This window comes from Streptomyces sp. NPDC001137, from assembly GCF_040298885.1.
Taxonomy (GTDB): Bacteria; Actinomycetota; Actinomycetes; order Streptomycetales; family Streptomycetaceae; genus Streptomyces.
The window spans coordinates 1-112883 of sequence record NZ_JBEPBA010000017.1; the positions used below are offsets into that span (position 1 = coordinate 1).

The 112883-nt window shown below is 69.7% G+C and carries 98 protein-coding genes, 6 pseudogenes and 1 riboswitch (1 of these 105 running past the window's edge); of the genes and pseudogenes, 40 read left to right on the forward strand and 64 right to left on the reverse strand.

Annotated features, from left to right (window positions below):
• Positions 1-217: 217 nt before the first annotated feature.
• Together ABT254_RS29345 and ABT254_RS29350 are read left to right on the forward strand one after the other, a co-directional pair.
• The gene (locus ABT254_RS29345; RefSeq protein ID WP_351476321.1) at positions 218-4030 is read left to right on the forward strand and encodes a toll/interleukin-1 receptor domain-containing protein; all 3813 of its coding nucleotides are present in this window, start codon (positions 218-220) and stop codon (positions 4028-4030) included.
• A gap of 478 nt (positions 4031-4508) precedes the next feature.
• A complete protein-coding gene (locus ABT254_RS29350; protein WP_351476324.1) occupies positions 4509-5414 on the forward strand; it encodes an NAD-dependent protein deacetylase in 906 nt (301 codons plus the stop codon).
• 271 nt (positions 5415-5685) lie between these two features.
• Here the strand turns inward: ABT254_RS29350 and ABT254_RS29355 are convergent, their stop codons facing one another.
• The 9 genes from ABT254_RS29355 to ABT254_RS29395 form a co-directional block, all read right to left on the reverse strand.
• On the reverse strand, positions 5686-6711 hold the full coding sequence (locus tag ABT254_RS29355; RefSeq protein ID WP_351476327.1) for a 6-phosphofructokinase: 1026 nt from the start codon (positions 6709-6711) through the stop codon (positions 5686-5688).
• Positions 6712-6906: 195 nt separating this feature from the next.
• Positions 6907-8088: an ABC transporter permease gene (locus ABT254_RS29360; RefSeq protein WP_351476330.1), complete on the reverse strand. Its 1182-nt coding sequence runs from the start codon at positions 8086-8088 to the stop codon at positions 6907-6909.
• Positions 8085-9254, reverse strand: coding sequence for an ABC transporter permease (locus ABT254_RS29365; protein ID WP_351476333.1), 1170 nt, complete (start codon positions 9252-9254; stop codon positions 8085-8087). The genes ABT254_RS29360 and ABT254_RS29365 overlap by 4 nt, the downstream gene beginning before the upstream one ends.
• Before the next feature lie 6 nt (positions 9255-9260).
• Positions 9261-10238: an ABC transporter ATP-binding protein gene (locus tag ABT254_RS29370; protein ID WP_351476336.1), complete on the reverse strand. Its 978-nt coding sequence runs from the start codon at positions 10236-10238 to the stop codon at positions 9261-9263.
• 35 nt (positions 10239-10273) lie between these two features.
• Positions 10274-12598, reverse strand: a complete 2325-nt coding sequence (locus ABT254_RS29375; RefSeq protein ID WP_351476339.1) for a heavy metal translocating P-type ATPase — start codon at positions 12596-12598, stop codon at positions 10274-10276.
• 30 nt (positions 12599-12628) lie between these two features.
• A complete protein-coding gene (locus tag ABT254_RS29380) occupies positions 12629-13510 on the reverse strand; it encodes a universal stress protein (RefSeq protein ID WP_351476342.1) in 882 nt (293 codons plus the stop codon).
• A gap of 391 nt (positions 13511-13901) precedes the next feature.
• Complete coding sequence (locus ABT254_RS29385; protein WP_351476345.1) at positions 13902-14777, reverse strand: 2-oxo acid dehydrogenase subunit E2; 876 nt, start codon at positions 14775-14777, stop codon at positions 13902-13904.
• A gap of 68 nt (positions 14778-14845) precedes the next feature.
• Positions 14846-15499, reverse strand: coding sequence for a hypothetical protein (locus tag ABT254_RS29390; protein WP_351476348.1), 654 nt, complete (start codon positions 15497-15499; stop codon positions 14846-14848).
• Between the two features lie 23 nt (positions 15500-15522).
• Positions 15523-16197: a hypothetical protein gene (locus ABT254_RS29395; RefSeq protein ID WP_351476351.1), complete on the reverse strand. Its 675-nt coding sequence runs from the start codon at positions 16195-16197 to the stop codon at positions 15523-15525.
• Positions 16198-17190: 993 nt separating this feature from the next.
• Between ABT254_RS29395 and ABT254_RS29405 the strand changes: the two genes are divergently transcribed.
• Positions 17191-17619 carry a VOC family protein gene (locus tag ABT254_RS29405; RefSeq protein WP_351476354.1) on the forward strand — a complete coding sequence of 143 codons (429 nt, stop codon included), beginning with the start codon at positions 17191-17193 and terminating at the stop codon, positions 17617-17619.
• 22 nt (positions 17620-17641) lie between these two features.
• Here ABT254_RS29405 and ABT254_RS29410 read toward each other — a convergent pair.
• Positions 17642-17737 (reverse strand): annotated as a pseudogene (locus tag ABT254_RS29410) (IS5/IS1182 family transposase); the annotation flags it as partial.
• A 93-nt stretch (positions 17738-17830) separates the two neighbouring features.
• Between ABT254_RS29410 and ABT254_RS29415 the strand changes: the two are divergent.
• The 7 genes and pseudogenes from ABT254_RS29415 to ABT254_RS29445 all read left to right on the forward strand — a co-directional run.
• Positions 17831-17991, forward strand: a pseudogene (locus ABT254_RS29415) (transposase family protein); the annotation flags it as partial.
• Positions 17992-18530: 539 nt separating this feature from the next.
• Positions 18531-21224, forward strand: coding sequence for a bifunctional acetate--CoA ligase family protein/GNAT family N-acetyltransferase (locus ABT254_RS29420; RefSeq protein WP_351476357.1), 2694 nt, complete (start codon positions 18531-18533; stop codon positions 21222-21224).
• 11 nt (positions 21225-21235) lie between these two features.
• Positions 21236-21967, forward strand: a complete 732-nt coding sequence (locus ABT254_RS29425) for a CBS domain-containing protein (protein WP_351476360.1) — start codon at positions 21236-21238, stop codon at positions 21965-21967.
• Between the two features lie 16 nt (positions 21968-21983).
• Complete coding sequence (locus tag ABT254_RS29430) at positions 21984-22493, forward strand: flavodoxin domain-containing protein (protein WP_351476363.1); 510 nt, start codon at positions 21984-21986, stop codon at positions 22491-22493.
• A 212-nt stretch (positions 22494-22705) separates the two neighbouring features.
• A complete protein-coding gene (locus ABT254_RS29435) occupies positions 22706-24766 on the forward strand; it encodes a discoidin domain-containing protein (RefSeq protein ID WP_351476366.1) in 2061 nt (686 codons plus the stop codon).
• A gap of 27 nt (positions 24767-24793) precedes the next feature.
• Entirely contained in the window at positions 24794-25402 is a 609-nt protein-coding gene (locus tag ABT254_RS29440) for a TetR/AcrR family transcriptional regulator (RefSeq protein ID WP_351476369.1), read from the forward strand.
• Between the two features lie 209 nt (positions 25403-25611).
• Entirely contained in the window at positions 25612-26295 is a 684-nt protein-coding gene (locus ABT254_RS29445) for a hypothetical protein (protein ID WP_351476372.1), read from the forward strand.
• Positions 26296-26383: 88 nt separating this feature from the next.
• Here the strand turns inward: ABT254_RS29445 and hypE are convergent, their stop codons facing one another.
• The 13 genes from hypE to ABT254_RS29510 all read right to left on the reverse strand — a co-directional run bounded on the left by hypE (position 26384) and on the right by ABT254_RS29510 (position 38146).
• Positions 26384-27415, reverse strand: coding sequence for a hydrogenase expression/formation protein HypE (gene hypE / locus ABT254_RS29450; protein WP_351476375.1), 1032 nt, complete (start codon positions 27413-27415; stop codon positions 26384-26386).
• Positions 27412-28515 carry a hydrogenase formation protein HypD gene (gene hypD / locus ABT254_RS29455; protein WP_351476377.1) on the reverse strand — a complete coding sequence of 368 codons (1104 nt, stop codon included), beginning with the start codon at positions 28513-28515 and terminating at the stop codon, positions 27412-27414. Before hypD ends, hypE begins: the two co-directional genes overlap by 4 nt.
• Before the next feature lie 16 nt (positions 28516-28531).
• Positions 28532-29152 carry a CBS domain-containing protein gene (locus ABT254_RS29460; RefSeq protein ID WP_351476380.1) on the reverse strand — a complete coding sequence of 207 codons (621 nt, stop codon included), beginning with the start codon at positions 29150-29152 and terminating at the stop codon, positions 28532-28534.
• Complete coding sequence (locus tag ABT254_RS29465) at positions 29145-30518, reverse strand: Ni/Fe hydrogenase subunit alpha (RefSeq protein WP_351476383.1); 1374 nt, start codon at positions 30516-30518, stop codon at positions 29145-29147. Before ABT254_RS29465 ends, ABT254_RS29460 begins: the two co-directional genes overlap by 8 nt.
• Positions 30515-31288 (reverse strand): NADH-quinone oxidoreductase subunit B family protein, encoded by a 774-nt coding sequence (locus ABT254_RS29470; RefSeq protein ID WP_351476385.1) that lies wholly within the window; start codon positions 31286-31288, stop codon positions 30515-30517. The genes ABT254_RS29465 and ABT254_RS29470 overlap by 4 nt, the downstream gene beginning before the upstream one ends.
• A gap of 1 nt (position 31289) precedes the next feature.
• Positions 31290-32096 (reverse strand): FAD/NAD(P)-binding protein, encoded by an 807-nt coding sequence (locus ABT254_RS29475; RefSeq protein WP_351476388.1) that lies wholly within the window; start codon positions 32094-32096, stop codon positions 31290-31292.
• On the reverse strand, positions 32093-32557 hold the full coding sequence (locus ABT254_RS29480) for a Crp/Fnr family transcriptional regulator (protein ID WP_351476391.1): 465 nt from the start codon (positions 32555-32557) through the stop codon (positions 32093-32095). The genes ABT254_RS29475 and ABT254_RS29480 overlap by 4 nt, the downstream gene beginning before the upstream one ends.
• Entirely contained in the window at positions 32557-33687 is a 1131-nt protein-coding gene (locus tag ABT254_RS29485; protein WP_351476394.1) for a 4Fe-4S dicluster domain-containing protein, read from the reverse strand. Before ABT254_RS29485 ends, ABT254_RS29480 begins: the two co-directional genes overlap by 1 nt.
• 325 nt (positions 33688-34012) lie before the next feature.
• Entirely contained in the window at positions 34013-34270 is a 258-nt protein-coding gene (locus tag ABT254_RS29490; RefSeq protein WP_351476397.1) for a HypC/HybG/HupF family hydrogenase formation chaperone, read from the reverse strand.
• A gap of 6 nt (positions 34271-34276) precedes the next feature.
• On the reverse strand, positions 34277-36565 hold the full coding sequence (hypF, locus tag ABT254_RS29495) for a carbamoyltransferase HypF (protein WP_351476400.1): 2289 nt from the start codon (positions 36563-36565) through the stop codon (positions 34277-34279).
• Positions 36562-36735 (reverse strand): acylphosphatase, encoded by a 174-nt coding sequence (locus ABT254_RS29500; protein WP_351476403.1) that lies wholly within the window; start codon positions 36733-36735, stop codon positions 36562-36564. The genes hypF and ABT254_RS29500 overlap by 4 nt, the downstream gene beginning before the upstream one ends.
• On the reverse strand, positions 36732-37238 hold the full coding sequence (locus tag ABT254_RS29505; protein WP_351476406.1) for a hydrogenase maturation protease: 507 nt from the start codon (positions 37236-37238) through the stop codon (positions 36732-36734). Before ABT254_RS29505 ends, ABT254_RS29500 begins: the two co-directional genes overlap by 4 nt.
• 77 nt (positions 37239-37315) lie before the next feature.
• On the reverse strand, positions 37316-38146 hold the full coding sequence (locus ABT254_RS29510; RefSeq protein WP_351476409.1) for a universal stress protein: 831 nt from the start codon (positions 38144-38146) through the stop codon (positions 37316-37318).
• Between the two features lie 164 nt (positions 38147-38310).
• Between ABT254_RS29510 and ABT254_RS29515 the strand changes: the two genes are divergently transcribed.
• From ABT254_RS29515 to ABT254_RS29530, 4 genes are all read left to right on the forward strand, one after another.
• Positions 38311-39213 (forward strand): universal stress protein, encoded by a 903-nt coding sequence (locus ABT254_RS29515; protein ID WP_351476412.1) that lies wholly within the window; start codon positions 38311-38313, stop codon positions 39211-39213.
• Positions 39214-39222: 9 nt separating this feature from the next.
• Positions 39223-41931, forward strand: coding sequence for a pyruvate, phosphate dikinase (ppdK, locus tag ABT254_RS29520; RefSeq protein ID WP_351476415.1), 2709 nt, complete (start codon positions 39223-39225; stop codon positions 41929-41931).
• 159 nt (positions 41932-42090) lie between these two features.
• Positions 42091-43701, forward strand: a complete 1611-nt coding sequence (locus ABT254_RS29525; protein WP_351476418.1) for an MFS transporter — start codon at positions 42091-42093, stop codon at positions 43699-43701.
• A gap of 240 nt (positions 43702-43941) precedes the next feature.
• Positions 43942-45252, forward strand: coding sequence for a chloride channel protein (locus ABT254_RS29530; RefSeq protein ID WP_351476421.1), 1311 nt, complete (start codon positions 43942-43944; stop codon positions 45250-45252).
• A 270-nt stretch (positions 45253-45522) separates the two neighbouring features.
• Here the strand turns inward: ABT254_RS29530 and ABT254_RS29535 are convergent, their stop codons facing one another.
• Together ABT254_RS29535 and ABT254_RS29540 are read right to left on the reverse strand one after the other, a co-directional pair.
• On the reverse strand, positions 45523-45891 hold the full coding sequence (locus ABT254_RS29535; protein WP_351476424.1) for a hypothetical protein: 369 nt from the start codon (positions 45889-45891) through the stop codon (positions 45523-45525).
• 415 nt (positions 45892-46306) lie between these two features.
• Complete coding sequence (locus ABT254_RS29540) at positions 46307-46678, reverse strand: DUF6479 family protein (RefSeq protein ID WP_351476427.1); 372 nt, start codon at positions 46676-46678, stop codon at positions 46307-46309.
• A gap of 109 nt (positions 46679-46787) precedes the next feature.
• On the opposite strand from ABT254_RS29540, the gene ABT254_RS29545 reads away from it, so the two are divergent.
• A complete protein-coding gene (locus tag ABT254_RS29545) occupies positions 46788-47159 on the forward strand; it encodes a four-helix bundle copper-binding protein (protein ID WP_351476430.1) in 372 nt (123 codons plus the stop codon).
• Positions 47160-47162: 3 nt separating this feature from the next.
• Here the strand turns inward: ABT254_RS29545 and ABT254_RS29550 are convergent, their stop codons facing one another.
• Positions 47163-47735: a histidine phosphatase family protein gene (locus ABT254_RS29550; protein WP_351476433.1), complete on the reverse strand. Its 573-nt coding sequence runs from the start codon at positions 47733-47735 to the stop codon at positions 47163-47165.
• 100 nt (positions 47736-47835) lie between these two features.
• Positions 47836-48018: riboswitch (cobalamin riboswitch) on the forward strand.
• A 2-nt stretch (positions 48019-48020) separates the two neighbouring features.
• On the opposite strand from ABT254_RS29550, the gene ABT254_RS29555 reads away from it, so the two are divergent.
• The 3 genes from ABT254_RS29555 (at position 48021) to ABT254_RS29565 (ending at position 50341) form a co-directional block, all read left to right on the forward strand.
• Entirely contained in the window at positions 48021-48242 is a 222-nt protein-coding gene (locus ABT254_RS29555; RefSeq protein WP_115912179.1) for a CbtB domain-containing protein, read from the forward strand.
• Between the two features lie 25 nt (positions 48243-48267).
• Positions 48268-49023: a CbtA family protein gene (locus tag ABT254_RS29560; RefSeq protein ID WP_351476437.1), complete on the forward strand. Its 756-nt coding sequence runs from the start codon at positions 48268-48270 to the stop codon at positions 49021-49023.
• A gap of 139 nt (positions 49024-49162) precedes the next feature.
• On the forward strand, positions 49163-50341 hold the full coding sequence (locus tag ABT254_RS29565; protein WP_351476440.1) for an acyl-CoA dehydrogenase family protein: 1179 nt from the start codon (positions 49163-49165) through the stop codon (positions 50339-50341).
• 346 nt (positions 50342-50687) lie between these two features.
• On the opposite strand, the pseudogene ABT254_RS29570 reads toward ABT254_RS29565, so the two are convergent.
• From ABT254_RS29570 to ABT254_RS29635, 14 genes and pseudogenes are all read right to left on the reverse strand, one after another.
• A pseudogene (locus tag ABT254_RS29570) lies at positions 50688-51389 on the reverse strand (IS701 family transposase); the annotation flags it as partial.
• Between the two features lie 648 nt (positions 51390-52037).
• Positions 52038-53078: a LacI family DNA-binding transcriptional regulator gene (locus ABT254_RS29575; RefSeq protein ID WP_217236390.1), complete on the reverse strand. Its 1041-nt coding sequence runs from the start codon at positions 53076-53078 to the stop codon at positions 52038-52040.
• Between the two features lie 172 nt (positions 53079-53250).
• Positions 53251-54294 carry a Gfo/Idh/MocA family oxidoreductase gene (locus ABT254_RS29580; RefSeq protein ID WP_351476444.1) on the reverse strand — a complete coding sequence of 348 codons (1044 nt, stop codon included), beginning with the start codon at positions 54292-54294 and terminating at the stop codon, positions 53251-53253.
• A gap of 96 nt (positions 54295-54390) precedes the next feature.
• Positions 54391-55173 carry a TIM barrel protein gene (locus ABT254_RS29585; RefSeq protein WP_351476447.1) on the reverse strand — a complete coding sequence of 261 codons (783 nt, stop codon included), beginning with the start codon at positions 55171-55173 and terminating at the stop codon, positions 54391-54393.
• Positions 55174-55398: 225 nt separating this feature from the next.
• On the reverse strand, positions 55399-56382 hold the full coding sequence (locus ABT254_RS29590) for a TIM barrel protein (RefSeq protein WP_109005522.1): 984 nt from the start codon (positions 56380-56382) through the stop codon (positions 55399-55401).
• Between the two features lie 30 nt (positions 56383-56412).
• Positions 56413-57915 (reverse strand): CoA-acylating methylmalonate-semialdehyde dehydrogenase, encoded by a 1503-nt coding sequence (locus ABT254_RS29595; RefSeq protein ID WP_351476449.1) that lies wholly within the window; start codon positions 57913-57915, stop codon positions 56413-56415.
• Positions 57916-57944: 29 nt separating this feature from the next.
• Positions 57945-59828 (reverse strand): 3D-(3,5/4)-trihydroxycyclohexane-1,2-dione acylhydrolase (decyclizing), encoded by a 1884-nt coding sequence (iolD, locus tag ABT254_RS29600; protein ID WP_351476452.1) that lies wholly within the window; start codon positions 59826-59828, stop codon positions 57945-57947.
• The gene (gene iolB / locus ABT254_RS29605) at positions 59828-60700 is read right to left on the reverse strand and encodes a 5-deoxy-glucuronate isomerase (RefSeq protein WP_351476455.1); all 873 of its coding nucleotides are present in this window, start codon (positions 60698-60700) and stop codon (positions 59828-59830) included. Before iolB ends, iolD begins: the two co-directional genes overlap by 1 nt.
• A complete protein-coding gene (locus ABT254_RS29610; RefSeq protein ID WP_055705500.1) occupies positions 60697-61569 on the reverse strand; it encodes a Cgl0159 family (beta/alpha)8-fold protein in 873 nt (290 codons plus the stop codon). Before ABT254_RS29610 ends, iolB begins: the two co-directional genes overlap by 4 nt.
• Positions 61570-61573: 4 nt before the next feature.
• A complete protein-coding gene (gene iolC / locus ABT254_RS29615; protein ID WP_351476458.1) occupies positions 61574-62551 on the reverse strand; it encodes a 5-dehydro-2-deoxygluconokinase in 978 nt (325 codons plus the stop codon).
• A gap of 116 nt (positions 62552-62667) precedes the next feature.
• On the reverse strand, positions 62668-63579 hold the full coding sequence (locus tag ABT254_RS29620; protein ID WP_351476461.1) for an ATP-binding cassette domain-containing protein: 912 nt from the start codon (positions 63577-63579) through the stop codon (positions 62668-62670).
• Between the two features lie 5 nt (positions 63580-63584).
• Positions 63585-64655 carry an ABC transporter permease gene (locus ABT254_RS29625; protein ID WP_351476785.1) on the reverse strand — a complete coding sequence of 357 codons (1071 nt, stop codon included), beginning with the start codon at positions 64653-64655 and terminating at the stop codon, positions 63585-63587.
• A gap of 5 nt (positions 64656-64660) precedes the next feature.
• Entirely contained in the window at positions 64661-65665 is a 1005-nt protein-coding gene (locus ABT254_RS29630; RefSeq protein ID WP_351476464.1) for a substrate-binding domain-containing protein, read from the reverse strand.
• A 955-nt stretch (positions 65666-66620) separates the two neighbouring features.
• The gene (locus ABT254_RS29635; RefSeq protein ID WP_351476467.1) at positions 66621-67493 is read right to left on the reverse strand and encodes an alpha/beta fold hydrolase; all 873 of its coding nucleotides are present in this window, start codon (positions 67491-67493) and stop codon (positions 66621-66623) included.
• 429 nt (positions 67494-67922) lie between these two features.
• Between ABT254_RS29635 and ABT254_RS29640 the strand changes: the two genes are divergently transcribed.
• Positions 67923-68525 carry a TetR family transcriptional regulator gene (locus ABT254_RS29640; RefSeq protein WP_217236372.1) on the forward strand — a complete coding sequence of 201 codons (603 nt, stop codon included), beginning with the start codon at positions 67923-67925 and terminating at the stop codon, positions 68523-68525.
• A gap of 273 nt (positions 68526-68798) precedes the next feature.
• On the opposite strand, the gene ABT254_RS29645 is transcribed toward ABT254_RS29640, so the two are convergent.
• The gene (locus tag ABT254_RS29645; protein ID WP_109005513.1) at positions 68799-69371 is read right to left on the reverse strand and encodes a TetR/AcrR family transcriptional regulator; all 573 of its coding nucleotides are present in this window, start codon (positions 69369-69371) and stop codon (positions 68799-68801) included.
• A 102-nt stretch (positions 69372-69473) separates the two neighbouring features.
• Entirely contained in the window at positions 69474-69941 is a 468-nt protein-coding gene (locus ABT254_RS29650; RefSeq protein WP_351476472.1) for a winged helix-turn-helix transcriptional regulator, read from the reverse strand.
• A 92-nt stretch (positions 69942-70033) separates the two neighbouring features.
• Here ABT254_RS29650 and ABT254_RS29655 point away from each other — a divergent pair.
• Positions 70034-70537, forward strand: a pseudogene (locus tag ABT254_RS29655) (PaaI family thioesterase).
• 201 nt (positions 70538-70738) lie between these two features.
• Here ABT254_RS29655 and ABT254_RS29660 read toward each other — a convergent pair.
• A complete protein-coding gene (locus ABT254_RS29660) occupies positions 70739-71806 on the reverse strand; it encodes an alkene reductase (protein ID WP_351476475.1) in 1068 nt (355 codons plus the stop codon).
• Positions 71807-73094: 1288 nt separating this feature from the next.
• Here ABT254_RS29660 and ABT254_RS29670 point away from each other — a divergent pair.
• Complete coding sequence (locus ABT254_RS29670; protein WP_067257740.1) at positions 73095-73523, forward strand: ester cyclase; 429 nt, start codon at positions 73095-73097, stop codon at positions 73521-73523.
• Between the two features lie 75 nt (positions 73524-73598).
• Here ABT254_RS29670 and ABT254_RS29675 read toward each other — a convergent pair whose 3' ends face one another.
• The 4 genes from ABT254_RS29675 to ABT254_RS29690 all read right to left on the reverse strand — a co-directional run bounded on the left by ABT254_RS29675 (position 73599) and on the right by ABT254_RS29690 (position 77555).
• Positions 73599-74018, reverse strand: coding sequence for a hypothetical protein (locus tag ABT254_RS29675; RefSeq protein ID WP_351476478.1), 420 nt, complete (start codon positions 74016-74018; stop codon positions 73599-73601).
• A complete protein-coding gene (locus tag ABT254_RS29680; RefSeq protein WP_351476481.1) occupies positions 74015-74389 on the reverse strand; it encodes a transposase in 375 nt (124 codons plus the stop codon). Before ABT254_RS29680 ends, ABT254_RS29675 begins: the two co-directional genes overlap by 4 nt.
• A gap of 181 nt (positions 74390-74570) precedes the next feature.
• The gene (locus ABT254_RS29685) at positions 74571-76460 is read right to left on the reverse strand and encodes a propionyl-CoA synthetase (protein WP_351476484.1); all 1890 of its coding nucleotides are present in this window, start codon (positions 76458-76460) and stop codon (positions 74571-74573) included.
• Positions 76461-76643: 183 nt separating this feature from the next.
• On the reverse strand, positions 76644-77555 hold the full coding sequence (locus ABT254_RS29690) for an alpha/beta hydrolase (protein WP_351476487.1): 912 nt from the start codon (positions 77553-77555) through the stop codon (positions 76644-76646).
• 275 nt (positions 77556-77830) lie between these two features.
• On the opposite strand from ABT254_RS29690, the gene ABT254_RS29695 reads away from it, so the two are divergent.
• The 3 genes from ABT254_RS29695 to ABT254_RS29705 all read left to right on the forward strand — a co-directional run bounded on the left by ABT254_RS29695 (position 77831) and on the right by ABT254_RS29705 (position 79567).
• Entirely contained in the window at positions 77831-78172 is a 342-nt protein-coding gene (locus ABT254_RS29695) for an iron-containing alcohol dehydrogenase (RefSeq protein ID WP_351476490.1), read from the forward strand.
• Entirely contained in the window at positions 78169-78393 is a 225-nt protein-coding gene (locus ABT254_RS29700) for an iron-containing alcohol dehydrogenase (RefSeq protein WP_055705485.1), read from the forward strand. Before ABT254_RS29695 ends, ABT254_RS29700 begins: the two co-directional genes overlap by 4 nt.
• A gap of 163 nt (positions 78394-78556) precedes the next feature.
• The gene (locus tag ABT254_RS29705) at positions 78557-79567 is read left to right on the forward strand and encodes an enoyl-CoA hydratase/isomerase family protein (protein WP_351476493.1); all 1011 of its coding nucleotides are present in this window, start codon (positions 78557-78559) and stop codon (positions 79565-79567) included.
• 191 nt (positions 79568-79758) lie between these two features.
• Here the strand turns inward: ABT254_RS29705 and ABT254_RS29710 are convergent, their stop codons facing one another.
• Positions 79759-80382 carry a TetR/AcrR family transcriptional regulator gene (locus ABT254_RS29710; RefSeq protein ID WP_351476496.1) on the reverse strand — a complete coding sequence of 208 codons (624 nt, stop codon included), beginning with the start codon at positions 80380-80382 and terminating at the stop codon, positions 79759-79761.
• A 157-nt stretch (positions 80383-80539) separates the two neighbouring features.
• On the opposite strand from ABT254_RS29710, the gene ABT254_RS29715 reads away from it, so the two are divergent.
• From ABT254_RS29715 to ABT254_RS29730, 4 genes are all read left to right on the forward strand, one after another.
• The gene (locus tag ABT254_RS29715; RefSeq protein WP_351476499.1) at positions 80540-81535 is read left to right on the forward strand and encodes an NADP-dependent oxidoreductase; all 996 of its coding nucleotides are present in this window, start codon (positions 80540-80542) and stop codon (positions 81533-81535) included.
• 66 nt (positions 81536-81601) lie between these two features.
• On the forward strand, positions 81602-82468 hold the full coding sequence (locus ABT254_RS29720; RefSeq protein WP_351476502.1) for an alpha/beta fold hydrolase: 867 nt from the start codon (positions 81602-81604) through the stop codon (positions 82466-82468).
• A gap of 31 nt (positions 82469-82499) precedes the next feature.
• Positions 82500-83306: a strictosidine synthase gene (locus tag ABT254_RS29725; RefSeq protein WP_351476505.1), complete on the forward strand. Its 807-nt coding sequence runs from the start codon at positions 82500-82502 to the stop codon at positions 83304-83306.
• A gap of 119 nt (positions 83307-83425) precedes the next feature.
• Positions 83426-84259, forward strand: a complete 834-nt coding sequence (locus ABT254_RS29730; protein WP_351476508.1) for an enoyl-CoA hydratase/isomerase family protein — start codon at positions 83426-83428, stop codon at positions 84257-84259.
• A 252-nt stretch (positions 84260-84511) separates the two neighbouring features.
• Here the strand turns inward: ABT254_RS29730 and ABT254_RS29735 are convergent, their stop codons facing one another.
• On the reverse strand, positions 84512-85225 hold the full coding sequence (locus ABT254_RS29735; RefSeq protein WP_055705478.1) for an SDR family oxidoreductase: 714 nt from the start codon (positions 85223-85225) through the stop codon (positions 84512-84514).
• 167 nt (positions 85226-85392) lie between these two features.
• Here ABT254_RS29735 and ABT254_RS29740 point away from each other — a divergent pair, with 167 nt between their 5' ends.
• Complete coding sequence (locus ABT254_RS29740) at positions 85393-85980, forward strand: TetR/AcrR family transcriptional regulator (protein ID WP_055705477.1); 588 nt, start codon at positions 85393-85395, stop codon at positions 85978-85980.
• 345 nt (positions 85981-86325) lie between these two features.
• On the opposite strand, the gene ABT254_RS29745 is transcribed toward ABT254_RS29740, so the two are convergent.
• A complete protein-coding gene (locus tag ABT254_RS29745) occupies positions 86326-86997 on the reverse strand; it encodes a TetR/AcrR family transcriptional regulator (protein ID WP_351476513.1) in 672 nt (223 codons plus the stop codon).
• A gap of 66 nt (positions 86998-87063) precedes the next feature.
• Between ABT254_RS29745 and ABT254_RS29750 the strand changes: the two genes are divergently transcribed.
• Positions 87064-87903 (forward strand): alpha/beta fold hydrolase, encoded by an 840-nt coding sequence (locus ABT254_RS29750; protein ID WP_217236359.1) that lies wholly within the window; start codon positions 87064-87066, stop codon positions 87901-87903.
• A 1661-nt stretch (positions 87904-89564) separates the two neighbouring features.
• Here the strand turns inward: ABT254_RS29750 and ABT254_RS29755 are convergent.
• On the reverse strand, positions 89565-90578 hold the full coding sequence (locus ABT254_RS29755; RefSeq protein WP_055705474.1) for an NADP-dependent oxidoreductase: 1014 nt from the start codon (positions 90576-90578) through the stop codon (positions 89565-89567).
• Between the two features lie 139 nt (positions 90579-90717).
• On the opposite strand from ABT254_RS29755, the gene ABT254_RS29760 reads away from it, so the two are divergent.
• Positions 90718-91191, forward strand: coding sequence for a winged helix-turn-helix transcriptional regulator (locus ABT254_RS29760; RefSeq protein ID WP_031143657.1), 474 nt, complete (start codon positions 90718-90720; stop codon positions 91189-91191).
• Between the two features lie 34 nt (positions 91192-91225).
• Here ABT254_RS29760 and ABT254_RS29765 read toward each other — a convergent pair whose 3' ends face one another.
• Entirely contained in the window at positions 91226-91831 is a 606-nt protein-coding gene (locus ABT254_RS29765; protein ID WP_351476517.1) for a CGNR zinc finger domain-containing protein, read from the reverse strand.
• A gap of 65 nt (positions 91832-91896) precedes the next feature.
• Between ABT254_RS29765 and ABT254_RS29770 the strand changes: the two genes are divergently transcribed.
• Entirely contained in the window at positions 91897-92769 is an 873-nt protein-coding gene (locus ABT254_RS29770) for an alpha/beta fold hydrolase (protein ID WP_351476520.1), read from the forward strand.
• Positions 92770-92998: 229 nt separating this feature from the next.
• On the opposite strand, the gene ABT254_RS29775 is transcribed toward ABT254_RS29770, so the two are convergent.
• From ABT254_RS29775 to ABT254_RS29785, 3 genes are read right to left on the reverse strand one after another with little or no spacing between them, the layout of a single operon-like run.
• Positions 92999-94465, reverse strand: coding sequence for a class I adenylate-forming enzyme family protein (locus ABT254_RS29775; protein WP_351476523.1), 1467 nt, complete (start codon positions 94463-94465; stop codon positions 92999-93001).
• A 35-nt stretch (positions 94466-94500) separates the two neighbouring features.
• Positions 94501-95421, reverse strand: a complete 921-nt coding sequence (locus ABT254_RS29780; RefSeq protein WP_351476526.1) for an alpha/beta hydrolase — start codon at positions 95419-95421, stop codon at positions 94501-94503.
• A 7-nt stretch (positions 95422-95428) separates the two neighbouring features.
• Entirely contained in the window at positions 95429-96403 is a 975-nt protein-coding gene (locus ABT254_RS29785; RefSeq protein WP_351476529.1) for an enoyl-CoA hydratase/isomerase family protein, read from the reverse strand.
• Between the two features lie 211 nt (positions 96404-96614).
• Here ABT254_RS29785 and ABT254_RS29790 point away from each other — a divergent pair, with 211 nt between their 5' ends.
• The gene (locus ABT254_RS29790) at positions 96615-97298 is read left to right on the forward strand and encodes a TetR/AcrR family transcriptional regulator (protein WP_351476532.1); all 684 of its coding nucleotides are present in this window, start codon (positions 96615-96617) and stop codon (positions 97296-97298) included.
• 70 nt (positions 97299-97368) lie between these two features.
• On the opposite strand, the gene ABT254_RS29795 is transcribed toward ABT254_RS29790, so the two are convergent.
• Positions 97369-98265 (reverse strand): SDR family oxidoreductase, encoded by an 897-nt coding sequence (locus tag ABT254_RS29795; RefSeq protein ID WP_351476535.1) that lies wholly within the window; start codon positions 98263-98265, stop codon positions 97369-97371.
• A gap of 106 nt (positions 98266-98371) precedes the next feature.
• Between ABT254_RS29795 and ABT254_RS29800 the strand changes: the two genes are divergently transcribed.
• The 3 genes from ABT254_RS29800 (at position 98372) to ABT254_RS29810 (ending at position 100579) form a co-directional block, all read left to right on the forward strand.
• A complete protein-coding gene (locus tag ABT254_RS29800) occupies positions 98372-98869 on the forward strand; it encodes a winged helix-turn-helix transcriptional regulator (RefSeq protein ID WP_351476538.1) in 498 nt (165 codons plus the stop codon).
• Positions 98870-98984: 115 nt separating this feature from the next.
• Positions 98985-99518: an SRPBCC family protein gene (locus ABT254_RS29805; RefSeq protein ID WP_055705465.1), complete on the forward strand. Its 534-nt coding sequence runs from the start codon at positions 98985-98987 to the stop codon at positions 99516-99518.
• Positions 99518-100579 (forward strand): LLM class flavin-dependent oxidoreductase, encoded by a 1062-nt coding sequence (locus ABT254_RS29810; RefSeq protein ID WP_351476542.1) that lies wholly within the window; start codon positions 99518-99520, stop codon positions 100577-100579. Before ABT254_RS29805 ends, ABT254_RS29810 begins: the two co-directional genes overlap by 1 nt.
• 50 nt (positions 100580-100629) lie before the next feature.
• Here the strand turns inward: ABT254_RS29810 and ABT254_RS29815 are convergent, their stop codons facing one another.
• Positions 100630-101259, reverse strand: coding sequence for a TetR/AcrR family transcriptional regulator (locus ABT254_RS29815; protein ID WP_351476545.1), 630 nt, complete (start codon positions 101257-101259; stop codon positions 100630-100632).
• Positions 101260-101355: 96 nt separating this feature from the next.
• Here ABT254_RS29815 and ABT254_RS29820 point away from each other — a divergent pair, with 96 nt between their 5' ends.
• Both ABT254_RS29820 and lpdA read left to right on the forward strand, forming a co-directional pair.
• Positions 101356-102531: a saccharopine dehydrogenase NADP-binding domain-containing protein gene (locus ABT254_RS29820; protein WP_351476548.1), complete on the forward strand. Its 1176-nt coding sequence runs from the start codon at positions 101356-101358 to the stop codon at positions 102529-102531.
• Between the two features lie 131 nt (positions 102532-102662).
• On the forward strand, positions 102663-104075 hold the full coding sequence (gene lpdA, locus ABT254_RS29825) for a dihydrolipoyl dehydrogenase (protein WP_351476551.1): 1413 nt from the start codon (positions 102663-102665) through the stop codon (positions 104073-104075).
• 50 nt (positions 104076-104125) lie between these two features.
• Here the strand turns inward: lpdA and ABT254_RS29830 are convergent.
• The 4 genes and pseudogenes from ABT254_RS29830 to ABT254_RS29845 form a co-directional block, all read right to left on the reverse strand.
• A pseudogene (locus ABT254_RS29830) lies at positions 104126-104242 on the reverse strand (AMP-binding protein); the annotation flags it as partial.
• A 5-nt stretch (positions 104243-104247) separates the two neighbouring features.
• Positions 104248-104712: an AMP-binding protein gene (locus tag ABT254_RS29835; protein WP_351476555.1), complete on the reverse strand. Its 465-nt coding sequence runs from the start codon at positions 104710-104712 to the stop codon at positions 104248-104250.
• A 30-nt stretch (positions 104713-104742) separates the two neighbouring features.
• On the reverse strand, positions 104743-106230 hold the full coding sequence (locus ABT254_RS29840) for an amidase (RefSeq protein WP_351476558.1): 1488 nt from the start codon (positions 106228-106230) through the stop codon (positions 104743-104745).
• A 431-nt stretch (positions 106231-106661) separates the two neighbouring features.
• Positions 106662-107489, reverse strand: coding sequence for an SDR family oxidoreductase (locus ABT254_RS29845; protein ID WP_055705458.1), 828 nt, complete (start codon positions 107487-107489; stop codon positions 106662-106664).
• A gap of 63 nt (positions 107490-107552) precedes the next feature.
• Between ABT254_RS29845 and ABT254_RS29850 the strand changes: the two genes are divergently transcribed.
• Both ABT254_RS29850 and ABT254_RS29855 read left to right on the forward strand, forming a co-directional pair.
• Positions 107553-108779: an acyl-CoA dehydrogenase family protein gene (locus tag ABT254_RS29850; RefSeq protein WP_351476563.1), complete on the forward strand. Its 1227-nt coding sequence runs from the start codon at positions 107553-107555 to the stop codon at positions 108777-108779.
• 163 nt (positions 108780-108942) lie between these two features.
• On the forward strand, positions 108943-109407 hold the full coding sequence (locus ABT254_RS29855; protein ID WP_351476566.1) for a MarR family winged helix-turn-helix transcriptional regulator: 465 nt from the start codon (positions 108943-108945) through the stop codon (positions 109405-109407).
• A 914-nt stretch (positions 109408-110321) separates the two neighbouring features.
• On the opposite strand, the gene ABT254_RS29860 is transcribed toward ABT254_RS29855, so the two are convergent.
• From ABT254_RS29860 to ABT254_RS29870, 3 genes and pseudogenes are all read right to left on the reverse strand, one after another.
• Positions 110322-110795 (reverse strand): aldo/keto reductase, encoded by a 474-nt coding sequence (locus ABT254_RS29860; protein ID WP_351476569.1) that lies wholly within the window; start codon positions 110793-110795, stop codon positions 110322-110324.
• A gap of 425 nt (positions 110796-111220) precedes the next feature.
• A complete protein-coding gene (locus tag ABT254_RS29865; RefSeq protein ID WP_351476798.1) occupies positions 111221-112453 on the reverse strand; it encodes a hypothetical protein in 1233 nt (410 codons plus the stop codon).
• 231 nt (positions 112454-112684) lie between these two features.
• Positions 112685-112883: pseudogene (locus tag ABT254_RS29870) on the reverse strand (TniQ family protein); its annotated part runs 257 nt beyond the window's last position; the annotation flags it as partial.

Here is a 112883-nt window from a genome sequence, read left to right on the forward strand (position 1 = left end):
AACAGGCCCGCCCGTTCCGCTGGACCAAGACAGCCGACCAGATCATCGACCGGATCTGCCACTACTGCGACAGGATCTCCGGACCAGCTCACTAGGCTGCGCTCGCTCTTGCCGCCGCGGCTGCTGCCGGACAGCTCTCCCGGTTGCTACGCGACGTCGCTGACAGCATTGCTCGCCGAGCGCCCCGCGCGGCCGAGTCCACATGGTCCTCGTGCCCGTGCGTCAGACGATCAGCTCGGCCGACACACGCGCCAAGTGCGTTGCCCATGTGGCATGTTGGGTGGCGCGAGGACTCAGTGTTGCCCGATGGGGATCGGAGACCGAAGTGGCGCGGGGGGCGCAGAGCGGCGTTGGGAAACGACCGGTGCGGGCGCGGGTTCGGGAGTTCCGTCGGAGCAGAAGAGTGGCGTGGGCAGCCGCCTGCGCGGTGACGTGGTCCGTCTCTTACCCGTTCCTCGGACCTGTCGTCTCCCTGATGGCGCTTGTCGTACCCAACCTCGTGTTCAACCCGGTCCTTGCCAACTGGGGCCTTGTCCTGCGCCACCGCGGGGTGAAGCGTCTTACGGTGGACTGGTCCTGGAGACGGCTTGCCGCTCCGGAAGCCTGGCTGCCGCCGGTTCAGTTGGCCGTTGTGGCCGCGCTCGGCAGCCATATGGTCCAGCACTTGGGACCCGTGTCCGTATGGGTCTACATCGTCCTCGACGTGCTTCTGGCGCTGAGTTGGCACGCTGCTGCCGGCGTTCGGGTGGGTGTGGGCGGGGAGACCGAGCACCGGCGGGTCCCGACCCCGGAGCGGGTCATGGCGCTGAGCGCCCTTGCTGGTGCCGCCGGCATGGGCGTTGCTGCGTGGGCCGTTCGCCTTCTCGTGCTGCCGATCACTTACGGCGAGGCCACTCCCGGCCCGAGGTGGCGCTCGGTGACCTGGGGCTACGCCTGGCTGGACGAGCAGATCGGCAGCAGCCTGTTCGGACCTTCCTTCGAACAGCCCTACTGGCCGCTGCTGCTTGCCGGAGCCGGCCTAGTCTCCGGGCTCGTCGCCGCGACCGCGCGGCAAGCCGTCGACCGTGCCGGAGCCGTACGCAACCCTTTCGTCCCCGCACACGACGGCACTGGAGGCAAGGTCTTTCTCAGTTACTCTCGCAGCGACACCGACTTCGCCCGGGCCATCACCGATGCCCTTCACGGCCGGGTGCGAGAAGTATGGGTGGACTGGCAGGCGATCAAGCCCTCCGAGAGATGGCGCAAGTCGATATCCGACGGTATCCGTGAATCCGACGCGCTGATGGTGCTGATCAGCCCCAAGTCCCTGGCATCTCCTTACTGCTGGGACGAGTGCCGCCAGGCGATCGAGGGACGTAAACGGATCCTCCCTGTGATCATCGACGCGGAGTTGGCGTCGGGTGCCGGAGCGGCGCTGCGGGAAGCGGGTTGGGAGGAACTGACCGCCTTTCAGCGCCTCGACATGTCCGATCCCGACCGCTTCGACGAGGGAGTGCACCACATCGCGGCTTTCACCGCCCAGGAGCACCGGTGGGTTTCCGGTCACACCCGGCTCGGGCTGCAGGCCCACGAATGGCGGGAGAGCGGCAGAAGTGACGGTTTCCTGCTCCGGGAAGACGAGCTGGGTGCGGCCGAGTGGTTGCGTGACAACGTACCGACGTCTCCCGGTTTCATGGCCCAACTCACCGATGAAGAGCAGGAATTCATCGACAGCAGCCATAGCGCCAGAAGGCGGCGACGGATCCGTTTCCGGACCGGCGCCGTCGCGATCCTGCTCGCGATCGTGAGCCTGTCCTCCCTGGTGGTGGCCGCCCAGTCCGGGGCGGAGGCCGACCGCCGTGAGTCCCTTTCCCGCTTGCTCGCCACCGCCTCCCAGAGCCAGTCGGGAGGCCGCCTGGACATCTCGTCGCTGCTTGCCGCGGCGGCGTATGGCGAGTCCGACACGGCGGAGGCGCGCAGCGTGATGGCCGAACGGCTCATGCGGTTCAACCATGTCGCGAAGGTTCTGCCGGGCAGGGACACGAAGGGAGCGGGTTGGCCCGTGTTCAGCGCGGACGGCTCGACGCTGGCCGTGGGGCGCGAGGACGGGACCACTCAGATCTGGGACGTCAAAGGGTGGCGGTTACGCGGTACGTTTCATGGCCGGCTGCCCAAGAAGGGGCAGCGCGGCCTCACTCCGGACGGTCGCGTGGTCGCGCTGCTGGCCGGGACACAGATCACGGTGACCGACACGATCGCCAGGCGCACAGTGGCTTCCTTCGACCTGAAGGAGGACGGCCCGCCATTCGACTGGAGTGGCGGGCTGAGTCCCGACGGCCGGATCCTCGTGGCATCGACCGACTACCAACGGGCATGGACGTGGAGCGTCCCGAACCGGCGGCTCCTGGCCCGGCATGATTCCGACTGCGACTTCAGCTGGTTGAGTCCCTCGGGCAAGTGGTTGTGGTGTCTGTCCGGTGAGCGGGGTTCGCTCCACGACGTCCTCACGGCGTCCTCGGCATCGGATGTCCATGTGCGCGTGAAAACGGGCTTTGGACAGCTCCTCGGCTGGACCGCCTCCGACGAGCCGGTCGTCGACACCGGTGACGGCCCCCCGGAGATCCTGCCTGCGGGAGGCAAGGGCACACCGTGGGTTCCGGAGCAGGGCATGAGCATCCGGAGCGTGTCCGAAGACGGCCGCCGCGCCTTGCTGTCGGACACCGAAGGCCGCCGGTTCGACGTGTGGGACCTCCAGGCCCGTAGAAAGCTCGGGGACGTCGAACCCGGCCAGCTCAAGAGCGTCAGTGGTCCGGACAGCGATGAGGAGGTCGCCGCACTGACCGGGATCACTGCGACCCATGGGATGTGGTTGAGCACTGGTGGAGACCGAGGCACCGGTGTGTGGGACCTCTCCGACCACGAACCCGGTCATCCCTACGTCGCCTTCAGCCCGGACGGTCGCGCCGCGGTCTCCGTCACCGAGACAGGGGTCGTCGCCTGGGATCGCGTCGCCGCCGGACGCCTTGTCTCCAAGATCCCCCTCAGGAGTGGTGACGACAAAGCTCGTCCTTCGTCCACCGTCAGCCCCGACGGAGGCACGCTCGCCGGGGTGAGCGGACGCACGGTGCAGCTCTTCGACACCCGCACCGGAACGCTTCAGGAGACCATCCGGCTCAAGGGGGCCGGCAACGGGATCACCTACGGCAGGGACGGCACCCGGCTCGCGGTGAGCGAGACGGTCACCCTGCCGCCGGCCAGAAGCGGGCAAAGGGTCCTGACCACGATCGTCGAGGTCTTCGCTCTGCCGGGGCGGAACCGAGTCGGTCTGATTGAGAGTGTCGGCCCGAACGGTACGCCACAGAAAAGCACCGCCCTGTCCCTCTCACCGGACGGGCGACTGCTGTACCTGGCGGTCTCACAGGACCACATCATCTATGTGTGGGACACCACTGCCGGCCACATCGTCCGAAGCTACAACCTCGGCTCCGTGGACGCGGCTGCGCTGAGCCCCGACGGTCACTGGCTGGCTGCAGTGGACCACCAAGGGGTGCTGCACGAGTGGAACACCACGACGGGCCGCTCCGCCCTCTCCTACCGGGGAGCGGCTCGGACGGTCGCCTTCAGCCAGGACGGGCGGACACTCGTAGCCGCCTCCGAATCCCGGCAGTCCTTGGTGATCTTCGATGCCGAAACGCATCAGAAACTGGCGGTGGACGTCAATGTCGGAGCCGACATCCGTGCGGTGCGGCTCTCCGGCGCCAACGGAGTAGCCGTCATCACCCTCGACTCCGACGGTGGTGCGGTGGTGCTGTGGGACCTCCTCCACCACGCCAGGACCGGACCGGTCCTGGCCCGATTGGGCACCGGATCCGTCGCGGAGATGACCGCTGACGGGAAACGAACGGTGGGGCAGGCTCCGGGGACGATCGTCTCCGCGCTGGTCGACCCTCAGGCGTGGCACAACAATCTCTGCTCCGTGGTCGGTCGCCCGCTGCTCAGGCAGGAGTGGAGCAGGTTCGTTCCCAACCAGCGCTATGCCCCGGCGTGTTGAACGTCGGTGAGTGACCCGCCGCAATGAGAATCCGACAGAGCGCCAGAGCAGGAGCGAGGATCCGATGGGCCGACGGTAGGCACCCCAAGGTCCGCCTCCGGACAGGCAGGCGGAGTTCGAGGACCAGAAGCGCGCGATCCTCGGCGGGTGACCGCCGGCCATGGACGGCCTGCAGATCCCGCTTGCCATCACCGGCGACAGGTCGTTCGCCTCGGCGCTGCAGTTCATCCCCATGACAGTCCTCGTCGCGGCGCTTCCGCTACTGGTGCGCCTGTTGTTCGGCCGGCATGCAGAAGCCGCCATACCCAAGCTGCTGGCCCTGGCGAGAGCCGAGGGACCGCTGCGCGACGCGCTCACCTTCTCGGGCTTGTCGTCGAAATCGGGCCGCACCTTCTCTTCCCATCCGTTCGGTCCGGCGTACGCGCCTGGCGCGCCTCGCTGTCGCGGCATCGGTCGGCGGATTTCGTACCCTGGCGCCATGCGTATGCGCCCCACCCTGAGCTGGACCCCCACCGAGGACCCGCCGCCGAGCACGACGGACCTGCAGCCGGTCGTCGACGCGCTGGCGGCTGGCCGGGTACTGGTGCTCAGCGGTGCGGGCATCTCCACCGAGTCGGGCATCCCCGACTACCGGGGTGAGGGCGGCAGCCTGAGCCGGCACACCCCGATGCTGTACCAGGACTTCACCGGCAGCGCGCAGGCGCGGCGGCGGTACTGGGCACGCAGTCACCTCGGCTGGAGGGCCTTCGGTCGGGCGCGGCCCAACGCCGGGCACCGGGCGGTGGCCGCGTTCGGACGGCAGGGGCTGCTCTCCGGCGTGATCACCCAGAACGTGGACGGGCTGCACCAGGCCGCCGGCAGCGAGGGCGTCGTCGAACTCCACGGCGGGCTCGACCGGGTGGTCTGCCTCGGGTGCGGCGTCCTCGTCGCGCGAAAGGAACTCGCCCGACGACTGGAGGAGGCCAATCCCGCTTTCGCGCCGGTCGCCGCCGCTATGAACCCTGATGGTGACGCCGACCTCACCGACGACCAGGTCGGAGACTTCCAGGTCGTGCCCTGCGCCCTGTGCGGCGGGATCCTCAAGCCGGACGTGGTGTTCTTCGGCGAGGCGGTGTCCAGCCACCGGGTCGAAGAGTGCCGCGACCTCGTCCACGCGGCGGACTCACTACTCGTCCTCGGATCCTCGCTGACCGTGATGTCCGGACTGCGGTTCGTCCGACAGGCCGCAAAGGCAGGGAAACCGGTGCTCATCATCAACCGGGACGTGACCCGGGGCGACCGCCACGCCCTCACCCGGATCGACCTACCGCTCGGAGCGGCCCTCACGACGGTGGCAGACCGACTGGGCGTTCCCATCGACGACGAGGAGGCGGTCGAGGCCTGAGTCCGCGCCGACAACAACGGATCGGCTCCTGTCACCTGGACGAACAGCGTGCATCCAGGGGAGGAGGAGATGAGTTCCCTGCGCTGGTGGGCATCGACAGGTCCGAACGGAGCCTGACCGCGGCCGACCGGGCCGGGCGGGAAGCGGCGCTGCGTGGGTGCGCCTGCGTCTCGTGCATGCGTCTCCGACGCCGGCCGGTGGGCCACGCCGTTCTGCACCACATCCGCCTCCGGCGGCGGTCGTCCCGCACACCGGCCGACCGGGCCGGAGCTCAGCCGAAGAACACCTGGAACTCGTCGTACAACGACGGATCCACCAGCTTGGTGTGCGCGGTGGCCTCGGCGAGGGGAATGCGGATGATCTCCGTGCCGCGCAGGGCCACCATCATGCCGAAGTCACCGTCGTTGACCGCATCGACGGCATGCAGCCCGAAGCGCGTGGCCAGCCAGCGGTCGAAGGCGCTCGGGGTGCCGCCGCGCTGGATGTGACCGAGGACCGTGGTGCGGGCATCCGTGCCCGTGCGCGACTCGATCTCCTGGGCCAGCCACTCGCCGATGCCCGACAACCGCACATGGCCGAACTCGTCCAGTGTCCGGTCCTTGAGGATCATCCGGCCGTCCTTGGGGACCGCCCCCTCGGCCGCCACGACGATCGGCGCGTAATTGATCCTGAACCGGCTCTTCACCCACGCACAGACCTGGTCGATGTCGAAGGGCCGCTCCGGAACGAGGATCACGTTGGCCCCGCCCGCGACACCGGCCCGCAGCGCGATCCACCCGGAATGCCGGCCCATCACCTCCACCACCAGCGTGCGCATGTGCGACTCGGCAGTGGTGTGCAGACGGTCGATCGCCTCCGTCGCGATCCCCACGGCCGTGTCGAAGCCGAAGGTGCAGTCGGTGCCGGACACGTCGTTGTCGATGGTCTTCGGCACGCCCACCAGACGGATCCCCTGACGGCTGAGCTCGGTGGCCACGCCGAGGGTGTCCTCGCCGCCGATCGCGACCAGCGCGTCCACGCCGTGCGCGGCGAGCGTGTCCCGGATGCGCTGCACCCCGTCCTCGTGCTTGAACGGATTGGTGCGGGAGGAGCCGAGGATGGTTCCGCCGCGGGGAAGGATCCCACGCACTTCCCGGATGCCCAGTGGCACGACGTGGCCCCGCAGCGCACCGAGCCAGCCGTCGCGCAGACCGACGAAGTCGAAGCCGTACTCCTGGACGCCCTTGCGGACGACACTGCGGATCACGGCATTGAGACCGGGACAGTCGCCGCCGCCGGTCAGCACTCCCACCTTCATGGCTTCGCTCACCTCCGCGGACGTGAACTCCGAGCGCCGTTCGGCTCCCTTTCCATCATGGGCGCCTGCGGTCCGCCGACGCACCTGCACAACCGCTCGACAGTCGCCGACACTGTTCAGACGGCGTGTCGAGCAGGCCGCCCGGAGGCCGTTTTCCACGGTGGGCCGACCGGCCCGATGTGATGGATCGGTCGGTCACACTCCCGTACCGGCGGTCAGCCGGTGCCGCAGGGCCAGTGACGCGCAGCTGAGGAGCAGCACGGCGAAGCCCGCGAGGACGGCCAGGTCCCGCATGATCGCCGAGAGGTCCCCGTTCCGGGACAGCAGCGTCGTCCACGCGTCGACGGCCCAGGCGTGCGGCACGGAGTGCCCCGCGGCGCGCAGCCAGCCGGGCACCAGCGCCAGCGGCCACATGCAGCCGCCCAGCATGCCCATCCCGATGCCGAGAGCCGGTCCGATCGCATGCACCTGCTCCGGCGTACGGAACACGGCCCCGGCCAGCAATCCGGCGCCGGTGCCGACCAGCGCCCACACGGCGATCAGGGCACCGGCGGCGAGCGGATCACCCCAGGCGACGTCGAAGGCCAGCGCTCCGATGCCGACGATCAGCAGGGACTGGAGGAGCGCCAGCGCCAGATAGGCGATCGTCTCCCCGAACACCAGCGTTCGGGCGGCAACCGGCGCGGCGAGCGCCCGCGCGTACACGCCGGTTCGGCGGGTCTGCACGATGGCCGCGCCGCCCGCCAGGGCGTTGATGAACACGAACAGCACCAGCATGGTCGGCGTGCTGTAGCTGTAGCCCAGCGGCAGATAGTCGCTCTGTCCGTTGACGGTCTCGGCCCGTACGGCGATGGGGGCCGAGGCCTGCTCGCCCTCGACGGAGCGGGCGCGCGCGAGGGCGCCGTCGAAGGAGCCGCCGGTCTCGTCCTGGGCGAAGCGTGCGGCCTGCAGGCGTGCCGCGTGCTCGGCCACCACGGCCGACACCGAGGTCACGGCCGAGTGCCCGGCACTGCCCGAGGGCTCCACCAGGACCCGTACGGTGACGGAGTGCCCGGCCCGTACCTGCGCGTCGAGCCCGGAGGGCACGAGGACGACCGCGTCCAGTTCGGCCCGGCGCAGCGCGGTGCGCGCGTCGGCCGCGGTGTCGTAGGTGCGGGTACGCAGCCCGGGTGCGTCCTGGAGGTCTGCCGTCAATTCCTGTGCCACCGGGCCCGCTTGAGGGGCCGGGACGAGTCCGATCCGGAACTTGTCGAAGCCGCTGACGGTGACACCGATGACGACGATGATCGCGACCGGGAGCAGCACCATGAAGAACAACGCTGTTCGGTCGCGCAGCACCCGCGTGAGGGTGGCCCGGGTCACGGCGAGCGCGGTCATGACGTCCTCCTCAGCCGAAGGAGCAGTGCCGTCAGCGCGGTCACGGCCGCCGAGAACACGGCGATGCCGAGCAGCGGGGCGCCGACCCCGTCCCAGCCGCGCACTCCGGTACCCAGATCGGTGAACCCGCGCAGCGCCCAGCCGTTGGGCGTGAACAGGGCAAGGCGGCGGATCAGCGGCGTAGTACCGGAGGCGAAGACGAAGTTGCCGCCGAGCAGCACGAGCGCGAAGACCAGGATCGAGGCGAGCCCCTGAGCCTGCTGCTCGGTGCGCACGAGCGCGATGACCAGCGCCGTCAGACACACCACGGACACCGCCATGGCGACGCTCAGCGCCGCGACCCCCAGCGGATCGGCCCACCGGGCGTCGAAGGCAACCCACGACACCAGCGTCACGGTGGCGAGACCGGCCAGGCTGTAGACGAACGTGGAGACCGACTTGCCGATCAGCAGCGCGCCCCGCCCCACGGGCGCGGCGGCGATCCGGTCGAGGGTGCCCTGCTGCTGCTCGACGAAGTAGCCGCGCGCCGCGAAACCGACCGTGAACAGCACGAAGAACATGCCCATGCTCGGCCCGAAGTAGCTGATCACCTTCAGCGGCTCGTCGGGCAGCCCCTGTGCCCGTATCTGCTCCGGCAGCCTCAACACGGCCGCCTTCGCGGCCAGGCGGGGGATGTCGCCCTGCGGGGCGCCCGCGGCGACGGCCGTGGCGACCGACAACCGGTCGGCGTTGACCTGGGCGACGTACGACTCGGTGACCGCACGGGCGAGCTGCGCCTGCAGACCGTAGTCGACGCTGTCCAGGACCCGCACCGGCGCCGCGTTGCCGCCGTGCAGCGAAGCGGTGAACCCCCGCGGCACCACGATCGCGGCGTGCACGTCGCCCGCGTCCACCGCCCGCCGGGCGGCGGCCTCGGCGCCGTACGAGCGCACATGGACCGTGCCGCGAAGCTCCGGGCTCTTCAGCACCTCGGTCAGCCCGGCGGCGGCCGGACCACGGTCCAGGTCCACCACGCCCAGGTTCGCGCGGAACGTGTCGTTGTTGTTGAACGCCAGGGCCATCAGCGCGGAGATCAGCACCGGCGCCAGGAACACGATCACCCAGGCCGACCGGTCGCGCAGCCGCTGCCGCAGGTCCTTGGCGGCGATGGCGAGGACCACACGCACGATGCCTCACTCCCTCAGCGCGGTGCCGGTGAGATGCAGGAACACCGCCTCCAGGTCGGGCTCGTCGACCTCCACACTGCGGATGCCGACGGCCTGCTGGTGGGCGAGGTCGAGCAGGTCCGGCAGCAGGCTCCGCGCATCCTTGACGACCAGCTCGACCACGTCGCCGCGATCGCCGCCGCGCGCTACGCCCTCGACCCGGGGCAGCCGGCGGCAGGCCTCCGCGTACGCCGACAGGCCCCCCACGGCGGTGAGCCGGACCCGGTCGCGCTCGGCCACCAGCTGCACCAGTTCGCGCGGGCTGCCCTCGGCGATCAGACGGCCGCGGTCGATGATGCCGACGCGGTCGCACAGCCGCTCGGCCTCCTCCATGTAGTGCGTGGTGTAGAGGACGGCCATGCCCTCCTCGCCGAAGCGGGTGACGCTCTCCAGGATCGCGTGCCGGCTCTGCGGGTCGACGCCCACGGTGGGTTCGTCGAGTACCAGCAGAGTCGGCGAATGCACCAGCCCCGCGCCGATGTTGAGACGCCTGCGCATGCCGCCCGACAGAGACTCGACGCGGTCGCCCGCCCGGGAGGCCAGGTCGACGAGGTCCAGCACCTCGTCGACGCGCCGCTCCAGCCGCCGGCGCGGCAGCCGGTAGAGCCGGCCGAAGAAGCGAAGGTTCTCGCGGACGCTGAGGTCCGGGTAGAGCGCCACGTCCTGCGGGACGAAGCCGATCAGCTGCTTGGCGGGCCCGGCCGCAGTGTTCACCGGACGGCCGGCCACGCGCACGGTACCGGCGTCGGGGCGCAGCAGCCCGCAGACCATCCGGATCGTCGTCGTCTTGCCCGCGCCGTTGGGGCCGAGCAGCCCGTACGTCTCGCCCGGAGCGATGCGCAGGCTCACGTCGTCGACGGCCGTGCGGTCGCCGAACCGCCGTACGAGACGGGCGCAGTCGAGGACCGGCGGCGCGGTGTCCGGGTTTCGCGGGGGATCGGTCATGTCGTCTCCTCGATGAGGGTGGCCCGCGGGGGCTGTCAGGGCGCGAGGGAGAAGTAGCTCTCCTCCTCCTGCGTGAAGTGCAGGCGCAACACGGTGTGCAGGCCGTAGAGGCAGGCCCGCAGGTCGTCGAGCTGCTCGGGTGACAGGGAGCCGTCGCGGCGGGCCAGCGCCAGATGGGTGGCGATGCGGCGGGCGAGTCGTGCGATCTCCGCGTGCGCACGGCTCATGGTGACGGTCGCCTCGGGCCCGCCGAGGGTCGGGGCGAGCGCGGGATACAACTGGTGTTCCTCGGCGTCCTCGTGCGGCAGCAGGCGCTCGGTGAGCAGCCGGTGCACCTCGCCCACCGCGGCGAGGGACTGCGGGCCCGCCCCGTCCGACAACCGGTCTGCGGCGTCGCGTACGGCGTCCAGGACGTCCTGGAGGTCGTCGTGTTCCGCGGCGAACCGGTGGATGAGGGCCTCGGCCGAGGGCGTGAGCTGCGGCCGGCCCCGCCGGTCGTCGCGCAGCACGCGCAGCGCGTTGAGGATCATCGCGACATCGATGCCCTCCTGCAGCAGGGCGCCCACGGCCGGCGCCAGCAGGCCGAAGGCGGCCACGACCATGGCGGCAAGCGACAGCAGCATGCCGCCGAGCGCGCTCTGTACGGCGATGCGACGGGCCCGTACGGCGATGGCGACGGCGTCGGCCAGGCGGTCCACCCGGTCGGTGGTCAGGACGATGTCCGCGGCCTCGGAGGATGCCGTGGAGCCGCGGGCGCCCATCGCGACGCCGATGTCGGCGGCCGCGAGGGCAGGGGCGTCGTTGACCCCGTCGCCGACCATCACGGTGACGGCACGGTCGTGCTCGGCGCGCACCGCGGCGACCTTGTCGGCCGGAGCGAGGCCGGCCCGTACGTCGTCGAGGCCGAGGACGGCGCCCACCTCGCGTGCGGGCTCGGCACGGTCGCCGGTGAGCATCACGATCCGTTCGATGCCCGCCGCGCGCAGGCGGCGCAGGGTGCGCGGGGCGTCCGGGCGCAGCGGATCGCGCAGGAGCACCGCGCCGACGGGGCTGCCGTCCACGCACAGCCAGGCCACGGCCGCCTCGTCCAGGACCGCCCGATTGTCCACCGCCCTTGCCCAGGCGGGCAGTTCGCCGGCTTCGGCGCGTCGGCCGATCGTCATCCGCCGCCCGGCCACGGTGCCGGTCGCACCCCGGCCGGGCTGCTCCGACACGTCCTCGGGCACGGACAGCCGAAGCCCCCGCTCGCGGGCCGCGTCCACCACGGCCTCGGCCAGGACGTGCGGGGAGTACTGGTCGAGGGAGGCCGCAAGCCGCAGCACCTGGGCCGGCTGCCAGCGCGGCGCCGCGACCACGTCGAGAACGCGGGGGCGGCCGGCCGTGAGGGTGCCCGTCTTGTCGAGCAGCAGCGTCCGGGCCCGGCCAAGGTTCTCCAGCGCCCCTCCGTCGCGGATCACCACGCCGAGACGGGAGGCCCGGGACAGACCGGAGACGACGGCCACCGGCGCCGCCAGCAGCAGCGGACAAGGCGTCGCCACCACCAGCACCGCCACCGCCCGCACGGCGGAACCGCTCAGCAGCCAGGCCAGCCCGGCGACCGCCAGGGACAGCGGCAGGAACCAGGCCGCATACCGGTCGGCCAGCCGCACCACGGGAGCCGACTCCGCGCCCGCCTGCCGGGCCAGCCGCACGATCCCCGCGTAGGTGCTGTCCCGCTCGGTCGCGGTGGCGCGCAGCTCGAAGGCACCGCCCGCGTTGACCACCCCGCTGCGCACCGACTCGCCCTGCACACGCCGCACGGTGAGCGGCTCGCCGGTCAGCGCGGACTCGTCCAGCACGGCCTCCGACCCGGCCACCCGGCCATCGACGGCCACCACTTCGCCAGGCCCCACGACCAGCAGGTCACCGACGGCGACCTGCGCCGACGGCACCGTGCTCACCCCGTCGTCGGTGAGCAGCCGCGCGGTACGCGGGGCACGCTCCAGCAGGGCCCGCAGATCATGCGAGGCGCGCCGCCGCGCCGCCGCCTCGAGGGTGCGGCCAGTGGCGAGCATCAGCGCGATGAGCGCTCCGGCCAGGTACTCGTGCACCAGCAGGGTGCCGCCGAGCGCCAGCACGGCGATCACATCGACGCCGGCGTGGCCGCGCCGCAGGTCGGCCAGCACCCAGCCGAGCGCCGGACCCACGGCGGCGACGGTGCCCACGGCCCAGCACAGATCGGCCAGGCCGGGAGCGCCGGCGAGCCGGGCGACGCCGCCCGCCACGAGTGCGGCAGCCGTCACGGTCAGCAGCACGGGTTCGAGCCCCGGCGCCCCGAACAGCCTGCGCCGCTGCTGTTTCCCCCTGCTGCTTCGGTCCATGACAAGCCTCGATCGGGCGGGCGGTGCGGGTCAGGCGTGCGGTACGACGGCGACGGGGCACGGCAGGTGGTGCAGGGCCGCGTGCGCGACGGGGCCGAGCTTCCAGGTGAGCGGTGAGGGATGGCGCCTGCGGCCCACCACAGTGAGCCTGCTGCGCGTGGACGCCGCGAGCAGAACCTGTGACGGGGAACCCCGGACGACGTGCTCGACGACCTCGATGCCGGGGAACTTCTCCTGCCACGGTGCGAGGTCGGCGGCGAGCCGCGTGCGTTCGTCCGCCTCGTAGCCTTCCCCGGCGTGGGACGCGTGCGGATGCGTCACCAGCGACGACGGCGGCAGTGCCCGGACCGCGCGCACCCTGGTTCCTCGCAACTCGGCTGCGGTGAAGGCGAACTCCAGCAGCGGATCGGCGACCGGCGGAGGTTCCTGGACACCGACGACGACCTCCTGCCGGCCGATCGCCGCCGGGTGCCCCCAGCCGTCCTCCACGGCGGGATCGCCGGCCCGCACGGTCACGGCGGGGCACTGGGCCAGCCCCAGAACGTGCAGGCTGACGGAGCCGAGCAGGAAGCCGGCCACGGAGCCGTGGCCGCGCGAGCCCAGCACCAGGAGCGTCGCCATCTCGCCCGCGTCCACGAGGGCCTTCGAGGCGGACTCCGACACCAGTTCCGTGACCAGGGGGAGGTCGGCGTGCCGGTGCAGCAGCTCGGCCTCCATCCGCTGCAGCACCCGTGCGCCGTAGCGCTGCTTGTCGAGGGCTTCCTGCGCGACGGGCACATCGAGCGGCTGGGTGGTCCAGGAATGCAACAGCAGTACGGACAGGTGCCGGTCCAAGGCCTCGCGTGCCGCCCACCACGCGGCTGTCACGCTCGCAGGAGAGCCGTCGACTCCGACGACGACGGGTCCGGCCATGGTGCACCTCCGGTGTCGGCACGGCGAATGCCGCGCATATGCCTCCCACCCTCCAGGCTGGCTGCCGCACGACCGCCGAGGGAGGGCCGGATGGTGCCACCCTCGGGCCCGCATGGCCCTCTGCGACGGGATGCCGTGCGACGGACGCCGGCTCTCAAAGGAGGCACTGGCAGGCGTGATGCATGGCTGGAACACGTCGCTGCTTTGAGAACACCGGACCGAACACACCCGGCTCGGCCCGCAGCATGGGCGCCGTCGGCCAGACAGTCGCCGCCGAGCGCGACGGCCAAGGCCACGTCCAGTGTTCGCCGAGGATCGTCGTGCGGGCCGGCATCGCGGAATCACAAGGGGCGCGGCCCCGCGTGGTTCCCTGGCTCCGTTTCGACCCTGCTCAGCTGCCTGCCGTGTGCCCATCACTCGTGCCGACGACGGGTGCGCGTACTGCCTCGGCGTCCTCGATGAGGTGGCGCAGCTCCGCGACGAACCGGGCGGCCGGTGCGCCGTCGATCACGTTGTGGTCGAAGGTGACCGTCAGGTCGAGCACGTCACGGACCTCGATCCGTCCATCCACGACACGGGGCCGCTTGGTCGCACCGCCGATGACCACCTGGAGAGGCATCAGGCTCGGCGGGGCAACGCCAAATCCGCCGCCGGCGCCGAACATTCCCACCGCTGTGACCGCGACCGTCCCAGTCAGCTGGCGGAGCCGGACGGACCTGGCCAGCACCGCGTACATCGTCGGAACGAGGACGGGGAGGCGAGTCATGGTGGTGCCGAAGCGATCAAGGAGACGCCCCGTGCCCGTCGTTGCGTAATCGCGCTTGGCGGCCCGCAGTTCTGTCGTGAGGTCCTGTACATCGCGGATGTCGGCATCATGCAGCACATGCGGGAGAGTGAAGAGGCCTTGCCGTGTCGTGACCTCCACGAGCGTGTTGACGTCGACATGGCGGTGCCGGACCAGCCGACCGCGCCAGTTTCGGTAGGCGTGCACCTGCGGGTGCGCCGCTGCTGCCCGGGCGACGGACGCTACGACGAACGCGGTGAACGACACTGGTTCCGCGGACCGGGCGAGCAGGTTCCGCGCCCTCGTGACGTCGAGATCGACGAGGCTGTGCATGGCCGCCATGTGCCGACCGGCCCGGACGGCCGCGATCACCAGCCGCCGACTCGGGGGGAAGGGGCCGACGTCGACCCTGCGTGGCCGGTCCGTAGCAGCGGGGGACGTCGCCTTTCGGCCGCCGTCGGATGTCATGCCGTGCTTGCGCATCGAACGGCTCCTTGCCATCGGTTCCGTCGCCACCTCCCGGAGCCGTGGCTCGGTCGGCGGTCTGTCGATCAGGCGTCACTGATCCGGGACCCTGCGGGCCGAGATCGTTGTTCCGCAGCGGCCTTGATCGCGCGGAGCGTCCCGCGCAGAACGACGCCGACGCCTGGGGAAACGAGTGTCCAATAGCGGCCGAAGCGGGTCGTGGAGGCGGGGTCGGTGCAGGCGGTGCGTGCCTCGTAGGTGAGCAGGGACCGCCGGGTGCCGTATGGATGGACCACGAAGGCAGCCGCCATCTTCGCCCAGCCGGCCTCGCCGAACGACGTGAAGTGCTCCGGTTCGACCCGCCGCCACTCGATGGAGGCCCTCCACGGCTTCCCGACCGCCCCGAAGACCAGCTCACGTCCCGGATTGTCGCCCAGCGCCACCCAAGGCTGGCCCTCCCAGGCTTCACCAGCGGTGTCGAACAGGTCGGCCACCCGCAAGGACGGCGGGCTCGGCATGGACCGGCCGCGGAGGCGGTCAGGCAGTCCGCGCGCTGACATGGCCGCGTTGAGCAGTGGAGAGTCGATGGTCAGCAGGTCCAGCCCGCGCACTGCCTCGTAGGCGACGGGTGGTGCAGCGGCAAGCGCCACGCACTCCAGGCGGGAGAAGCCGAACTCGGGCAGCGCACCGTCCAGCAGCAGCGATCCACCGGCGGGAGCGACGGTCGAGCCAGTACTCATCAAAGCCTCCCGGGAGCACCTGGTCACGCGGCACGGGCGAGCCGCGTGCGCAGGTTGTGGAACTGGCGGGTCTGCATGATGAAGTGGGCAGGTTCCCAGAACACCAAGTCCATCGGCCTCGTGAGCACGCGCGGGCGGCTTCGGCCGCGCGTGCGGACGACGAGGCGGGTGTCCGCGCCGGCCGGTTCGAGGTGGAAGCCCCAGATTGAGCTGACGAACGCCGGGGGCGCGAGTCCATGGAGCGTGTCGAAGGGGCTGCCGGACGGCAGTCGCGTGTCGGCCCGCAGCACCAGGGTCCGTTCCGGCACGAGTGCCGCGACGGTGAACCACGTGCGGCCGCTGGGCACCGAGGCAAGCCGCTGTCCCGGCCCAAGGCTCTGCCAATGGGGGACGATGCGGTCCGCGCTCGGCCGTCCGCCGTTGTCCAGCCGGTCCCAGCTGTACCAGCCGCCGCGGTCGCAGCCCATCTGCGCCAGCCACGGCCAGACGGCCGAAGGTGGCGCGGGCAAGGTCGTGGCCATCGTCGAGCTGCTGTCGGCACCGGGGATGAACTCATCCCCGGGATAGCGACGCGCAGCCTCCTCGCGAGTCGCGCCCCAGGTCAGCATTCTCGGCCGCAGGACCAAGCCGTGCAGCGCCAGGGCGACCGCGGCGGCAGCGACGGCGGCCGACCCGAGCGTGGCTCGGTGTTCACGCACCCTTCAAGCGTTACGCACTCGGCTTGGTGGCGCCATCGAACTGATGCGCTGGAGCGGAGGTGGCTTCGAGGGCGGACATCACCACAGCGCCCCCACCAGCCGGCTGGCAGCCCGGACTCGGGCGCAAGCATCGCGATCAGGCGCCATCCACCCCGAACGCGGGGGCCGGAAGGCTCAGTCAGCCTTTGTACGGGGAACGCTCGGGAGGCCTCCCGGCTCCTTCCAGCGTCGCCTTGATGGTGGCGATGTCGCGTTCGGGTTCTGGGCGCATGCGGCGCTCGCCTGACTGCACACCGGGCCAGGCAGGGGGCGCGCCGGCGTCGGCTCTCGGCCGATCGGCAGGCTCTTCTGGTACTGGCGCACCTGCCCTGTGGGCACACGTCTGCGCGGCTCGTGAGCCTGCGGGTTGAGCCCGAGCAAGTTCGGACTCGACGCCCACTCGGTGCCGTACTGAGGCATTGGAAGGCGTGCATGAGCCCTACTGAGCCGTGAGTGCACTACCGCGCGCCCCAGTCACGGGACTGGCCGGAATGATTCTGCTGGCGCATAGTCGGGGATGTCGGAACGTTTCACAGGCATCGTCCGGCAGTCACCGACAGACGGTGAATGGACATAACTCTTCTGTTCACGTGCCATTGCGTGCACCGCAGGCCGCTTATGGCCAACCATCCGAAAGTTCATTTGGCTTGCTGGGGAAGGTGCATTATGTTCCGTCGGCAAATATTCCGCATCGCCGGTGCGGTTGTCGTGTCGGTAGCGGCGTTGACCGTCAGCGCGACCGCGGCGAGCGCAGACGAGGTTGCGTGTGTCGGGGCGCAGGCGAGCGTCAACGACGTAGATGTGAACACCGGACTGAAGTGCGTCGTGCTCCCGCTGTGATCGGGTTCTGAGGATCCCATCGACCCAAGTCGGCCAAGGATGCGACCGGTTGAGGGCGGATCCGCCTGAGGAAATGAGCAACGGGGTTCCCCTGGTACGCGGTACGGTGCGCTGATGCCAAAGATCAGGACGTTCCAGGTCACTTTTGACTGCGCGGAACCCGAGCGCCTCGCCCGCTTCTGGTGCGAGGTGCTGGGCTACGTCGTACCGCCGCCCCCCGCGGGGTTCGCCACCTGGGACGAATTCAAGCGTTCGCAGCCTCCCGAGAAGCGGGATGCATGGTTCGCCTGCGTCGACCCCTCGGGCGTTGGCCCGCGACTGTACTTCCAGCGCGTCCCCGAGGGCAAGGTCGTCAAGAACCGGGTGCATCTCGATGTGCGGGTCGGCACGGGACTCGTGGGCGAGGAACGCCTCGCCGCACTCGAGGCCGAATGCAAACGGCTGATCCCGCTCGGCGCGGTCCATGTGCAAACGCTGTACGACGGCAACGACTCGTGCATCCCGATGCTGGACATCGAGGGCAACGAGTTCTGCATCGACTGAACACCCGACAGGGCGGGAGATATCCCCGCGGGGCGAGGTTGTACAGCCGGGCGATGCCGAGCATGGCGGTGTGAACGCCGTCGCCCTTCAGGCGGCAGTCCCGAAGGATAGGTGTTGTGCTCCTCTGGCGGGACGGCCCGTAAAAACTGTCCCGCAATGGCTTGGAACGCAGGGTCTGGAGTATTGAGTCAGTACCAATGGTTGGTACATCGTGCGCCGGGGTCGGCCTTGGAGTCTCACGTTGGAGAAGCGGGTACTGCTGATCGCGGCTTACTGCGTAGCTATTTGACGGTGCGTCAGCTCGTTCTGCCATTCGGCGTTTCGAAGTCCGCGGCGGCCAGGATCATCGACCATCTCGGCCCGCTGCCGGCCACGCCCGCGATGATGTGATGCAGCGCCTGGCGTGCGAGGCGGGCCGGTGCATCCGGGACGTGCGGGGACTGCCGGCCAGGAGCGGGCCGACGCGGCCACCGTCGCCCTGGCGGCCCTGGACAGCACGCGTCGGCGCGGACACCGCCCTGACCATGGCGATCACGGCGCTCGTCCTGTACCGGCTGTGCGCCCGCGTGGACGGCGGCCCGCGACCACCAGCCGCACAACCGGACCCGGTGGCTGTGCCTGGCCGGTGTCCTGCCCGTGCGGACCGCTGCCGTCGCCCTGCCCTGGGCCCGCCGTCTTCGGGACCGTGCCCCTCGTTGCGGCGCAGCGGGCGGCCCGCCCCGGCATCGCGTCACGCTGCCGCTCGCCGAGCCGGCCGTGCGCGCCGTACAGACGGTCCTGCCGGCCGGGTGAACGGTGGCGCAACCGGCACTGAGGGCCGACCGGCCCCCTCATCACCGCCGGTCAGCCCCTGGGGCCCCGCGCCGTTCCGCTGGACGCTCGAGGTGGAGAGAAACCTGGAGGAGACCGCGATGACGGACCACACGACCAGCGCGCCCCCGGTCCACGCCCTGCTCGCGGACGGCACCACGGTGTGCATCCGTCCCGCGGTGGCTGCCGACCACGAGCAACTGCAGGGGCTGTACGAGGAGATGTCCCCGGAGAACCTGCGGCTGAGGTTCTTCGGCATCAGCTCGCGTTCCGCCGAAATGGCCGCCGACCGTGCCTGCGCCGCACCCCACCGCGGATACCGTGCGCTGCTCGCCGAGCGGGCTGGCCAGGTGATCGGTCTCGCCGAGTACGACACCGGTGGCCTCGGCACCGAGGCCGACATGTCCATCGCGGTCGCCGACGGGCTGCACCACCGCGGCGTCGGCACCCTCCTGGTCGAACACCTCGTCTCCGCCGCACGTGCGGAGGGCATCACGACGTTCACCGCCGACGCGCTCAGCGAGAACCGCGAGGTGCTCCGGCTCTTCGCCGACCTCGGCCTGCACATAGGCCGGCGCTTCGAGGGCCCCGAGGTGCGCTGCACCATTGCCCTCGACGAGGACGAGAGCTACTTCTCGGCGGTCGAGGAGCGTGGCCGGGCCGCCGACGTGCTCAGCCTGCGCCCCCTGCTGCGGCCGCAGGCGATCGCCGTCATCGGGGCCGGGCGCAAACCGGGCTCCGTGGGCCGGGCGATCCTGCACCATCTGAAGGCCGGCGGCTACACCCGCCGCATGTTCGCGGTGAACCCCGCCGCGACCTCCCTCCTCGGCGTGCCCTGTCACCCCTCGGTCAGCGCCCTGCCCCGCACACCCGACCTCGCCGTCGTCGCGGTACCCGCCTCCGCGGTCCCCGCCACCGCGGAGGAGTGCGGCAAGGCGGGCGTACGAGCCCTGCTCGTGGTCACCGCCGGGCTCGACGTCGACCAGGCGCAGGCGCTGCTGGCGGCCTGCCGCACCTACGGCATGCGGCTGGTCGGCCCCAACTGCCTGGGCCTGTCCAACACCGACCCGGAGCTGAGCCTGGACGCGACCTTCGCCGCGAACCACCCGCGCCCCGGCACGGCCGGCGTGGCGGTGCAGTCCGGCGGGGTGGGCATCGCCCTCCTGGACGGGCTGTCCCGGCTGGGCATCGGCGTGTCGACCTTCGCGTCGCTCGGCGACAAGTACGACGTCAGCGGCAACGACATGCTCCAGTGGTGGGAGAGCGACGGCCGCACCCGTCTGGCCCTGCTGCACCTGGAGTCGTTCGGCAACCCCCGGGCCTTCTCCCACACCGCCCGCCGCGTGGCGCGCCGTATGCCCGTGCTCACCGTCGACGCGGGGCGCACCGACGCGGGCCGCCGTGCCGCCGCCTCGCACACCGCCGCGGCCGCCACCCGCACCATGACCCGCGCGGCGCTCTTCACCCAGGCCGGCGTCACCGCCACCCGCTCGGTCGGCGAGCTCCTCGACGCCGCGGCCCTGCTGCACTCCCAGCCGCTGCCCGCGGGGCCTCGGATCGCGATCGTCACCAACGCCGGCGGCGCCGGGGTCCTCGCCGCGGACGCCTGCGCCGAGGCCGGACTGACGGTGCCCGCGCCCACCCCGCACCTGGTCGACGACCTGCTCGCCCTGCTGCCCGACGGCGCCGCAGCCGGCAACCCCGTCGACGCCACCGCGGCCGTCACGGAGGACCAGCTCACGCAGTGCGTCGACCGCCTCATGCGGCACGGCGACGCCGACGCCGTGCTGGTCGCCCTGGTGCCCACGGCAGTGGCCGCGGCCACCGGCGACGACCTCGTACGGGCCGTGACCCGGCTGTCGGGGCCCCGGCCGAAGCCGGTGGTCGCCGTACGCCTCGAACAGGCGCTGCCGGTGGAACTGCTGCCCACGACCGACGGCGGCACCGTCCCGTCCTACGCCGAACCCCAGGCGGCGGCACGGGCGCTGGCCCATGCCGTGCGCCGCACGGAATGGCTCGCCCGCCCCGCCGGTACCGTCCCCCGCCTCGTCGGCGTCGACACGGCACGTGCCCGTTCCACCGTCGCGACCTACCTCGATGCCAACCCCGACGGCGGCTGGCTCGGCCCGCGGGAGTGCGCCGCACTCCTGGACTGCTACGGCATACCCCAGTTGCCGTGGGCCTGGGCCGAGACCGAGGACGACGCCGTCCTCGCCGCAGACCGGCTGCGCGGCGCCGACGGCCGGGTGGTCATGAAGGGCCACTGGCCGGGCCTGCTGCACAAGACCGCCGAACACGCCGTCCATCTCGACCTGCGCGGCGACTCCCAGGTGCGCGCTGCCTTCCGGGACTTGGAGACGCGCTTCGCCGGCCTGCTGACGGGCGTGGTGCTGCAGCCGCTCGCCGACCGAGGCACCGAACTGTTCGCGGGCGTCGTCCAGGACGAGGTCTTCGGCCCGCTCGTGCTGTTCGGCCTCGGCGGCACCGCCACCGAGGTGCTCGCGGACCATGCCGCGCGCCTGGCACCCCTCACCGACCACGACGTGCACGACCTGATCACGGCCCCGCGCTGTGCCCCGCTCCTGTTCGGCGCGAACGGCGCGCGGCCCGTGGACCTCGAAGGCCTCGAACAGCTGCTGCTGCGCCTGTCCCGGATGGCGGCCGACCTGCCACAGTTCGCCGAGGCCGACTTCAACCCCGTCCTCGCGACACCGGGCGGAGTGACCGTGCTCGACGCACGGGTGCGCCTGCTGCCGCGCAGGCCGCACGACCCGTATCTGCGCCGACTCCGCTGAGGAGGAACGTCATGAAGCACAACAAGGTCGGCTCCGTGATGACCACGGACGTCGTCCGCGCGACGTACGGAACCCCCTTCAAGGAGGTGGCGCGGCTGCTCGGCGAGCACCGCATCAGCGGGCTGCCGGTGGTCGACGAGGACGAGAAGGTCATCGGTGTCATCTCCGAGACGGATCTCATGGTCCGGCAGGCCCAGACGCCGGACCCGTTCGAGCCGAGGAAGCACCACTGGCCCGCCTTTGCGAACCGTGCGTCCCGGCAGCGGGCCACGAAGGTCAGGGCCCGCACGGCCGGTCAGCTGATGACCGAGCCGCCCCTGACGGTGCACGCCGACAACACCATCGTCGAGGCGGCCCGCACCATGGCGCAGCACCACATAGAGCGGCTGCCCGTCCTCGACGAGGAGCACCGGCTGGTCGGCATCGTCACCCGCCGCGACCTGCTCCAGGTCTTCCTGCGGCCCGATGCGGACATCCGCACCGAGGTCGTCCAAGACGTGCTGGTGCACGCGCTGTGGCTGCCGCCGCACGGCATCGACGTCCAGGTGGTGGAGGGGGTGGTCACGCTCTCCGGCCAGATGGAACGCAAGAGCGAGACGGAGATCGCCCTCTCCATGACCCGGCAGATCGACGGAGTGGTCGCTGTCGTCGACAAGCTCACCTACCGGCTGGACGACGCCAAGATCCAGCCCCAGGAGCAGGCCCTGCACGGCGTGGCCGACGAATGGCTGCGCAAGCTGTGAGAGGAGGCGGACCGCCATGCCAGGCAAGGTGCTGGTCGCCTACGGGACGACGAACGGATCGACCGCGCAGATCGCCGAGGCCGTGGCCGAGGTCCTGCGCAAGGAGGGACTCACGGCCGCCGCACTGCCGGCCGGGGCCGTCGTGGATCTGACGGGGTACGACGCCGTCGTGGTCGGCGGCGGGCTGTACGCAGGACGCTGGCACAAGGACGCCCGCCGGTTCGTGCGCCGGCACCGCCGCGCACTGGCCGAACGCCCGCTGTGGTTCTTCAGCAGCGGCCCGCTCGACGCCTCGGCCTCGGAGCGGGACATCCCGCCCGTGCCGGGTGTGCGCCGCGCGATGACCCGGCTCGACGCCAGGGGACACGTCACTTTCGGAGGCTGCCTGCAGGAGGGTGCCAAGGGCTGGATCGCCCAGATGATCCTGCGCAACGGAAAGGGCGGGGACTTCCGCAACTTCCCCGCGATCGAGGCATGGTCGGCGCGTGTCGCGGGCGAACTGGTGACGGAGCTGGCGAAGAACTGAACAGCGGCAGACGCACTGAATGCGGTGCGGGCAGCCGAGGGACACGGCCTCGCGGCGGGTGGCCGACGGGAGCCGCGCGCCATCAGGTCAAGCGTCCCGGACTCTTGACTCGGTAGGTGCCCGCACCCATCCTCGTCCCATGTCTTGCGCGGGTCATGACAACCTCATGGGTTGGTCAACCGCGCGATCCCGCCGACCGAGGGACGTGGGCCGTGACGCCGACTCGACGCTCGTACCGCAGCCGCAAGAACGTCACCGTGGTGTCGCTGCTTCTCTTCCTGCTGGCCCTGACCTTCGGCCCCACGCCGAGCTCCGCGGCCGGCAACGACTGGTGGATCCCCGCCTCGCGCCCTGCCCCCGACGCCCAGATCAACATCACCGGTGAACCCTTCACCGGCACCGATGCGGCGGGCGACGTACGCGGATTCGTCGACGCGCACAACCACCTGTTCTCCAACGAGGCCTTCGGCGGGCGGCTGATCTGCGGCAAGGTGTTCTCCGAGGCCGGGGTCGCGGACGCGCTCAAGGACTGTCCCGAGCACTACCCCGACGGCACCCTCGCGGTCTTCGACTACATCACCCACGGCGGCGACGGCAGGCACGACCCGGTCGGCTGGCCCACCTTCAAGGACTGGCCGGCGTACGACTCGATGACCCATCAGGCGAACTACTACGCCTGGCTGGAGCGGGCCTGGCGCGGCGGGGAGCGGGTGCTGGTCAACGACCTCGTCACCAATGGCATGATCTGCTCGGTCTACCCCTTCAAGGACCGCGGCTGCGACGAGATGACCTCCATCCGCCTGCAGGCAAAGCTGACGTACCAACTCCAAGACTACATCGACAAGATGTACGGCGGCCCCGGCAAGGGCTGGTTCCGGATCGTCACCGACAGCGCGCAGGCCCGTGAGGTGATCAAGCAGGGCAAGCTGGCGGTCGTCCTGGGCGTGGAGACCTCCGAGCCGTTCGGCTGCAAGCAGATCCTCGACATCCCGCAGTGCAGCAAGGCCGACATCGACAAGGGCCTCGACGAGCTGTACTCGCTGGGCGTGCGCTCGATGTTCCTGTGCCACAAGTTCGACAACGCGCTGTGCGGCGTCCGCTTCGACTCGGGCGGCCTCGGCACGGCCATCAACGTCGGGCAGTTCCTGTCCACCGGCACTTTCTGGCAGACCGAGAAGTGCACCGGCCCCCAGCACGACAACCCCATCGGCACCGCCTCCTCCGCCGCGGAGAAGGACCTGCCGGCGGGCGTGGACGTCCCCTCGTACGACTCCGACGCCCAGTGCAACAAGCGCGGCCTCACCGACCTCGGCGCCTACGCCGTGCGCGGCATGATGAAACGCAAGATGATGCTGGAGATCGACCACATGAGCGTCAAGGCGGTCGGTCAGGCCCTGGACATCTTCGAAGCCGCCTCCTACCCCGGCGTGCTCTCCTCGCACAGCTGGATGGACCTGAACTGGACCGAGCGGGTCTACTCCCTCGGCGGCTTCGTCGCCCAGTACATGCACGGCTCCCAGGGGTTCGTCTCGGAGGCCGCCCGCACCAAGGCGCTGCGCGACAAGTACCACGTGGGCTACGGCTACGGCACCGACTTCAACGGCATCGGCGACCACCCGGCCCCGCGCGGCGCCGACGCCCCGAACAAGGTCACCTACCCCTTCAGGAGCGCCGACGGCGGCTCGGTCGTCGACCGGCAGACCACCGGTGAGCGCACCTTCGACTTCAACACCGACGGCGCCGCCCACGTCGGCCTGATCCCCGACTGGATCGAGGACATCCGGCGGGGCGGCGGCCAAGGCGTGGTGAACGACCTGATGCGGGGCGCCGAGTCCTACCTCGACACCTGGGGAGCGACCGAGCAGCACCAGGCCTCGGTCAACCTCGCGAAGGGCGCGGCGGCCACCGCCAGTTCGTCCGAGTGGAACCCGTTCACCAGCTACCAGCCGGGCCGGGCCCTCGACGGTGACGACGACACCCGCTGGGCGAGCGACTGGAGCGACGACCAGTGGTGGCAGGCGGACCTCGGCGCAACCCACCGGGTCGGCCGGGTCACGCTGGCCTGGGAGCGCGCATACGGCAAGTCGTACCGCATCGAACTGTCCACCGACGGCACCGACTGGCAGACGGTCTGGTCCACCACGTCAGGCGACGGCGGCCTGGACACGGCCAAGTTCACCGGCACCCCGGCGCGCTACGTCCGCATCCACGGCCTCGGCCGCGGCACCGACTGGGGATACTCCCTGTACGAAGTGGGCGTCCACAGCGCCTGAGGTCCGTCACCACCCCCGAGGACGCACATGGCACGCATGCCGTCGGCCGAGCGGCGCAGACAGCTGACGGAAGCGGCGATCAGGGCGATGGCCCGGGACGGCGTCGCCAGGACGACGACCCGGTCCATCGCCGCCGAGGCGGGCGTGTCCCTGAGCGTCTTCCACTACTGCTTCGACTCCAAGCAGGCCCTGGTCGAGGCCGTCATCACCACCCTCACGGACCACTCGGTGACGGTGGTGAAGCAGGCCCTGCGGCCCAGGGCCACGCTCGTGGAGACCGTCCGGGCAGGCTTCCAGGCGTACTGGGACCACGTCCGCAGCCACCCCGACGAGCACATGCTCACCTACGAACTCACCCAGTACGCCCTGCGCGAGCCGGGTTTCGAGCACCTGGCGCGACGGCAGTACGAGCTGTACGGCGCCGCCTACGCCGAGCTCATCGACGGGCTGCGGCGCACCATGGATCTTCAACTCGCCGTCCCGGCAACGGTGCTGGCCCGCTACCTGGCCGCCATGACCGACGGTCTGACCCTCAACTACCTCGTCCTCGGCGACGAATCGGCCTGGGCCGACATCCTCGACACGGTCACCACCCATATCGCGGGCCTGGTCCACGACGATGTTCGCCGGGCCTGAGCCTTGTCCATAAATGATCTACGGCGTGCCGGCTCACCTGCTCGCTGTCACCCACGCCCACGAGCGGTAGAGGTCGCCAGCCTGTTTCGGCCGACTGGAAGCGGTCGAGGCCGCCGTCTCTGTCCGACGGAACCGAACCGTCAGGACCGGGCGTCTGACGCCTCGGCAAGCCGATCGACCATGGATCACCGACCAAGGACGTGGCAGAGGTGTCCCTCGAGTTCGCATCAACAACGGGCGGCCGACGCACATCCGCCGCGTCGGCCGCCGCGCTGCTTCTGCTCGCCGCCGCCCTGACCGGCTGTGACAGCTCCAGAGCCACGAAGACGTCCGCCACCTCCGACGCCCTCCAGACCGCCGCCTCCGGCTGCCCGAAGACCCGGGGCGATTTCTTCAACCCCTGGCCGGGCCAGGTCACCTCGCCGGCCCGCCTCGGGGGGCTCTCCCGCCTCGACAAGGCAGTCGCGCCCGGCCGGCGCCCGGCCCGCTTCGACATCACCGTCACCAATCCCACTCCACGGACCACCCGACGCGTCGCGCTCGCCTTCACCATCAGCGGCCCCGAGAAAATCCCCACATTCAGCGGCGGTCTCCAGATCCACTACCGCGACCGATGGTGCGAGATCCCCACCTGGATGCGGGAGGAATCCGAGGACTCCCCGTCCGGCTCCGCCGCGATCCCGCTCACGCTGGACCCGCGCAGCAGCACCGTCCTCCACTTCCGGCTCTCCGATTCACGGCCGACGCCCGAGGGCCGCGACGAGGATGTCGTCGGCTACACCGTCGAGGTCAACCTGCTGGGCACCAAGGACGTCCGAGGCCACCAGCTCCACTTCGACCTCGCCCCGGACTCGACAACCGGCCCGACGTCGAGCTCCACATCCCCCTCATGAGCCGGGACAGCGGCGCAAGACTTTCCTGTCCGGGCCCATCCATGAACGCCGTCCCGCACGGTCCCAGGTAACGGGACAGCCCTTACCCTCAGCAGATCCGGGGCAGTTGCTCGCCCAGCGGCATGTCCACGATGCGCCGGGCGCCGACCAGGGTCCGCAGGGTGACCCGCCCGCGCGGCCCCTCGAGCACCTCGCCGATCCGCACCGCCTGCGCCCCCTCCGGCAGCGACCTGAGGGCGGCCAGCGCCCGTTCGGCCGCGCCGGCCTCGACGAAGGCGACCAGGCAGCCCTCGTTGGCGACGACCAGCGGGTCCAGGCCGAGCAGGTCGCAGGCGGAAGCCACCGCCTGGGGCACCGGGACGGCGCTCTCCTCGATCTCCACGGCGACGGACGAGTCCCGGGCGATCTCGTTGAGGGAGGCGGCCAGCCCGCCCCGGGTCGGGTCACGCAGCACGTGGACCGCGCGGCCCAGCGGCGCCAGGGCGCGCACCAGCCGGTGCAGCGGCCGTGTGTCGGAGGCGATGTCGCTCTCGAAGCCGAGCCCCTCACGGGTGCTCAGCACGGTCGTGCCGTGCATCCCGACCGGCCCGGACAGCAGCACCACATCGCCCGGGCGGGCCAACGCGGCCGACGGGCACAGCAGTTCGTGGCGCTGACCCACGCCGGTGGTGTTGATGAACAGCCGGTCGGCCGCACCGCGGCCCACGACCTTGGTGTCCCCGGTGATCACGGGCACGCCCACGTCCTGCGCCGCCTTGCCCAACGAGGCCATGACGGAGCGCAGTTCGGCGAGGGGGAGCCCTTCCTCGACGATGAGGGACACGGACAGCGCGAGCGGCCAGGCACCCCGCATGGCGAGGTCGTTGACCGTGCCGTGCACGGCGAGGGATCCGATGTCCCCGCCGGGGAAGGACAGCGGGCTGACGACGAAGCTGTCGGTGCTCATCACCAGGCCGGGATGGCCGGGCAGCAGCGCGGCATCCTCCAGCGGGCCTGTGCCGCCGCCAACGGCGGGCAGCACGAGTTGGTCCAGCAGCTCCGCCGTCAGGCGTCCGCCGGCGCCGTGGCCCAGCAGGACGACCTCGTCCTCGTGGTTCGGGGTGGGGCATTGGATGCTCATACCGTGCTCCTCGTCGGAGTGCGTCCGGCCGCGTGGAAGGCGGCGCAGGTGCCCTCGGACGACACCATCGGCGCGCCCAGGGGATGACGGGGGGTGCAGCGGGTTCCGTACGCGGCGCAGTCGGTGGGCAGCTTCGCCCCGGTGAGGATGGCGCCCGCGATGCACTCCGCGTCCTCGACGGGGCACAGCCCGCCCACGTCGAAGCGGCGGGCGGCGTCGAACTCCCGGTACTGCTCGGCAAGTTCGAGACCGCTGTCGGGCAGTGCCCCGATGCCCCGCCAGGCCCGGTCGGTGACCCGGAAGACCGCACGGACGGCGTCCTGCGCGTCGGTGTTGCCGGACCGGCGCACGGCGCGCACGTACTGGTTCTCCACCTCGGCCCGGCCGTCCTCCAGCTGCCGTACGGCCATCAGGATGCCCTCCAGCAGGTCCAGCGGCTCGAAACCGGTGACCACGATCGGCACCCGGTAGCGGGCGGCGATCGGCTCGTACTCGGTCCAGCCCATCACCGCGCACACATGCCCGGCAGCCAGGAACGCCTGCACCTCGCAGTCGGGGTCCTCCAGCAACGCCGTCATGGCGGGCGGCACGAGGACATGGCTGACCAGCATCGAGAAGTTCGTCAGGCCGAGGCGGGCCGCGTGCAGCACCGCCATCGCGTTGGCCGGCGCGGTCGTCTCGAAGCCGACCGCGAGAAAGACCACCTCCCGGTCGGGCCGGTCGGCGGCCAGGCGCACGGCGTCCATCGGGGCGTAGACAACCCGTACGTCCGCGCCGCGCGCCCGCAGCGACAGCAGGTCGGTGTCCGTGCCGGGCACCCGCAGCATGTCGCCGAAGCTGGTGAGGGTCACGCCGGGCCGGGCGGCGATCGCCATGGCCCGGTCCAGGGTCTCCAGCGGGGTCACACAGACCGGACAGCCGGGACCGTGGATCATCCGCATCCCGGCGGGCAGCAGTTCGTCGATGCCCTGGCGGACCAGTGTGTGGGTCTGCCCGCCGCACACCTCCATGATCCGCCAGGGCCGGGTGGCGGTCCGCCGCAGCTCGTCCAGCAGCCGCCGGGCGAGGACGGGATCGCGGTATTCGTCGAGGTACTTCATCGGCCCTCCGCGTGCGTCATCGATGCGTGAGATCGAGCCGGATGTCCACGACCCCCTCCACGGCCCGCACCGCCCGCGCCACCACCGGCACGAGCATCCGGTCGGGCAGGGAGCCGCCCAGCGTCACGACGCCCTCCTTCACACTCACGGTCAGGGGAGAGGTGACCGGCAACTGGCCCAGCACGCTGTGCCGGACCTCCTGGGCGATCTCCTCGTCGTCACGGAGGAAGACCTTCAGCAGATCGCTGCGGCTGACCACGCCCTGCAGCAGACCGACCCCGTCCACGACGGGCAGCCGCTTGACGTGCCGGCGGGCCATGATCCGGGCGGCCTCGGCCAGCGACGCGTCGGCGTGCACGGTCACGGCCGGGGCGCTCATCAGCTCGCCCGCGGTGATCGCGCCGGCCTTCCTGCGGTCGGCCGGATCACCCTCCTCGGTGTCCCGGAACTCCTCCTTGGCCATCAGGTCCGCCTCGGAGACCACCCCCACCACGCGGCCCTCGCCCGCCAGGACCGGCAGGGCGCTGACCTTCCACTGGTCGAGCAGTTCGACGATCTCCTTGAAGGGCGCCTCACTGCCGACGGCGACGACGGTGTGCGTCATCACATCGCTCACGGTGTACGGAGATTCAGGCATCGAAGCCTCCCGAAGTGTCTTGCGAGGTGTCCGAGGAGGTACGGACGACCGTCAGGTCGAGGAAGTGGGTGGAGCACGAGATGCACGGGTCGTGGTTGCGGATCGCCCGCTCGCACAAGGCCGTCAACTCGGCGTCGTCCGGGTCGCGTTCGCCGATCGCACGCTGGGTCAGCCGACGCAGGTCGTCCTCGATCGCACCCTGGTTCTGTGCCGTGGGCGGTACCAAGAGGGCACTGGTCACCAGACCGTCCGCGTCGAGTTCATAGCGGTGATAGAGCAGTCCGCGGGGCGCCTCGGTGGCGCCGTGGCCGACGCCCGCGACCGGGGGCACCTCTGTGTACGGGCGTGCGGGCGGTTCGTAGGCCTCCATGATCCGCAGCGCCTCCGTGACGGCGTACACGCTCTCCACCGCTCGCACCAGGATCGACCGGAACGGATTGCGGCACACCGCGCCCTCCCGTGGATCACCCAGCCCCGCCTCCACGGCCGCCTCCAGCGCCACCGGGGAAAGCCGTGCACCGCCGATCGCGAACCTGGCGAGGGAGCCGGTGAGATGCAGCCGTCCGTCCAGCCGTGAGTGCAGCGCCGTGGAGTGCTCCACATGGGTCTCGGCGACACGCTCGGTGAACTCCCGCACCGGGAAGGAAGCGGTGGAGCCGTCCCTGCGCAGCACCGTCGGCGTCCCGCCTTCGATGGCGTACGTGTCCGGGGCGGCCAGCGCCAGCAGGTCGGCCTCGACCTCGGCATCCGGGAACTCGAATCCGGCCACCCAGCGCACGGTCTCCCACGCATCGTCCAAGGCCTGCTTCAACTGCTTGGCGAGCGGCCGCAGTTCGGCACGCGTCGGCACCCGGTGGAAGCCGCCCAGCCGGACGTTGACGGGGTGCACGGCCCGTCCGCCGATCAGCTCCATCAGAGAGTTGCCCGCCTTCTTCAGCCGGAGCCCGCGCTCGACCTCCGCCCGATGCGTGCGGGCCAGCTCGATCGCGCTCGCCCGGCCCAGGAAGTCCGGGGCGTGCAGCAGATAGATGTGCAGGACCTGGCTCTCGATCCACTCCCCGCAGTACAGCAGCCGGCGCAGGTCCCGGATCACCGGGTCGACCGTCACCCCGCACGCGTCCTCGATCGCCGCGCATGCGCTCATCTGGTACGCCACCGGGCAGATCCCGCACACCCGCGCCGTGATGTCCGGCGGCTCGGTGTACGAACGCCCACGCAGGAACGCCTCGAAGAAGCGCGGCGGTTCGTAGATCTCCAGCCGTGCGTCGGTGACCGTGCCGTCGTGCACCTGCAGACGCAGGGCGCCCTCGCCCTCGACCCGGGAGAGCGAGCCGACGTGCAGGACACGGGATCCGCGGTGCGTCACTTGCCCAACTCCTCATCGAAAGCTGCGGTGTTGAAGGTGTGCAGGAACCGCTCCACGTCGTCCTCGTCGAGGCCGTCGCGGCGCAGCAGCGGGATCAGCGCGGGCAGGTTCACCGACCCGGACGGGCCGAAGCAGCCGAAGCAGCCGCGGTGGTAGGCCGGGCACAGCGCGCCGCACCCGGCGTGCGTGACCGGGCCGAGGCACGGCGTGCCGTGGGCGACCGTCACACAGACCGTGCCGCGCCGCTTGCACTCGAAGCACACGCTGTGGTTCGGCACGTCCGGCTTGCGGCCGGCGAGGAATGCTGTGATCACCTCGATGAGCTGTCTGCGGTCGATCGGGCAGCCGCGCAGCTCGAAGTCGACGTCCACATGGGCCGAGACGGGGGTGGAGGTGGCGAGGGTGGAGATGTACTCGGGGTGCGCGTAGACCGTGCGCCGGAACTCGTCGACGTCCGCGAAGTTCCTGAGGGCCTGGATGCCGCCGGCCGTGGCGCACGCCCCGATGGTGACCAGGTGGCGCGAGGCGGTGCGGATGGCCCGGATCCGCTCGGCGTCCTCGGCCGTGGTGATCGAACCCTCGACGAGGGAGAGATCGTAGGGGCCTGCTTCCACCGCGCTGGAGGCCTCCAGGAAGTGCGAGATGTCCACCTCGCCCGCCAGCGCCAGCAGTTCGTCCTCGCAGTCCAGCAGGGTGAGCTGACAACCGTCGCAGGAGGCCAGCTTGAACACCGCGAGCCGGGGCCTGGTCTTCGTGTGCGTCGCGGTCATCTCACAACTCCCTTACGGAGAGCAGGGGTTCCGCACATTCCCATTCCACGACGGGGCCCGCACGGCACACCAGCAGGGGGCCGAGCTGGCAGTGCCCGCAGTGCCCGGTCGCGCAGCGCATGTTCCGCTCCAGCGAGACCTGGATGCGGTCGCGGGGCACACCGCGGTGGGCGAGTTCGCGGGACGTGGCCCGGATCATCGGCTCGGGACCGCACACGTACGCCGTCGTCTCCTCCGGCTCGAACCGCGCTCGCCCGATCAGCTGGGTGACCACGCCGACGTCGCCGCGCCAGTCGACCTCGGGCTGGTCCACCGTCACGCCGGTGTACGCGGTGGCCCAACTCGCCACCTCCGCCCGGGCGATCAGATCGCTCGGGGTGCGCGCACCGATCAGGACGTTCACGCGCCCGTACGCGGCCGGCTCGGCCAGCACCGCCAGGATCAGCGGCCGCAGCGGGGCGAAACCGATGCCGCCCGCCACGATCACCACGTCACGGCCGCGCGCCCGCGCCGACTCCCAGCTGGTGCCGTAAGGACCGCGAATGCCGACGACGTCTCCGACCCGGGCCGCGCACAGCCCGTCGGAGACCGCGCCCACGGAGCGAACCGTGTGTGCGAGACCGCCGGTGGCCTGCACGGAACTGACGGACACCGGAATCTCGCCACGCCCGAAGGAGTGCACCATCGCGAACTGCCCCGGCAGGAAGTCGGGGAGCGCGCAGCCCACCGGTTCGAACCGGAGCGTGACCGTGTCGGCGGTCTCCGCCCGGCGGCCGACCACCCGGTGGGGCACCGGCAGCGCGGTCATCGCTCGTCCTTCGTGTCGTAGATGCCGTACAGGTCGACCAGCCGGGCGCGGGCCGCATTCAGCCGGTGGGCCAGCACCCGGCCGACCCAGTGCTCCACGGCACGGCCGAACTCGGGGTCGTCCAGGCACATCAGCCGGACGGCGACGGCGTCGAACTCGTAGGCCTGCAAGGGCGTCACCGCCCCCGCGCCGAGCTGCCACACGAACGGCTCGTACAGCCAGGACCAGCCGAGGAGATCGCCGACACCGATCGTCTCGACGACCGGCGGGCGGCGGCCGGGGACATGCATGTCCAGGGCGGCCGTCCCGCTGCGGATGATCCAGAACCGGTTCGCGTGCCCGCCCTCCTCGAAGAGGCGGCTGCCCTGCGGGAAGGCGGCCTCGCGACCGACCCGCAGCAGCCGCTCACGGTGCTCGGCGGGCAGCGCGTGGTTCATGCGCAGGGCGATCGAGGGAGGCATCAGTCCGACTCCGTTCCGCGTTCGGCCTGCAGTGCGGCCACTTCCTCCGTGATGTCGATGCCGACCGGACACCAGGCGATGCACCGCCCGCAGCCCACGCATCCGGTGGTGTCGAACTGGTCGTGCCAGGTCGAGAGCTTGTGGGTGAGCCACTGCCGGTAGCGGCTGCGGGGCGAGTGGCGCACCGAGCCGCCGTGCAGATACGAGAAGTCCAGGTCGAAGCAGGAGTCCCAGCGCTGCCAGCGCTCGGTGTGGTCACCGGTCAGGTCGGTGACCTCCTCCGTGGTGGTGCAGAAGCAGGTCGGGCAGACCATGGTGCAGTTGCCGCAGGTCAGACAGCGCTCGGCGACGTCGTTCCAGCGTTCGGCGTCCAGGCTCGCGCCCATCAGGGAGCGCAGGTCGACCGGGGGCAGCGAGCGGCCCATCCGGTCGCGGGCCGCGTCCACCGAGGCGCGGGCGACGGCCTCCGTGGCCAGGTCTGCGCCGTGGTGCGGGACCTGCTCCAGCAGCCGGGCGCCTTCCTCGCTTCCCACGCGCACCAGGAACCGGTGCCCGTCCTCGTCGACCACCTCGGTGAGGGCGAGGTCGTAGCCGGGGTCGGCGGCGGGTCCGCCGCCGGTGGAGACGCAGAAGCAGGTCGCGCCGGGCTCGGTGCACTCGGCGGCGATCAGCAGGGCGCCGGACCGGCGCCTGCCGTAGCCGGTGTCCTCGTAGCGGCCGCCGGTCAGCACGCGGTCCTGGATGGCGATGGCCCGCAGGTCACAGGGCCGCACACCGAGGAAGGCGTAGGCCGGGACCGCGGGCTCGTGCGCGGTGAACGTCACCTCGCCCTCCGCCGTCCGGTCGGCACTCCACAGCCGCTCCCGGGACGGGTGCAGGAAGTTCTTCCAGGACTGCGGGCCCGCGCTGTGCGCGAAGGCTGCGCCGTCCTCGCGCGGCACCAGCCGGTACCGCCCGGCCTCCAGCTCTACACCCCAGCCGTACGGCAGGGCATCCGCCGAGGTCAGCTCGGACAGCACGATCGCCCCGTCGCGGACGGTCGGCCCGACGACGGTCCGTCCGTCCGCCACCAGCACCGCGACCAGGGCGCTGAGCCCGTCCCGATCGAGGACGGCCGGGGCTGCGGTCATGTCGCTCCTCCTCGTCGCTTGCTCCACTCTCAGCTTCTGACGGCGCCCGCCACATGAGGCAGGGGCCAACTGGCCCAGCCGGACAGCCGACCGGACCTGCAACGCCCCGAAAGCGGTGCGGGGCTGTATGGATGTGCGGCGCCACCGCGCGAGCGCACTCAGCCACAGACGGCCTGCGGTCGCCACGTGGCTTGCGGGAATGCCGGGTAGTGCGCCTGGCTTGCGTCCGCCGGATGCAGCGCCGGACCGGGCGTGTCTCGTGGTGCGCCTGCCGCGCGCGGCGGCCGGCACGCGGCCTGCCGGCCGCCGCTCTGCCGGCCGAGCACTAGGGAAGGGGCTCGCCCAGTTCAGCCTCGACGGCCCCCGCCATGGCCCGCAGTACGTCGAGCGTCCGCTCGGCCTCCGCTTCGTCGACCAAGGTGATCGCAAACCCGACATGCACGATGACGTACGCGCCCACCTCCGCCTCGGGGGTACAGCTGAGACAGACCTCGCGCCGTATCCCGCCGAAGTCCACCGTGGCCATCCGCAGCCCCGCATCGTCGTGGATCTCCAGGACCCGTCCCGGGATGCCCAGGCACATGTGCGCTCACCTCTCCCCGGCCAGGCGGGCGGCAGCAACCGCCGCCTGGCCGTAGCTGATGCCGCCGTCCCCGACCGGGACCTGACCGCCGACCAGCACCCGCAGCCCCTGCGCGTGCAGCCGCCGCCTCACCTCCGTCAGCAGACGGCGGTTGACGAAGCAGCCACCGCCGAGACAGACCGTGCGCGGCGCGCCCTCGGCCACGGCCCGCGCGACGAGCTCCGCGGTGACGATCCCGAGCGTCAGATGGAAGGCCGCGGCCAGCCGGGCCACCGGCTCCCCACCCAGCCGCCGCTCCAGCAGATCGGCCAGCGTCGGCGCGCAGTCGTACACCCACAGGCCGTGCGCCCGGACCACCCGATGGGCCAGGGCCGCGGCGTGCTCGGCGCCCGCGGCCGCTTCGAGCAGGACCGCCGCCTCGCCCTCGTAACTCGCCCGGTCGCACAGCCCGAGCAGCGCGGCGACCGTGTCGAAGAGCCGTCCGGCGCTGGAGGCGCGGGGGCAGTTCACGCCCTTGGCGATCATCGTGCGCACGGCGGCGACCTCGGCCGGATCGAGCCGGTCCGTGAAGGCCCGCGTGAGCCAGTGGTACGGGCGCGGGGAGCCCAGCGTCTCGGCGCCGAACAGATGACCGAGCGCCGTGCGGGAAGGATGGCGTACCGCCGCGTCGCCGCCGGGCAGGGGCGCGGTCGCGAACCTGCCCACGCGACGGTAGCCGCTCAGATCGGCGACGAGGATCTCGCCGCCCCACAGCGTGCCGTCGTCGCCCAGTCCGAGGCCGTCGTAGGCGACACCGAGGAAATGCCCCTGTACGCCGTGCTCGGCCGCGCACGCGGCCACGTGCGCGTGATGGTGCTGCACCGGAATGCGGCGCAGTGGCTGCGCCTCGGCCCACTGCGTGGACAGATAACCGGGGTGCAGGTCGTGGGCGAGGACCGTGGGTTCGATGCCGGTGAGCCGCTTGAGGTGCTCGTACGAGGCCAGGAACGCCTCGTGGGCGGCCAGTTCGGCCAGGTCTCCGGTGTGCGGGCCGAGATGGGCCCGGCCCTCGGCGGCCAGGGTGAAGGTGTGCTTGAGCTGGGCACCGGCCCCGGCGACCGGTTCACGGACGGACAGCGGCAAGGGGGCGGGAGCGAGCCCGCGGGCCCGGCGCACCGTGATCCGGGTCCGTCCGGCGAACTGCACCACCGAGTCGTCGTAGCGGGAGCGGATCGGCCGGTCGTGGGTGAGGAAGCCGTCCGCGACGCCGGCCAGCGTGCGGCGGGCCTCGGTGTCGTCGACGGCGATCGGCTCGTCACTGAGGTTGCCGCTGGTCACCACGAGAGGGCGGGCCAGCTCGTCGAGGAGGAGGTGGTGCAGGCCGGTGGTGGGCAGGAACAGTCCGACGCGGGTCAGACCGGGGCGCACCTCGTGGGCGAGCGGGGCCGTGCCGTGCCACCGGCGCCGGGCGAGCAGCACCACCGGGCGTTCCGGGGACGTCAGGGCCTGCTGCTCCGCGGCGCCGATCTGCGCCAGCCGGGCGGCCGTGCCGAGGTCGCGGACCATGACGGCGAATGGCTTCGGCGGCCGGTGTTTACGGCGACGCAGCTCCGACACGGCGGACGGGTCGCCCGCGTCGCACACGAGCTGGTAGCCGCCGAGGCCCTTCAGCGCGACGATCCCACCCGCCTCGACGGCCTTCACCGCTGCCCGCAGTGCCTCCTCGCCGCGCAGGTCCCCCCAGGCCAGCAGGGGACCGCAGGCGGGGCAGGCGACGGGTTCGGCGTGGAAGCGCCGGTCGCCCGGATCGGCGTACTCGGCGGCGCACCGGGCGCACAGCGGGAAGCGGCGCATGGTGGTGCGGATCCGGTCGTAGGGCAGGTCCTCGATGATCGTGGCGCGCGGCCCGCAGTCCGTGCAGTTGATGAACGGGTAGCGGTGGCGGCGGTCGCGGGGGTCGTGCAGCTCGGCCAGGCAGGCCTCGCAGATCGCCGCGTCGGGCGGGATCTCGCGCGGTGCGGTGTCCCCACCGCCGGGCGCGCTGTGCCGTACCTGGAACCCCTGGCCATAAGTCTGCTGGGGCGTGCCGCCGGTCAGCCGGACGCGGCGCACCCGGGCGAGGGTCGGCGCGTCGGTGCGCAGCCGGGCCGCGAACTCGTCGATCATGCCGAGCGGTCCGGCGACCTCGCCCTCCACATGCCCGTTGACGTTGGCCACCCAGCCGTCCAGACCGAGCGCGGACGCGGTGCGGTACACGAACGGGCGGAAGCCGACGCCCTGGACGATCCCCTCCACATGGAAGCGCCGCACGGTCATGTCGGCCTCCCGGCCGCGGTCTCCTGGTGTCGGGTGATCTCGCCTTCCACATGCCCGTTGACGTTGGCCACCCAGCCGTCCAGACCGAGCGCGGAGGCGGTGCGGTGCACGAACGGGCGGAAGCCGACGCCCTGGACGATCCCCTCCACATGGAAGCGCCGCACGGTCATGCCGGCCTCCCGGTCGCCGTCTCCCGGTGCCGGGCGACCTCGGACTCGACGGCTCGGACGAGGGGCTCCACGGCGTCCTCGACGGCAGGGGAGAGGCCGGTGCCCAGCGCGCTCTCGGCGCCCTCCACCGCGTACACGACGAGGTGCTGGGGCAACACGCCCAGCGCACGGGCGAGTTCGACGGCTTCGCCGAGACCGAGACCGTGCGAGCTGGTCGTCTGCGGCTGCGCCACAAGTCCGCCGGAGAGTTCGAGGCGGTGCACGCGGCCGGGCTCGCCCGGGTGCGCATGGGCGGCGTCCACGACCACCGCGAGGTCCGCGCCCTCCCACAGCCCGATCAGCCGTCCGGGATCGCCGTCGCAGGTGGCGAGCACGGTGCCCGGCGGCAGCGGCCGCTGCGCGGCCCGTTCCCGCAGCCGGGCGAGCACCGCCCAGCCCACGCCGTCGTCGCGCCTGAACTCGTTGCCGACGCCGATGACGGCGATCCGAGTACGCGTCCTCATGGTCCTCACCCTGCGCCGACGCCATCCGGCCCCACAGGGGCCGAACGACCCAACCGCCGGGGCCGACCCTCCCTTGATCATGCGGGGACGACGGCCACCGGGCAACGGGAGCGCTCCAGCAGCTCCCGGAGGGTCGCACCCCGGGCGGAACGCCGCCCGAGCACCACCAGTTCGGCACCTTCCGAGGCGTGGACGAGGGCCTCCACCGGGGGGAACAGCATGACGTCCTCGAGGACGTCGACGTCGGGGTACTTCCTGCGCCACGGCCGCAGCACGTCGGACAGCAGCTGCACCTCGTGGTCCTCCCAGGTGGCGCGGTCCTCCTCCAGGACGGGGAAGGGCGAAGCGGCGGCGGACGCGGGCAGCTTCCACCCGTACACCGCATGCAGACGTGCACCGCGCAGCCGGGCCGCCTCGAAGGCGAAGTCGAGCGCGCCGCCGACCGGGTCCCGGACGTCGACGCCGACGGCCACGTCGGCGGACGGGCGCGGCGGACCCTGGCCGACGAGCGGGCCGGGCACCAGGGCCACCGGCCCGGCGGATCCTTCTGCCAGGGCCGCGGCGGTGGCGCCCACCGTGCCGCCCACCCGGCCGCCCTCGCCGCGCAGGCCGAGCACCACCAGCTCCGCCTCTTCGCCCAGCGCCCGCAGAACCTGGGCCGGCATCCCGGTGTGACTCGCGCCGCGCACGCGCAACGCCGGGTGCCGTTCGACGAGTTCGGCCACCACATGGTCCGCCACGGCCGCCGGACGGTACGGCCACTGCTCCACCGGATCCAAGGGGGCCGGCGGCACCACGTGCACCACCCGCAGGGGCAGTTCCCGCAGCAGCGCCTCGCGTGTCGCCCACTCGGCCGCGGCACGGCTGCATGCCGACCTGTCGACACCGGCGATGATCACTCGTTGCATGGTGTGCCGCCTTCCGGGCCGGGGTCCTTCCACCCTCGCCGCCCGCCCCCGTCGTGAGCAGGGGCCGAACGGACCCGCTTGGAGACCTGGCGGCCCATACCCGCCGGTAGGCCGCGGGACGAAGCTGGTCGTGAGGAGCAGACCGAGCGCAGGAGGTGCGCACCATGCTTCCGCCCGTGATCGCCGGAGTCGACGGATCCGCCGAGAGTCTCGCCGCCGCCGAGTGGGCCGCCCGCGAGGCGGTACGCCGCGACCGGCCGCTGCGGCTCGTGCACGCCTGGAACTGGCATCCCCGTCAGGGGGACGGCGAGATCGCAGGCGCAGCACAGCGCCACCTCGCACAGAGGTCCCTGCGCCAGGCGGAGGACCGTATCCGACGCACCTGCCCCGCTGTAAAGCTGGACCAGGAGCAGGTCGAGGGCCCCGCGACCGCCGCCCTGCTGAAGGCGGCCGAGCAGGCCGACCTGCTGGTGGTGGGTTCGCGTGGTCTCAGCGGCTTCACCGGGTTCCTGGTCGGATCGGTTGCGCTGGGTGTGGTGGCGGGGGCCGGCAGGCCCGTCGTCCTCGTCCGGGCCGGCGAGGAGGCCGCCGACGAGCATCTGCCGGACGACTACGGCGCCGAGTCCACCCGCACCGGCTACCGGGACGTCGTCCTCGGCATCGACCTCGCCGGCCCCTGCGACGAGGTGATCGAGTTCGCCTTCGAGGAGGCCCGGCTGCGGGGTGCGCGGCTGAAGGCCGTGCACGCCTGGCAGCAGCCCTCACCGATCGGCCTGGGCTCCGGGGACATCGGCCTGGTGAAACGTCCGGACCGGGCCGAGGAGTGGCTCGGCTTCCTGACCGCCGTGCTGCAGGTGTGGCGCGAGAAGTACCCCGGGGTCGAGGTCGTCGAGACCGTGACCGAGGGCCGCGCGGCCTCCGCGCTGGTCCGGGCCGCGTCCGGCGCGAGCCTGCTCGTCGTGGGCCGCCGCAGGACCGGGCGGCCCACCGTGCCCCGTACCGGCCCGGTCGCCCATGCCGCCATCCACCACGTCGGCTGCCCCGTGGCGGTCGTACCCCATGACTGAGAGGCCGCGATGACCAAGCCGACGAAGTACGTGTACGAATTCGCCGAGGGCGGCCGCGACATGGCCGGCCTGCTCGGCGGCAAAGGTGCCGGACTCGCCGAGATGACCCGGATCGGCCTGCCCGTCCCGCCCGGATTCACCGTCACCACCGACGCCTGCAAGGTCTACCTGGCCACGGGCGCGGAGCCGCCCGAACTCGGCGTCGAGGCGGCCCAGGCTCTCGCCGGTCTGGAGCGGGCCATGGGACGGACCCTCGGCGCCCCCGACGACCCCCTGCTGGTGTCCGTGCGCTCGGGCGCCCGCTTCTCCATGCCGGGCATGATGGACACCATCCTCGACATCGGGCTCAACGACCGGTCGGTCAACGGGCTCGCCAAGGTCTCCGGGCAGGAGCGGTTCGCCTGGGACTCGTACCGCAGGCTCATCCAGATGTTCGGGCACACCGTGATGGGCGTGGACGGCGACCTGTTCGAGCAGGCCATCGCCGCGCTCCCCCAGTCTCGACTTCGCTCGACCGGGGGGACCCCCATGCCGGACGACCACGACCTCGACGTCGGCGAACTCATGGCGCTCACCGAGGAGTTCAAGGCCATCATCCGCAAGGAGACCGGCGAGGACTTCCCGCAGGACCCGGCCGACCAGCTCGCCCGTGCCGTCCGCGCGGTCCTCGACTCCTGGAACACCGAACGCGCCCACGTCTACCGGCACCGCGAACACATCCCGGAGGACCTCGGCACCGCCGTCAACGTGCAGGCCATGGTCTTCGGCAACCTCGGCAACGACTCCGGCACCGGTGTCGCCTTCACCCGCGACCCCGCCACCGGAGACCGCGGCATGTACGGCGACTATCTGCCCGACGCACAGGGCGAGGACGTGGTCGCGGGCGTGCGCGACGCCCTGCCCCTGAGCGAGCTCAGGTCGCTCGACCCCCGCGCCTACGTCGAGCTCGGCGACCATCTGCGCACCCTTGAGAAGCACTACCGCGACCTGTGCGACGTCGAGTTCACCGTCGAACGCGGCAAGCTGTGGATCCTGCAGACCAGGGTGGGCAAGCGCACCGCCGAGGCCGCCTTCCGCATCGCCCACGACCTGCGCGAGGAAGGGACGATCAGCGCCGACGAGGCGCTGGCCCGTGTGAACGGCGCCGAGCTGACCCGGCTGATGTTTCCCCGCTTCGACGTGAAGACCACCGACGTGCCCCTCGCCCACGGCGTGCCCGCCTCGCCGGGCGCCGCGGTGGGCGCCGTCGTGTTCGACTCCACCGAGGCCGTACGGCGTGCCGCGGCCGGCGAGCAGGTGGTCCTCGTCCGCCGCGAGACGACCCCCGACGACCTGCCCGGCATGATCGCCGCGCAGGCCGTCCTGACCAGCCGGGGCGGCAAGACCAGCCATGCCGCGGTCGTCGCGCGCGGCATGGGCAAGGTGTGCGTGTGCGGCGCGGAGGGCTTGGCCGTGGACCCGCTCGCACGGCAGTTCACCGCTCCGTCCGGAGCCGTGGTCCGCGAGGGCGACGTCGTCTCCGTCGACGGCACGGCGGGCACCGTGCACCTCGGCGCCCTGCCGCTCACCGCGTCCCCCGTCGGACGCGCGCTGGAGACCGGAACCGCCACGGATACGCTCACCGAGGCCGTGCTGGGCGCTCTCGCCCGCGCCGACTCGGGGCGCCGTCTGCAGGTGCGGGCCAACGCCGACACACCCGAGGACGCCGTCCGCGCCCGCGCGCTGGGCGCGCAGGGGATCGGTCTGTGCCGCACCGAGCACATGTTCCTCGGTGAGCGCAGGGAACTGGTCGAGGCGATGATCCTGGCCCGTGACGACCTCGCACGCGAACGGGCCCTGGACGCCCTGCTGCCGCTGCAACGGGCCGACTTCACCGCCATCCTCGAGGCGATGGACGGGCTGCCGGTGACGATACGGCTGATCGATCCGCCGCTGCACGAGTTCCTGCCCGACCGCACCGAACTGGCCGTCCGCCTGGCCCGCACCGAGCACCCTGCCGCACGCGACCGGGAACTGCTCGCCGCCGTCGAGCGGATGCACGAGCAGAACCCGATGCTGGGCCTGCGCGGGGTCCGCCTGGGCCTGGCCGTGCCGGGCCTGATGGCCATGCAGGTGCAGGCGATCGCCGAGGCCGTGGTCGAGCGGCTGCGCGACGGCGGCACCCCGCGCGCCGAGATCATGATCCCGCTGGTCGGCACGGTCGAGGAACTGAGGCTGGCCCGCTCCGAAGCGGAACTGGTGCTCGGCGAGGTGGAGAGCGAGACCGGTCTGACCCTCGACTGCCCGATCGGCACGATGATCGAGCTGCCGCGCGCCGCGCTCACCGCCGGACGCATCGCCGAGGCGGCCGACTTCTTCTCCTTCGGCACCAACGACCTCACCCAGACCACCTGGGGTCTGTCCCGCGACGACGCGGAGGCGTCGTTCTTCCCGCTGTACCTGGAGAAGGGTGTCTTCGCCGTTTCGCCGTTCGACTCGATCGACCAAGAAGGCGTCGGGCGGCTGGTGGAGCTGGCCGTCGAGGCGGGCCGCACGGTCAACCCCCGCCTGGAGACAGGCGTGTGCGGCGAACACGGCGGCGACCCGGACTCCATCCACTTCTTCCACCGCGCGGGCCTGGACTACGTCTCCTGCTCGCCGTTCCGGATCCCGGCGGCCCGGCTCGAGGCGGGCCGCGCGTACCTGATGGACACCACCGGGACCAGCGACAGCCGGTGACGCATCCGCCGGGGCTCCCGTGGTGGTTACTGCCGTCACCGCGGAACTCATGACGCATGCCGACACCGCCCACTCGAGGTCCGGCCGACGCGCCGCCAATCGGTCGACCTCCCTGGCGGGTCGACGGCCGATCGCCACGGCCGTTGAGACCATACGCGCATGGCACCTCGGGAAACCGGCCCAGAGAGTCCGGCAGCCACACGGCTCGTCCTGCTGACACTCGCGTCCGGCCAGTTCCTGATGGCCCTGGACAGTTCTGTCATGAACGTCTCGATCGCAACGGTGGCCGACGACGTCGGCACGACGGTGACCGGGGTTCAGGGCGCGATCACCGCCTACACCCTTGTGATGGCGATGTTCATGATCCCCGGCGGCAAGGTCGGCGCGCTGATCGGTCACAAACGCGCGTTCATGATCGGCTGTGCCGTCTACGGGTGCGGATCCCTGACCACGGCCCTGGCCCCGAACCTGCCGGTCCTCCTGCTCGGCTGGTCGCTCCTGGAAGGCCTCGGGGCGGCGCTGATCCTGCCCGCGATCGTGGCGCTCGTCGCCGGCAACTTCGGCGTCGAGCGCCGCCCCGCCGCCTACGGATTGGTCACAGCCGCCGGAGCCGTTGCGATCGCGCTCGGTCCGCTCGTCGGAGGTGTCGCGACCACCTATTTCTCCTGGCGCTGGGTGTTCGCCGGTGAAGTCGCGATCGTTCTCGCCATCCTGGCCCTCGGCCGCCGTATCGCCGACGCACCGGCCGAAAGCCACTCCCGCATCGATCTCGTCGGCACTGCGCTGTCCGCCGCCGGGCTCGGGGTCTTCGTCTACGGCGTACTCCGCTCGGACGAATGGGGCTGGTTCCAGCCGAAGCCCGACGCGCCCTCCTGGCTAGGGATCTCACTGGTCGTCTGGCTGATGCTGGCGGGACTGTTCCTGATCTGGCTGTTCCTCCGCTGGGAGGCTCGCCTTGTGAAGCGGAGCAGGGAACCTCTCGTGGACCCTGCCCTCCTTCAGAACCGGCAACTCACCGGCGGACTGACGATGTTCTTCTTCCAGTACCTCGTGCAGATGGGGGTTTTCTTCGTCGTACCCCTGTATCTGTCGGTCGCCCTCGGCCTGTCCGCGCTCAAGACCGGCGCCCGCATCCTGCCGCTCTCGCTGACGCTGCTGGCCGCCGCGATCCTCATCCCGCGTTTCCTCCCGGATGTCTCGCCGCGGCGGGTGGTGAGGCTCGGGATCCTCTCGCTGTTCGCGGGAGCGGTGATCCTGATGGCCGCGCTCGACGCCGACGCCGGTGCGGAAGTCGTCACCATTCCCCTCCTGCTGATCGGGCTGGGCATGGGCGCGCTGGCGTCCCAGCTCGGCTCGGTCACCGTGTCCGCGGTGCCGGACGAGCGGAGCGCGGAAGTGGGCGGCGTCCAGAACGCGGTCACCAACCTGGGTTCCTCGATCGGTACGGCACTGGCCGGATCGGTCCTGATCGCCGCGCTGACCAGTTCGTTCCTCGCCAACATCGAGCAGAACCCCGAGATCCCCGCCAAGGTCAAGAGCGAGGCGAGCGTCGAACTCGAAAGCGGCGTGCCCTTCCTGTCGGACGCTCAGCTCAAGGCCGCCCTCGACGAGGCAGGCACGAGCACGAAGGTGACCCAGGCGGCGCTCGACGCGAACGCCGACGCACGGCTGGACGGCCTGCGCGCCGCACTCGCGATCCTCGCCCTCACCTCGCTGCTCGCGATGTTCTTCACCCACCGGATCCCGACGACTCAGCCCCGCTCGACGTAGCCCCCGGCGGACGCACGTTCACCGAGTCCGTCACCCCTGGGGTGTCTTCAGTCGAGTCGTTTCTGGTCACCGGTAGCGTGGCGACGGGCAATGGACAAGCGGCTGGATAAAATCGACCCGTTATGGGTTGAATCACCTGTCGTGTCCTGACCTCGGGAGGACCCCATTACCGGGACGAGATCGGGACCGGCCGTGTCCGCGCGGGGAAGTCAGCCCCCTGAGGCCGACCAGCTGCGGAAGATGCTGCGACGCCCCGAATACCGCAAGGCGCTGGTGTTCTGCGGGTTGATCGGTGTTCCGGTGGCACTGCTCGCCTTCTGGTTCCTCGTCGCGCTCCACCAGCTGGAGCAGCTGATCTGGACCGACTGGCCCAAGGACCTGGGCTGGAAGCAGGCTCCCTGGTGGTGGGCGCTGCCCCTGATGGCGGTGGCCGGTTTGATCGTAGGCCTGGTGGTCGCCCGGCTTCCCGGGCGGGGCGGGCACATCCCGGCGGGCGGTCTGCATGCCGGCGGGGTCACCAAACAAGCGCTGCCCGGTGTCCTCGTCGCCGCTCTGGTCGGTCTGCCGCTCGGGGTCGTACTGGGTCCGGAGGCGCCGCTGATCGCCCTGGGCGGCGGTCTGGCGCTGCTCTTCGCGAGCCTGGTCCGGGCGCCCCAGACCGAGGCGAGCACGGCGTTGCTCGGCGCGGCCGGGGCCGCGGCGGCCATCTCGGCGCTCTTCGGAAACCCGGTGGTGGGAGCCGTACTCCTGATGGAGGTGGCCGGGATGGGCGGGCCGCAGCTGTTCGCGGTGATGCTCCCGGCCCTGCTGGCCAGCGGAGTCGGGGACCTGATTTTCACCGGGTTCGTGCACTGGACCGGCCTGGACACCGGGAGCCTGGACATCGGGCTGCCGAAGCCGCCGCCGCTCGACTGGGCAGACGTCCTGTGGGTCCTGCTGATCGCGCCGGCCCTCGCCCTCCTCATCCACTGGGTGTTCGTGGGCGGCAGGTTCGTGGCCGGCTTCGTGACGACCCGGACGGTGCGGAACACCATTCTGTGCGCGCTGGGGGCGGCGGCCTCCATCACCCTCTACGCGGTCGCCACCGGCCGTTCGCCGGCCGACGCCGCCATGTCGGGGGAGGCCGCCCTGGCCGGCCTGGCGCAGCACCCGCACGCCTGGTCGGTGGGTGCCCTCGTGGCGGTGCTGGTGTTCAAGGCCCTCGCGTACACCTTCTGTCTGGGCAGCCTGCGCGGTGGCCCCGTCTTTCCCGCCCTGTTCCTGGGCGGGGCAGCCGGTGTCCTGCTGGCGCCGCTGCCCGGTCTGGGGCTGGTGCCGGCGATGGCGGTCGGGATGGCGGCGTCGGTGACCGCGGCCCTGCGGGTGCCCGTGAGCAGCGTGGTCCTGGTCGTGCTCCTGCTGGGCAACGTGGACACGGTGGCGCTGGTGGTGCTGGCCGCCGTGGTGTCCTTCGTCGTGGTTCAGCTGCTTCCGCAGGGGCCGAGCATCCCCGCGTTCGGCGCGCCGCCGGCCGGTCGAGCGCCTCGTCCGGGCGTGTCGCAGCCATCGTGAGCGAGGCTGGGTGAATGCCTGCGGGACATCGCCGGAGCCGGCCCGGCTCGCGCGAGGGCGTCGACGTATACGAGCGTGCAGAGGCTGAACGCGCCGTCCGAGCCCCGCAGCCCGTCAGCAGAGCCGCCGGGTCGCAGCCGCCGCGCCCCCTCGGGCCGACGCGAAACACCATGGGCCGTCGGGAGGTGCCCGCGACTCGATGACCCGCATGGGGTACCGCAGCCTCGTCCGGATCCTCGACATCATGTTCCTGATGTGCCGGCCGTGGACTCAGCTGGTTCCGGGGATGACGTAGTAGCTCAGCCACGGGGACTGGCCGGGTGTGAAGGCGACAGACGCCTGTGTCGCGAGGTAGAAGCTCTCTCCGCCGATCTGACCGCGCTGGTCCTGACCGGCTGGTGTCAGCACGCAGTCGGCGTTGGTGTAGAGCCGGATGTCGTAGAGCGTGTAGTTGTCCACGCTGTAGGCGCCGCCCGGCAGACGATGGCATGCCTCGACTGCCGGGCTCTGGATCGCCACCTTCCGCTTGGCGGGTGTCGTGTAGACGAGCTGACCCATGGCGGAGTCCGAGCAGCCCGCTGCGGCGAGCAGGAGAACGACGGCTCCGGCCCCGCGGCCGACGTGGCGACGACAGATCATGGCGACGAGTCCTCGTCTGTGCAGGAATTCAGCGAGAGGCCTGCGGCCTCTTCGGCCACGCTGCCGTGATCCGGTCGGGGGTGCCGTGCGGTGGTGGGCTGAAGGGGTGGCGCGGAGGTCGCGGGTGACACCGGTAGGCCGATGTGGCGGCCGTGCTGCTCGGGGCGCAGCGAGCTCGGGGCGCCCGATGTCGGCTCCGCGCTCGTGTGCACATGTTCCAGGCCGGACGAACAGCAGCGCGGTGTGATCGGGAGCCGGTCGCCGCCCGCGTGCTGGTACGTGAGGGGCGCCCTGGACCTCCTCGGCGGTCAGGACCCTGCGCGGCTCCCGAGCCCGCCGCTCGGCAGGGCGTCGTAGTCGGGCAGCGGCAGGGTGCCGCGGGCGGGTGGGTCTTGACTCTCACGTCCTCCCGGCGTCAGCGGCTGCCCGGCCCGCCGCTCCCGAACGCCCCGCTGTTGCCCTCGCTCCAGCGCTTGCGCTGCTGCGACCCACTCGTCCTGCTCGGCGTATTGCCGTGACCGGGCAGCTCGTGCGGGGTCAGCCGCTGCTCGCTGCGGGGTATCTCGGCGGGCTCACGGTTCTCCTGTACCTCGCGGACCGGGCCGTCGTCCGGCAGTTGCGGCTGATCCTCCGGGCGCGGCGGAGCGGGTTCACGGCGACGGATGCGGGCGCCCAGCCAGAAGGCACCGATCAGCAGGGCCACGACCGCCACCCCCACGACGACCAGGCCGATTCCCAGGGCGCCGCGGCCTGCGGCGATGTCCATGTCCATCCATGAGGTGCTCATGGGCACGCGGGTACCCATGGGACCCGGTGCGAACCGGCCCGGCCGGCCCGAGTCGACGGGATCGCGGTCACCGGTGTTTGAGGGGGTCGGTGACGGCAACCCGCCAGGTGTGACTTCGACGACCCAGCAGGAGCTCTTCCGGTTCCTGGAGGACCGCTTCGCCTGCGCGCAGGCGTGCACCGAGTGCGCACGCGCGTGTGCGCTGCGCGCGAGCCTCGTGGACCCGGACGGCACGGAGGAGCAGGAACTCGTACGACGCAAGGGCATCATGTGCGCGGAGGTGTGCGACGCGACCTGCCGTGTGCTGTCCGAGCAGAACAGCCTGGACGAGGCCGCCATCCGCATCCAGGTGGAGTGGTGCCGCACCGTGTGCCTGGAGGGTGCGCACGCCTTCGACCGGTTTCCGGGCGCCGAGGACGGCGCGAAGGCCTGCCGGCAGTGCGCCGAGGCGTGCACGGAATTCCTCGCCACCCTGAACTGACGCTCACGGCGCACCGACCGGCTGCCCGAGCCGCACGTTCCAGCGCCCCGCCCTGCCGCTGAGCCCGACGGCCGTCAGCGGCGGGACGTCCGCGCGCCAGAACGCCGACTCCGGCGCCCCGAGCGCCCGGACCACCGCGGCCCGTACGGCCTCGGGTTCGACAACGGCGATCGTCCGGCCCGGTGTCCGCGCGACCGCCTCCAGCCAGCCCGCCACCCGGTCGCACAGCGCCGTCACCGACTCCCCGCCGTGCGGCGCCGCCGCGGGGTCCGACAGCCAGCGGGCCAGCGCCTCCGGCTCGCGCTCGCTCACCTCCGCCAGCGTCGCACCGCGCCAGCGGCCCGCATCCAGGGCCGCCAACTCCGGCGCGTCCACGGCGTCGAGGCCGAGGGCGCCCGCGGTCTCGCGGCAGCGCACGGTGGGGGAGACCCAGACCCGTTCCGCCGCCGGGAGCGTGCCGGCGGCCGCCCGTGCCTGCCGCAGCCCGGAGGCGTCCAGCGGGCAGCCGTCGTCGAAGCGGGCCTCCCTGAGGGCCGCCGTGATCGCAGGTGAGACCAAGATCACTCGGCTCGTCATACGTCCATCCCCGCCCTCGACATCCCTTCAAATCCCTGGCCCTGACGAGAAAAACGGCTCACCAGGGGCGCTCACGGCCGCCCCGTGCGCCCTTGGCCCCACCTCTGCTTCGCGGTACCTTCTCGTGGATATTGACGACGGCACAGCGGAAGCCGGTGGAAGTCCGGCACGGTCGCGCCACTGTAAGTCCGGTACGCACCCTGGGTGCGCACCGGGTGAGTCAGACCCGCCCCGTCGTCGCGTGCACCACCGAGACGGGACGCGAGTTCCCCAGGAGGGCCTGCCATGGCGCAGTCTGTCGCTCAGCCGACCACCACCCCCACCGCCGTACCGGCAAAGCTGCCGATCGGCGCGATCGTCCCCTGGGCGGTCTTCTTCGGCATCCTGATGCTGGTTCTGCTCTACTTCGTCGGCGCCGAGCAGGGCGCCACTTCCGTGATGAACGGATCCGACGTGCACGAGTGGGTGCACGACGCCCGCCACCTGCTCGGCTTCCCCTGCCACTGAGGGCGGCGAGAAAGCACAGCCGCTCATGAACTCGGCAACCGTCCGCAACCTCCTGGTGCGTGGCATGCTCGCGGGGCTCGCCGCGGGCCTGCTCGCCCTGGTCGTCGCCTACTTCCTCGGTGAACCGCGCGTGGATGCGGCCATCGCCTACGAGGAGGCGCACTCCCACGAGCACGGCGTCGAAGCCGTCAGCCGCACGATGCAGTCCACCGCGGGCCTGTCCACCGGTGTCCTGGTCTACGGCGTCGCGTTCGGCGGCATCGCCGCCCTCGCGTACTGCTTCGCGCTCGGCCGCATCGGCCGCTTCGGGCCGCGCGCGAGCGCGCTGCTCCTGGCGGCCGCCGGCCTGATCACCGTGTACGTCGTGCCGTTCCTGAAGTACCCGGCCAACCCCCCGTCCGTCGGAGACCCCGACACCATCGGCAAACGCACCACGCTGTACTTCCTGATGGTGGTGCTCAGCGTGCTGCTGGCCGTGGCCGCCGTCATCCTGGGCAAGCGCCTGGCGCCCCGCCTGGGCAACTGGAACGCCACGCTCGCCGCGGGCGCGTTCCTCGTCCTCGCCATCGGGCTCGCGTACGCGTTCCTGCCGTCCTTCAACGAGGTCCCCAAGGACTTCTCCGCCACCCTGCTCTGGCAGTTCCGACTGGCGGCCCTGGCCGTCCAGTTGACCTTGTGGACCTCCTTCGGGCTGGTCTTCGGGGTGCTGGCGGAGCGGGTGCTCGCGCCGAAGCCGGCGCGGGCGAACGGCGCTTCCAAGGCAACTCCCGTCGCCCATTGACCCGTTCCACCGGTTCACTTGGCAAAGGGCCCCCGGTCGACGACCGGGGGCCCTTTCCCTGTCCCTCGCCATTCCCAATTTCTGGAACACGTTCTACGGTGTGCGCCGTCAGGACCGGCCTGGGAAGCCTGGAGGCGCCGTGCACCTCGAATACACGCCCGAGCAGCAGCGGCTGCGCACCGAACTGCGCTCGTACTTCGCCGAGTTGGTGCCGGACAACGCCTACGCACGGCACGGCGACCCGGCCGCCCAGAAACGCTTCTACCGCGAGACCATCCGACGCCTGGGCACCGACGGCTGGCTCGGCGTGGGCTGGCCGAAGGAGTACGGCGGGCGCGGGCTGACCGCGATGGAGCAGTTCATCTTCTTCGACGAGGCCGCCCAGGCCGGCGTACCACTGCCGCTGATGGCGCTGAACACCGTCGGGCCGACGATCATGCAGTTCGGCACGGAGGAGCAGAAGGCGTACTTCCTGCCCAAGATCCTCGCCGGCGAGATCGACTTCGCGATCGGCTACAGCGAGCCCGACGCGGGCACCGATCTCGCGTCCCTGAAGACGCGCGCCGTACGGGACGGCGACGAGTACGTCGTCAACGGCCAGAAGATCTGGACCACCAACGGCGACACCGCGGACTGGGTGTGGCTGGCCACCCGCACCGACCCCGAGGCACCGCCCCACAAGGGCATCACCATGCTCCTCGTCCCCACCACCGACCCCGGCTACTCCTGCACCCTCATCAACACCCTTGCCTCGCACGACACCACGGCCAGCTACTACGAGAACATCCGCGTCCCCGTCTCCCGCCGCGTCGGCGCCGAGAACCAGGGCTGGCGGCTGATCACCAACCAGCTCAACCACGAGCGCGTCACCCTCGCCGCCCACGGCACCATGGCGATCCGCGCCCTGCAGGACGTCCAGCGCTGGGCCATGGAGACCAAGCTGGCCGACGGCCGCCGCGTCGTCGACCTGCCCTGGGTGCGCCGACGCCTCGCCCAGACCCACACCAAACTCGATGCGATGAAGCTGCTCAACTGGCGGATGGTGCACGCCGTCCAGAACGGCACGCTCGCCCCCCAGGACGCCTCCGCGGTCAAGGTCTACGGCTCAGAGGCGCGCCGGGACGCCTACGCCTGGCTGATGGAGATCGTCGGCGCGGCGGGCGCGCTGAAGGAGGGCTCCGCGGGCGCGGTCCTCCACGGCGAACTGGAGCGCGGCTACCGCTCGGCGGTCATCTTCACCTTCGGCGGCGGAAACAACGAGATCCAGCGGGAGATCATCTCGTGGATCGGTCTGGGGATGCCGAGGGTGCGGCGTTAGCCTGCTGTGACCACAGACGTTAGTTGTCACATACCGAGGATAGTTGGCACCGTGATTCTGTGGGATCAGGATGACGGCCGAGCCGTGATGCGGCAGTTGGCACTTCGCCGCGAGCACTGGAAACGCCGTCGACTGCGACTTCGCGGCGATGGCGGCTCCAACTCAAGATCGAGAACTTGCCGCCTGCCAGGCTGAAGTTCTCCGCTGGCGCCGCGTCCGAGGTTGCCCGTGGGCGTACACCATCGGCAGCGGCCGTTCTGGCGGGGATCTTGGAGATGCCGTTCGCGGACTCGAGGGCGGTGGATGACTGAGCCCTGCTGCCCTCTCGTCAGGTGACGTCCTCGAAGCGGGTGTGCGCATCGATCAGTTGGTGCAGGGGGCGGGCCGGCTCGCGATAGCGCGGCAACGTGGGCGGGCCCCATCCCTGGTAGGGCGGCAGCTCCGGCTTGGCACCGGCCGGGCGGGCGATCTCCTTGGGCTCGACAGCGACGATGTAGGACCAGCCGCGTTCCTCCAGGGCCAGGCGGAAGCCGACACTGCGGCCGTAGCCGCAGTCGGCCACAATCACCGGCACCGACGGAAGCCAACCCGCCAGCCTCTCCAGCAGCCCCAGGGTCAGGCGGGGCTTGGGCACATGCCCCACCTCATCGGGCACGCCCGCAGCCGTGCGACGCCGGGTGTCGTGCGCCCATTCCTCGGGTAGGAACAATTCCCATTCCAGTGGGCAGGAGGCGGTATCCGTGGCCGCATGCACACTGACGGCGACCTGGCGGGTTGCCCGCTTCCCCAGTGCCCCGCAGTACTGCCGGGCCACCCCCACCGACGCCCGCCCGCACTTGGGAAACGCGACGTCGTCGATGACCCACACCTCGGGCTTGACGACCTGGACCAGCCGCTCGGCGATCCGCCGCCGCACCGGCGTCCACTGCCACGGCGACTGGTTGACGAACTGCTCCAGGGCCTGCATGTTCCCGTCCGGCAGCCGCTGCGCCATCGGCTGGATCGACTTGCGCCGGCCGTCCAGCATCAGCCCCCGCAGATAGCAATCGCTCTACATCGCAGGCATCTTCCTTTGGTCCGCACGGTGATCCAAACGAAAGTCCCTAGGTGCGACTGGGCCAGCCGGAAGGCGACGTGGGGAGTGTCTGCGAGGTGACAGTGGACATGTCCGGCAGGCCGTTTTGTCACGCCTCGGCAAACCTGGCAAAGGGAAGTGATGACTGTGTAGGGCATTTCTTGCTCCGTGCCGCGTCCGCCGAGCACGCACCTGGTCACCGGGAATGCCTCGAAGCGCGGTGAACTCCAGCCTCTGGCGGGCCGCGGACCGGGTCCGCTCCGCTCGGGGCGTGCGTCGGCGCTACGGGGCGGTGGGACGCGGGGCGGGTGAGGGCGAAGAGGTAGCCGCGTTCGTCGTCGAGACGCAGGGCGTGGGGGACGGAGGGACGGCTTCGGAGAGGTGCGGGTGGCGGCCCGGCTCCAGGCGGGTGTAGTGGGTGGTGACACACGCCAGGGGCGCGACCTCCTCACGGCTTGGGCACCCGGCGCGCCCCGCGCCCGGTGGCAGTCCGGCGGTGTTCGGGGTGAGGAGGGGGCGACGGGAGCGGAGAAAGTCGCCGAGTTCGCCGTTGTACCCCATTCCTCAGGTAGTTGGAGGCGCGTGGGACTGTGTGCGGTGCGAGGTTGGCCCAGACGACGCTCAGGTGGCCGGTGCGGTAGAGGGCGGGGCCGTCGTCCCCCGGACCACGAGGTGTGGAGCCACCACCTGTTCCCCGGTACCGGTGTCGCGACCGTCCAGGCGTGCGATGGCCCGGTCCACGGCGAGGTGGGCGAGGCGGGGAATGTCCTGCCCGACGGTGGTGAGGTCGATATGGGCCAGGCGGGCCAGATGGCTGTCGTCGAAGCCGACGACGGAGATGGCGCCGGGGACGGGAATGCCGCTGCGGAGGAAGACATCGAGGACACCGGTCGCGCAGCGGTCGTTGAAGGCGAGGACCGCGGTGGGGCGCGGGTGGGAGGCGGCGAGAACCTGGGCGGCCTCGGCGCCCTCTGCCTCGGTGAGGCCCCCGGGCACGACGCGGATGTGCTCGGTGAGACCGTGGCGGCTCATGGCGGTGCGGTAGCCGCGTCGCCGGTCGGCTGCGCCGGGTGCCTTGCCGCCGTCGATGTGGGCGATGGCGCGGTGGCCCAGCGCCACGAGGTGGTCGACCGCCTGGCGGGCGCCCTTGTCGTCGGCGGTCCGTACGACCTCCAGGCCGGGGACGGGTGGCCGCAGGTGGCGGGCCACAGAGACGACCGGCAATTGCCCGGCGAGCTCCGTCAGCCGTGAGGCGGGGGCCTGTGGGCCTAGCAGGATCAGCGCCTCGCAGCGGTCGTCGAGCAGGGTTTCGACGGCACGCTGCTCACCCCGTTCGGCGGTCACGGCGCTCAGCGCGATCTGGTATCCGGCTGGTTCGGCGGTGGCGTAGATGCCCTCCACCAGGTCGGCGTGGAAGGGATGCTGGAGGCCGAACTGCACGCCGAGCAGGTGGGAGCGGTGGCTGCGCAGCAGTCTCGCCCGGGCGTCCGGGCGGTAGCCGATCTCCCGCGCGGCCTCCAGGACACGCTCGCGGGTGGCGGCGCTGGCCCCCTTCGCCCCGCGCATCACGATGGAGGCCAGCGCGGTGGACACACCTGCCCGCGTCGCCAGGTCGGCGAGCGTCGGCCGCTTCCCGTCCGGGACCGCCGGGGTCGCAGGCATCCTGTCCTCTCCTGGTCGGTCTCGTCTGCTGGGGACCGATTGTAGAACGTTCCATGTGGGCGTTGCTTCAGGAGGGGGCTCGGCAACGGCACGGTGACGTGAGAGGTACGACCCTGGCGGCGGCCGCTCGGGCTGGAGAAGGCGCCGCCGAGTCGGCGTCGTGTGCTCGGTGCTACGGCCGCACTGTCACCGGGCTCTCCCTGACGTCACCCACGCTGACCGCACCGCCCGTGGCGATCGAACCGATCGAGGCGAGGGCGATGCCCAGCGCGGCCCGAGCGTCCTCGCCGGTCACCGACGGAGCACGCTTGTCCCGGACGCTGTCGGTGAACTCGGCCAGTTCGGCAACGTAGGCCGCGTGGAAGAGATCCTGGTCGTAGCTGACGCACTCGGCGGCAGCGCCGGCCGCACCGTAGGACGTGAGGTGGCTGCTGCGCAGGTCACCCAGGGTGAGCATGCCGGTCGAGCCCTTGACCTCACCGCGGACGTCATAGCCGTACACCGCCTGGAAGTTGGCCTCCGCCGTGGCGATGGCGCCGTTGTCGAAGCGGATCGTCACCACGGCCGTGTCGAGCAGTCCGTGGTCCTTGAAGTCGGGCCGGACCAGGGCGTCGGCCATGGCGAAGACCTCGACGGGCTCTGAGCCGGGGTTGAGGTAGCGCAGGACGTCGAAGTCGTGGATGAGCGTCTCCAGGAAGATCGTCCATGGCGGGATGCGCGACGGGTCGTGCAGGTTGGGGTCCCGGGTGAGGGAACGCAGCAGCTGCGGGGTACCGATGTCACCGGCGGTGATCTTCTCGTGGGCGGCGCGGAAGCCGACGTCGAAGCGGCGGTTGAAGCCCACCTGGAGCACCACGCCCGCCTCATGTGCGGCGGTGATGGCGCGGTCGGCTTCGTCGAGGGTGACGGCCATCGGCTTCTCGCAGAAGACCGACTTGCCGGCGCGTGCTGCGGCCTCGATGAGTCCGGCGTGGGTGCGGGCGGGCGTGACGATCACGACCGCCTCGATCTCGGGGTCGTCGAGCAGGTCACCGATCTCCGTGTACGTCTTGGGGCAGCCGAGACGATCGGCCAGAGCCTTCGCGGCCCCGGGTGCGGGATCGGCAATGGCGGCCAGCCGTACCCCGGGGAGGCGGCGGGCCAGGGTCTCGGCGTGGAAGGAGCCCATGCGTCCGGCGCCGATGAGGCCGACCGCGAGGGACTGGGGGGAGGTCATGGCACATACTCCGTGATCTACGTCGTGGCTTCGGTGGTGGCGGCTGCCGTGGTGCGCGGACGCGAGGGCGGGGCAGATGTCCCGCGGTCGTTCCTGTCAGACGGTGAAGGCGGCCCGGAAGCGTTCCAGAGCGGCCTCGCTGTCGCTGGATGCCCATGCCTCCATGGCGACGGTGCCGTCGTAGCCGATGTCTGCGAGGGTGCGGGCGACGGCCGGGTAGTTGATCTCTCCCGTGCCGGGTTCGCAGCGGCCCGGCACGTCCGCCACCTGGATCTCACCGATGAGTCCCGCGCCGTGGGCGCGGCGCACCAGCTCGATCAGATTTCCCTCGCCGATCTGGGCGTGGTACAGGTCCAGGTTCATGCGCAGACCGGGCCGGTTCACGGCGGCAACCAGCGCCAGGGTGTCGGCAGCCTTCGCGAAGGGCACCCCGGGGTGATCGACGGCGGTGTTGAGATTCTCCAGGGTGAAAATGACCCCGGCGTTCTCGCCGAGCTCGGCGATCCGGGTGAGTGTGCGGTGCGCGGCCATCCACATCGCGCCGGTGGGCTCCCCGGGTACCGGCACCACGGGCAGCCCCTGGCTGTCCAGACCGGTTCCGTGGAGGTTCAGGCGAGTGCAGCCCAGGTGCTCGGCCGCCTTGAGTGACTCCTCGGCCGTGCGCAGCAGTTCGGCGGCGCCGTCGTCCTCGGTGAGGCTGCCGCTCACGTACCCCGTCATCGAGACGATCTCGGCGGACGAGCGGGCGAGGGCATCGAGATCGTGGTTCGTCCAGTCCCAGATCTCGACCTGGAAACCGGCCTCGTGGATACGCCGTGCCCGCTCCTCGATCGGAAGGTCGCGGAAGACCATCTCCGCACAGACCGCCAGTGCGTACATCGTGGTTCTCCTCATCTCCGGACGACCGGGAACTAGAACGTTCTATATACTCTGACCAGTACGCCAGTCACCATGAGCCGCTGTCAAGTGTCCGGTGGCCATGAAGCCTGTAACGTTCTAGCAATCTCGCGCGGAAGCCGTCAGCACCGCGTAGAAGCCCGCCACGGCGCGTCAACTGCGCCGGGGGTCCCCATGGGCCGGCCACCGCGCGAGCCGGTGGCTTGGTTACTCGGGGGCTCTGCTCGGCTGCTCGTCGGCAGGGAGCGTCAGCCTCGGGCGTCGGGTGCCGGTCAGGCCGCAGCCGGCCAGGTGCTCGCGCGTGCTGACGGCGATGGGCAGCGGCACCTCGGGTGCGCAGGGGTAGAGGTCTTGTTCGACGATCACGAACAGCTCGGCGTCGAGGGTGGCGAGTGCGGTGACGATGTCGGCGGGGTTGGGCACGCCGGCGGGCGGGGAGACGCACACCCCGCGCTTGACGGCCTCGCCGAAGGAGAGGTTTTCGGCGGCGACCTGGGCCAGGACGGCGGGGTCCATCTGCTTGATGTGGACGTAGCCGACGCGTTCGCCGAAGCGGCGGATGAGGTCGAGGTTGTCGCCGCCGCCGTAGGCGACGTGGCCGGTGTCCAGGCAGAGGTTGGTGTAGCGGGGGTCGGACTCGTTCAGCAGCCGTTCGATCTCGGGCTGGGTCTGGATGTGGCTGTCGGCGTGCGGATGGATGACGAGGCGTACGTCGTACTCGTCGAGCAGCAGCTTGCCGAGCCGGTCGGCGGCCCTGCCGAAGCCCGCCCACTGTTCGGCGGTCAGCTCGGGCGACTCGGTGAACGCGCCCGTCTTCTCGTCCCGGAACATGGGCGGGATGAAGACGAGGTGGTGGGCGCCGGCGGCGGCGGTCAGGCCGGCGATCTGCCGGACGTGGGCGAGCATGTCGTCCCAGGCCTCGGGGCGGTGCAGCGCACCGAAGACGGTGCCGCCGGAGACCTGCAGGCCGCGGGCGTCGAGTTCGTCCTTGAGGCGCTGCGGGTCGGTGGGGAGGTAGCCGTAGGGGCCGAGCTCCAGCCACTCGTAGCCGGCCTGGGCGAGTTCGTCGAGGAAGCGGGTGTACGGCACCTGGTGCTCGTCCTCGGGGAACCAGACGCCCCACGAGTCGGGGGCCGAGCCCAGGCAGAGGTTGCCCGCAGTGGTGCGGAAGGGAGGTGGCGCCGTTGCCATGGTGTGTCCTTCGGAGTGCGGCACGGAAACTCAGTTGGAGGTGGGGAAGTTGAAGCCCGCGCTGACCTGCTGCTTGGGCTGGGGCCAGCGAGTGGTGACGACCTTGGGGCGGGTGTAGAAGCGGATGCCTTCGGGGCCGTGGATGGGGGAGTCGCCGATGAGGGAGTCCTTCCAGCCGCCGAAGGAGTAGTAGGACATCGGGACGGGCACCGGTACGTTGATGCCGATCATGCCGACCTTGATATGGCGCTGGAAGCGGCGGGCTGCTTCGCCGGAGGCGGTGAACAGGGCGGTGCCGTTGCCGTAGGGGTTGGCGTTGATGACGTCGATCGCCTCGTCCAGGGTCTCGACTCGGAGGATCGCCAGCACCGGGCCGAAGAGTTCCTCCTTGTACGCCGCCATCTCGGTGGTGACGTGGTCCAGGAGGGAGGGGCCGGTGAAGAAGCCCTCGGCGTAGGCGGGGTCGTCGAGCTTGAGACCGCGGCCGTCGACGACGACGGTGGCGCCCTGGGTGGCGGCGACGCCGACCGAGCTCTCGACGCGCTCCTGGGCGGCCTTGGTGACCAGCGGCCCCATCTCGGTGCCGGGCTGGTCACCGGGGCCGACCTTCACCTCGCGGGCCTTGCGCTCCAGCACCTGCACGAGTCCGTCGGCGGCGTCGCCGACGGCGACGGCGACGGAGACGGCCATGCAGCGCTCGCCGGCGGAGCCGTAGGCGCCGGCGGTGATGTGGTTGGCGGCGAATTCGAGGTCGGCGTCGGGCAGGACGACGGCGTGGTTCTTGGCGCCGCCGAGGGCCTGGACGCGCTTGCCGTGCGCGGTGGCCTGTTCGTGCACGTACTTGGCGATCGGCGTCGACCCGACGAAGGAGACGGCCTCGATGCCGGGGTGGGTGAGGATCGCGTCGACCGCGTCCTTGCCACCGTGCACCACGTTGAAGACACCGTCGGGCAGTCCGGCCTTCTTGTACAGCTCGGCGACGAAGTTCGCGGCCGACGGGTCGCGCTCACTCGGCTTCAGGATGAAGGTGTTGCCGGTGGCGATGGCCATGGGGTGCATCCACAGCGGCACCATCGCGGGGAAGTTGAACGGGGTGATGCCGGCGACGACGCCGAGGGGCTGGCGGAAGTTGTGCACATCCACGCCACGCGAGACCTGGTCGGAGAAGGAGCCCTTGAGGATGTCGCCGAGGCCGCAGGCGAACTCGACGACCTCGCGGCCCCGGGTGATCTCGCCGCGGGCGTCGTCGACGGTCTTGCCGTGCTCGGCGGAGATGATCCTGCCCAGCTCCTCCTCGTGCTCGAGGAGCAGCTGGCGGAAGGCGAACATCACCTGCGTGCGCTGGGTGAGCGACGATTCCGACCAGGTCTCGAAGGCGGCAGAGGCAGCCTGGACGGCCGCGTCCACGTCGGCCGCGCCGCCGAGGACGACCTGGGCCTGCTCGGCGCCGGTGGCCGGATTGAAGACCGGCTGGGTGGCTGTGGCGGTGCCCTGGACGGGAGCGCCGTTGATCCAGTGCTGGATGGTGGTCACGGTGCGGGTTTCCTTTGCGGGGACGGGACTTACAGGTAGTGGCGCTGGTTCTGCTTCTGAGCGGCGTACGTCTCGTAAGCGGAGCGCGTGGTGTCGAGGGCGGAGGTCTGGCTGACGGGGACGTCCCACCAGCCGTGGCCAGGCGGGTTGGGGCCGTAGAGGTCGGTCTCGACGTGGACGACGGTCGTGCGGGTGGCGGCCTTGGCCTTCTCCATCGCCGCCCGGAACTCCTCCACCGACGTGGCGTGCAGGACGTCCGCGCCGAGGGAGGAGGCGTTGGCGGCGAGGTCGACCGGGAGGACGTCGCCATCCAGTAGGCCCGAATCACCGTCGCGGAAGCGGTACTTGGTGCCGAAGCGCTGGCTGCCGAGTGACTCCGACAGCGAACCGATCGACGCGAAGCCGTGGTTCTGGACAAGCACGATGATGACCTTCAGTCCCTCGGAGACCATGGTGACGATCTCCTGGGCCATCATCAGGTACGAGCCGTCGCCGACCAGCACGACGACCTCGCGGGTCGGGTCGGCCATCTTGGCACCGGCACCGGCGGCGACCTCATATCCCATGCAGGAATAGGCGTATTCGACGTGGTAAGCCTTCGGGTCTCTGGCGCGCCACAGCTGCTGCAGGTCGCCGGGCATGGAGCCGGCAGCGTTGATGACCACGTCACGGTCGCCGAGGACCTCGTTCAGGGCGCCGAGGATCTGCGTCTGGGCGGGCAGATCACCGGTGTTCCGCTCGGGAGCAAAGCACTCGTCCTCGATCTGCCGCGTCCGGGCGATCAGCCGGCGGATGTGACGGCGGTAGGTCTCCTCGACCTCCCAGCCGTCCAGCGCTCCGGCGAGGGCCTGGATGCCGAGCCGGGCGTCGGCGACCAACGGCTCCGCCGAGTGCTTGACGGCGTCCAGGCGGGCCACGTTGAGGTTGACGAAGGCGACGTCCGGATTGCCGAAGCCGGTGTGGCTGGCGGTGGTGAAGTCGGAGTAGCGGGTGCCGATGCCGAGCACCACGTCCGCCTCGCGGGCGAGTTCGTTGGCGGCATACGAGCCGGTGGAGCCGATGCCGCCGGCGGCGTAGGGGTGGTCCCAGGGGACGGCGCCCTTGCCGGCGTGGGTGTCGGCGACCGGGACCCCGGTGGCTTCGGCGAACGCGCGCAGCACGGTCTCCGCACCGGAGTACACGGCACCGCCGCCCGCCACGATCAGCGGCTTGCGGGCATTGCGCAGCAGACGGGCGGCCCGCTCGACGGCGGCCGCCTCCGGCACCGGGCGGCCCACGTGCCACACCCGCCGCTGGAAGAACGACAGCGGCCAGTCGTACGCCTCGGCCTGCACGTCCTGCGGCAGCGCGAGGGTGACGGCCCCGGTCTCGACCGGGTCGGTCAGCACCCGCATGGCCGCGAGGGCGGCCGGGATGAGCTGCTCGGGGCGTGAGATGCGGTCGAAGTACTTGGATACGGCGCGGAAGGCGTCGTTGACGGTGACGTCGCCGCCGCGGGTGTCCTCCAGCTGTTGCAGCACCGGGTCGGCGGCGCGGGTGGCGAACATGTCAGAGGGCAGCAGCAGGACCGGCAGCCGGTTCGTGGTGGCCAGCGCCGCGCCGGTGATCATGTTGGTGGAGCCGGGGCCGGTGGAGGCGGTGCAGGCGAAGGTGGCCAGCCGGTCGCGCATTTTCGCGTAGGCGACGGAAGCGTGGACCATGCCCTGCTCGTTGCGGGCGAGGTAGTAGGGCAGGTCGGCCTCGCCGGTCGTGGCCGCTTGCAGCAGCGCCTGGCCGATGCCGGCCACGTTGCCGTGGCCGAAGATGCCCCACACCCCGGGGATGAGGCGCTGCTCCTGGCCGTCGCGCTCGCTGTACTGGTTCGCCAGGAAGCGCACCAGGGCCTGAGCGGTGGTCAGTCTGATCGTGTTCATCAGTGGTTCTCCTCGGCGCCGAACGGCAGCCGGTCGTCGACGTCCTGGGCGTCCCAGGTGGTGCGGACCCAGCCGTGGGCGGGGTCGTCGCAGATGAGCCAGGCACGGTCCTGACCGGGACCCGCCATGACGTTGAGGTAGTACAGGTCGTAGCCGGGCGCCGCGATCGACGGGCCGTGCCAGCCGTGCGGGATCAGCACCGTGTCGCCGGAGCGGATCTCGGCCAGCACGTCGATCGGCCGTGCTTCGGTGCCGTAGACCCGCTGGTAGCCGAAGCCGTTCTCGCCGCCGGAGACCTCGAAGTAATAGATCTCCTCCAGCTCCGACTCCTGGCCGGGCCGGGCCTGGTCGTGCTTGTGCGGCGGATACGACGACCAGTTGCCGCCGGGTGTGAGGACCTCGCAGACCAGCAGCTGCTCGGCGTCGAAGGTGCCGGGCAGGCAGTAGTTGTTCACCTGCCGTGAGCAGGCCCCGGCACCGCGCAGCTCCACGGGCACGTTCTCCTTGGACCCGTACCGGGCGGAGAGTGAGCTCCGCCCGGTACGGGCGCTGGGCAGTGCGAACCGTCCGCCGGTCGCGCTGCTGATCAGGGCCTCCGACTCGCGGGGGAGGTAGGCGAAGTCGGTGACTGAGGCGAACACGCCTGTCCGGCCGGTGAGTTCGAAGGCAGTGCCGTCCGTGGTGACGGTGCAGGAGCCCGTCAGCGGCAGGACCAGGAACTCGGAGTCTTCGGTGGACAGGGCGTGTGCCTGGCCCGGCTTGAGGGTCAGGATCCTGAGGCCGGAGTGTCCCCAGCCCGCCGACTCCGGCGTGACCAGGAGGTCATAGGGGCCATCGGAAGAAGTCCCCGACGGCAGGTGGTACTTGCTCACAGCAGGCTCACCGCCTTGTCCACCGCACCGGCGACGTCACCGTTCGAGGGGTAGAGCAGAGACCGGCCCACGACGAGCCCCTGCGCGGTCGGCTGCTTGAGCGCCTTGCCCCATGAGGCGAAGGCCGCGTCCGCGTCCTTGACCTCGCCGCCCAGCAGCAGCGCCGGGAGGGTGGAAGAGGCCAGCACCCGTTCCATGTCCTCCACCACCGGAAGCTTGAGCCAGGTGTAGGCGGTACGCCGGCCGAGCCCCGAGGCGATGGTGACGGACTTGACGACGGCATCGGTGGACAGATCGTTGTGGATCTTCCCGTCCTGCCAGGCGGACAGGAACGGCTCGACCATCGCGATGAGCTGGCGGTCATTCAGCTCATCGATCGCGCGGGCACTGTTCTCCAGGGCGGCCGGTGTGGCGGGGTCGCCCAGCGCGATGCGGGTGAGCATCTTGCCGCCGTCGAAGCCCATCGCGGCGATGGTCTCGGCGTCGTAGCCGGTGAACCGGTCGTCGATCTCGAACACCGACCCGGCGAGCCCGGCCCGGTTCATGGAACCGAAGACGCTCTTGCCGTCGAGGACGCCGAGCAGCAGGAGGTCCTCGAGAATGTCGGCGGTGGCCAACACCCCCGTCACCCCGGGGCGTTCCAGGGCGGTGCACAGCCGGTCGAGGAGCTCGAAGCGGTCGGCCATGGCGGTCGGGTCGGAGCCGACACCGTTCGCGCCCCGGGCCGGATGGTCGGCGGCGATGATCATCGCCTTGCCGTGCTCGCCGAGCAGGGAGGGAGCCTTCACCCGGCGCGCAGCGGCGGCCGCGACGGCGCCGGGGTCGCCCACCCGGGCGTTCACGATCCGGCTCACATTCTCGGACAGCACGTCGTCACACCTCTTGCTGGGAGTCGTTGGTGGATGTTCCGGCCGCCTCGCCGAGCTTGGCGTCGACCTCGGCCTCGGTCGGCATCGCGTCGGAGCAGGAAAGTCGGCTCGCGACAATGGCGCTGGCGGCGTTGGCGAAGATCACGGTGCGGCGGGTGTCCCAGCCCGACAGCAGGCCGTGGCACAGCGCGCCGCCGAAGGCGTCTCCGGCGCCGAGCCCGTTGACGACCTGCACCGGAACCGGCGGGATCTCGGCGGTAGCACCGTCCCGGTCCATGGCCAGGACCCCCTTGGGGCCCTGCTTGACTATGGCCAGCTCCACTCCGGCGGCCAGTAGCGCCTTCGCCGCCGCATACGGCTCACGCTCACCGGTGGCCACCTCGCACTCGTCAAGGTTGCCCACAGCAACCGTCGTGTGCCGCAGGGCCTGCGCGTAGAACCCGCGCGCCTGGTTCGGGTCGGCCCAGAACATCGGCCGCCAGTCCAGGTCGAAGACCGTCGTCCCCGCCTTGCCCCGGCGAGCGAGGGCGGCCAACGTGGCCGAGCGGCTCGGCTCCTCGCTGAGCCCGGTACCTGTCACCCAGAGGACCGCCGCGTCCCGTACTGCCCCCAGGTCCAGCTCACCAGCGGTGATGTCCAGGTCGGGGGCCTTCGGGAGCCGGTAGAAGTACAGCGGGAAGTCATCCGGTGGGAAGATCTCGCAGAAGGTCACCGGCGTCGGTGCGATGTCCGACGTACCGACGAACCGGCTGTCGACGCCGTAGCTCTCCAGTGCCTGCCGGACGAAGTCCCCGAACGGGTCCCTGCCCGTCTTTGTGATCACAGCCGAGGAGTGCCCGTACCGGGACGCGGCCACCGCCACATTGGTCGGGCTACCCCCGAGATACTTGCCGAACGAGGTGACCTCCGCCAGCCCCACGCCGGTCTGAAGTGGATAGACATCCACTCCCACGCGGCCAATGGTCAGCACTTCGAACGGCATGACACTGATTTCCCTTCGCTCCGGAGACTCCGGGGGTGGAGAGGTGGACTCGGCGTCTCAGCCGGTTGCGCCCGTCGGTGGCGGAGACGTGTGGGCGGGGCCGGCCGCCACGGGTGTCAGGAGGCGGCTTCCTTGATGACTGCCACGGGTGCGGTGAGGTCGGCCTCTTCGGGGAGTTCCTCGACGTCGACGCCGCGGACCTGGGACAACTCGTGCTTGAGCGCGGCGAGTTCGGCGCCGCCCGCCATGTGGTTGGTCAGCTCCTCGAGCGTGATCTGGCTGCGCTCGGCGGAGAGTTCCATCGTGCCCAGGCGCAGCACGCTGAAGTGGTCGCCGACCATGTAGGCGTGGTGCGGGTTGTGGGTGATGAAGATGACCCCGAGTCCGCGGTCGCGGGCGGCGGCCACGTACTTGAGGACGACACCGGACTGCTTGACGCCGAGCGCGGCGGTGGGCTCGTCCAGGATGAGGACGCGGGCGCCGAAGTAGACGGCGCGGGCGATCGCGACACACTGGCGCTGGCCGCCGGACAGGGTGCCGATGGGCTGTTCGAGGTCGTCGAGGATGATGCCCATGTTGCGCAGTTCCTCGTCGGCGGTCTTCTTCATCGCCTCGATGTCCAGGCGGCGGATCGGCCAGGGGCCCTTGGTCATCTCGGAGCCCAGGAAGAAGTTGCGCCACACCGGCATCAGCGGGACCACGGCGAGGTCCTGGTAGACGGTCGCGATGCCCTTGTCCAACGCCTCGCGCGGGGTGGAGAAGCGCACCGGTTCGCCGTCGACGAGGAACTCGCCCTCGGTGTGCTGGTGCAGTCCGGAGATGATCTTGATGAGAGTGGACTTGCCGGCGCCGTTGTCGCCGAGCACACAGGTCACCTGGCCGGGATGCACCGTCAGGCTCACCCCGTGCAGGGCACGTATGTTGCCGTACGCCTTGCCCGCGTTGCGCAGTTCGACGACCGGGGAGTCCTTCTCGGGGGCCCTGTCCGCGAGGACAGCGCCGTGGGTGCCGGTTTCGTTGGTTGTCATTCGGGTCACCTCCGGGTCGCTGTGCGCTGGACCCACAGATTGATCAGGACGGCGCCAAGGAGCATGACGCCGAGGAAGGCCTTGAACCAGTCGGGATTCCAGCCGGCGTAGACGATGCCCTGCTGCACCATGCCGAACATGAACGCGCCGAAGACCGGGCCGATCGCCGAGCCGTAGCCGCCGGTCAGCAGGCAGCCGCCGATCACCGCGCCGGAGATGTAGATCAGCTCGATGCCGACGCCCTCGCCGGACTGCACGGTGTTGAACGAGAACAGTTGGTGCATGCCGACGAACCAGGCGCCGACGCCGACCAGCATGAACAGCGAGATCTTCGTGAAGGCGACCGGAACGCCGACCGCGCGGGCCGACTCCTTGTTGCCGCCGACCGCGAAGATCCAGTTGCCGTACTTGGTGCGCAGCAGCACCCAGGTGGCGATCGCCGCGAACAACAGCCACCAGAAGACGGTGATCTTCACCTGGACGCCGCCGATGTCGAAGCTGGAGGCGAAGACCTTCTTGGCCTGGTCGAAGCCGTCCATGGTGCTGATGTCGTCGGTGGCGACGTTGCCGGTGACCAGCTTGGTCACCGCGAGGTTGACCCCTTGCAGGATCAGAAAGCTGCCCAGGGTGACCAGGAAGCTCGGCAGTCCGGTCTTGACGACCATCCAGCCGTTGAAGAAGCCGATCGCCAGCGACACGATCAGGGCGGCGATGACGCCGACCCAGACGTTCATGCTCAGCTGGTAGGCGGTCATGCTCGCGGTCAGCGCCGAGGTGATCACCCCGACGCCGGCCGACAGGTCGAACTCGCCGCCGATCATCAGCAGTGCCACCGGGACGGTCACGATGCCCAGGGTGGAGGACTGGTAGAGGATGTTCGCCATCGAGCTGGCGTCGCGCACCGGCGGCGCCGCGATCAGGAAGAACACGTAGACGGCCACGGCACCGAGGAAGACGCCCACGTCGGGGCGGGCCAACAGCCTTACGATCATGGACCGTTCGGCGGTGCGCCCGTCGGTGTCCTTGGGGCCGGGGGCCGGCGGTGTGGTCACCGCCGGCTCGGCGTGCTGGGTCATGCTCGTCACCGGGTTCCCTTTGCGGCGAAGGCGGCGACCTTGTCGACGTTGGACTTGTCGACGAAGGCAGGGCCGGTCAGCACGGGCTGCTCACCGCCGCCGCTGTAGTTGCCGTTGTTCTTGTAGAGCCACAGCGCGTCGACGGCCAGGTAGCCCTGGAGGTAGGGCTGCTGGTCGACGGCGAACTGGATGGAGTTCTCCTGGATGGCCTTGATGAGGTCCTTGTTGAGGTCGAAGGTGGCGACCTTCGCCTTGCTGCCGGCGTCCGAGACCGACTGCGTGGCGGTCAGCGCGATCGGCGCGGCAAGCGTGACCACCTCGTCGATGGACTTGTCTGCCGAGAGCTTGGCGGTGATCGTCGACTTCACCGACGGCATGTCGGTTCCGTTGACGTAGAGGACGTCGGTCTTGCCGGAGAAGGTCTTCTTCACGCCGTCGCAGCGCTGGGTCAGGGCGATGTTGCCCTGTTCCTGGACGACGCAGACGGCGTGCTTGGCACCGATGTCACTGAGCTTCTTGCCGAAGGCCTCGCCCGCCACGCTCTCGTCCTGGCCGAAGTACTCCAGGAGGCCCAGACTCTTCCACTGGCTCAGGCCGGCGTTGAGGCCGGTCACGGGTATGCCGGCCTGCTCCGCCTTGGCCAGGACGGACTTCATGGCGTCCGGCTTGGCCAGCGTGACGGCAATGCCGTCGACCTTCTGGTCGATCGCGTTCTGCACCAGGTTGGCCTGGTTGCCCGCGTTGGGGTCGGCGGAGTAGATGAGCTTGATGTTGTCCTTGGCCGCGGCGGCCTCGGCGCCCTTGCGGACGGTGTCCCAGAAGGTGTCGCCGGGGGCCTGGTGGGTGACCAGCGCGACGGTCATGCGGGGCGTGGTGGCCTTGCCCGCCGACGCGCCGTTCGCGGTCTCCTCGGACTTCTTGCCGCCTGAGCTGCTGGAGCAGCCGGTGGCGAGAAGAGCGCCGGTGAGAACGGTGGCGGCCAGTGCGGCGGCTCTGTGGTGTCTGTGCATGTCCCTTGCACCTCGCTGTGCTGATCAGGGTGGGAATGGGGTTCCGGCCTCGGGAGGGCCGCGCCCGGCCGAGTGACGCGGGCGAGCGGTTGATGAGAACGCCGTGTGCGGCGGAACGTGTCGTCTGCGGCAGCCATCGGGTGTGTGCGGCTCGGCAGCATCTAGAACGTGCTACTAGTACGTTCTAGATGCCCGTACTATCGAATGCCCTGTCGGCGGTGTCAAGAGATTTGTCAGGACGTATCGACAACATGGACTGCCTGGCCGCCGACGTGATCTCGGGATGTCGTGGTCCAGCGAGAGCTACGGGTACCGATGCCCAACGGGGTCGACCTGTCGGCCGATCTCCCGGCACCACGATGCCTCCGATGACAACGGTGGCGGAGCTTCCACGGACGGCGTCGCCAAGGTGGTTCAGCAGTGTGGTGCCCTCAACGGAGCACGAGGAGGCGCCGTCGAGGGCGACGATGCCGTACTCATAGGTCTGGTCGGCGACTTCCGAGACATCCGAAATCACCCGGCAGCGAGCGGAGTGATTCACGGTCGCGCTGTCCTAGGAGGAGAGCGTCTGGGGCAGCGACAGCTTCTCCACGTGTGCCGGCCGTACCTGGAACATCACTTCGGCGCGGCTAACTGCAGGTGGTATCCGGTTATGACGCCCATTGCTCCGGCTCCGACGAGCAGTAGGTGGGGGACAGCGACGCGTCGTAGGGCACAGGTGTTCCTCTTTGTGGGTGAGAGGAAGAAGCCCGGAGGCCAGCTCCGCGTGCGCGACTGTTTGCTTGGACGCTTTCGTCGCGCGGGCCGACCGATGACGTACAGGGCCGCACTCAGGCACGGCCGAGCAGGGGGGCCGCCTTCCACGGCCAGGGCCGGCGAACGGTGACGGCCGAGCTGACGTTTCCGAGGGCGTTGTGCGAGCGTGAAGGTGCGGGCGGCGCGGCTTGGCTCGGGCTCAGGATTCAAGGAACTCGAGTGCCCTTGCCACGAATTCATCGTGGTACTGGAAGATCCCCCCGTGTCCGGCATCCGGGTAGAGGGGCACGAGTTCACTCCTGGGCAGGCGGGCGGCCAGGTCGAGTGTGTTGTGGCTGGGCACCATGCGGTCGTTCTCGCCGTTTGCCACGAGCACCGGTTGACGAATCTCCGACAGGTCCGACGGCGCCTGACGGCCCCATTGTCTGATGGCCCTCAGCTGGGCTCGGAACGCCCGCAATGAGATGTCCTTGTCGCGGTGGTGCGTGCGCTCCTTCAGCCGTTCCAGCAAGGCCCGTCCCGCCCGCCGACCGCCCTCGGTTTCGGTGAAGAAGAGGGAGAGCTTGGGATCCTGGCGGGTCAGGGCGCCCTTGAGCGTGGCCTGGAGGGTGAGCGCCGGGACCTTGTCGATGCCGGGGCCACCGGCGGGGCCTGTGCCCGCCAGGATGACCTTACGGATGAGGTGAGGTTCTTGTTCCGCGATGACCTGTGCGATGAAGCCGCCCATCGACAGGCCGAGCAGATCGACCTGGTCGAACCCGAGGGCTCGGATGAACAGCACCGCGTCGCGGGCCATCGCCTCGATCGTGTCCGGCGTGGAGCCGCTCGATCCGCCCACCCCGCGGTTGTCGAAGGCGATGACCCGGCGTCGTGCGGCGAGTCCGTCGACGACGCGCGGGTCCCAGTTGTCCAGGACCCCGGCCAGGTGAATCAGGAGGATCAGCGGTACGCCGTCCTCAGGGCCGAGTTCCCGGTAGGCGAAGTCCTCGCCGCGGACGGACACGGAGCGGGTCGGCGCGTTCTGGTACGACGACGAGGGCGAGGAGGACGGTGAATTCCGCGGTGTGTTCATGTCCAGGTCCTTCTGTAGCGAGTTTCAAGGACGGAGTTCTCTTCGCCGGCGCCCGATGCACTGCACCGACACTGTCGACCAGGTCACACAGTGGTGGGTACCGACCCATGTCATCCGGCTCGTTCTGATCACACCCGGCATCCGCCTCGCCGAGCGCTGAGGCGGCGCCAACCGAGGGACATTGGATTACACTCATAATACTGTGCATGAAGACGATGGATGGCAAGCGGGCCCCCGCAGTCGACCGCACTCCATGGTGCGCAAATGAACGCCGCCGAGTGAGGGGATACCGCTCCACCTGGCACGGCACCTCGCCGCCGAACGGGCGGCCGTCGGAGCCTCGAATCCATTGAAGTACGATCGAAATGTAAAATGATAAGAGTGCCCGCCAAGAGCAAGCAGCCTCTCCGACGAGCAAAGGAGCGCGCGGTGCGCTACGGGAAAGAGCACAAGCAGGCGACCCGGCAGCGGATCATCGAGGCGGCCGGTCGCCGGTTCAAACGGGACGGCATCGACGGCTCGGGCATCTCAACCCTCATGACGGACGCGGGGCTGACCAACGGCGCCTTCTACACCCATTTCACGTCGAAAGACGACCTCGTGGCCACCGCGGTCTCCGACCAATTGCAGGCGCAGAACGCGAGGATCGTCGCGCAGGCGGCACCCGGGCGCGCAGGACTTGAGCAGATCGTGCGCCGGTACCTGTCCGCCCAGCATCGCGACAGCTCCGACGACGGCTGCCCCTCCGCCGCCCTGCTCGACGAAATCCGGCGCTGCACAGACCCGACCAAGCAGGCTTACACCGACGGCGTACTGATGGTCATCGACGGCATCGCCGCCCGCCTGGCACCCGACGATCCCCTCTCGGTCCGCACCAAGGCGCTCGGCGCCTACGCCATGATGGCCGGGACGCTCCAGCTCTCCCGAGCCCTCACCGACCGGCAGCTTGCCGACGAACTGCTCGAACAGGGCATCCACAACGCCCTCGCCCTGCTGGGCGTGGAGCACGGGCACTCCAGCCCCGCGATGTGACACACCCGCACCCCTTGGATGGTTCCGACCCGGAACTCGGTCGACCTGGCGCGCGAGTGCCGAACGGCGAGTTGGTCCTCTACCCCGACGCCGGCCATGGCGGCATCTTCCAGTTCCACGGGCAGTTCGTGGAGACGGTTCTCGAGTTCCTCGAGCGGCAAAAGGCGTGCGGTGCGGTCGTAGTCTGGGCCGAGGGTGGTGCCTCAGGGGCGTGGCGCCCTTTGGGCGAGCGGCTCGAGGCGCCCGTTCACTGACGCGACCTCGCCTTCCGCCTCACCCCATGAACGCGAGAGCGTTCTCGATCCCCAGCTCAAGGACCTCATCGGCGCGCTTCTGGTCGGACAGGGCGCGGGACAGCTGCATCGTCCCCACCAGCATGGTGAACAGCCCGATGGCCTTGGCCTGAGCGGACCGCGGGTCCTCGGGTGTCAGGCGGGCGGAGATCTCCTCCAGGATGGCCCGCGCGCCATCGCTGTAGGCCTGCCTGGTCCCGTCCTCGCAGCGGCCGATCTCGTCGAGAAGGGCGGCGGAGGGGCATCCGAGGCCGGGGTGGTCCCGGTGCTCGGGAGACAGGTACTCGCGGATGAGGTCCTCGAGTCCCGGGCGGCCGGGCCGCAGGGTGCTGTAACTCGCGACCTGCGTGTGCAGTTCTTCGGCCACCACATGGGCGACGAGGTCGTCCTTGGACGCGAAGTGGGCGTAGAAGGCTCCGTTGGTGAGCCCCGCGTCCGCCATCAGCGTGGAGATACCCGAGCCGTCGATGCCGTCCTGCTTGAACCGGTGGCCGGCCTTTTCGATGATGCGTCGCCGCGTCACCTGCTTGTGCTCCTTGGCGTAGCGCACCACGAGCTTTCTCCGTTCGCTCCGTAAGGCCATGCTTCGCACTCAAGGGTAATCCATGGCCTGACGCACGTAATATCATGACCGGCGACCCCATGACCGGCGTGCTCACGACCGGATGCGGGCACCGGGTCCGAGTCGGGCGGTGACTTCCGCGGGGCTGAGGGTGGAGTGCTCCGCGGAACACTCGACGACGACGCGGACCGGGGCGTCGCAGTCGGTGTGACGGATGTCCAGTACGGGCCCCTCGGGGCCGAGGGCGTACGCCTCGCCCCACTGGCTCAGCGCCATCAGGACAGGCCACAGATCCCAGCCCTTGCGGGTCAGGCGGTACTCGTTGCGGGAGCGGCTGCCCGGCTCCTGGTAGGGGACGGTCTTCAGGATGCCGGCCGCGATCAGCTTCCGGAGGCAGTCGCCGAGGACGGCTTCAGACAGGCCGATGTGGCGGTGGAAGTCGTCGAAGCGGCGGCCTCCGTTGACGGCGCCACGCAGGATCAGCAACGTCCATTTCTCTCCGACCACGTCGAGCGCGCGCTGGACGGGGCAGTTCTCCGTGCTCGCCTCAAGCCACTCCATCCCGCCAGCGTAAGGGTCTGGCTTCGGCATCGACTGTCAGGCGAGCGGGAAACTAGCTTCGTTTTCAAAAGTCAGATGGAAGGTGCCCGGTCGTGGGACGAACGCGTACGTATCAATGGGAAGATCCCGCGATCCTGGCGGAAGCAGCCGGACGCATGGCCGGCATCGACTTCCTGCGTGAGTTGCAGGCGTGGCGACTGCCGGCGCCGCCCATCAATTACTCCATCGACTTCACTCTGAGCGAGGTGGAGCCCGGCAGGGCGGTCTTCTCCCTGACGCCGGGTGAGGAGCACTACAACCCGATCGCCGGCGTGCACGGCGGCATCCACGCCACCCTGCTCGACTCGGCGGCTGGTTGCGCAGTCCAGTAGACCCTTCCGCAGGGCGTTGCGTACACCTCGCTCGACCTCACGGTGAAGTTCCTGCGACGGATCACCGTGGACACGGGCACGGTACGCGCCATCGGCACGGTGGTCAGCAAGGGCCGTCAAACCGCCCTGGCCCAGGCGCAGTTGGTCGACGGCACGGACCGTCTGCTCGCCCATGCCACCAGCAGCTGCATGCTCTTCCCGGTGCCACCACCCTCGCAGGGGTGAGCCTCGGCGGCGACCGGTATCGGTCCGGGCCGTGACGTCGCACTGCCTCGATCGCGGCGCAGAGCGCCGGGGTGTGAGGTGAAACCGCTGCGGCGCACGTCGGTCGCGGCCCGTAACTCCTCGGGCCGCCGGCCTCCGTGCGCCGCAGCTGTGTCGAGGCGGCGAAGGTGGTGGTTCCCTCGGGCGCCGGGCTGCTCTTCGTCAGGCGGCGTGGGTGGGGTAGTCGGTGTAGCCGGCCGCGCCGCCGCCGTAGAAGGTGGCGGGGTCGGGGGTGTTCAGGGGCGCGCCGGAGCGTACGCGCTCGACGAGGTCCGGATTGGCGAGGGCCATGGTGCCGACGGTGACGACGTCGGCCAGACCGTCTTCGATGTCCTTGGCGCGGGTGGCGATGTCGGCACCGGCCCGGTTGAGGATCAGCGTGGTCGGCCACAACTTGCGGAGGGTGGCGAGGAGTTCCTCGTCGCCGCCGTGGCCGATGTGCAGGTAGGCGAGGTTGAGGGGGGCGAGGCCGCGCAGGAGGTGCGGGTAGAGCTCGTGAGGGTCGCTCTCCGCGAGGTCGTTGAGCTTGAAGGGGTTGCCGGGAGAGATCCGGATGCCGGTGCGGCCGGCGCCGATCTCGTCGGCAACGGCCGTGGCGACCTCCACCGCGAAACGGATGCGGTTGTCGAGGGAGCCCCCGTACTGGTCGGTGCGCTGGTTGGTGCTGGGGAAGAGGAACTGGTTGACCAGGTAGCCGTTGGCCCCGTGGATCTCGACGCCGTCGGCGCCGGCCGCGATGGCGGCCGCGGCGGCGCGCCGGAAGTCGTCGACCGTCGCGGCGACCTCCTCGGTGGACAGTTCGCGCGGCTCCGGCATCTCCTGGAGCCCGGACGGGGTGAACGTCTGGCCGCCCGGCTTGATCGCGGAGGGTGCCACCGGCTGCCGGTGGTGGGGGGTGTTGTCCGGGTGGGAGATGCGCCCGGTGTGCATCAGCTGGATGACGATGCGTCCGCCGGCCTTGTGTACGGCGTCGGTGACCTTGCGCCAGCCGGCGATGTGATCCTCGGTGTAGATGCCCGGGGTCACCGGGTAGCCCTGGCCGTCGGCGGAGGGCTGGGTGCCCTCGGTGATGATGAGCGCGTGCGAGGCGCGCTGGGCGTAGTACTCGGCGTTCAGCTCGGTCGGCACGCCGTCCGGGGTGGCCCTGCTGCGGGTCAGGGGGGCCATGGCCAGCCGGTGCGGCAGGGCGATCTCTCCGACGACGGTCGGGTTCCACAGGGCGTTGAGCATGGGTCATTCCTCAGGTGGTGTGTGGTGGTGCCGAAAGGGGCGGGGGCGGACACCGCGTGGACCTGGACACCTGGCTCTTCTGCCTCCGGGTCCGAAGACGCACCCGCCCTGCGCCCGCAGGTCGAGTCGCAGTCGGCAGTGGCCTATCAAATTACGATCGTAATACTAAGCGGTCGGGTGGGCTGTGGCAAATGGGTCCCGGCAGGGGGCACGAAGCCGCGCGGCGCAGCTCGCGCAAGGACCTCACGCCAGAGCGGTGGGAGTTCCGCAACGGCAGCTGGAACCGCCTGCTCCGCCTGGATGACCTTGTCCTTGCGGGTGTGCCCTGCGCTCCAGTATTCGGTGGGGTGGGCGACGAGGAGCAGGCCGCGGCCGCCGCCGTCGAGACCTGGGCGCGGCGCAGGTGCGGGGCGGTGCTGCTGGCGTCGGAGATTCGCTCGTCAGGGCGGACTGAAGGATCATCCGCAGTTTGACAGGGCTCTTGCCGTAGCGGATGGCGGTCGTCACCAGTTCGGTGACCACGAGTTCACTGACCGCGAGTTCGGGGGGTGAAGGCCAGTTCCTCCAGCTCGCAGAGGGCGGTTCGTGAGGTGTTGTCCGTTTGCGGGTGAGGTTGGGGCAGGGCTGCTGGTCGCGGGGGCTCGGTCGGCTACTGCTTTCTGGTGAAGCTGCCGGCGTCGGCCTCGGTGAGGACGTCGAGCCTGACGAGGCGTTTCAGCTTGGCGCGGGTGCCATCGATGTTCTTCGGCAGCGGTTCGTGGTCGAGGGCTTCGCAGACATCACGGGCCCGGAGGGGGCCGGTGACCTCGTTGAAGACGGCGAGGATGCGGGGGGGTAGTCCGGGTGCTCGGGCAGGTCGGGCGCGGCGGTCTGGGCCGGGAGACGGTCAGCGAGAGCAGTGATGGTCTTCCGGTTGATCGTCAAGTGTTCGTCATCACCGACGCGGCGCTTTCTGCCGCACATGCTGCGCCCCGTTCTCCGCCGTGACGTTCACGGCTGACGGCGTGCCCCCGTGCTCGACCGGTAGGCCGCCACACGATCCCACTCGCCTCGGAACTTGCTTGCGGCCTCTCGGTCGCTCCGATAGCATTATGATCGTAAGGTAATGAGTGGTCGTCCTCCCCGTGATGACGCTCGTGACCGGCGGGTCCCGGGCTCGGAAGGGGTGGTCGCACTCGCGCACGTCGGAAACGTGCCAGACCCTGCTCGTCCAACCCGCCTGTTCGATCCGATTCCCCTGTCCGTCACCGGGGCGGAGCCGCTCCGTCCATCCACATTGGAGAAGCACATGTCTTCCTCGAACGCCGAGCCCCGAACGTCCGCCGCCGACTTGCACCGGCTTGCCGATGAGTACGTCAGGCGCGTCAACCTGCGCGACCTCGACGCCCTGTTCGCCCTGTACGCGCCGGACTTCCGCAACCACGCCGCCGACGGCACCACCACCGGCCTCGAGGAGGCCCGCGCGGTGCTTGCGTCGTTCCTCGACGCGGTCCCCGACTTCGCCGCCACACCGGTCCGTGTCATCGCCGAGGACGACTGGTTCGCGATCAGCTTCATCCTCACCGGCACGAACACCGGGTCCTTCAACGGCACTCCCGCCACCGGCCGATCGATCAAGGTGCTGGAGGTCCACATGTTCAAGGTGGCCGACGGGAAGCTCACCGACCACTGGGGCCTCATCGACCTGGCGACGCTCTTCGCCCAGTTGCAGTCCTGAGAGGGTTACGTGAGTTGATGCCTGTTTCCCCCTTTCGGGAGGGGCAGGCGGGCCGGCCGCAGCGTCGCCGGGCGGCTACGGCCGCGGCTGGGTGAACAAACCCTGCCCGGTCTCGACCAGGATTCCGCGCTCGGTCAGCCGCTTGAGCTTCAGGCGGGTGTTGTTGAAGGTGTTGGCGATCTCCATGTCCATCGCCTCGCACACCTGCCGCGCCCGCAGCGGAGCGTCGGCCGCGGTGAATACTGCCAGGATCTGCCGGTAGGCCGGATGGTCGGGCAGCTTCGGCGCCGGCGGCGCGGGTGGCTGCGGATCGGGCAGCTCCAGCAGTGTCTTGCGGGTGATCCGGATCTCCTCAGCGGCCCTGCCAAGCTCGTCCAGCCGTGCGGTCAGCTGCTCGATCTGCTCTCCCGTCGTCTCGGCCTGCGCGGCGATCTCCCGTTCCCGCTCCTCCAGCCGGGCCAGCACCGCCCCGAGGGTCAGCTCCCCGCCGGTCATGTGCTGCGCCAAGCCGCGCTTGCGGCCCGGTACTTTATTGCCGCATCACACCCCGTCGACTCCGCGGGCACCCGGCCGCCGCATGCATGCTCTGGGTGTCGAGCACCACCAGGCTCGGGTCCGCTTTCCGTCGTGCCTTCTCCCGCACCTGCCGGCGCAGCAGGTTGTGGATGGTCCGGTCGGTGCCGTCGTCGCGCCACTTGGCGAAGTCGGTACATCACCGCGCCGCCCGGCGGCAGGCCGTGTGGAAGCAGGTCCCACTGGCGGCCGGTGCGGCTCTGGTAGAGGAGTGAGTTGACGATCTCCCGCATCTCGTACCGTCCCTGGTGGCCGCTGACCGAACGGTGTGCGGCCTTCCACGCGACAATCACCGGCTCGATATCTCAGGTGGTCAGTTGATCGGATGCCTGGACGCGGGCCGTGGACGCGGGCCGTGGAGACGACTGCCAGGTCACTGGGGAGACCCAGGTCGCGTGATCGGCGTCAAAGGCTCCGGTGGGGCAGTCCGCCGGGCGCTACCGCCCACCGCAAGCCAGGGAAGGCGACAGCCGATCACGGGGTGTGACCGGCGCGGCGGAGAACAGGGCGCAGGGTCTCGATGACACCGGGGTCGTCCACGGTGGAGGGGATGGGTTCGTCGTGGCCGTCGGCGATGCCGCGCATCGTCTTGCGGAGGATCTTTCCCGAGCGAGTCTTGGGCAGGGCGGCCACGACCGTGACGTCCTTGAGGGAGGCGACGGCGCCGATGCGCTCGCGTACGAGCTGGACGAGCTCGGCCTCGACCTCGCCCGGTCCGCGGTCGCTGCCGGCTTTCAGGACGACGAAGCCGCGCGGGATCTGTCCCTTGAGTTCGTCGGCGACGCCGATGACGGCGCATTCGGCGACGTCGGGGTGGGCGGCCAGGGCCTCTTCCATGCTGCCGGTGGACAGCCGGTGTCCAGCGACGTTGATGACGTCGTCGGTGCGGCCCATGACGAAGACGTAGCCGTCGTCGTCGAGGTGGCCGCTGTCGCCGGTGAGGTAGTAGCCGTCGTAGGCGGAGAGGTAGGAGGCGACGTAGCGGTCGTCGTCTTTCCAGAGCGTGGGGAGCGCGCCGGGCGGCAGGGGAAGCCTCACGACGATCGCGCCGTCGACGCCCGCGGGTACCGGCTTGCCCGAAGCGTCGAGGACGCGGACGTCCCAGCCCGGCAGCGGGCGGGTCGGGGAGCCGGGCTTGAGGGGAGCGGCTTCGATGCCCACAGGGTTGGCGACGATGGGCCAGCCGGTCTCGGTCTGCCACCAGTGGTCGATCACCGGGACGCCCAGCAGGTCGCTCGCCCAGTGATAGGTCTCGGGGTCGAGGCGTTCACCGGCCAGGAAGAGATAGCGCAGGTGGGAGAGGTCGTAGCCGGCGGTGAGCGCCCCCTTCGGGTCCTCCTTCCTGATCGCCCGGAAGGCGGTAGGCGCCGTGAACATGGTCTTGACCCGGTACTCGGCGGCCACCCGCCAGAACTGGCCCGCGTCCGGGGTGCCGACCGGCTTGCCCTCGTACAGCACCGTGGTCGCGCCGACCAGCAAGGGCGCGTAGACGATGTACGAGTGGCCGACGACCCAGCCGACATCGGAGCCGGTGAACATGGTCTCGCCCGGGCCCACGTCGTACACGGCCCCCATCGACCAGTGGAGGGCGACCGTGTAGCCGCCGCAGTCACGCACGACTCCCTTGGGCTTTCCCGTGGTTCCGGAGGTGTAGAGGATGTAGAGGGGGTCGGTTGCGGGGACGGGAAGACAGTCGGCCGGTGGCGCGGTAGCCACCAGGTCGGCCCAGTCGAGATCGTGAGGCCCCAACTCGGCCGTCTCCTCTGGGCGTTGCAGGATCACGCTCTTCTCCGGCTTGTGGCCCGCGAGCTCGATCGCCTCGTCGAGCAGGGGCTTGTACGCGATGACCCGCTTGCCCTCGATGCCGCAGGAGGCGGAGACGACCACCTTGGGGGCGGCGTCGTCAATGCGGAGGGCGAGTTCACGAGGGGCGAACCCGCCGAAGACGACCGAGTGGACCGCGCCGATGCGTGCGCAGGCCAGCATCGCGACAACGGCCTCGGGGACCATCGGCATGTAGATGACCACGCGGTCGCCGTGTCCCACGCCGAGCTGTGCGAGGGCTCCGGCGAAGGCCGCCACCTCGTCCCTCAGCTGTTCGTAGGTGTAGGTGCGCCGGGTGCCCGTCACGGGGGAGTCGTGGACGAGCGCGGGTTGCTCGCCCCGGCCGGCTTCGACGTGCCGGTCGAGCGCATTGAAGCAGACGTTGAGCCGTCCGCCGGGAAACCAGCGGTAGAAGGGTGCGCCCGAGGAGTCCAGAGCGCGTCGCGGAGCGACATCCCAGTCGATGCCTTCCGCTGCCTTCAGCCAGAAGCTCTCCGGGTCCTCGGTACTGGAGCGGAAGACATCTTCGTATGTTCCCATCGCGCACTCCTTTGTGGCATCAAGGGACGGTGATGTGGCTGGGTACGGAACCGTGTCGGACACAGGCACCGCATGCCGGCCGACATGGTCTGGCAGGATGCCGACACGGCGGGAACCAGTCACCGGCATCGCGGTGGTGCGGCGGTCCGGCCGAAGGGCCGCTCCGCCCAGTGTGCCTTCAGCTCACGCGCCGAGGTGCTTGCGCAGCCATTGGCCCATCTGCTGGATCGCCTGGTCCACCTCGGGTACGCGCCCGGCGCCCAGGATGAACGAGTGCTGCCCTTCGGGCATCGGGTGGACCTCTGAGGTGACCTTGAAGTCCGCGAGGCGTCGGCCGAGTTCGGCGCCGTCGTCGGCGAGGGTCTCGTACTCGCCGTAGTGGACGGTCGTGGGCGGCAGGCCGGTCAGATCGGCGTTCGCGATGCTGATCGCGGGGTCGGTGAAGTCCACGGCGGGATCCTGCAGCCAGGCTCCTCGGAAGAGTTCGAGGGTGCTCCTGCTGAGCATCTTGTCGTTGTCCTCGTTCTCGTCCACCGAAGCGTTCTGGATGGTGAGGTCGGTCCACGGCGAGACGCTGACGATCGCGCCCGGCGTCGCCTCGCCCTTCGCGAGCAGGCGCAGCGGGAGCATCACCGCGAGGGTGCCGCCGATCGAGTGGCCCGTGCTGCCGATGTTCCGCGGCTCGTAACCCTGCGAGAGCAGCCACCGGTACGCCGTCTCGGCGTCGTCGAGCTGCGCCGGGTAGGGGTGTTCGGGCGCCAGGCGGAAGTCCACGACGAGGGAGCGGGCTCCGGCTGCCTTGGCGATGTGGCCGGCGGCCTTGCGGTCCGAGTACATGGAGGCGGTGACGGATCCGCCGAAGTGGAAGTGGAGCAGTGCCTTGTCGGGGTCGGCGCCCTCGGGGATGGCCCAGAGGGCGGGAACCCCGCCCGCGTCCACCTCGGCGTACGTGACGCCCTCCGGCTCGGTCGACGCCTTGTGGTTCGAGTCCACGATGTCGCGGATGACGGCCAGGTCGAGACCGGGTGTCGACGACTTCGCGCTCACGCTCGCGAGGAACTCCGCGAACTCCTGTGCCTCTCGGCTTACGCCCATGGTGGTGCTCCTTCGCAGGTTGCTGCCACGCCCACGTCCCGCGTGCAGCCAGGTTGATGTGCTGGTCCTGACGCTACTGGCTGAGTATAAAAAAGTAAACCCAGGAGGGGGGGCGCCTCTGGCTGCGGGCGCGGCGGCGCAGTGAGGGCGACCGAGGGTGATCAACGCTCCAGAATCTCTGCCGTTGCGGATCAGCGGTCTGAGGTCCGACTGTCTAGGAGGGAGTAGTCCCCCCGTCGCCTGGGCCGGTGCGGCGGAACGCCTGATGGTGATGCGTGAGGACGCCGGACTGCAGCCGTGTCTGTCTGCCGGGACCGTCCCGGATCCGACGACCGATTCGCTTGGCGCCGGGCGCCTGTGGGGCGTTCAGGGCGGCCGGATGCGGGACTACAAGGCTCCGCACGAACCTCTGCATCACGACAGCGACGCGGACGAGAAGACAACTCTGTTCGGGACCGGCGCTCCTGCCGGTCGCCGCCGTTGTCGACGCGCTCACTCATGCCGTCGAGGCGTACGTGGGCCGCAAGGCCAATCCGTTCTCCGACGGACTTGCAATGAACGCTCTCGTCCGTGCCGGGGCAGATGGCGTGGGGCGAGTCGACCATGGCACGGCATGAGCCGCCCGATCGGCGCGCACTTCCACGTCGCTCATGGTCTGTCGAACGCGATGCTCTTCCCCGCGGTGACGGCGTTCTCCGTACCGGCCGCCGAGAGCCGGTACGCCGACTGCGCCCGCGCGTTCGGAGTTGCCGCCGACGGCGACGGCGATGCCCTGGCGGCCGGGAGGTTCGTGGAGGCGCTCCGCGACCTGTGCGAGGATCTTGACCTTCAGCCGTAGATCTGCGCGTAGAGGTCCTGGATCTCCTCCACGGTGGGCACAACGGGGTTGTTGGCGGGGATCCGGACACGAGCGCCTGCTCAGCCATGAGGGGCGACAGTCGGCGACGGAGGAACGGTGATGGCACAACAGCCAGGTCCGCGCGGAGTACGAGATGAGACGCATGACTGACATTGCTGAGGGCGAGGTTCTCACCGATGTGCACCGGGGCGTCGGCCGGATCCTTCTGAACCGACCCAAGGCGCTCAATGCCCTGACGGCAGGCATGGTCGCGGCCATTGACGGTGCGCTCGCCGCATGGGAGCACACACCGCTGTCCGCTGTGGTGATCGCCAGCACCAGTGTGAAGGCCTTCTGCGCCGGCGGCGACATCCGCACGATCCGCGAGCACAGCCTCGCTGGGGATGCCGAGGCCAGTGAGCGGTTCTTCGCCTCCGAGTACCGGCTCAACGCCCGGATCGCTGAGTATCCCGTGCCGGTCGTGTCGCTCATCGACGGCATGTGCATGGGCGGTGGTCTCGGTCTGTCGGTCCACGGCACCTTCCGCGTCGTCACCGAGCGTGCGGTGCTGGCGATGCCCGAGACCGGGATCGGTTTCTTCCCCGACATCGGGGCCAGCTACTTTCTGCCGCGGCTGCCCGGCGCGATGGGCATGTACCTGGGACTGACCGGGCACCGTCTCGACGCTGCCGACGCCCTGTACGCGGGGCTGGCCACGCACTTCGTCCCCACGGACAGGCTCGGTGCGGTCGGAGACGCCCTGGCGGACAGCCCAGGCGCCCCGGTGGACGTCGTCCTGAACCGCCTTGCCGACCGTTCGCCGGTGGGGGCGAGCAGGCTGGCGGAGGTACGCGGGGAGATGGACTGGGCGTTCGGCGCGCCGACCCTCGGTGAGATCGAGAAACGTCTGCGTCACCTCGACACCGCCTGGGCGTCAGACGCGTTGATCGCCCTGGAGTCCGCCTCGCCGCAGAGCTTGGAGATCACTCACAACCTGCTGGCCCGGGGCAGACAGCAGACGTTGCGCGAGTGCCTTGCCGCCGAGCTCACTCTCACGCGCACGACCATCCGCACGCCGGACTTCCTGGAGGGCGTCCGAGCGGCCTTGGTCGACAAGGACCGCAGTCCCATCTGGGAACGTGAGGCGCAGGGCGGACAGACGCCGCCGGCCTGACCGGGGGTGCAGGGTTAGCGGCTGCCCGTTGTCCGCACTGCCGCACTGCCGGACAGGATGTTCTTGCCGAGTTGCGCGGCGCGGATCGCGGTGACGTGCCCGCGCTTCCGCCGCCGATGGTGATCGCGCCGTAGCGCGTGCTCACGAAGTGTCCCCGTTCCGGGGACATGGTCGGCTCGTGGAGCGAGCGGTCATGCGGCGCGGATGTGCTGCGCAAGGGTGGCGTGGACCTGGTCGCGGATGTCGGCGAGCACGGCCTCGTCGCTGCGGTGCGGGCACACGGTGGCGGTGGTGCTGATGTGGATGATCGCGGTGATCACCCGCGCCAGCGTTGCCGCGTCGGCGGCGCCGATGTCCTCGTTGCGCGTGAGCAGGCCGGTGATGCCGTCCTCGACGCGGCCGGCAAGGGTCAGACCCACTTGCCGGTATGGCTCGGCCGGGTCGCCGAAGACAAGTTCGCGCAGATAGGTGCGGCCGTTCTCGATGTGCTCCCGCACGCACTCCACCAGGGGGCGGATGAGAGCGATGACCCGCTCCAGCGCGCCCTGTCCTACGGCGGCGTCGGCGGCGGCGAGGCCGGAATCGACGGCGGCGGCGAACTTCTCGTTCTGCACCATGATCAGCAGCTCGGCCTTCGTGGACGCGTACAGGTAGAGCGTCCCGATGGCGACATCGGCCCGGCGGGCGACCTGCTGCGTCGTGACCCTGTCCACGCCGTGTTCGGCGAACAGCTCGCGGGCGGCGGTCATGATGCGCTCGCGCTTGTCCTGTTTGGCCCTCTCGCGGCGCCCGGTCGGCATGTGATCGCTTCCCATGGGGACCCCCTTGACAATAATTATGAGTGGACTCATAGTTGAGTGTACTCGGATCGACCGGATGGTGCGAGGTCGTGAGGCCCCCGGATGTCGCGCCGGGTTTGCCGATCCAGTCTCAGACCTGGATAAATAGGACAAGTATCAGGAGTGGCGCCCCATGCGAGCGTTCGTCGTCACCAAGTACAAGGAGCCGCTGCAGGAGGCGGAGGTCCCCGAGCCCACCGTGGGGGAGCACGACGTGCTTGTGCGAGTGGAGGCCGCCGGGCTGAACCCGCTGGATGAGAAGATCCGCGCCGGTGAGTTCAAGCAGATCCTGCCCTACAAGCTGCCACTGATCCTGGGCAACGACGTCGCGGGCACCGTCATCGGTGTCGGGACGGCGGTTCGCGGCTTCAAGCCCGGAGACGAGGTCTACGCCCGGCCCGCCCAGGACCGCATCGGCACGTTCGCCGAGCGCATCGCCGTCGCGGAGGGCGACGTGGCGCTCAAGCCCGCCTCGATCAGCATGGATGAGGCCGGCTCGCTGCCGCTGGCGGCGCTCACAGCGTGGCAGGCGCTGGTGGAGCGCGGGAAGGTGCGGCCCGGGCAGAAGGTTCTCATCCACGCAGGCGCCGGCGGGGTCGGTTCGATCGCGATCCAGCTCGCCGCGCACCTCGGTGCGAGCGTCGCCACGACCGCCAGCGCTTCCAACGCGCACTTCGTGCGCGCGCTCGGCGCGGACACGGTGATCGATTACCGCACCCAGGACTTCGAGCAGCTCCTGACCGGCTACGACCTGGTGTTGGACAGCCTCGGTGGGGAGACTCTCGAGAAGTCCCTGCGGGTGCTCAGGCCCGGCGGCAAAGCCATCGGAATCGCCGGTCCCCCGGACCCCGCGTTCGCCCGCGAGGCCGGCCTGAACCCGCTGCTGCGCCTGGCGGTCACAGCCCTGAGCCGCAAGATCCGCAAGCAGGCCAAGAAGCTCGGCGTGACGTACGAGTTCCTGCTCATGCGCGCCAGCGGCGACCAGCTCCGCCGGATCACCACCCTCATCGACCAGGGCGCGGTGCGCCCGGTCGTGGGGAAGGTGGTCCCCTTCGACCAGACCCCGCACGCGCTGAAGTCCCTGTCCCAGGGCGGCATCCGCGGCAAGGCCGTCATCGGCAACAGCTGACCCGCCGCAACCGCGACGGGCGACACGAAACACACAGCGACACAGAACACGCAAGGAGAATCCGTCATGAGCAGCACCGACACCCCGAACGAAGCCGTCATCACCTCCTACGCGAAGGCCCCGGCCCGCACCGTCAGCGCCGGCGGCGTCACCTACGCCTACCGCGAGCTGGGACCGAAGGGCGGCATCCCCGTCGTCTTCTTCGTCCACCTCGCCGCGACCCTGGACAACTGGGACCCCCGCATCATCGATCCCATCGCGAAGGGCCGTCACGTCATCGCTTTCGACAACCGCGGTGTCGGGGCGTCCACCGGCCAGGTGCCGGACAGTGTCGAGGCGATGGCCGACGACGCCTACACCTTCGTCAAGGCGCTCGGGTACGACAAGATCGACGTCTTCTCGTTCTCCCTCGGCGGCATGGTCGCCCAGGCCCTGGTGGTGAAGCACCCCGAGCTCGTCCGCAAGCTGGTCCTCACCGGCACCGGGCCCAAGGGCGGCAAGGACATGGACAAGGTCGCCAGAGTCACCTACTGGGACATCCTGCGTGCCACGTTGACCCGTTCGGACCCCAAGGAGTTCCTGTTCTTCAACCGCAATGCCACCGGCAAGCCCGCCGCACGCGCGTTCGTCAACCGGCTCAAGGAGCGCACCGTCGACCGCGACGCGGACATCAAGACCAAGGCGTTCCAGACGCAGCTGAAGGCCATCAAGAAGTGGGGGCGCTCCGCCCCTGACGACCTGTCGTCGATCACGCAGCCCACCCTGATCGCCAACGGCGACAACGACCGCATGGTGCCGTCGGTCCTGTCGGAGGACCTGCACCGGCGCATCAAGGGCAGCGAGCTGATCATCTACCCCGACTCCGGGCACGGCGGCATCTTCCAGTACCACCAGGAGTTCGCCCCCGTCGCGGTCGAGTTCCTGGCTCGATGACCACCACCTGACCAGGAAAAAGGGCAACATCATGAGCACGTCACCGGTCGCCGCGCCCCCGGAAGTGAAGAAGCCTCTCACCTCCTCGATCCTGCTGTGGGTGCGCACCGACCAGCCCCGCCAGACCGGCATGGACCACTGGAAGGGCCCGCACTCAGGGATCATCTCCGCCACCCCGGGGCTGGAGGAGTACCGGCAGATCCACCTCGCCGAGCAGAACACGGGCCTGTGGCCGGCCATCGACGGGGTCCAGACCGCGATCCCAGCAGACCGGAAGATCGACGGCGTCGCGGAAGTCACCTTCCAATCGGTGCTCGCACCCCTGAAAGGGCGCGAGCAGACGAAGCTGGCCTACGCCGACGAGATCAACGTGTTCCGCCGCACCCTGCTCTACGCCGGCCCGCCGAACTCCTCCCGGTGGTACGACGTCGCGGGCCCCGGAGAGACGGTCGGTGCCCGCGCGCTGATCTACCTTCGCCGCAGGGACGGGGTCGGCGCCGGCGCCTTGCGGAAGTTCGTCAACGAGGAGCTCGCCCCCGCGCTCGCCGGCACCGGAGTGCTGAAGGAACTGCGCACGCAGACGTTCCTGCCCTGGACGAAAAAGCTCTGGGACACCCCGGACGTCGCCCACGACAACCCCCACGACCAGCGCTTCCACGCCTCGGTCAGCCTCGGGTTCACCGACACCGCGGCACGGGACGCCTTCTTCAGCGGCAACGCGATCGAGGACCTGTCCGACCGGCTGGCACCGCAGGTCTCCGCGATCCACGCCTACGACGTCGCCGCCGCCCTCACCTACGTCAAGAACGGCGAGATCCTCCCGCACTACCAGGAGTGAGCAGCGCAGACGGGAAACGGGACCGCCGGATCTGCTCGGCACATCCATCCGCCCCGGCTTCCTTGCCCTCCTCGCACCCCAATCGCCGTCTGATACCCACCACGCATCCGGAGCCAGCCATGAGCGAGCAGCAGAGCACCATCCACTACGAGCGCACCTCACCGCAGATCGCGAAGATCACCTTCGCCAACCCGCCCGTCAACCTCATCGTCGGCGAGACCGTCCTGCGCCTCATCGAGATCGTCACCGAACTGGCCACTGACCCGGACATCCAGGTCGTGCTGTTCGACAGCGCCACCCCCGACTTCTTCTACAACCACTTCGACCTGGCCGCCGCCGCCGACTTCCCCGCCCCCGAGGACCCGGACGCGGTGCCGGCCTGGACGAATCTGGTCCTGGAACTCTCCAAAGCGCCTTACATCACGATCGCGGTCATCCGTGGACGCACCCGCGGCGGCGGGAACGAGCTCGCCCTCGCTCTCGATCTGCGCTACGCCAGTCGTGAGAAGGCGATCTTCGGACAGCCCGAGGTCGGCAGCGGACTGCTGCCCGGCGGTGGTGGCAGCGAACGCCTGCCCCGGGCCATCGGACGCGACCGCGCCCTGGAAGCCATCCTCACCAGCGACGACTACGACGCCGACACCGCCGAACGCTGGGGCTGGATCACCCGCGCCCTCCCCGACAGCGAACTCGACGCCTTCGTCGGCACCGTCGCCGCCCGACTCGCCTCCTTCGACCGCGCCTCACTCGCCTCGGCCAAAGCCCAGATCAACCGGGCAACCCTGCCCCCGGACGGGGACCTGGTCGCCGCGTACGGCGAGTTCACCCACTCCCTCACGCTTCCCGGTTTCCTCACCCGGGCCGCAGGCACGCAGGCCGTCGTCGAACAGGCCGGCATCGACTTCGAGTACCGTCTCGGGCACTACATCGGCATCGCCAACCAGCAAAGCTGACACCCATCAGAAAGTGAGCACGGATGCAGCGGATGCTGCGTCCGTCCTCATTTGCCGCGGGGCCCACCTGATTTCCGACGTCTTCGGCACGATGGTCGGATCGGGCTGCTGCCGGATCGACCGCCGATGTCCTCCACCGCTCGACGGCCGCGACGGTGCACCGCTTCTGGACACCGGTCGGCCAACCGTTCGCACGCCATGGATCACTGGGTCCCCGACGTGAAGAGATCGCGTCGGGACCGAACAACAAGCTCAGGCTTCCGTGCTGTGCAGGTCCGGGTAAAGCGCCTCGACCGGGCCGCTCAGAGCCGCCTTGACCCCCTTGGTCAAGTCGTCGGCCAGGACCTCGTATTCTCCGGCCTCGACGGCGTCGTAGACGGTCGTCACCAGCTGTGTCGGCAGCATCTTGGGGCCGTCGGCGTGCGCGGCCATATCGGTGTCGACGTAGCCCATGTGCACCCCCGTCACGTGGACGCCCATGGGTGCGAACTCGATGCGCAGCGAGTTGGTGGCCGACCACAGTGCGGCCTTGGAGGCGCTGTAGGCGCCGCCGAAGGCATACCAGCTGGCAACGGAGTGCACGTCGATGAGGACTGACCCCTTGTTGGCGGCGAGGATCGGTGCGAAGGCGCGGGCGAGGAAGACCGGTCCGAAGAAGTTCGTCTCCATGTTCGCCCGGATGTCTGCCTCGGTGACGTCCAGCAGGCTCGCGCTCGGCGGGGTGGCGCCCGCGTTGTTGACGAGCACGGTGACATCCGCCGCGGCGGCCACGGCCGCGTCGATCGACGTGCGGTCGGTCACGTCAAGGGTCAGGGGGACGATGCGGTCGTCGTCCCAGGCGCGGGGGGAGCGGGCGGTGGCGTAGACCTTGACGGCGCCGCGCGCCAGGGCGTCGTGGACGAAGTGGGTGCCGATACCGCCATTGGCGCCGGTGACGAGGACGACTGCTCCATCGAGGGAGGGCATGGGTTCCTTCTTTCCGAGGGGGATGCGAAGTACGTGGCTGCGCACGGATGGGGCAAGGACACATCGCCCCGCGATGGGAGAATGAGCGGAGCCACATTCGAGCCCACATGACATTGAGTACAATCATAACTGATTACAGTCAGAATCTATTCCTGGAGGACACCGCCATGCCTCTCGGACGGCGCGAGCGGAACAAGCAGGAGAAACTCGACCGCATTGTCGCTGCCGCCAGTGATCTGTTCGCCGAGCACGGCGTCGATGAGGTCACGACCCAGCAGATCGCGGACAAGGCCGACATCGGCACCGGGACCCTGTTCCTTTATGCCAAGACCAAGGGCGAACTCCTCCTCCTTGTCCAGAACGCCAAGTACGTCGAAGCACTTGAGCGGGGCCGGGCGGACGCCGAGACCGTCCCGGGCGTGCTGGACGCGGTGCTGGCGATCGTCCGGCCGATCGTCGAGTGCAACCGCGTCCAGATCGACAACGGACGCACCTACCTGCGAGAGATGGTCTTCGGTGACCCCGAGGAGCCCCGGCACGGCGCGGCACTCGCCATCGTCGCGCAGACCGAGGAGGCCGTCGCCGCCGTGCTGCGCCGAGACGAGCGGGTCACCGAGGGCGACGCCGCGACGCTGGCACACATCGTGTCCGCCGTGATGTTCCTCAGCATGGCGGTGAGCGTGAACATCGCCTTGAGCGTGGAGGAGATCGTGCAGGACATCCGGGGGCAGGTCGAGGTCCTGCTGCCTCGCTGAAGTGCGGCCCGGTCTCCGGCCCGGGTGACCATCCGGGCAGTCCTCGGTTGCGGTATGGCCCGAATCCCCGAATGGCAGGTCATCCGGCCGTTGCTGCCCATACCGGTACGACTGGACGGCTGGGGCAGCCGGCCGGAGGGCTACCGCCACCGCGTGCTGCTGGAATTCCCGAGATTGTCCACCTGTGGCGTCGGGTCCCACTCCCACCCCGCGCCTGGACCGCGCGTTGAAGAAGGTCGCCCGAAAGGGCGGCGGGGTGGTTCTGCCGGTGTGCGCACTGAGGCGACTGGGGGCCGGCCTCGTGCTGTTCAAGGTACTGAGCTGGGCTTGCGTGGTCGGCTGCCCTCAGGCTTCCGGACTGCTTGCCGCCAGTTGGTCGCTGTTGCCCTGTGCCAGTGACGCGAGAATCTCCTTGCGGCAGACATTGAGGATCTCGTCCGCCAGCGGAGAGCCGTCCGGGCATGCCCGCGACAACATGATCGCGCCGACCGAATGGGCGAGCATGTCGATCACCATCATGCGGGCCGCGCGCTGGTCCGCATCCCCCGGCGTATCGGTTGGAGGCTGAAGGGCCGTCAGCAGGTTCTCGATCCCGGCCGCGAACTCTGTTTTGAGGTCCGCCGACTGACGTGCGGCGTCGCCGCCGAGGGCCGCGATGGTGCAGCCGTCGCCGCGCCCGTCGCGATGCTCCCGTGAGACGTAGCGCTCGACGAACTCGGCGGGGTCCAGGCCTTCTGTCTGTGCCACGGTCGTCGAGAGTCCGCTTGCGGACGCTTCGGCCATCAGGTCGGCCTTGGAGCGGAAGTGCTTGTAGAACCCGCCGTGGGTGAACCCGGCGGCTGCCATCAGCTCTGCCACGCCGACACCGTCATAGCCGCGCTCCCGGAACAGCCTGGAGGCTGTCGCGACGATGTGGGCACGGTTCTGTTCTGCCTGTGCCTTGGTGACCCGCATGTCCAGCCGTCCCTTCGTCGGTCGACGCTCGACGGTCCAGCATACATAGATGTCGATCGACATCTAAGGCCTTGACTTTTTAGATTACGATCGTCATATTATTGTTCACCCCTCCAGAAAGGCTCAGCCATGAGTGACACGCATGTGACCGCACCGACTCAGTACATCGAGGTTGACGGCGACCGGTTCGCCTACCGGCGCTGGGGCAAGCCCTCGGGCGTCCCGATCTTCCTGGTCCAGCACTTCCGTGGAGGGATGGACAACTGGGACCCGCTGCTCACCGACGGCTTGGCGGAAGGCCGTGAGGTCATCCTGTTCAACGGCCGCGGCGTCGCCTCGTCATCGGGCACGCCCCGTAATCGGATCGAGGACATGGCCGACGACATCGCCGCGGTCATCCGGGCACTGGGGCTGGAGCAGGTCGACCTGCTCGGCTTCTCGCTCGGCGGTTTCCAGGCGCAGGAAGTCACGCTGCGCCACCCCCAGTTGGTGCGCAAGCTCCTCCTGCTCGGCACCGGCCTCCGAGGCGGGGACCCGACAAGTGACCCCCAGGTGCCTCAGTACGCCCTGAACCCGGTCCCCACCCTGGAGGACTTCCTCTTCCTGTTCTTCGGCCGCTCGGAAGCCGCGAAGCAAGCGGGCAAGGCCTTCTGGGAGCGCCGTCACCAGCGGGTCGACCAGGACCCGCCGAGCTCGCCCGCGGTCGCACAGGCGCAGTTCGAAGCGACTATGGCCTACGCGGAACCGCTGCCGGGCGAGAACCCCTACGCCCACCTGAACGCGATCACCCAGCCGACGCTGGTCCTCAACGGCGAGAACGACGTGATGATCGCCTCGATCAACTCCTGGCACCTCGCCCAGAACATCCCCAACGCTCAGCTGCTGATCTACCCCGATGCCGGGCATGGAGCGCAGTTCCAGTATCCCGAGCGGTTTCTGAAGCACGCCATTCAGTTCCTCGACGAGTAACGCCTGCAGGGCTTCGGCGCGGTCGCTGACGCCTGGTCCGTGCGCGAGAATCCGGCAGGCCGGACCCCGGCCGCCGGAGCGGCTGGCCGAGGTAGGCGCATCCTCCGTGAGCGAGGCGGGGTGCGCCGTCGCCCGGCTGCCCTGCCCGCTCCCACGGTGTCCACCGCCGCGACCCTCCGGCCGGGACGGCTGATACGTGCCGCCCGGGCGTCGAAGACGTGGGCGCCGGCCGCGCCGTCGGTGACCACGACGAAAAGCGCCTGAGGTCCAGCCACTGGGCGGCGATCCGCTCGATCGTGGTATCCGGGCAGAGCCACTCGACGCCCTCGCTGCTGGCCTTGACGACGTGGGCGACGCCGCTCCTTCCAGCGTGCCCCGGGACGGTCCGCTGGGCGAGTCGGCCCGGGGGCGGCGGGGATAGTCGCCGGACCGGTCCCTGAGGCTCCGCTCGCCGAGACGGGGTCGTACAGGGCCTGACCGCCGCCGCCGAACTGCCCGAGCTCGGTCATCAGCGCAACGCCTCTGGATCTCGTCCGCCGTCCAGGAGGTGATTCCTTGATCATCGGTAGTCGGCTGCGCGCCACGCCCGACGTCCTTTCGCACGCCAGGCGCCTGGGGGGTGTCGGATTCAGGAGGGCCCGGGCGGCGCGGGCCTGCTGCGGTTGGCAGTGGAAGAACGGTGCCGCCGCTGTGCAGTGCGCCGATTTCGAGAGCCGGCCGGCGGATGGCCTCCTCGTACAGAGCCAGAGTGCGCGCAGGTCGGTGTTCTCCTTCCGTAGCCGGCTCAGGTTGGCTTCCGTACGTACGTCGACTCCGGAGGGTTCCGTCGGCGTCGCAGGCCGGGCCGGCGCCGGGATGCGGGGCCGGAAGCGCACGTCGACCAGGGCGGCGTAGTGCCGCGGCCGGCACTTGCCGCACCATCGTGCCGCCAGCCCCGTCCCGCCACGGCGACCACACCGAAGCCCGCGCGCTGACGGATGGGATCGGCCCTCACGACGTCCTGCCCACAGGTAGAACTCGTTGACCGTGGACACCTCCCGGTCCCAACTCGCCTCTTCCGAACGAGGGCCACGCTCATCACGACGCCGCCGCCACTCGAACGCCGCTCGGTGGTCCATGGACGCATCACGCCGGTCCCGCCTGCGTCGCGTGAACCACAGGAAGGCCACGTATGTGCGCAGGTCCCGGGCATGAGCGTGTCGGCGAACGTTCAGCCCGTCGCGCGCAGCAGATCGGGACTCGGCGCGGCGAGGTTCTCCTCGGCGAGGGCGTGCGGGGGCACTGGCAGGTGCGGTCATCGTGCTGACGTCCTTCGGGCTTCGACACCTCGAAGATCAGCCGATGGCCGTTCATCTATGCGGGCACCGACCCGATGCCGGAGCAAACCCCGGATCAGATCGAACCCGTACACCACTTCCCTGGATGCAATCCAAGGCACTCGGGGCACGGGGCTCCGCAGACTGTTGCGGCCGCCGGCAGCCCTCGGATTCGGGGCCGGAGCAGAGGACGCCGTTGGACAACTCCCGTGTCCGTCATGAGCGTCGGGACACGCGAGCCGTCGATGGTGTTCCGCCCGACGCGGCGAGCGCCTCTCGCCCCTGCCGTCGCGTCGTCGGCCCCGCGTGATCATGCCAGGAGGATGCCGTGTGACCGGCCTGATCTCAGTTGCTGTCGGGCGTCATCGAGACCACGACCTTGCCGGCCGTGGTGCGACCCTGCTCGACGTACGCCATCGCCTCGAGCGTCTGATCGAACGGGAAGGTGCTGTCGATGACCGGGCGGAGCTTCCCGCTGTCGTAGAGGGCGCCGAGCTCGCGCAACTGGGAGCCATTGGCCTGCATGAAGAAGAACTGGTAGCGAACGCCCAGGGCCTTCGCCTGCTTGCGGATCTTGCGACTGAGCACGTTCATGACCAGCCCCAGGAAGGAGGGAGCGCCGAGCTGCCTGGCGAACCCGGCGTCCGGCGGGCCCACGACGCTCACAGCCAGGCCGCCGGGCTTCAGCACGGTCAGCGACTTCTCCAGGTTCGCCCCGCCCACGGCGTCCAGCACCAGGTCGTAGCCGGACAGCACCTTGGAGAAGTCCTCTTTGGTGTAGTCGACGACGACGTCGGCACCGAGGCTTCGGACCAGCTTCTCGGAATCAGTGCTCGCGGTCGTCGCCACGGTGGCACCGAGGTGTTTGGCGAGCTGGATGACCGTCGATCCGAGACCGCCGGCACCGGCGTGGACGAGCACCTTCTGACCCGGCTTCACATGGGCCTGGTCCACGAGGACCTGCCAGGCGGCCAGGGCCACCAGCGGCACCGCGGCCGCCTCCTGCGGGGTGAGCGAGACCGGCTTGGGCGCGACGTCGTCCATGTCGATCGCGATGTACTCCGCGAAGCCTCCGATCCGCAGGTCGCGCGGACGGGCGTAGACCTCGTCGCCGACTTCGAAGCCGCGCACGGCGGAACCGACCCGCGTCACGACGCCGGCCACGTCATGACCGAGCACGAACGGAGGCTTGTACTTCAACAGCTGTTTGAACTCCCCGTTGCGGACCATCTTGTCCAGCGGGTTGATGCTCGCGGCGCTCACCCTGACCAGAACATCGCGGTCACCGACGCTGGGCTCGGGTACCTCGGCGGCGCGCACGCCGTCCTTGCCGTACTTTTCGACGACGAATGCCTTCATGTCGGCCGCCTTTCCATGTGATCTTCTCGGTCGTCTGCGTGTGGTCATGACGCTACTTGTTGAGTATGGAAAAGTAAACTCAGGTCGGGTTAGAATCACCCCCATGGATGCGAGGACGGAAGCTCTTCAGGACGCCGGCATGGACACCCGACTCGACCGGGACATGTCGAACTGCTCGATCGCTCGGACCCTTGAGGTCGTGGGGGAGAAGTGGACGATCCTGATCCTGCGCGAGGTCTGGTACGGCTCGTCCCGCTTCAGTGACTTCGAACGGGTCCTCGGCTGTCCCCGCAACCTTCTCGCTGCCCGACTCCGGATGCTTGTCGAGGAAGGGATCCTGGCCACCGAGACCTACAAGGAGCCGGGTTCGCGGAGTCGGCCGAAGTACGTGATCACACCCAAGGGCGTGGATCTGGTCCCGGCCGTGATGGGGCTCCTGCAGTGGGGCGACCGCTACCGCGCCGACCCGGAGGGCCCGGCCGTACTGACGCGACACCGCGGATGCGGTGCGCACGTCGATGCCCAGATCCGCTGCGAACGCGGCCACGCCGTGCAGGCGGAGGACATCGAGAGTGTCCCCGGCCCCGCATTTCGTCTGAGGCCCGCGGAGTGAGCTGAGCGCGGTGGCGGCAGGAGTCCAGGTGGGCTCAGTCCGCCGGGGTGCGCTCACTCCGTCTGGCTCGGGCCTGGTGGAGGCGGACTTTGGTGCGGTTGCCGCAGCGGGACATCGAGCACCAGCGGCGGTTGTGGGCGGGCGAGCGGTCCAGGAAGCGCAGGGCGCACATGTCCGCGCTGCACACGCGTACGCGCCGGATCTCGGTCGACAGGAGCAGGTCTACGGCGTCCTGCGCGATCAGTGCCAGCGCGGTCGCGGAATCAGGTGCCATGGTCGTGGTGCCGGCGGGCTCCAAGTGACCGCCTTTGATGGTGATTTGCGGCGCCGGCCGGGGCGCCTGTGCTGCCGATTCGTTGAGCAGCACGACGTCGCTGGAGGAGGGCAGCCGGCCGTCGGAGACCGCGAGTACGGCCCGGTCGACCGCCTCGCGCAGCCGTCGGCCCGATGCCAGGACGGCGGCATCCACGGGATCCGGGATGCCCGGTGTGAGCAGTCCGGCCCGCTGAAGCCAGAGGGTGAGATCACCCGGGTTCCGGAGCGTCTCCCCCGGCGTGGGTCGCCACCGGTGGCGGAGGGTGTTGGTGAAGTCCAGACAGACCCGCCCGCCGTCCCAGATCCACGTGTCGTCCGTTGCCACGCCTTCATTCTGCACGTTAGCTTTAACCCTCTAAGAGGGTTAGTTCATGCCGGGGAGGCGCATCCATGGGACAGCCCACTGTGACCACAGGCGTGACGCAGGTGGACGGGGTCCGCCTGCACTACCTCCGAGCGGGATCCGGTCCTCTGCTCGTCCTGCTCCACGGCTGGCCGCAGACCTCCGACTGCTGGCAGCCGGTGCTGGCGGATCTTGCCGCCGACCACACCGTTGTGGCACCCGACCTGCGTGGCTACGGCCTGAGCGACAAGCCCTCGACCGGATACGACAAGCGGCGGATGGCCGCCGACATGGCGAGCCTCGTCGAAGCACTCGGCTTCGAGACGACCGCCGTCGTGGGTCACGACCGGGGCGCTCGCGTGGGGCACCGCTGGGCGCTGGACCGCCCCGATCAGGTGGAGCGGCTGGCTGTGCTCGACATCGTGCCGACCCGGGAGATGTTCCGCCGGCTGGACGCCTCGCTCGCCTCCGGGTACTGGCACTGGCTGTTCCAGATGCAGCCCGACCTTCCCGAGCGGCTCGTGGGGCACGACATACGCGGGTATCTCGAGTACTTCTTCGAGCGGTGGACCTACAACAGGCACGGGCTGACACCCGAAGCGGTCGACAGATATGTCCGAGCCTTCTCCCGCCCTGGTGCCATGCGCGCGAGTTTCGACGACTACCGCGCCATGGAGCAGGACGTCGCCCTCGACGACATCGACGCCGCCGAGGGCCGCCGCCTCACCATGCCGGTACTGGCGCTCTGGGGTTCCGCAGGGCTGCCCTCCCGCCTGCCGACGCTGGAGATCTGGCGCGCCTACGCGGACGACGTCACCGGAGCAGAAATCCCGGAGTGCGGCCACTTCATCCCGGAAGAGCAACCGGATGCACTGCTGGGCCATTTGCGGTCGTTCCTGGCCCACGAGGCGAGTCGGTGACCCAGCCACCACGACGAGAGCGACGCCCCTGCGGGTCCACAGTCTCACTTGCCGGCCGGGGCAAGTCGTCCGAGCCGCCTCCCGGACCGAGGGGCGGCCCAGTTGCTTCCGGTTGGGCCGCCACGCAGTCAGATCCAGGCCGAGACCGGGACACCCGCCGAAGCGTCCCCCACGGCCGCGCTGTCGGAGATGCGCTGCCTGGGCATCCAGGCCCGGCGCGCGGTGAATCTCAGGAAGCCGCGGCGTGGGCAGCGCGCAAGGAGGCCTTGTCGATCTTCCCGACCGCGTTCTTCGCTATGGCCTCCACCACGAAGAAGTCGGTCGGACGCTTGAAGCCGGTGAGGCTGCGCGCACAGAGCTCCCGCAGCGCCGTCAGATCGACGGTCATGCCTGGTCGCGGCTGTATGTAGGCCACGACCACCTCTCCCCACTTCTCGTCGGGTACGCCGATCACGGCAGCTTCGAGTACCGACGGGGCGCTTGTGAGGACGTCCTCGATCTCCTTGGGGTAGATGTTCTCCCCACCACGGATGATCATGTCTTTCGAGCGCCCGACCAGGGTCAGGTAGCCCTCGGCGTCGAGGTGACCCACATCGCCCGTGTGCAACCAGCCGTCGACGATGACTCTGGCCGTTTCCTCAGGGCGGCCGAGGTAGCCACGCATGACGTTGGGGCCCTTCACGAGGACCTCACCGTCCGTGCCCGGCCCCACCTCGGTACCTTCGGCGTCGACGATCCGAATCTCCTGGCCGGGGAAGGGAAGTCCCACGGTGCCGGCACGTCGCGGGCCCGCGACGGGGTTGACGGTGGACCCGCAGGTTCCTTCGGACAGGCCGTACCCCTCGACAAGAGGGAACCCGTAGCGGGCTTCGAACCGGTTCAGCAGCTCGGCGGAGGCAGGTGCGGCGCCACAGACTCCGAACCTCAGCGACGATGTGTCGGGCCGCACGTCGTCCGGGAGCGCAGCGAGCATGCCGTAGATCGTCGGCACGGCGCTGAAGAAGGTGGGGCGCTCCTGCTCGACGAGGTCGAAGAAGCTGTGCGGGTCGAACCGGCGGCCCGCGATGACGACGCTCGCCCCCGCGAGAAGAGGCGTGAGAATGCTGACCACGATGCCGTTGACGTGGAAGAGCGGCAGGATCAGCAGGCACCGGTCGGCGGGCCCGATGTCCAGGGCCAGGCGGCCCATCTCCGTCATGGCGTCGATGTTGGCGTGGTCCAGCATCACGCCCTTGGGCGTCCCGGTGGTGCCGCTGGTGTATATGAGAAGAGCCAGCGCGGACGAGTCCACATGCGGTGCGTGATCCGACCTCACCCCTTCCTTGTACAGTGCGCCGACGGCGAGTACGGCAGTACCGTCTGTGACGGGCGCCGCGTGGTCTTCGACCACCAGCAGACGCGCACCGGAGTCCTTGAGCTGTCGGTCCACCTCGACGTCGGTCATGCTCGGGTTGACCGGCGTGATGGTGGCGCCGATCCGCCAGGCGGCGAACAACAGCAGCACGAACTCGATGCGGTTCGTCAGCTTGAGGGCCACGACATCGCCGGGACCGATGCCGAGGTCCTGGAGCTGACGCGCTGCCGCACGGACGCGGTCCAGCAACTGGGCGTTGGTGAGTGACTGGCGCCCGTCCGAGACCGCTGCCCCATCGGGGTCGTGAGCGGCGCGGCGGTCGGGCAGTGAAGCGAAGTTCATGGCGGGCGTACCTGTCTCGGTGTTGTGCGGTCCGGTCAAGGAGTCGATGCCGGCGCGGGGTGCAACTGCCGGGTGAGGAACTCGACCTGGTCGCGGACCAGGGCCTCGAAGGTCTCGCCGGTGTAGAAGTCGAAGTGGCCGGCGTCGTACCTCTTGATCTCTCCCCGGGGTGCGGTGCGCGCGTACCTGAGGGTCTGGGCGGGAGGCGTGACGGAGTCGGTGTTGCTGACGCAGAAGAGGATCGGCATGGCGACCTTCTTCGCCGCACGCCCGGGCCGGTAGGTGGCGATGGTCGGAATGACCCGTGCCGCCACCTCGTTGCGGAACTTCGTCCCCGCCGGTTGCAGCGCCTGATATCCGGGCAGGGCGTCCGGAGCGTTCATGAGGGCCGGCGAACCGGGGGCGGAGGCGATGGGAACCATCGCGGGTGCCTTGCCGCGCAGTCTGGCCGCCATGTCCCGGGCGAGCACGGGGGTCATCCTGAGCGAGGCGACCGGGCCGAGCGCGAGCGCGGAGGCGAGGCCATCGGTGAACGGGCACTGGGACACGGCCGCGCGCAGTTCGGGATGCCGAGAGGCGACGGTGATGGCGTGGCCTCCGCCGAAGGAGCTGCCCCACACCGCGACGCGGGAGCGGTCGACGTCGGGGCGGCCCTTGACGTAGGCGATGGCGGCGTCCCAGTCGGCGAGCTGACGCTTGATCGACAGGAGCTGGCGCGGGTGGCCGCCGCTGTCGCCGAAGTGTCGGTAGGTGAAGGCCACGGCGGCGATGCCGGCCTGGGCGAAACGCTCGGCGAAGGCGTCCAGGCGCATCTCGCGGGTGGCGCCGAGGCCGTGCCCGAGGATGACGACGGGCGGGGAGGTGACGCCGGTCGGGAGGTAGAGCCATCCGGCACAGGTGCTGTCGCCGGAGGGGAAGGTGATGTCGTGACGGGTGAAGGAGTGCGCAGTGGTCATCGTCGGCTCACCGCCGCGTCGACTTCGTCGAGCGCTGCCCGGGCACGCTGCCCGAGGCGAGCGCCTGGGCGTAGGTGTCCGGGGCGTAGAGCGGGAGCTCGCCGGTGGCGTCCGTCGTCTTCATGTAGTCGAGCATCAGTTCCTGACCGTCCTTCGACATGACTCTGGTGAAGAACTCGGCGCGTTCGACGTGGAGTCCGTCCTCCAGGGACATCGAGCCGCCGAAGTACACCGACCTCTTGGCGGCCGCGACCGACCCCTTCGACCGTCGGCCGAAGTGCTCCGCGAGTTCGACCGCCTGCGCGACGACCTTGTCCTGGGGTACGACCTTGTCGACCGCCCCGTTGGCGAGCGCCTCCGCGGGCGTGAACGGCTTGCCTTCGAGGATCGCGGCCAGGGACCGGTGGGTGCCGATCAGGCGGGTCAGCCGCTGGGTGCCGCCTCCGCCCGGGATGATGCCGAGGAGGATTTCGGGCTGGCCGATGAAGAAGTCCCCGTCGGCCATGACCCGAAGATCGCAGGCCCAGGCGAACTCGGCGCCGAGGCCGAGAGCCGAACCGTTGAGGGCGGCGACGAAGAGGACACCGCTGGCGTTCATCCGCAGGAAGGTCGTGTGCAGGCGCTCCAGCTGGAGGGCTCCGCGCATCGGGGTCCTGCGCATCACGGGCCCGAGGAGACGGGACCGGTCCACGTGCTTGGCCATGCGTACGACGGCGGCGGCACCGCGTCGGCCGACCGTCGGGCTCGCGGCTCCCTCTTCCTGCAGCCACTGGACCGCGGCATGGCTGACGAACCGCTCGGGATGTGCCCCGGTGAAGACGACGGCACGGATGCTCGGATCGCGGTCGACCCGGTTCACCAGCTTGTCCAGCTGCTGGGCGATGTCGAGGCCGAACAACTGGTGCGGGCCGCCGTCGACCCGGACGACGAGGACGGCTCCGCGGTCCTCGATCTCCAGATGGCCCTTGTCTTTGTATGGCATGGATTCTGCTCCCGTGCTGGGTTCATGGGGGAGTGCAAAGCGAGTGAGGGAGGGGCTGCCGGCGCCAGGAATCTGGGACAGTGCGTGAAAGCCCGTCCGGGGAGGCGCGCCCGTGTCCGAAACGGCACGTCGCTCGAGATGTGTACTATTGCCGTGACGAGTTACATAACCAAGTTATTTCAAGAGTGTCAATGGTGGAGGCGCGAGAGGCATGGCAGGGCGGCCGAAGCTCGATGACGCACCGGAGCGGCTGGTGCGAGCCGCTGTCGGCCTGCTGGCCGAACAGGGGCCGTCGGCCATCAAGGCGCGTACGGTGGCGTCCGCGAGCGGGCTGTCGACGATGGTCGTCTACGGCCACTTCGGTGGGATCCCCGAGCTGATGCGCGCCGTCGCCGACCACGGCTTCAGGGAGCTCGCCGGGGCGTTCGCCCAGGTGCCGGTGACGGATGATCCGATCGCGGATCTCTTCGCCATGGCTTTGACCTGCCGCCGAGTGGCCCACGAGAACCCTCACCTGTATGACCTGATGTTCGGCCTGTCCACTCGTGCGACGTACCGGCCGCTGTCGGACGCGGACCTTCGCTTGAGCGGCCATTCGCCGGCCTTCAGGGATGCCCACGTCCATATCACCGCGGCATGTCAACGGCTCGTGGACTCGGGCAGGGCCGAGCGGCAGAAACCTGAAGTCATAGCCGCCCAGTTGTGGAGTCTGGTCCACGGGTACATCACCCTTGAGCTGGCCGAGCACTTCGGCGAGTTCGAGGACCCCGTGGCGCAGGTGATGCGGCCGATGGGCGTGAACTTCTCTGTCGGTCTGGGCGACGAGCGGGAACGGGCCGAAGCCTCGCACGAGGCGGGCGCGCGCCTTTACGACTCGATCGTTCAAGGTCGGTGAAAGTCGACAGGGCAGGACGCTGTCCCGCGCGGCACCACCCAGGTGCGGCTGGGGCTACCTGCACGTGCGGCTAGGGCGACCTGGTCTCCGCCGCAGAGGTGCCGGTGCCCGGCGTGAGCTGGTCATGCCTCCCCAGCGCCGCGACCTCCCGTTCGAGGGACGGAACGGCACGGGCCGCGAAGCGCCTCGCCCATGGCCAGGCCAGTGGCGAATTCAGCGCTGCCTTGGCCCAGTTGGCCACGACGACCGCGCGGGGGACGTACACGCGGCTGCGGCGGCGGACGAGCCCGTCGACGATCGCGGCAGCCGCCCGGTCGGCACTCGTGGTGACATTGCCCGGGTAGGGAAGCCGGTTGCGCAGGCCCTGGAACGAGGGAAGGTCCGCCTCGGCGCCCCGGACGAGATCCGTGTCGATCCAGGAGGGGTGCACCAGGCCGACCGTGACGCCGAGGTGCGCCACCTCCTGGCGGTAGGTCAGGGCGAGCAGCTCGGCCGCGGCCTTGCTGGCGCCGTAGGAGGCCATCGCCGCCAGCGGCATGAAGGACAGCGCGGACGCCACGACCAGCACGTGTCCCCGGCTGCGCTCCAGATGGGGCGTCACGTACTTGAGGGTTCGGAAGACACCGTTCAGATTGATGTCCAGGACCCGCTCGAACGACGCCTCGTCCGTCTGTCGCACGGTCCCGTACGCCACGACGCCGGCATTGGCGACGACGAGATCGATGCCGCCCATGACCCCCGCGGCCTCGTCGATCGCTGACCGCAGGACGATGCCGTCGCGCACATCGGCCTCACGCCAGGAAGCGGCGGGGCCCAGCTCGCGGGCGAGGTCACGGAGCCGATCGGGCTCCAGTCCGATCAAGGTCACCTGAGCGCCTCGGGCGATGGCCAGGCGGGCCACCTTCTCGCCGATGCCGCGCGCCGCTCCGGTGACAACCAGTTTTCTGCCCAGCAAGTCACGTTTCATGGCCGCAACATAACTTCGTTATTTATTGAGCGCAAGATGTCGCGCGGATGAATTGTCACCGCTCCACCTGCTGGGTCTTACGACTGGACGAACCTATGCTGACGTCATGAGGCGGACATCCTTTGCGCACTGGCCCTGTTCGATCGCGCGCACCATGGACCTGCTCGGGGACTGGTGGACGCCGTTGGTGCTGCGTGAGGCGTTCTACGGGATCCGGCGGTTCGACGCGTTCCAGGTGTCACTGGGGATCGCGCGCAACACATTGACGGACCGGTTGCGTCGGCTGGTGGACGAGGGGCTGCTGGAGAAACGGCCGTACCAGACGGAGCCGGTTCGGTACGACTACGTGCTCACGGAGAAGGGGCGCGACTTCTACGGTGTGCTGCTGGTGATGAACCGGTGGGGGGACCGCTGGCTGTCCGGTGAACAGGGCCCGCCGGTAGTCATGCGGCACGAGGCCTGCGGACTGGAAGCCCACGCCGAGGTGGTGTGTTCTTCCTGCGGTGAGCAGATGACCGCGGAGAACACCAGTCCTCGGATGGGCCCCGGCTATCCGCCACACCTGGCCGAACGGCCGGATGTGCGGGAGCGTTTCGCCGGCTGACTCAGCGGCTCTGCCGGGGCTGCGCTTTCCCTTGACAGGTGAGTCCATCTACGCAACTTTACTGGTCACATCTGGTCATGGGAGTTCTCGGATCGGCATGGAGGCTGCAGGAAACATGGAGTGGACAGGCGCGCGCTATGCGGACAAGCCGACGGTGGAGGTCCGCACCTGGATCGCTGCTCCGCCCGAACAGGTGTGGACGCTCGTGTCCGACATCGAGTTGATGCCGCGTATGAGCTCCGAACTGCAGTCCGTCGAATGGCTGGACGGCAGGACCGCCCCTGCCCTGGGAGCCCGGTTCATCGGCCGGAGCAAGCACGAGGCACTCGGGGAGTGGGCCACCACCTCCCACATCGTCGAGTGCGAGCCGCCGAGGCTGCTTGCCTGGGCCGTCGAGAACCCGCAGAACCCGACGGCGATCTGGCGGTTCACGTTGGAGCCGCAGGGCGGTGGCACTCTGCTGAGCGAATGGATGCAGATGGGGCCGGCCCGTTCGGGCCTCTCCTTCGCCATCGATCGCATGCCGGAGAAGGAGCAGAAGATCGTCTTCGTGCGCATGCGGGAGTTCGAGGCCAACATGACCATCACCCTCGAAGAGATCAAGAAGCTGGCCGAGAGGGCCCGGCCCGCGGGCGAGGCGAGGCTCTGATGCGTACCTCCACCACGATCGAGGCTTCCGGGGGCGACTGGCGGGAGATCGTCGCCTATGTCACCGAGGCGGAGAAGCTCGGTCTTGACATCTGCTGGGTGGCGGAGGCGTGGGGCTCCGAGGCCCCCTCGCCGTTGGGCTACCTCGCGGCGAAGACCGAGCGCATGCTCCTCGGATCCGGAATCATCCAACTCGGCACCCGCACGCCGATGGCCATCGCCCGCGCCGCGATCACACTGTCGCAGATCTCCGAGGGGCGCTTCCTTCTCGGCCTGGGCCCCTCCGGGCCGCAGGTGATCGAGGGGCTGCACGGCGTGCCCTTCGCCCGGCCGCTGGTGCGGATGCGGGAGACCGTCGAGATCGTGCGGGAGGCCGCCGCGGGCGGCAAAGTCTCCTACTCAGGAAAGGAGTTCCGGATTCCGCTGCCGGGCGGGCAGGCGAAGCCCATGCGTCTGTCGATGCGTGCCGAGCATGACATTCCGGTCTACCTCGCCACTCTCTCGCCGAAGATGCTGCACCTGACCGGTGAGATCGCCGATGGGTGGCTGGGCACCAGTTTCGTGCCCGAGGGCGCCAAGGAGGCGTACTTCGACCACCTGGACCAGGGCCTTGCCGCCGCCGGTCGCGCCCGTGCCGACCTCGACATCTGCCAAGGCGCCGAGGTCGCCTTCGCGGACGACGAGGACGCGCTGAGCGCGATGGTGGCCGGACGCAAGAAGGAACTTGCCTTCAGCCTCGGCGGCATGGGTTCCGCGACCACGAACTTCTACAACAACGCCTACAGCCGCCAGGGTTGGGCCGAGGTGGCGGCCGAAGTCCGGACACGTTGGCAGGCCGGGGACCGGGACGGCGCGGCCGGCCTGATCACCGACGAAATGGTGCTGGCGACCACTCTGATCGGAACCGAGGGCATGGTGCGCCAACGGCTGCGTGTGTGGCGCGACGCCGGTGTGGACACCGTACGTTTCTATCCGGCCGGAGAGACCCTCGACGCTCGGCTCACCACTATCGGCCGGGCCATCGACCTGGTCCGTGACATCGAGAACGAGGCGGCACGGTAGCGGCACGGCCGGGTGCGGTCGAGGAGTGCTGTTGCAGGCGTTGGTCGACGTCAACCGTGCGCGCTGACGCCGTCCGCCGCCAGGCCCGACATCAGCAGGGTGATCGTGTGGAACGTCCTGGCCAGGGCGTCCTCCCGGTCCGCCGCGGCGGCGATGATCTGGTTGCCCTCGCACAGGACGGCCAACAGCAGCCGGGCGACGATGGCGACCGGAACATTCGATTGCACCTCACCGCGTTCGGCCAGGACAGTCAAGAGCCGTTCGATCGGCGGCTGGGCCACCGTGTCGTTGATGTGCCGGTACTGCTCCACCAGCACCGAGGGCGCCTGGGCCATGAGCTCTCGATGCAGGGGATCGTCGATGGTCCGCCGCAAGAAGGCGTGCGTGAGGTTCGACACGGCGGTCAAGGCAGGCTCGCCCGGCGTCGCACGGATCGCCTCGGACGCCGCGTCGGCGAGCGCTCCGACCCGCTGGAGCAGCTCCGTGTAGAGCTCGGCGAACATCGCCTTCTTGTCCGGAAAGTGGTGATAGAAGGTGCCCTTGCTCACCTGCGCCGCCGCGGTGATGGCCTCGACCGACGTGTCCGCGAACCCGTTGTCGACGAAGAGTTTGCGCGCGGCCGCCACCAGGTCCGCCCGGGTCTGCTCCGCATACAGCTGTCGTCGGTTTGGCCCTCTCATGTTGACCATCGTATATTCAATGACCTGGGGTCAGTGAATGACTCATGGTCGGTCAGTCGTCGTCGTGGCAGTGCCCTCCGGAAGGCAGACGTAGCCGTGGAAAAGCGCAGAATCTTGTTGCTGGGTGCGACGGGGTACACGGGGCGGCGGGTTCTCAGGGAACTGCTCGCACGAGGTGAGAAGCCGACCTTGGTCGGGCGAAGCCGAACGAAGATGCTGACCCTGGCCGACCGCTTCGAGGCGGAACTACCGGTGGCGGAAGTGGACCTCACCTCTTCCGCCCACCTCACGCGGCTTCTGGGCCCCGGCGATGTGGTCGTCTCCACGGTCGGGCCGTTCATGCAGCTGGGCATGGCCACGGTCACAGCTGCCGCGCGGTCGGGAGCGCGCTACTTCGACTCTACGGGGGAGGGCCCCTTCGCCCGCCGGGTCCTCCTTGAGCTGGACTCCGTCGCGGCCGCCCGGGGAGCGACTCTCGTGCCCGCGTTCGGCTACGACTACGTGCCCGGCAATCTCGCCGGCGCCCTGGCCCTGGAACAGGCGGGCGAGCGCGCATGCCATGTCGAGATCGGCTACTTCATCACCCGTTCGGGGCGCGGGAGTGAGCTGCATTACCGGAGCACCCTGCGCGACTCCTGGGACCTGACCACGGGTGGCACGCGCCAGACGCTGGTCGCCGCGGCGGCCGAGGACGGGTTCGCCTACCGCTCCCCACGTCCTGGAGCCTCTTCCCGACTGGTCGACGAGCGGGCCGCCAAGCGTGTCCTCACCTTCCGCTACGCCGGTGTGCGACGCCCGGCCATGACCGTCCCGGGCACGGAGCATCTCGGCCTGCCCGAGGTCTTCCCTCGGCTGGAGAGCGTCGAGGTGGGGATGGGCTGGCTCGGGCGGTGGACGCGTCCGGTACAGATCGCCGCCATGCTCCAGGCGCCCTTGCTGAGGTCGGCGAAGGTGCGGGCTGCTCTGACGCGGTGGTCCGGGAGGCTCCCGGGAGCACATCGTGAGCCGGACACCGACGGCCGTTCCCTGGTGATCGCGGTCGCCCGCGACGGCCACGGTCGTCCCCTGGCCACGACGGCCCTCACCGGACCCGATCCCTACGAGATGACGGGCTCCCTCCTGGCGTGGGGCGCAGTCCGTGCGGCGGCGCCGGATGCCGTCCTCAAGCCCGGTGTGCACGGTCCGGTCGCGGCCTTCGGGCTCGACACCCTCAGGCTCGGCGCTGCCGAGGCGGGAGTACACGAAGTCGACGGGGCCTCGGCCCGTCGGTGATCGCCGCGCGGGCATGGATCACGGCACCGGGACGTTGAACCACAGCGACTGAGCTGATGAACAGGTTGTGCGATCGGGAGCGAGTCGGCCACCGACGTGGAGTCGACCGTCCCAGTGGAAAGGAATGGTCCATGGACGAGCAGGGTGAGCACTTCGACGTCGTCGTACTCGGCGCGGGCCCGGGCGGGTACGTAGCCGCCATCAGGGCCGCCCAACTGGGCAAGCGTGTAGCGGTCGTCGAGGAGAGGTACTGGGGCGGCGTCTGCCTGAACGTGGGCTGCATCCCCACCAAGGCCCTGCTGCGTAACGCCGAACTGGCGCACGTCTTCACGCGCGAGGCGAAGACCTTTGGCATCAAGGTCGATGGTGAGGTCTCCTTCGACTACGGGGAGGCGTTCCGCCGTAGTCGGAAGGTCGCGGACGGCCGGGTCAAGGGCGTCCACTACCTGATGAAGAAGAACAAGATCACCGAAATCAGCGGACGCGGCTCGTTCCTCGACCCGCACACACTCCAGGTGGCCGACTACGACGGCAACACCCGCACCATCGGCTTCGAGAACTGCATCATCGCCGCCGGGGCGACACCCAAGCTGCTGCCCGGCACCAAGCGCAGCGCGCGCGTGGTGACGTACGAGGAGCAGATCCTCGCCGAGGACCTGCCGCAGTCGATCGTGATCGCCGGCGCCGGGGCCATCGGCGTCGAGTTCGCCTATGTGCTGCACAACTATGGCGTCAAGGTCACCGTCGTCGAGTTCCTGGACCGTATCGCCCCGCTGGAGGACGCCGAGGTCTCCGCCGAACTGGCCAAGCAGTACCGGAAGTTGGGCATCGACGTGCTCACCTCGACCCGCGTCGAGTCCATTGACGAGTCCGGCCCGCAGGTCCGGGTCACCGTCACCGGCAAGGACGGCACCCAGCAGGTGCTGGCGGCCGACAAGGTTCTGCAGGCCATCGGCTTCGCCCCGAATGTCACCGGATACGGCCTGGAGAACACCGGCGTCCGCGTCACCGAGCGCGGCGCGATCGACGTGGACGGCCGCTGCCGCACCTCCGTACCGCACATCTACGCCATCGGCGACGTCACCGCGAAGCTGATGCTCGCGCACGCCGCCGAGGCGATGGGCGTGGTCGCCGCCGAGACGATCGCGGACGCGGAGACCATGGAGCTGGACTACGTGATGATCCCGCGATCCACCTTCTGCCAGCCGCAGATCGCCAGCTTCGGCTACACCGAGGCGCAGGCGAGGGAGAAGGGGTACGACGTCCAGGTCGCCAAGTTCCCGTTCACCGCGAACGCCAAGGCCCACGGCCTGGGCGACGCGGGCGGCTTCGTGAAGCTGATCAGCGACGGCAAGTACGGCGAACTCCTCGGCGGCCACCTCATCGGCCCCGACGTCACCGAACTCCTTCCCGAGCTGACCCTGGCCCAGCAGTGGGACCTCACCGTCCATGAGGTCGCCCGCAACGTCCACGCCCACCCCACCCTGGGCGAGGCGGTCAAGGAAGCCGTCCACGGCCTCGCGGGCCACATGATCAACATGTAGCAGGGCGCTGCCCCCTCGAAACGAACAGGTCGATGCCGGCGAGCGCGTTTTCATACACGTTGCGGTGACGCAGCTCTGCGCTTGGGGTGGCCGGTGGTGCCGGACGTGTAGGGGACCACCGCTGTGTCGTCTTCGTCGCGTTCGACCGTCCGGAACGTCACGGGCTGCTCGGCTACGACCGAGGTGTAGGACTCCGGCGTCTCGTCCTGACTACGGCGCGCCGCCGCTCTCGATCAGGAAGAACTCGGTGCAGTCCGCCCTCTCGCGGAATCCCTTCCAGGCGGCCTTTCCGATCGGCAGCTCCGGGGTGCCCTCGAAGGCGAAGTACGCCCTTCGCGTCGGAGTCGGTGAGGTGGTAGGCGACCTCGCGGCCCTGCAACAGCGCGTTCAGCGGCACGACCGCGGTGTCGGCCTTGAGGATGCCGAAGTAGATGCCGGAGAATCGGGGCAGGACAGCGCGACCTTGTTCCCGGGCTGGATCCCGCGCGAGACGAGCAGGTTCGCCCCCCCGGTTGGCCGCGGCGTCGAGGGCCTCGTACGTGATGCGGTCGTCGCCGAAGACGATCGCGGTGCGTTCCGGGTAGCGGGACGCGGAATCCGTCAGCAGTCGTGACGCGTTGCGCCTCAAGCCGTGCATCGTCGTTCTTCGGGGTCTTCGGGCGGGTGGTCAGGGTCCAGTGGTGGGGGTCTGGACGAAGGCCGGAGGCGGCACGAAGCCGTCTACTTCCCGGCCCAGCAGGGCGGCGAACTCGATGGTGGTGAGATCGCCCCCGCTCGGGCCCATGGCCTGCAGACCGATGGGCAGTCCGCTCCTGCCTCGGCGCACCGGGATGGTCGTCGCCGGCCCCCCGGAGACGTTGGCGACGGCGCTCCACTTGACCTGGTCCCAGTAAGGGCGTCGCACACCTTCGACTTCGAATGGCCGCCCGAACCAGTCGATCAGCTTGTTGTGGTGGGCGGGGGCGGCCGTCGGGGTGACCGGCATGAGCACGATGTCGAAGTCCTGGAAGAACTCGAACCATCGCTGCCGGATCTCATTGCGCACCATGTGGGCCTGCAGCCAGTGATAGTGGGACTGGAAGGTTCCGAGCAGGGCGGGACCGGCGTCACCCCGCGGGTGCTGGACGAACCGGGCCAGCACCGCGGCGCTGGAGGCAGGAGCGAGGCCGGTGCGGTCGCCCGCGCCGAAGAGCAGGGGCTGGAAAGCCTTCCCGTGATTCGTCGCGATGTCGACAGGGAGGCCGGCGGGCTGGACCGTGATCTTCGCGCCGGCCGCCCGCAGCACAGTGACTGCATCGTCCACGGCTGCCGCGACGTCGCTGTCGACGGGACACGCGGGATCCTCACTCCAGACGGCTACCCGGAAGTCGGCGAGCTTGGTCGCGCGCGGCGGTGCGAGTGTGTAGCTGAAACCGCCGTCGTAGTCGGCGGGCCCGACCGTTGCCCGCAAGATCGGGACGAGGTCACGGGCGTCGCGGACCTGCGCGCCGCCGCAGCCCATGTCGGCCTCGGTCCATCGTCCCGGGCCCGGGCCGTAGGGCACATGCCCGATGAGGGGTATGGACCGCCAGGTCGACTTGTGCCCGTACAGGCCGTTGAAGTGGGACGGGATCCTGGTCGATCCGCCGATTTCCGAGCCGAAGTCGAACGCCGTTAGGCCCGCGGCGGTGGCGACGGCGCCGCCCCCGGCGGATCCGCCCGAGGTACGGGTCGTGTCCCACGGGTTCGATGAAGGACCGAACACCGGGTTGTCGGCCTGGACGTCCTGGTTACCCGGAGGCATGTTGCTCTTCCCCATGATCACGGCACCGGCCGAACGCAGCCGCTTGACCGCCTCGGCGTCCTGGTCGGGCACGTAGTCCTTGAGGTCTGTTCGCCCGCAGACGGTGCGCATCCCGGCTGTCTCGAAGCTGTCCTTGACCGTGATCGGCACACCGTGCAGAGGACCGAGGTCTCGCCCGGCCGCCCGCGCGGCGTCCGCTTCCCCGGCCTCGCGACGGGCCCGCTCGGGGTCAAGGGTCACCACCGCGTTCAACGCGGTGTTATGGGTGGCGATCCGCTCAAGATAGAGCTCGACGAGTTCTCGGCTCGAGATCTCACCCGCGGCCAGCGCCCGTGACTGCTCCACTGCGGGCTGGAAGGGGACGTCACTCACGGCATGCCTCATCTCTGACTCTGACGGCGCCATCAAATGTGAGTCATAGCATTACATTCGACAGACCATAGGCTCGGGATGACGTGCAAGGCAATGGCCCTGCGAAATGAACGGAGGATCCTGTGGCATCAAGGGACGACCTCGTCGCCAACGCCGTCGTGGAGGAGCTGCGCATGTAGGCGGCGCGGTACGGCACTCTGCGGTCCGGCTGCCCGGGACTCGAGGATCTCGTTCTCGGCTATCTGTCGCCCGAGCACCGGCACCAGTGCGGCGTCGGATGTCCCTCCGCGCCCTGATCGACTAGTTCGACCGCTGCGAAGGCCTGGGTCGCTGCAGCTGTCCCGCGCCGCCTTCGACTCGAAGCTCGCCGATGAGGTCTTCGAGAAGGGCATCGAGAACGCCCTCGCGTTCATCGACTGAGCAGTGTGGGATCAGGCCGGATCGACGAATATGTCGAGCGCGAGATCGCCTTCGAAGTCGGCAGGGCTGTAGACGGACAGGTCGGTGACGCCCTCGTCCGACAGGACCTCGTCGTCGATGAACAGGTTGGCGGTGCACTTCCGCGCGTCACGCGTGAGGATGGCGTACGCGGCGTCCGCCATGATCCGCGGACTACGGGCTTGTCCGGCGCCGCCGACCACGTTGCGCACGGCGGCCGTGTCGATCAGGGTCCGCGGCCACAACGAGTTGGCGGCGATGCCGTCGGCGGCGAGCTCCTCGGCGAGCCCGATGGTGCACAGACTCATGCCGTACTTCGACAGCGTGTAACCGAGGTGCTTCCCCACCCAGTGCGGCGCGAGATTCAACGGCGGGGAGAGCGTGAGGATGTGCGGGTTGCCCGCTTTGCGCAGGTGCGGGATAGCGGCCTTGCTCAGCAGGAACGTGCCGCGCGTGTTGATGTCCTGCATCAGGTCGTACCGCTTCATCTCCAGCTGCTCCGACGACGACAGGTCGATGGCGCTGGCGTTGTTCACCACGATGTCTATGCCACCGAAGGCGCTGACCGCCGCGTTGACAGCGGTGCGCACATCGTCCTCGTCGCGGACGTCACCGACGACGGCCAGCCCCTTGCCGCCCGCGCGCTCAATCTCGTCAACGGCGGTGTGGACCGTGCCTTCGAGCTTCGGATGCGGCACGGCGGTCTTGGCGAGCATCACCACGTTCGCACCGTCGCGGGCCGCGCGCAGAGCGATGGCGAGTCCGATGCCGCGGCTGCCTCCCGACATCAGGATGGTCTTGTCGGCCAGCGTCTGTGTCATGGTCGAACCTCCAAAATAGATTGTCGAACTAATGGTACGTGGTGCTAATGGTATCTTCCCCGTATGACTTCCACTCCCACACGCCAGATCGACCGGCTCTACCACGAGCTCCTCGCCCCCAAAGAGACACAGTCCGTTCGCGCTGCCGTGCGCCGGATCGCAGAGCACGAAGTGGCTCCCCACGCCGTGGCGATCGCGGGGGGCGACGAGCGCACGGACGGCTTTCCCCGGCATGTGTTTGACGCGCTTGCGTCGGCGGGCGTCTTCCGGATCCCCTTCCCCAGCGAGGTCGGCGGCGACGGTCTGACCCATCCGGCGAGCGCCACCGCCGCGGCCATCGAGGAACTGGCCTACTACTCCAGCAGCGTCGCGGCCGTCTTCGACGTGCACTGCATCCTGGCGGGCAACGCCCTGCGGCAGGGCACCGAGGAGCAGCAGCAGCGATGGCTGCGAAAGGTCGCGGAGGGCTCAGTGGTCGGCGCGTTCGCCACCACCGAGCCGAACGCCTCAAGTGACCTGTCCCCGCAGGCGGTTCAGGCCGAGGCGATATGCACCGAGGCCGGCTGGGTGCTGAACGGCCACAAGCGGTGGATCTCCAACTCGCCGGTCGCCGGGTTCGTGGTGGTTCTCGCCCGCACCGGCACCCGGCTGAGCATGTTCATCGTCGACACAGCACTTCCCGGAGTGGAAGTCGGCCTTGCCGACCGCAAGATGGGCAACCGCGGCCAGCTCACCGCGGACATCCGCTTCACGGATGTGCACCTGACCGACGACGACCTTCTCGGTGGCGCCGAGGGACACGGACTGCGCCATGCGCTGTCCACTCTCACCTACGGCCGGATCGGCATCGCGGCTGCCGGGGTCGGCATGGCGCAGGCCGCCTTCGACCACACCGTGGCCCACCTGTCGACGCGACACGCCTTCGGCAAGCCGGTGGCCGCCAACCAGCACTGGCAGTTCCTGCTCGCCGAACGCGCCACCGAGATCGAGAACGCCCGCACCCTCTACACCAAGGCCGCCCTGCGCCTGGACGCGGGCAACCCGTCCCCGGAGCCCGAGGCCGCGATGGCGAAGTACTACGCCACCAAGCTGTCGGTGGACATGGCGCGCGACGCCGTCCAGGCCTTCGGAGGCCTCGGCTTCGCGCGCGAACTGGGTGCCGACGGCAGTCCAGGTCCCGTCGAGGCGATCTACCGGGACAGCAAGATCGGCGAGATCTATGAGGGCACCAACGAGATCCAGAAGTGGGTCATAGCCCGGCAGATCTTCGGTCGGGCCATCGTCGGCTGACCACCCAGGACGCACCGGCCGTAAGCCGGCGGAAGGTGGGGAATCCCGCCGGCCTGCAGCGGTCCTGGTGCCTCGGGCCTTCTCGTACGATGGACAGGACCATACGTACGACTAACCATGGGCGGGATAAACGATGTCCGAGGCTCCGCTGGTACCTGGGACCGTGGCCGAACACACCATCTGCCTGCTGGTCAAACTCGGACAGGTGGCGTTCAGGATCGCCGAGGACGGCATCGGTGGGACCGGCCTGCGAGTGCGGCATTACAGCGTCCTGCAGGCTTTGGCGGACAACGGTGCCATGCCACAACTGGCACTTGGCTCGTTCCTGCGCATCGACCCCGCGACGATGGTGACGAGTCTCGACGACCTTGAGCGCGCCGGATACGCGGAGCGGACACGAGATCCGCAGGATCGTCGCCGCTACGCCGTGGACATCACTGCCGAAGGGCGCAAGGTCCTGGCCCGCCTCAACCGCACGCTCGTCGATCTCGACGCCGAAATCCTCGCAGACCTGGGCACCGCGGACCGACAGTCGCTTCACGTCCTGCTGGACAGTCTCGCCGGAAGTCCCGCTCTGACCTCCCTGTTCGACACCGTCCGGGAGCAGAACGGTGGGAAACGGGCTTAACGGCTCTAGGGGATCGCCCCGGGGTATAGCGCTATGCCCCGGTTCTGGCGAAGTCGGCTTGCCGGGCCGTATGCCATCCGGCGGTCTCCGGCGGACTCGTTGTGGTGGGCAGGGGGCGCCCTGTTCGTAGGCCATGCGTCAATTGGGTCGAGCATGGGGCAACACCCGAGTCGCTGACCGTGATCGAGGTGTTCGTTCCCGGCAGGTTCGTCACCACGTTCGCCGAGCGGTTTGTGTGGTGGGCTCGGAGGGTTGGGCGACCGGGCTCCACGAAAAGTGCGCCGGTCGGCAGACTGAGTCTGGAGGGGCACGCGCTCGTCCCCGTCGAGGGGGGACGTCGTCTACAACGGCGTGCACCTCTCGCTCGCGGAATCCGAGGGTGGTGGCCGCGACGCGCGAAGGGCACCCCGCCAAGTGAAGGCGCTCGGAGTGGAGTTCGTGATGGCCGGCCACCAAGACCCGGCCCGCCCGGACGACGCGGCCCACATCGGCCGCACGAGGCGCTACCTCGACGCTGCGGACCGGCAACCGAAGAACTCCACCACAACGATGGAGTTCACCGGCAACCGAAGAACTCCACCACAACGATGGAGTTCTTTGCGGGGATGACGGGTTTCCACCCCGAGTGCATCAACCCGGGCGTGCTGTGGTCGGGAGCCCTCACGCTTTTGTCCGGCGACTAGGTTCAGCAGTGCTGATACCCCAGTCCCTCACCTACTCGGCCAACCGTTCCTGCCCAGGAGGTCGAAGACGCGCGTTGTCCCTCTGTTTCGCCAACGATCGACACGATGGGGCTGTGACGGATGGGTGGGATCTGCCACGGACCGCCACACGGCACCGTCGCGCACCAGGCACACGAAGCGGAACGGAGAATGACGTCGACGGCAGGGGCCGTCGGCGGCAGGATCCGCGGCTCAGGCCACAGGCCCGGCGGGCTGGATGACGAGGGAGGCGTCACCACCCTGTACGACGTTTCGGATGCCGGCGGAGGTTTCGTGGGGCACTCCGAACGGGAGGGCGCTGACGTCGGACAGGTGTGCGAACTGCTTCGAGGTGAGTTGGACGTCCAGCGCACCCAGGTTGTCGTCGAGTTGCGCGAGATTGCGCGGGCCGATGATCGGGACGAACGAGGTGGACGCCTGGGCAGCACGCTCACGGACCCAGCCGACCGACACCTGGGCGGGCGTGGCGCCGCTCTCTTCGGCGATGGCCAGGGGGTCACTCAAAGCAGCGGAAGTGTCCGGCCCGCGCCCACAGTTTCGCCGAAGTGAGGTTGCACCAGGAGAGGGAGGCGGAGACGCAGCGACAGATGAAGGGCGTGTCGGTTGCCGCGGTGACCCTTGACTGCGGCCTCCCCGCCAGGGGCGACGAATGGCGTACGGCAGCATTGGCCCCTGCTCGGTCTGTTGAGGAGCTTCAAGAAGGTGAGCAGCACCTCTGAGTAGCCTGCAGCGGCTGGCGACGCGCCCCGTGCCGACCAGCGGTCGGCTGTGCGTAGGGCTGGTGACCTTGACCTTGCACTGCCGGTGCTGAACAGTGCGGTGGTGGCGGAGCGGATTTCGTCGACAACCGGAAGCGTCCCGGACGATCAGCTTCCCAGCGTCGTACGACTGGACGATATTTGACGAGATACGCTTCGGTCGCGTGACCTTAGGGGCGTATTTCGGTGGGGTCCGTGCAGTCAGTGACGGCGACGCTGTAGGAGTCTGCTGGCCGGGGGCAGGGTCTCATCGAGGCATAGGGGAGCTCACGGGATGTCGCACACTGGGCGCAGAGGCACAGCCGGGCTGAAGGTAGGCTTGGTGGTCGGTTGTCAGGGACGCTTGCGAGTAGCTGGTCCCTCAGCTCCATCGGCTCCCTCGTTCAGCGCTTGGGCGAAGTCATCGGCGTATTCGCTGATGCGCTGAAGGATGCGGAGTCTGGCGCCTCTGCGGTTGCTGGGGGTCTGCAACTGTCCGATGGCGGAGACCAAGGGCTTGGTACTTTGCCTCGCTCTGCGAAGTGCTTCGATCGATGGGCTGTGCAGATGGTCGCCCTGGGTGACTCGAGCCCACACGAGCGCGGTTACCGCAGCCCGGGTCAAGGGGGACTCCACGTTGGCAAGGCGGACCAGGCCTTCCGTGAGCGCAGCAAGGTCCTTGACAGGGATCTGCCAGGTACGCAGCGCTCGACGACGCGCAGCGAAATTCACGTTCAGTGGATCAGCGTCCAATTCCTGCGCGAGGGTCTCGACTGCAGTGTCGAGCAGTGGCCAGAGACCGCTGGGCAGCAGGCTTCGCTTGAGGACGGCAAGGCTACGTTGGGCGGCGATCCACGGTACTCCCAGGATGACGGCGCATTGTGGCCAGGTTCCGCCGCCAGCCATTTCGACGAGCTTGAGGGAGGCTACTCGGCGTAGATGCCGTGGCTTCCAGACATCACCGGAGTCCCACAGGGACGTCAGATCACCGAAGTGCGCACCGATCCATGCCTCGGGCAAGAGAGCGGGGACATGCTCGATCCCGAAATGGACCTGACGTGAGGGAACGTGCTGTCTGGCGTGGTGATGGCCACCCGCACGGTTGAAGCCAAGGGACCGCTGGGCCAGGGCTCTTGACAGGTCTGGGGAGACGTCCATGCGTCGGAAGGCGGCACCGGTGTTCGCTTCGTTTCGCGTGAACGCTGCGGTCGCGAGCGGCTGGATCCGCTCGCGAAGGGCCAGGTCGTCCTGGCCCCGGCCGCCGAGCAGGGTGTCCGCGGCCAGCAGCAGTGCTCCGCACTCGGCCGGGTCTTTGGGCGCCGCCCATGCATCACGGACGCGCCTGCCCGGGCTGCGGTTTTCCCGGAGGGCGGTCCAGGCGGCAACGTGGCGGGCAATCAGGTCGGCGACGGCGCTGGAGGGGGCAAAGCGTGCACTGTCGGGCCAGCTGAGCCGGATGAGTTGAGCGGCGGCTATCAGGTCGGAAAAGAAGTGCTGCTCTGGATTCGAGTAGTTGCTGCTGATCGCGGGCGGATGTTCAGTGGGCGTCAAATGCCGGTCGATACGTCGCTGTAGGGCGAGCATCATGACCAGGTCACTGTCCGGTTGCTCGGCTACCCGGGCCGTCTGATCGAGTCGCGCTGCACACGGCGGTATCCGGACGCTGGTACCGACAGGGCCGGGCGCGAGGCGATGGCGGCACTGCGCGGGGTGTAGTCCACCGATCGTGCGCTGTGTGATGAGCCCTTGCCGTTCGGTGTTCGAGGACCGGTTCGGATGACCTCCGCACTGTGGACATCCGCTCTCCAGGACGCGGCTGTGGGCAGTGCACGCGAAGGAGACCGGGACATGCCAGCGCAGTCTCCACGGGCCTCCGTACGCGCTCTGAATCGCGCTTCCGTCTCCAGCCAGGCAGTCGGGGCAGTAACGGCCGGACAAGCTGAAGGCCCAGGTGCGTCGGGCGGAGGCCATATTGCGACTGCCGCCCAGACGCATGTTGGCCAGTGGCGGATAGGCC

What these genes read in the sequence shown, in the direction of transcription:
- ABT254_RS29350 (WP_351476324.1), top strand. Translation starts at nt 4,509, where the DNA reads ATGCGTATGCGCCCCACCCTGAGCTGGACCCCCACCGAGGACCCGCCG.
- ABT254_RS29355 (WP_351476327.1), bottom strand. Translation starts at nt 6,711, where the DNA reads ATGAAGGTGGGAGTGCTGACCGGCGGCGGCGACTGTCCCGGTCTCAAT.
- ABT254_RS29360 (WP_351476330.1), bottom strand. Translation starts at nt 8,088, where the DNA reads ATGACCGCGCTCGCCGTGACCCGGGCCACCCTCACGCGGGTGCTGCGC.
- ABT254_RS29370 (WP_351476336.1), bottom strand. Translation starts at nt 10,238, where the DNA reads ATGACCGATCCCCCGCGAAACCCGGACACCGCGCCGCCGGTCCTCGAC.
- ABT254_RS29375 (WP_351476339.1), bottom strand. Translation starts at nt 12,598, where the DNA reads ATGGACCGAAGCAGCAGGGGGAAACAGCAGCGGCGCAGGCTGTTCGGG.
- ABT254_RS29380 (WP_351476342.1), bottom strand. Translation starts at nt 13,510, where the DNA reads ATGGCCGGACCCGTCGTCGTCGGAGTCGACGGCTCTCCTGCGAGCGTG.
- ABT254_RS29385 (WP_351476345.1), bottom strand. Translation starts at nt 14,777, where the DNA reads ATGCGCAAGCACGGCATGACATCCGACGGCGGCCGAAAGGCGACGTCC.
- ABT254_RS29390 (WP_351476348.1), bottom strand. Translation starts at nt 15,499, where the DNA reads ATGAGTACTGGCTCGACCGTCGCTCCCGCCGGTGGATCGCTGCTGCTG.
- ABT254_RS29405 (WP_351476354.1), top strand. Translation starts at nt 17,191, where the DNA reads ATGCCAAAGATCAGGACGTTCCAGGTCACTTTTGACTGCGCGGAACCC.
- ABT254_RS29420 (WP_351476357.1), top strand. Translation starts at nt 18,531, where the DNA reads ATGACGGACCACACGACCAGCGCGCCCCCGGTCCACGCCCTGCTCGCG.
- ABT254_RS29425 (WP_351476360.1), top strand. Translation starts at nt 21,236, where the DNA reads ATGAAGCACAACAAGGTCGGCTCCGTGATGACCACGGACGTCGTCCGC.
- ABT254_RS29430 (WP_351476363.1), top strand. Translation starts at nt 21,984, where the DNA reads ATGCCAGGCAAGGTGCTGGTCGCCTACGGGACGACGAACGGATCGACC.
- ABT254_RS29440 (WP_351476369.1), top strand. Translation starts at nt 24,794, where the DNA reads ATGGCACGCATGCCGTCGGCCGAGCGGCGCAGACAGCTGACGGAAGCG.
- hypE (WP_351476375.1), bottom strand. Translation starts at nt 27,415, where the DNA reads ATGAGCATCCAATGCCCCACCCCGAACCACGAGGACGAGGTCGTCCTG.
- hypD (WP_351476377.1), bottom strand. Translation starts at nt 28,515, where the DNA reads ATGAAGTACCTCGACGAATACCGCGATCCCGTCCTCGCCCGGCGGCTG.
- ABT254_RS29460 (WP_351476380.1), bottom strand. Translation starts at nt 29,152, where the DNA reads ATGCCTGAATCTCCGTACACCGTGAGCGATGTGATGACGCACACCGTC.
- ABT254_RS29470 (WP_351476385.1), bottom strand. Translation starts at nt 31,288, where the DNA reads ATGACCGCGACGCACACGAAGACCAGGCCCCGGCTCGCGGTGTTCAAG.
- ABT254_RS29475 (WP_351476388.1), bottom strand. Translation starts at nt 32,096, where the DNA reads ATGACCGCGCTGCCGGTGCCCCACCGGGTGGTCGGCCGCCGGGCGGAG.
- ABT254_RS29480 (WP_351476391.1), bottom strand. Translation starts at nt 32,557, where the DNA reads ATGCCTCCCTCGATCGCCCTGCGCATGAACCACGCGCTGCCCGCCGAG.
- ABT254_RS29485 (WP_351476394.1), bottom strand. Translation starts at nt 33,687, where the DNA reads ATGACCGCAGCCCCGGCCGTCCTCGATCGGGACGGGCTCAGCGCCCTG.
- ABT254_RS29490 (WP_351476397.1), bottom strand. Translation starts at nt 34,270, where the DNA reads ATGTGCCTGGGCATCCCGGGACGGGTCCTGGAGATCCACGACGATGCG.
- hypF (WP_351476400.1), bottom strand. Translation starts at nt 36,565, where the DNA reads ATGACCGTGCGGCGCTTCCATGTGGAGGGGATCGTCCAGGGCGTCGGC.
- ABT254_RS29500 (WP_351476403.1), bottom strand. Translation starts at nt 36,735, where the DNA reads ATGACCGTGCGGCGCTTCCATGTGGAGGGGATCGTCCAGGGCGTCGGC.
- ABT254_RS29505 (WP_351476406.1), bottom strand. Translation starts at nt 37,238, where the DNA reads ATGAGGACGCGTACTCGGATCGCCGTCATCGGCGTCGGCAACGAGTTC.
- ABT254_RS29510 (WP_351476409.1), bottom strand. Translation starts at nt 38,146, where the DNA reads ATGCAACGAGTGATCATCGCCGGTGTCGACAGGTCGGCATGCAGCCGT.
- ABT254_RS29515 (WP_351476412.1), top strand. Translation starts at nt 38,311, where the DNA reads ATGCTTCCGCCCGTGATCGCCGGAGTCGACGGATCCGCCGAGAGTCTC.
- ppdK (WP_351476415.1), top strand. Translation starts at nt 39,223, where the DNA reads ATGACCAAGCCGACGAAGTACGTGTACGAATTCGCCGAGGGCGGCCGC.
- ABT254_RS29525 (WP_351476418.1), top strand. Translation starts at nt 42,091, where the DNA reads ATGGCACCTCGGGAAACCGGCCCAGAGAGTCCGGCAGCCACACGGCTC.
- ABT254_RS29530 (WP_351476421.1), top strand. Translation starts at nt 43,942, where the DNA reads ATGCTGCGACGCCCCGAATACCGCAAGGCGCTGGTGTTCTGCGGGTTG.
- ABT254_RS29535 (WP_351476424.1), bottom strand. Translation starts at nt 45,891, where the DNA reads ATGATCTGTCGTCGCCACGTCGGCCGCGGGGCCGGAGCCGTCGTTCTC.
- ABT254_RS29540 (WP_351476427.1), bottom strand. Translation starts at nt 46,678, where the DNA reads ATGAGCACCTCATGGATGGACATGGACATCGCCGCAGGCCGCGGCGCC.
- ABT254_RS29550 (WP_351476433.1), bottom strand. Translation starts at nt 47,735, where the DNA reads ATGACGAGCCGAGTGATCTTGGTCTCACCTGCGATCACGGCGGCCCTC.
- ABT254_RS29555 (WP_115912179.1), top strand. Translation starts at nt 48,021, where the DNA reads ATGGCGCAGTCTGTCGCTCAGCCGACCACCACCCCCACCGCCGTACCG.
- ABT254_RS29560 (WP_351476437.1), top strand. Translation starts at nt 48,268, where the DNA reads ATGAACTCGGCAACCGTCCGCAACCTCCTGGTGCGTGGCATGCTCGCG.
- ABT254_RS29575 (WP_217236390.1), bottom strand. Translation starts at nt 53,078, where the DNA reads ATGCCTGCGACCCCGGCGGTCCCGGACGGGAAGCGGCCGACGCTCGCC.
- ABT254_RS29580 (WP_351476444.1), bottom strand. Translation starts at nt 54,294, where the DNA reads ATGACCTCCCCCCAGTCCCTCGCGGTCGGCCTCATCGGCGCCGGACGC.
- ABT254_RS29585 (WP_351476447.1), bottom strand. Translation starts at nt 55,173, where the DNA reads ATGTACGCACTGGCGGTCTGTGCGGAGATGGTCTTCCGCGACCTTCCG.
- ABT254_RS29590 (WP_109005522.1), bottom strand. Translation starts at nt 56,382, where the DNA reads ATGGCAACGGCGCCACCTCCCTTCCGCACCACTGCGGGCAACCTCTGC.
- iolD (WP_351476452.1), bottom strand. Translation starts at nt 59,828, where the DNA reads ATGAACACGATCAGACTGACCACCGCTCAGGCCCTGGTGCGCTTCCTG.
- iolC (WP_351476458.1), bottom strand. Translation starts at nt 62,551, where the DNA reads ATGCCGTTCGAAGTGCTGACCATTGGCCGCGTGGGAGTGGATGTCTAT.
- ABT254_RS29620 (WP_351476461.1), bottom strand. Translation starts at nt 63,579, where the DNA reads ATGACAACCAACGAAACCGGCACCCACGGCGCTGTCCTCGCGGACAGG.
- ABT254_RS29625 (WP_351476785.1), bottom strand. Translation starts at nt 64,655, where the DNA reads ATGACCCAGCACGCCGAGCCGGCGGTGACCACACCGCCGGCCCCCGGC.
- ABT254_RS29630 (WP_351476464.1), bottom strand. Translation starts at nt 65,665, where the DNA reads ATGCACAGACACCACAGAGCCGCCGCACTGGCCGCCACCGTTCTCACC.
- ABT254_RS29635 (WP_351476467.1), bottom strand. Translation starts at nt 67,493, where the DNA reads ATGAACACACCGCGGAATTCACCGTCCTCCTCGCCCTCGTCGTCGTAC.
- ABT254_RS29650 (WP_351476472.1), bottom strand. Translation starts at nt 69,941, where the DNA reads ATGGAGTGGCTTGAGGCGAGCACGGAGAACTGCCCCGTCCAGCGCGCG.
- ABT254_RS29660 (WP_351476475.1), bottom strand. Translation starts at nt 71,806, where the DNA reads ATGCTCAACGCCCTGTGGAACCCGACCGTCGTCGGAGAGATCGCCCTG.
- ABT254_RS29670 (WP_067257740.1), top strand. Translation starts at nt 73,095, where the DNA reads ATGTCTTCCTCGAACGCCGAGCCCCGAACGTCCGCCGCCGACTTGCAC.
- ABT254_RS29675 (WP_351476478.1), bottom strand. Translation starts at nt 74,018, where the DNA reads ATGACCGGCGGGGAGCTGACCCTCGGGGCGGTGCTGGCCCGGCTGGAG.
- ABT254_RS29685 (WP_351476484.1), bottom strand. Translation starts at nt 76,460, where the DNA reads ATGGGAACATACGAAGATGTCTTCCGCTCCAGTACCGAGGACCCGGAG.
- ABT254_RS29690 (WP_351476487.1), bottom strand. Translation starts at nt 77,555, where the DNA reads ATGGGCGTAAGCCGAGAGGCACAGGAGTTCGCGGAGTTCCTCGCGAGC.
- ABT254_RS29700 (WP_055705485.1), top strand. Translation starts at nt 78,169, where the DNA reads ATGAGCCGCCCGATCGGCGCGCACTTCCACGTCGCTCATGGTCTGTCG.
- ABT254_RS29705 (WP_351476493.1), top strand. Translation starts at nt 78,557, where the DNA reads ATGACTGACATTGCTGAGGGCGAGGTTCTCACCGATGTGCACCGGGGC.
- ABT254_RS29710 (WP_351476496.1), bottom strand. Translation starts at nt 80,382, where the DNA reads ATGGGAAGCGATCACATGCCGACCGGGCGCCGCGAGAGGGCCAAACAG.
- ABT254_RS29715 (WP_351476499.1), top strand. Translation starts at nt 80,540, where the DNA reads ATGCGAGCGTTCGTCGTCACCAAGTACAAGGAGCCGCTGCAGGAGGCG.
- ABT254_RS29720 (WP_351476502.1), top strand. Translation starts at nt 81,602, where the DNA reads ATGAGCAGCACCGACACCCCGAACGAAGCCGTCATCACCTCCTACGCG.
- ABT254_RS29725 (WP_351476505.1), top strand. Translation starts at nt 82,500, where the DNA reads ATGAGCACGTCACCGGTCGCCGCGCCCCCGGAAGTGAAGAAGCCTCTC.
- ABT254_RS29730 (WP_351476508.1), top strand. Translation starts at nt 83,426, where the DNA reads ATGAGCGAGCAGCAGAGCACCATCCACTACGAGCGCACCTCACCGCAG.
- ABT254_RS29735 (WP_055705478.1), bottom strand. Translation starts at nt 85,225, where the DNA reads ATGCCCTCCCTCGATGGAGCAGTCGTCCTCGTCACCGGCGCCAATGGC.
- ABT254_RS29740 (WP_055705477.1), top strand. Translation starts at nt 85,393, where the DNA reads ATGCCTCTCGGACGGCGCGAGCGGAACAAGCAGGAGAAACTCGACCGC.
- ABT254_RS29745 (WP_351476513.1), bottom strand. Translation starts at nt 86,997, where the DNA reads ATGTCGATCGACATCTATGTATGCTGGACCGTCGAGCGTCGACCGACG.
- ABT254_RS29750 (WP_217236359.1), top strand. Translation starts at nt 87,064, where the DNA reads ATGAGTGACACGCATGTGACCGCACCGACTCAGTACATCGAGGTTGAC.
- ABT254_RS29755 (WP_055705474.1), bottom strand. Translation starts at nt 90,578, where the DNA reads ATGAAGGCATTCGTCGTCGAAAAGTACGGCAAGGACGGCGTGCGCGCC.
- ABT254_RS29760 (WP_031143657.1), top strand. Translation starts at nt 90,718, where the DNA reads ATGGACACCCGACTCGACCGGGACATGTCGAACTGCTCGATCGCTCGG.
- ABT254_RS29770 (WP_351476520.1), top strand. Translation starts at nt 91,897, where the DNA reads ATGGGACAGCCCACTGTGACCACAGGCGTGACGCAGGTGGACGGGGTC.
- ABT254_RS29775 (WP_351476523.1), bottom strand. Translation starts at nt 94,465, where the DNA reads ATGAACTTCGCTTCACTGCCCGACCGCCGCGCCGCTCACGACCCCGAT.
- ABT254_RS29780 (WP_351476526.1), bottom strand. Translation starts at nt 95,421, where the DNA reads ATGACCACTGCGCACTCCTTCACCCGTCACGACATCACCTTCCCCTCC.
- ABT254_RS29785 (WP_351476529.1), bottom strand. Translation starts at nt 96,403, where the DNA reads ATGCCATACAAAGACAAGGGCCATCTGGAGATCGAGGACCGCGGAGCC.
- ABT254_RS29790 (WP_351476532.1), top strand. Translation starts at nt 96,615, where the DNA reads ATGGCAGGGCGGCCGAAGCTCGATGACGCACCGGAGCGGCTGGTGCGA.
- ABT254_RS29795 (WP_351476535.1), bottom strand. Translation starts at nt 98,265, where the DNA reads ATGAAACGTGACTTGCTGGGCAGAAAACTGGTTGTCACCGGAGCGGCG.
- ABT254_RS29800 (WP_351476538.1), top strand. Translation starts at nt 98,372, where the DNA reads ATGAGGCGGACATCCTTTGCGCACTGGCCCTGTTCGATCGCGCGCACC.
- ABT254_RS29805 (WP_055705465.1), top strand. Translation starts at nt 98,985, where the DNA reads ATGGAGTGGACAGGCGCGCGCTATGCGGACAAGCCGACGGTGGAGGTC.
- ABT254_RS29810 (WP_351476542.1), top strand. Translation starts at nt 99,518, where the DNA reads ATGCGTACCTCCACCACGATCGAGGCTTCCGGGGGCGACTGGCGGGAG.
- ABT254_RS29815 (WP_351476545.1), bottom strand. Translation starts at nt 101,259, where the DNA reads ATGAGAGGGCCAAACCGACGACAGCTGTATGCGGAGCAGACCCGGGCG.
- lpdA (WP_351476551.1), top strand. Translation starts at nt 102,663, where the DNA reads ATGGACGAGCAGGGTGAGCACTTCGACGTCGTCGTACTCGGCGCGGGC.
- ABT254_RS29835 (WP_351476555.1), bottom strand. Translation starts at nt 104,712, where the DNA reads ATGCACGGCTTGAGGCGCAACGCGTCACGACTGCTGACGGATTCCGCG.
- ABT254_RS29845 (WP_055705458.1), bottom strand. Translation starts at nt 107,489, where the DNA reads ATGACACAGACGCTGGCCGACAAGACCATCCTGATGTCGGGAGGCAGC.
- ABT254_RS29850 (WP_351476563.1), top strand. Translation starts at nt 107,553, where the DNA reads ATGACTTCCACTCCCACACGCCAGATCGACCGGCTCTACCACGAGCTC.
- ABT254_RS29860 (WP_351476569.1), bottom strand. Translation starts at nt 110,795, where the DNA reads ATGCTGCCGTACGCCATTCGTCGCCCCTGGCGGGGAGGCCGCAGTCAA.
- ABT254_RS29865 (WP_351476798.1), bottom strand. Translation starts at nt 112,453, where the DNA reads ATGATGCTCGCCCTACAGCGACGTATCGACCGGCATTTGACGCCCACT.